The organism is Terrabacter sp. 05T424, from assembly GCF_056396225.1.
Genome location: NZ_JBFTLB010000008.1, coordinates 1 through 115,343 on the forward strand (window position 1 = coordinate 1; position 115,343 = coordinate 115,343).

Annotated in this window: 95 protein-coding genes, 1 tRNA gene and 2 pseudogenes (1 of these 98 running past the window's edge); 54 read left to right on the plus strand and 44 right to left on the minus strand. The window is 70.0% G+C overall.

The annotated features are described in order from the left end of the window. Positions 1 to 519, plus strand: a 519-nt coding sequence (locus tag AC1DE0_RS16575; protein ID WP_478102571.1) for a FadR/GntR family transcriptional regulator, incomplete at its 5' end; no start/stop codon positions are given. Between the two features lie 186 nt (positions 520 to 705). Here the strand turns inward: AC1DE0_RS16575 and AC1DE0_RS16580 are convergent. Continuing rightward, positions 706 to 1,620 carry a DUF2199 domain-containing protein gene (locus tag AC1DE0_RS16580; protein WP_478102573.1) on the minus strand — a complete coding sequence of 305 codons (915 nt, stop codon included), beginning with the start codon at positions 1,618 to 1,620 and terminating at the stop codon, positions 706 to 708. Positions 1,621 to 1,757: 137 nt separating this feature from the next. Further along, positions 1,758 to 3,980: an NADP-dependent isocitrate dehydrogenase gene (locus AC1DE0_RS16585; protein ID WP_478102575.1), complete on the minus strand. Its 2,223-nt coding sequence runs from the start codon at positions 3,978 to 3,980 to the stop codon at positions 1,758 to 1,760. A gap of 164 nt (positions 3,981 to 4,144) precedes the next feature. Here AC1DE0_RS16585 and AC1DE0_RS16590 point away from each other — a divergent pair, with 164 nt between their 5' ends. Next, positions 4,145 to 5,548 carry a serine hydrolase domain-containing protein gene (locus AC1DE0_RS16590; RefSeq protein WP_478102577.1) on the plus strand — a complete coding sequence of 468 codons (1,404 nt, stop codon included), beginning with the start codon at positions 4,145 to 4,147 and terminating at the stop codon, positions 5,546 to 5,548. Positions 5,549 to 5,969: 421 nt separating this feature from the next. Then, positions 5,970 to 8,069 carry a multicopper oxidase family protein gene (locus tag AC1DE0_RS16595; RefSeq protein WP_478102579.1) on the plus strand — a complete coding sequence of 700 codons (2,100 nt, stop codon included), beginning with the start codon at positions 5,970 to 5,972 and terminating at the stop codon, positions 8,067 to 8,069. Between the two features lie 10 nt (positions 8,070 to 8,079). On the opposite strand, the gene AC1DE0_RS16600 is transcribed toward AC1DE0_RS16595, so the two are convergent. Next, the gene (locus AC1DE0_RS16600; protein WP_478102581.1) at positions 8,080 to 8,835 is read right to left on the minus strand and encodes a TetR/AcrR family transcriptional regulator; all 756 of its coding nucleotides are present in this window, start codon (positions 8,833 to 8,835) and stop codon (positions 8,080 to 8,082) included. Positions 8,836 to 8,934: 99 nt separating this feature from the next. Here AC1DE0_RS16600 and AC1DE0_RS16605 point away from each other — a divergent pair, with 99 nt between their 5' ends. After that, the gene (locus tag AC1DE0_RS16605) at positions 8,935 to 10,728 is read left to right on the plus strand and encodes an MFS transporter (protein WP_478102583.1); all 1,794 of its coding nucleotides are present in this window, start codon (positions 8,935 to 8,937) and stop codon (positions 10,726 to 10,728) included. 67 nt (positions 10,729 to 10,795) lie between these two features. Here the strand turns inward: AC1DE0_RS16605 and AC1DE0_RS16610 are convergent, their stop codons facing one another. Continuing rightward, positions 10,796 to 12,889: an MMPL family transporter gene (locus AC1DE0_RS16610; RefSeq protein WP_478102585.1), complete on the minus strand. Its 2,094-nt coding sequence runs from the start codon at positions 12,887 to 12,889 to the stop codon at positions 10,796 to 10,798. A 160-nt stretch (positions 12,890 to 13,049) separates the two neighbouring features. On the opposite strand from AC1DE0_RS16610, the gene AC1DE0_RS16615 reads away from it, so the two are divergent. Beyond that, positions 13,050 to 13,535 (plus strand): MarR family winged helix-turn-helix transcriptional regulator, encoded by a 486-nt coding sequence (locus tag AC1DE0_RS16615; RefSeq protein ID WP_478102587.1) that lies wholly within the window; start codon positions 13,050 to 13,052, stop codon positions 13,533 to 13,535. Between the two features lie 150 nt (positions 13,536 to 13,685). On the opposite strand, the gene ddaH is transcribed toward AC1DE0_RS16615, so the two are convergent. Together ddaH and AC1DE0_RS16625 are read right to left on the minus strand one after the other, a co-directional pair. After that, complete coding sequence (gene ddaH / locus AC1DE0_RS16620; RefSeq protein WP_478102589.1) at positions 13,686 to 14,456, minus strand: dimethylargininase; 771 nt, start codon at positions 14,454 to 14,456, stop codon at positions 13,686 to 13,688. A gap of 41 nt (positions 14,457 to 14,497) precedes the next feature. Further along, positions 14,498 to 15,466 carry a LysR family transcriptional regulator gene (locus tag AC1DE0_RS16625; RefSeq protein ID WP_478102591.1) on the minus strand — a complete coding sequence of 323 codons (969 nt, stop codon included), beginning with the start codon at positions 15,464 to 15,466 and terminating at the stop codon, positions 14,498 to 14,500. Positions 15,467 to 15,666: 200 nt separating this feature from the next. Here AC1DE0_RS16625 and AC1DE0_RS16630 point away from each other — a divergent pair, with 200 nt between their 5' ends. From AC1DE0_RS16630 to AC1DE0_RS16680, 11 genes are all read left to right on the plus strand, one after another. Beyond that, entirely contained in the window at positions 15,667 to 16,455 is a 789-nt protein-coding gene (locus tag AC1DE0_RS16630) for a MerR family transcriptional regulator (protein WP_478102593.1), read from the plus strand. 119 nt (positions 16,456 to 16,574) lie between these two features. Continuing rightward, entirely contained in the window at positions 16,575 to 17,609 is a 1,035-nt protein-coding gene (locus AC1DE0_RS16635; RefSeq protein ID WP_478102596.1) for an aspartate-semialdehyde dehydrogenase, read from the plus strand. Between the two features lie 48 nt (positions 17,610 to 17,657). Continuing rightward, the gene (gene tmk / locus AC1DE0_RS16640; protein ID WP_478102598.1) at positions 17,658 to 18,317 is read left to right on the plus strand and encodes a dTMP kinase; all 660 of its coding nucleotides are present in this window, start codon (positions 17,658 to 17,660) and stop codon (positions 18,315 to 18,317) included. Beyond that, positions 18,314 to 19,474: a DNA polymerase III subunit delta' gene (locus tag AC1DE0_RS16645; RefSeq protein ID WP_478102600.1), complete on the plus strand. Its 1,161-nt coding sequence runs from the start codon at positions 18,314 to 18,316 to the stop codon at positions 19,472 to 19,474. The genes tmk and AC1DE0_RS16645 overlap by 4 nt, the downstream gene beginning before the upstream one ends. 152 nt (positions 19,475 to 19,626) lie before the next feature. Beyond that, on the plus strand, positions 19,627 to 21,183 hold the full coding sequence (locus AC1DE0_RS16650; protein WP_478102602.1) for an alpha/beta hydrolase: 1,557 nt from the start codon (positions 19,627 to 19,629) through the stop codon (positions 21,181 to 21,183). Positions 21,184 to 21,206: 23 nt separating this feature from the next. Beyond that, positions 21,207 to 23,066, plus strand: a complete 1,860-nt coding sequence (locus AC1DE0_RS16655; protein ID WP_478102604.1) for an alpha/beta hydrolase — start codon at positions 21,207 to 21,209, stop codon at positions 23,064 to 23,066. 35 nt (positions 23,067 to 23,101) lie between these two features. Further along, positions 23,102 to 24,727, plus strand: a complete 1,626-nt coding sequence (locus AC1DE0_RS16660; protein WP_478102606.1) for an alpha/beta hydrolase — start codon at positions 23,102 to 23,104, stop codon at positions 24,725 to 24,727. 104 nt (positions 24,728 to 24,831) lie between these two features. Then, positions 24,832 to 24,908: transfer RNA gene (locus tag AC1DE0_RS16665), tRNA-Thr, on the plus strand. A gap of 672 nt (positions 24,909 to 25,580) precedes the next feature. Next, positions 25,581 to 26,318, plus strand: coding sequence for a hypothetical protein (locus AC1DE0_RS16670; protein ID WP_478102610.1), 738 nt, complete (start codon positions 25,581 to 25,583; stop codon positions 26,316 to 26,318). Positions 26,319 to 26,747: 429 nt separating this feature from the next. Then, the gene (locus AC1DE0_RS16675) at positions 26,748 to 28,679 is read left to right on the plus strand and encodes an ATP-dependent nuclease (protein ID WP_478102613.1); all 1,932 of its coding nucleotides are present in this window, start codon (positions 26,748 to 26,750) and stop codon (positions 28,677 to 28,679) included. After that, positions 28,676 to 30,256 (plus strand): UvrD-helicase domain-containing protein, encoded by a 1,581-nt coding sequence (locus AC1DE0_RS16680; RefSeq protein ID WP_478102615.1) that lies wholly within the window; start codon positions 28,676 to 28,678, stop codon positions 30,254 to 30,256. The genes AC1DE0_RS16675 and AC1DE0_RS16680 overlap by 4 nt, the downstream gene beginning before the upstream one ends. Before the next feature lie 235 nt (positions 30,257 to 30,491). On the opposite strand, the gene AC1DE0_RS16685 is transcribed toward AC1DE0_RS16680, so the two are convergent. Continuing rightward, complete coding sequence (locus tag AC1DE0_RS16685) at positions 30,492 to 32,048, minus strand: hypothetical protein (RefSeq protein ID WP_478102617.1); 1,557 nt, start codon at positions 32,046 to 32,048, stop codon at positions 30,492 to 30,494. 296 nt (positions 32,049 to 32,344) lie between these two features. Between AC1DE0_RS16685 and AC1DE0_RS16690 the strand changes: the two genes are divergently transcribed. Further along, complete coding sequence (locus AC1DE0_RS16690; protein ID WP_478102619.1) at positions 32,345 to 32,587, plus strand: helix-turn-helix domain-containing protein; 243 nt, start codon at positions 32,345 to 32,347, stop codon at positions 32,585 to 32,587. 181 nt (positions 32,588 to 32,768) lie between these two features. Continuing rightward, on the plus strand, positions 32,769 to 32,963 hold the full coding sequence (locus AC1DE0_RS16695) for a hypothetical protein (RefSeq protein WP_478102621.1): 195 nt from the start codon (positions 32,769 to 32,771) through the stop codon (positions 32,961 to 32,963). 471 nt (positions 32,964 to 33,434) lie between these two features. Here the strand turns inward: AC1DE0_RS16695 and AC1DE0_RS16700 are convergent, their stop codons facing one another. The 16 genes from AC1DE0_RS16700 to AC1DE0_RS16775 all read right to left on the minus strand — a co-directional run bounded on the left by AC1DE0_RS16700 (position 33,435) and on the right by AC1DE0_RS16775 (position 50,175). Then, a complete protein-coding gene (locus tag AC1DE0_RS16700; RefSeq protein WP_478102624.1) occupies positions 33,435 to 33,920 on the minus strand; it encodes a hypothetical protein in 486 nt (161 codons plus the stop codon). Beyond that, a complete protein-coding gene (locus AC1DE0_RS16705) occupies positions 33,917 to 34,336 on the minus strand; it encodes a hypothetical protein (RefSeq protein WP_478102626.1) in 420 nt (139 codons plus the stop codon). The genes AC1DE0_RS16700 and AC1DE0_RS16705 overlap by 4 nt, the downstream gene beginning before the upstream one ends. Positions 34,337 to 34,367: 31 nt before the next feature. Next, the gene (locus AC1DE0_RS16710; RefSeq protein ID WP_478102628.1) at positions 34,368 to 35,441 is read right to left on the minus strand and encodes a M23 family metallopeptidase; all 1,074 of its coding nucleotides are present in this window, start codon (positions 35,439 to 35,441) and stop codon (positions 34,368 to 34,370) included. Continuing rightward, on the minus strand, positions 35,438 to 36,184 hold the full coding sequence (locus AC1DE0_RS16715) for a hypothetical protein (RefSeq protein ID WP_478102630.1): 747 nt from the start codon (positions 36,182 to 36,184) through the stop codon (positions 35,438 to 35,440). Before AC1DE0_RS16715 ends, AC1DE0_RS16710 begins: the two co-directional genes overlap by 4 nt. Continuing rightward, positions 36,181 to 38,160 (minus strand): hypothetical protein, encoded by a 1,980-nt coding sequence (locus AC1DE0_RS16720; RefSeq protein WP_478102632.1) that lies wholly within the window; start codon positions 38,158 to 38,160, stop codon positions 36,181 to 36,183. The genes AC1DE0_RS16715 and AC1DE0_RS16720 overlap by 4 nt, the downstream gene beginning before the upstream one ends. Then, positions 38,157 to 40,829, minus strand: coding sequence for a hypothetical protein (locus AC1DE0_RS16725; protein WP_478102634.1), 2,673 nt, complete (start codon positions 40,827 to 40,829; stop codon positions 38,157 to 38,159). The genes AC1DE0_RS16720 and AC1DE0_RS16725 overlap by 4 nt, the downstream gene beginning before the upstream one ends. A 16-nt stretch (positions 40,830 to 40,845) precedes the next feature. Then, positions 40,846 to 41,322, minus strand: coding sequence for a hypothetical protein (locus AC1DE0_RS16730; RefSeq protein ID WP_478102637.1), 477 nt, complete (start codon positions 41,320 to 41,322; stop codon positions 40,846 to 40,848). A gap of 11 nt (positions 41,323 to 41,333) precedes the next feature. Next, positions 41,334 to 41,630 (minus strand): hypothetical protein, encoded by a 297-nt coding sequence (locus tag AC1DE0_RS16735; RefSeq protein WP_478102639.1) that lies wholly within the window; start codon positions 41,628 to 41,630, stop codon positions 41,334 to 41,336. 131 nt (positions 41,631 to 41,761) lie between these two features. Next, positions 41,762 to 42,949 (minus strand): tyrosine-type recombinase/integrase, encoded by a 1,188-nt coding sequence (locus AC1DE0_RS16740; protein ID WP_478102641.1) that lies wholly within the window; start codon positions 42,947 to 42,949, stop codon positions 41,762 to 41,764. After that, the gene (locus AC1DE0_RS16745; RefSeq protein WP_478102643.1) at positions 42,946 to 43,125 is read right to left on the minus strand and encodes a helix-turn-helix domain-containing protein; all 180 of its coding nucleotides are present in this window, start codon (positions 43,123 to 43,125) and stop codon (positions 42,946 to 42,948) included. The genes AC1DE0_RS16740 and AC1DE0_RS16745 overlap by 4 nt, the downstream gene beginning before the upstream one ends. 205 nt (positions 43,126 to 43,330) lie before the next feature. Then, positions 43,331 to 44,932 carry a YfjI family protein gene (locus tag AC1DE0_RS16750; protein WP_478102645.1) on the minus strand — a complete coding sequence of 534 codons (1,602 nt, stop codon included), beginning with the start codon at positions 44,930 to 44,932 and terminating at the stop codon, positions 43,331 to 43,333. Continuing rightward, entirely contained in the window at positions 44,929 to 45,996 is a 1,068-nt protein-coding gene (locus AC1DE0_RS16755) for a bifunctional DNA primase/polymerase (RefSeq protein WP_478102647.1), read from the minus strand. Before AC1DE0_RS16755 ends, AC1DE0_RS16750 begins: the two co-directional genes overlap by 4 nt. A gap of 205 nt (positions 45,997 to 46,201) precedes the next feature. Further along, complete coding sequence (locus AC1DE0_RS16760) at positions 46,202 to 48,502, minus strand: hypothetical protein (protein ID WP_478102650.1); 2,301 nt, start codon at positions 48,500 to 48,502, stop codon at positions 46,202 to 46,204. A gap of 297 nt (positions 48,503 to 48,799) precedes the next feature. After that, a complete protein-coding gene (locus AC1DE0_RS16765) occupies positions 48,800 to 49,612 on the minus strand; it encodes a hypothetical protein (protein WP_478102653.1) in 813 nt (270 codons plus the stop codon). Positions 49,613 to 49,689: 77 nt separating this feature from the next. Beyond that, complete coding sequence (locus AC1DE0_RS16770) at positions 49,690 to 49,896, minus strand: hypothetical protein (RefSeq protein ID WP_478102656.1); 207 nt, start codon at positions 49,894 to 49,896, stop codon at positions 49,690 to 49,692. 12 nt (positions 49,897 to 49,908) lie between these two features. Next, positions 49,909 to 50,175, minus strand: coding sequence for a DUF6284 family protein (locus tag AC1DE0_RS16775; protein WP_478102658.1), 267 nt, complete (start codon positions 50,173 to 50,175; stop codon positions 49,909 to 49,911). A 481-nt stretch (positions 50,176 to 50,656) separates the two neighbouring features. Between AC1DE0_RS16775 and AC1DE0_RS16780 the strand changes: the two genes are divergently transcribed. From AC1DE0_RS16780 to AC1DE0_RS16805, 6 genes are all read left to right on the plus strand, one after another. After that, positions 50,657 to 51,775, plus strand: coding sequence for a hypothetical protein (locus tag AC1DE0_RS16780; RefSeq protein WP_478102661.1), 1,119 nt, complete (start codon positions 50,657 to 50,659; stop codon positions 51,773 to 51,775). Between the two features lie 2 nt (positions 51,776 to 51,777). Beyond that, the gene (locus AC1DE0_RS16785; RefSeq protein ID WP_478102963.1) at positions 51,778 to 52,323 is read left to right on the plus strand and encodes a cysteine hydrolase family protein; all 546 of its coding nucleotides are present in this window, start codon (positions 51,778 to 51,780) and stop codon (positions 52,321 to 52,323) included. Between the two features lie 201 nt (positions 52,324 to 52,524). Beyond that, on the plus strand, positions 52,525 to 54,993 hold the full coding sequence (locus AC1DE0_RS16790) for a type I restriction-modification system subunit M (RefSeq protein WP_478102663.1): 2,469 nt from the start codon (positions 52,525 to 52,527) through the stop codon (positions 54,991 to 54,993). Continuing rightward, complete coding sequence (locus tag AC1DE0_RS16795; protein ID WP_478102665.1) at positions 54,990 to 56,111, plus strand: restriction endonuclease subunit S; 1,122 nt, start codon at positions 54,990 to 54,992, stop codon at positions 56,109 to 56,111. Before AC1DE0_RS16790 ends, AC1DE0_RS16795 begins: the two co-directional genes overlap by 4 nt. Further along, on the plus strand, positions 56,108 to 59,194 hold the full coding sequence (locus tag AC1DE0_RS16800; RefSeq protein WP_478102667.1) for a type I restriction endonuclease subunit R: 3,087 nt from the start codon (positions 56,108 to 56,110) through the stop codon (positions 59,192 to 59,194). Before AC1DE0_RS16795 ends, AC1DE0_RS16800 begins: the two co-directional genes overlap by 4 nt. Next, entirely contained in the window at positions 59,181 to 59,903 is a 723-nt protein-coding gene (locus tag AC1DE0_RS16805) for a M48 family metallopeptidase (RefSeq protein WP_478102670.1), read from the plus strand. Before AC1DE0_RS16800 ends, AC1DE0_RS16805 begins: the two co-directional genes overlap by 14 nt. Before the next feature lie 267 nt (positions 59,904 to 60,170). Here the strand turns inward: AC1DE0_RS16805 and AC1DE0_RS16810 are convergent, their stop codons facing one another. From AC1DE0_RS16810 to AC1DE0_RS16840, 7 genes are all read right to left on the minus strand, one after another. Beyond that, a complete protein-coding gene (locus tag AC1DE0_RS16810; RefSeq protein WP_478102672.1) occupies positions 60,171 to 61,133 on the minus strand; it encodes a tyrosine-type recombinase/integrase in 963 nt (320 codons plus the stop codon). Positions 61,134 to 62,051: 918 nt separating this feature from the next. Next, positions 62,052 to 62,558, minus strand: coding sequence for a hypothetical protein (locus AC1DE0_RS16815; protein WP_478102674.1), 507 nt, complete (start codon positions 62,556 to 62,558; stop codon positions 62,052 to 62,054). 17 nt (positions 62,559 to 62,575) lie between these two features. Then, positions 62,576 to 63,082 carry an RNA polymerase sigma factor gene (locus AC1DE0_RS16820; protein ID WP_478102676.1) on the minus strand — a complete coding sequence of 169 codons (507 nt, stop codon included), beginning with the start codon at positions 63,080 to 63,082 and terminating at the stop codon, positions 62,576 to 62,578. A 1,526-nt stretch (positions 63,083 to 64,608) separates the two neighbouring features. Further along, positions 64,609 to 65,451: a hypothetical protein gene (locus AC1DE0_RS16825; protein WP_478102678.1), complete on the minus strand. Its 843-nt coding sequence runs from the start codon at positions 65,449 to 65,451 to the stop codon at positions 64,609 to 64,611. After that, positions 65,448 to 66,104 (minus strand): SigE family RNA polymerase sigma factor, encoded by a 657-nt coding sequence (locus tag AC1DE0_RS16830; protein ID WP_478102680.1) that lies wholly within the window; start codon positions 66,102 to 66,104, stop codon positions 65,448 to 65,450. The genes AC1DE0_RS16825 and AC1DE0_RS16830 overlap by 4 nt, the downstream gene beginning before the upstream one ends. A 222-nt stretch (positions 66,105 to 66,326) precedes the next feature. Next, positions 66,327 to 69,182 (minus strand): helix-turn-helix transcriptional regulator, encoded by a 2,856-nt coding sequence (locus AC1DE0_RS16835; RefSeq protein WP_478102682.1) that lies wholly within the window; start codon positions 69,180 to 69,182, stop codon positions 66,327 to 66,329. A gap of 69 nt (positions 69,183 to 69,251) precedes the next feature. After that, positions 69,252 to 69,482, minus strand: coding sequence for a hypothetical protein (locus AC1DE0_RS16840; RefSeq protein WP_478102684.1), 231 nt, complete (start codon positions 69,480 to 69,482; stop codon positions 69,252 to 69,254). 994 nt (positions 69,483 to 70,476) lie between these two features. Here AC1DE0_RS16840 and AC1DE0_RS16845 point away from each other — a divergent pair. The 4 genes from AC1DE0_RS16845 (at position 70,477) to AC1DE0_RS16860 (ending at position 75,633) form a co-directional block, all read left to right on the plus strand. Then, on the plus strand, positions 70,477 to 71,136 hold the full coding sequence (locus AC1DE0_RS16845; RefSeq protein WP_478102686.1) for a peptidoglycan-binding protein: 660 nt from the start codon (positions 70,477 to 70,479) through the stop codon (positions 71,134 to 71,136). 98 nt (positions 71,137 to 71,234) lie between these two features. After that, complete coding sequence (locus AC1DE0_RS16850; protein WP_478102688.1) at positions 71,235 to 73,523, plus strand: hypothetical protein; 2,289 nt, start codon at positions 71,235 to 71,237, stop codon at positions 73,521 to 73,523. A 503-nt stretch (positions 73,524 to 74,026) separates the two neighbouring features. Further along, a complete protein-coding gene (locus AC1DE0_RS16855) occupies positions 74,027 to 75,160 on the plus strand; it encodes a hypothetical protein (RefSeq protein ID WP_478102690.1) in 1,134 nt (377 codons plus the stop codon). Next, positions 75,157 to 75,633: a GNAT family N-acetyltransferase gene (locus AC1DE0_RS16860; protein ID WP_478102693.1), complete on the plus strand. Its 477-nt coding sequence runs from the start codon at positions 75,157 to 75,159 to the stop codon at positions 75,631 to 75,633. The genes AC1DE0_RS16855 and AC1DE0_RS16860 overlap by 4 nt, the downstream gene beginning before the upstream one ends. Here AC1DE0_RS16860 and AC1DE0_RS16865 read toward each other — a convergent pair. Both AC1DE0_RS16865 and AC1DE0_RS16870 read right to left on the minus strand, forming a co-directional pair. Next, positions 75,587 to 77,017, minus strand: a complete 1,431-nt coding sequence (locus AC1DE0_RS16865; protein WP_478102697.1) for an MFS transporter — start codon at positions 77,015 to 77,017, stop codon at positions 75,587 to 75,589. The genes AC1DE0_RS16860 and AC1DE0_RS16865 overlap by 47 nt on opposite strands. Positions 77,018 to 77,142: 125 nt before the next feature. Further along, positions 77,143 to 79,590, minus strand: a complete 2,448-nt coding sequence (locus tag AC1DE0_RS16870; RefSeq protein ID WP_478102699.1) for an HAD-IC family P-type ATPase — start codon at positions 79,588 to 79,590, stop codon at positions 77,143 to 77,145. Between the two features lie 259 nt (positions 79,591 to 79,849). Here AC1DE0_RS16870 and AC1DE0_RS16875 point away from each other — a divergent pair, with 259 nt between their 5' ends. From AC1DE0_RS16875 to AC1DE0_RS16885, 3 genes are all read left to right on the plus strand, one after another. Then, positions 79,850 to 81,289: an NAD-dependent malic enzyme gene (locus AC1DE0_RS16875; protein WP_478102701.1), complete on the plus strand. Its 1,440-nt coding sequence runs from the start codon at positions 79,850 to 79,852 to the stop codon at positions 81,287 to 81,289. A 16-nt stretch (positions 81,290 to 81,305) separates the two neighbouring features. Next, on the plus strand, positions 81,306 to 82,637 hold the full coding sequence (locus tag AC1DE0_RS16880) for an MFS transporter (protein WP_478102703.1): 1,332 nt from the start codon (positions 81,306 to 81,308) through the stop codon (positions 82,635 to 82,637). Between the two features lie 221 nt (positions 82,638 to 82,858). Continuing rightward, entirely contained in the window at positions 82,859 to 83,221 is a 363-nt protein-coding gene (locus tag AC1DE0_RS16885) for an MmcQ/YjbR family DNA-binding protein (protein ID WP_478102706.1), read from the plus strand. An 87-nt stretch (positions 83,222 to 83,308) separates the two neighbouring features. Here AC1DE0_RS16885 and AC1DE0_RS16890 read toward each other — a convergent pair whose 3' ends face one another. The 4 genes and pseudogenes from AC1DE0_RS16890 to AC1DE0_RS16905 all read right to left on the minus strand — a co-directional run bounded on the left by AC1DE0_RS16890 (position 83,309) and on the right by AC1DE0_RS16905 (position 86,641). Continuing rightward, entirely contained in the window at positions 83,309 to 84,523 is a 1,215-nt protein-coding gene (locus AC1DE0_RS16890) for an MFS transporter (protein WP_478102708.1), read from the minus strand. Positions 84,524 to 84,530: 7 nt separating this feature from the next. Further along, positions 84,531 to 84,992, minus strand: a complete 462-nt coding sequence (locus tag AC1DE0_RS16895) for a MarR family winged helix-turn-helix transcriptional regulator (RefSeq protein ID WP_478102710.1) — start codon at positions 84,990 to 84,992, stop codon at positions 84,531 to 84,533. 129 nt (positions 84,993 to 85,121) lie between these two features. Then, a pseudogene (locus AC1DE0_RS16900) lies at positions 85,122 to 86,075 on the minus strand (LLM class F420-dependent oxidoreductase). A 17-nt stretch (positions 86,076 to 86,092) separates the two neighbouring features. Beyond that, positions 86,093 to 86,641 (minus strand): TetR/AcrR family transcriptional regulator, encoded by a 549-nt coding sequence (locus tag AC1DE0_RS16905; RefSeq protein ID WP_478102712.1) that lies wholly within the window; start codon positions 86,639 to 86,641, stop codon positions 86,093 to 86,095. A 231-nt stretch (positions 86,642 to 86,872) separates the two neighbouring features. Here AC1DE0_RS16905 and AC1DE0_RS16910 point away from each other — a divergent pair, with 231 nt between their 5' ends. Beyond that, positions 86,873 to 87,145, plus strand: coding sequence for a hypothetical protein (locus AC1DE0_RS16910; RefSeq protein ID WP_478102714.1), 273 nt, complete (start codon positions 86,873 to 86,875; stop codon positions 87,143 to 87,145). Between the two features lie 7 nt (positions 87,146 to 87,152). Further along, positions 87,153 to 88,697, plus strand: coding sequence for an MFS transporter (locus AC1DE0_RS16915; protein WP_478102716.1), 1,545 nt, complete (start codon positions 87,153 to 87,155; stop codon positions 88,695 to 88,697). A gap of 160 nt (positions 88,698 to 88,857) precedes the next feature. On the opposite strand, the gene AC1DE0_RS16920 is transcribed toward AC1DE0_RS16915, so the two are convergent. Continuing rightward, complete coding sequence (locus AC1DE0_RS16920; protein WP_478102718.1) at positions 88,858 to 89,532, minus strand: LysE family translocator; 675 nt, start codon at positions 89,530 to 89,532, stop codon at positions 88,858 to 88,860. Between the two features lie 104 nt (positions 89,533 to 89,636). On the opposite strand from AC1DE0_RS16920, the pseudogene AC1DE0_RS16925 reads away from it, so the two are divergent. Then, positions 89,637 to 89,690, plus strand: a pseudogene (locus AC1DE0_RS16925) (hypothetical protein); the annotation flags it as partial. Positions 89,691 to 89,740: 50 nt separating this feature from the next. Then, positions 89,741 to 90,568 carry a LysR family transcriptional regulator substrate-binding protein gene (locus AC1DE0_RS16930; RefSeq protein ID WP_478102721.1) on the plus strand — a complete coding sequence of 276 codons (828 nt, stop codon included), beginning with the start codon at positions 89,741 to 89,743 and terminating at the stop codon, positions 90,566 to 90,568. A 28-nt stretch (positions 90,569 to 90,596) separates the two neighbouring features. Here AC1DE0_RS16930 and AC1DE0_RS16935 read toward each other — a convergent pair whose 3' ends face one another. Both AC1DE0_RS16935 and AC1DE0_RS16940 read right to left on the minus strand, forming a co-directional pair. Further along, entirely contained in the window at positions 90,597 to 91,427 is an 831-nt protein-coding gene (locus AC1DE0_RS16935) for a hypothetical protein (RefSeq protein ID WP_478102723.1), read from the minus strand. A 124-nt stretch (positions 91,428 to 91,551) separates the two neighbouring features. Further along, on the minus strand, positions 91,552 to 92,127 hold the full coding sequence (locus tag AC1DE0_RS16940) for an RNA polymerase sigma factor (RefSeq protein ID WP_478102725.1): 576 nt from the start codon (positions 92,125 to 92,127) through the stop codon (positions 91,552 to 91,554). Between the two features lie 89 nt (positions 92,128 to 92,216). On the opposite strand from AC1DE0_RS16940, the gene AC1DE0_RS16945 reads away from it, so the two are divergent. Then, positions 92,217 to 93,215 carry a serine/threonine-protein kinase gene (locus AC1DE0_RS16945; RefSeq protein WP_478102727.1) on the plus strand — a complete coding sequence of 333 codons (999 nt, stop codon included), beginning with the start codon at positions 92,217 to 92,219 and terminating at the stop codon, positions 93,213 to 93,215. Between the two features lie 43 nt (positions 93,216 to 93,258). On the opposite strand, the gene AC1DE0_RS16950 is transcribed toward AC1DE0_RS16945, so the two are convergent. Then, entirely contained in the window at positions 93,259 to 93,777 is a 519-nt protein-coding gene (locus tag AC1DE0_RS16950) for an inorganic diphosphatase (protein WP_478102729.1), read from the minus strand. Between the two features lie 143 nt (positions 93,778 to 93,920). On the opposite strand from AC1DE0_RS16950, the gene AC1DE0_RS16955 reads away from it, so the two are divergent. The 12 genes from AC1DE0_RS16955 (at position 93,921) to AC1DE0_RS17010 (ending at position 106,688) form a co-directional block, all read left to right on the plus strand. After that, on the plus strand, positions 93,921 to 95,477 hold the full coding sequence (locus tag AC1DE0_RS16955) for a D-alanyl-D-alanine carboxypeptidase/D-alanyl-D-alanine-endopeptidase (protein WP_478102731.1): 1,557 nt from the start codon (positions 93,921 to 93,923) through the stop codon (positions 95,475 to 95,477). Positions 95,478 to 95,595: 118 nt separating this feature from the next. Then, entirely contained in the window at positions 95,596 to 96,693 is a 1,098-nt protein-coding gene (locus tag AC1DE0_RS16960; protein WP_478102733.1) for a zinc-dependent metalloprotease, read from the plus strand. Between the two features lie 22 nt (positions 96,694 to 96,715). After that, positions 96,716 to 97,714 (plus strand): tRNA lysidine(34) synthetase TilS, encoded by a 999-nt coding sequence (gene tilS, locus AC1DE0_RS16965; RefSeq protein ID WP_478102735.1) that lies wholly within the window; start codon positions 96,716 to 96,718, stop codon positions 97,712 to 97,714. Between the two features lie 147 nt (positions 97,715 to 97,861). Next, positions 97,862 to 98,413 (plus strand): hypoxanthine phosphoribosyltransferase, encoded by a 552-nt coding sequence (gene hpt, locus AC1DE0_RS16970; protein ID WP_478102738.1) that lies wholly within the window; start codon positions 97,862 to 97,864, stop codon positions 98,411 to 98,413. Further along, a complete protein-coding gene (locus tag AC1DE0_RS16975) occupies positions 98,410 to 99,234 on the plus strand; it encodes a DUF1028 domain-containing protein (protein WP_478102740.1) in 825 nt (274 codons plus the stop codon). Before hpt ends, AC1DE0_RS16975 begins: the two co-directional genes overlap by 4 nt. Before the next feature lie 271 nt (positions 99,235 to 99,505). Then, entirely contained in the window at positions 99,506 to 100,549 is a 1,044-nt protein-coding gene (locus AC1DE0_RS16980; protein WP_478102742.1) for a S66 family peptidase, read from the plus strand. A 160-nt stretch (positions 100,550 to 100,709) separates the two neighbouring features. After that, positions 100,710 to 102,818, plus strand: coding sequence for an ATP-dependent zinc metalloprotease FtsH (gene ftsH, locus AC1DE0_RS16985; RefSeq protein ID WP_478102744.1), 2,109 nt, complete (start codon positions 100,710 to 100,712; stop codon positions 102,816 to 102,818). Between the two features lie 2 nt (positions 102,819 to 102,820). Next, the gene (gene folE, locus AC1DE0_RS16990; protein WP_478102746.1) at positions 102,821 to 103,393 is read left to right on the plus strand and encodes a GTP cyclohydrolase I FolE; all 573 of its coding nucleotides are present in this window, start codon (positions 102,821 to 102,823) and stop codon (positions 103,391 to 103,393) included. Positions 103,394 to 103,446: 53 nt separating this feature from the next. Next, the gene (gene folP, locus AC1DE0_RS16995) at positions 103,447 to 104,268 is read left to right on the plus strand and encodes a dihydropteroate synthase (RefSeq protein WP_478102967.1); all 822 of its coding nucleotides are present in this window, start codon (positions 103,447 to 103,449) and stop codon (positions 104,266 to 104,268) included. Further along, entirely contained in the window at positions 104,268 to 105,155 is an 888-nt protein-coding gene (folK, locus tag AC1DE0_RS17000; protein WP_478102748.1) for a 2-amino-4-hydroxy-6-hydroxymethyldihydropteridine diphosphokinase, read from the plus strand. The genes folP and folK overlap by 1 nt, the downstream gene beginning before the upstream one ends. Positions 105,156 to 105,169: 14 nt before the next feature. After that, positions 105,170 to 105,631, plus strand: coding sequence for a DUF3180 domain-containing protein (locus AC1DE0_RS17005; protein ID WP_478102750.1), 462 nt, complete (start codon positions 105,170 to 105,172; stop codon positions 105,629 to 105,631). 88 nt (positions 105,632 to 105,719) lie between these two features. Then, the gene (locus AC1DE0_RS17010) at positions 105,720 to 106,688 is read left to right on the plus strand and encodes a hypothetical protein (RefSeq protein WP_478102752.1); all 969 of its coding nucleotides are present in this window, start codon (positions 105,720 to 105,722) and stop codon (positions 106,686 to 106,688) included. 13 nt (positions 106,689 to 106,701) lie between these two features. Here AC1DE0_RS17010 and AC1DE0_RS17015 read toward each other — a convergent pair whose 3' ends face one another. Beyond that, a complete protein-coding gene (locus AC1DE0_RS17015; RefSeq protein ID WP_478102754.1) occupies positions 106,702 to 106,968 on the minus strand; it encodes a hypothetical protein in 267 nt (88 codons plus the stop codon). Positions 106,969 to 106,975: 7 nt separating this feature from the next. Then, positions 106,976 to 108,079, minus strand: a complete 1,104-nt coding sequence (locus AC1DE0_RS17020) for an NADH-quinone oxidoreductase subunit D (protein ID WP_478102971.1) — start codon at positions 108,077 to 108,079, stop codon at positions 106,976 to 106,978. A gap of 210 nt (positions 108,080 to 108,289) precedes the next feature. On the opposite strand from AC1DE0_RS17020, the gene AC1DE0_RS17025 reads away from it, so the two are divergent. After that, the gene (locus AC1DE0_RS17025) at positions 108,290 to 108,685 is read left to right on the plus strand and encodes a VOC family protein (RefSeq protein WP_478102756.1); all 396 of its coding nucleotides are present in this window, start codon (positions 108,290 to 108,292) and stop codon (positions 108,683 to 108,685) included. Between the two features lie 16 nt (positions 108,686 to 108,701). Here AC1DE0_RS17025 and AC1DE0_RS17030 read toward each other — a convergent pair whose 3' ends face one another. Next, entirely contained in the window at positions 108,702 to 109,256 is a 555-nt protein-coding gene (locus tag AC1DE0_RS17030; RefSeq protein ID WP_478102758.1) for a copper resistance CopC family protein, read from the minus strand. Between the two features lie 4 nt (positions 109,257 to 109,260). Beyond that, positions 109,261 to 110,367, minus strand: a complete 1,107-nt coding sequence (locus tag AC1DE0_RS17035; protein WP_478102760.1) for an SAM-dependent methyltransferase — start codon at positions 110,365 to 110,367, stop codon at positions 109,261 to 109,263. A gap of 32 nt (positions 110,368 to 110,399) precedes the next feature. Between AC1DE0_RS17035 and AC1DE0_RS17040 the strand changes: the two genes are divergently transcribed. The 5 genes in view from AC1DE0_RS17040 to nadC are tightly spaced (at most 48 nt apart) and all read left to right on the plus strand, a layout consistent with a single transcriptional unit that may run on beyond the window. Further along, positions 110,400 to 111,299, plus strand: a complete 900-nt coding sequence (locus tag AC1DE0_RS17040; protein WP_478102762.1) for a Rossmann-like and DUF2520 domain-containing protein — start codon at positions 110,400 to 110,402, stop codon at positions 111,297 to 111,299. Then, on the plus strand, positions 111,296 to 112,198 hold the full coding sequence (panC, locus tag AC1DE0_RS17045) for a pantoate--beta-alanine ligase (protein WP_478102764.1): 903 nt from the start codon (positions 111,296 to 111,298) through the stop codon (positions 112,196 to 112,198). The genes AC1DE0_RS17040 and panC overlap by 4 nt, the downstream gene beginning before the upstream one ends. Before the next feature lie 48 nt (positions 112,199 to 112,246). Further along, positions 112,247 to 112,681, plus strand: a complete 435-nt coding sequence (gene panD, locus AC1DE0_RS17050; RefSeq protein WP_478102766.1) for an aspartate 1-decarboxylase — start codon at positions 112,247 to 112,249, stop codon at positions 112,679 to 112,681. 11 nt (positions 112,682 to 112,692) lie between these two features. Then, positions 112,693 to 114,471: an L-aspartate oxidase gene (locus AC1DE0_RS17055; protein ID WP_478102768.1), complete on the plus strand. Its 1,779-nt coding sequence runs from the start codon at positions 112,693 to 112,695 to the stop codon at positions 114,469 to 114,471. Next, on the plus strand, positions 114,468 to 115,343 hold the 5' portion of the coding sequence (gene nadC / locus AC1DE0_RS17060; RefSeq protein ID WP_478102770.1) for a carboxylating nicotinate-nucleotide diphosphorylase. 9 nt of this gene lie beyond the right edge of the window; only the first 876 of its 885 coding nucleotides appear in the window; its start codon is at positions 114,468 to 114,470; its stop codon lies beyond the right edge, outside the window. Before AC1DE0_RS17055 ends, nadC begins: the two co-directional genes overlap by 4 nt.

Genomic DNA, 115,343 nt, shown 5'->3' on the forward strand with positions numbered 1-115,343 from the left:
GCGCGCAAGCGTGTGGGCGTCCGCGTGCTGCCGAGCTCGTCGTGGAACGTGTTCGACCCGCGGGTGATCCGCTGGCGTCTGGACGGTCCGGGCCGCGAGCAGCAGCTGCTCTCGCTCGGTGACGTGCGGCGCGGGATCGAGCCGGTCGCGGCCGAGCTCGCGGCCGCGCACGCGAGCCCGGAGCAGTGCGGGGTGCTGGTCGGGGCGGTGGTGCAGATGGCGGTGCACGCCAAGTCGAGTGACCTCGAGGCGTACCTGCGGGCCGACCAGCTCTTCCACGCGACGCTGCTGGCGGCCTCGGGCAACGAGATGCTCGCCGCGCTCGGTGACGTCGTCGGTGAGGTGCTCGCCGGCCGCACGCACCACGACCTGATGCCGAGCACGCCGAACCCGGTCGCGGTGCGACTGCACGGCGACGTGGCCGAGGCGGTCCAGTCCGGCGACGGTGCCGCTGCGGCCGCCGCGATGCAGGCGATCATCGCCGAGGCCAGCGACGCCCTGCGCGACCCGGACGCCTAGTCGCCGCAGGCTCTTCCCGGCCGCTGGAATCCGGAGAGGCAGCCGCCAGCCGGACCGACGGACCGCCACGAACGAGTGGCTCCATGCACGATGCGACTCCGTCGGCGCCCTCGTGGCGGACTGTCGGACGGCCGAGAGCCTCAGACCAGGTATGCCGTCCGCCGCCGACCACGGGTGCCGCCAGGGTCAGTCCCGGGGCGGGTCCAACCCAGCCGCGGCGAACACCGTCGCCGCGTCCTGCTCGGATCGGAGGGTGCGCTCCAGCGCCGGATCCGACGAGGACCTCACGTGGGGGATGCCGTCGGCCGGGATCGGCGCCGCGGCCGTCACGGGAGAGCCGAGCGCGCCGACGACGGGAAGCTCGTTGGCGAGCCGACCCTCGAAGCGGAGGGTGAAGTAGAGGTCGCTCGACCAGAGCCGACCGATGCGTTGGGCCGTCTCGGGCGTCACCTCGACCCACACCCCGAGCGTCAGTGCGTAGCCGCCCGACAGCGGGAGCCTGAGCAGCGAGCGGACGAAGCAGCCGTGTTCCGGCGACTCGAGGAAGTCGGCCCGCACCGGGTCGGGGTCGCTGAGGCCGACGCCAGAGGTCCGTTCGGCCTCGGGGAGCGCGGCGATGACGTCGGGCAGACCGAAACGCAGGTGGCGGTCGTGCTCGTCGAGCTCGCCACCGCAGCAGGAGCACCCAGTGCCATGGCCCTGGAAGAGGTGCTCGATGACGAGGTCGTTGACCTCCCAGAACCGTGACAGCCGTGGGTGCTCGAGCGCCTCGGGCCGCGTCAGCCGCAGCCCCAGGTCGTCGGACGACGCCTCCGTGGTGCCTGCCGTCACGAGGCTGCAGGCCGGCTCGTCGAGCCCCTCGACCGCGCCGTACCGCGCCGCGAAGGTCTCGTCGTGGTGGAACTGCGCCGACTGCGTACGGCCGAAGGTCACCTCGACGATGACCTCGGGGTCGTGGTGGTCGTACTCGTACGCCCGGAAGCGGGCCTCCAGCCCGTCGGCCAGCCCGTCGACCGAGCCTGCGTGGGCAAGGAGCAGCCCGCCGCAGTCGGCGCACTGCTGCTCGTCGTCGCGGGTCGTGAACTCCAGACCGAGGCTCATGACGGAAGTCTCACACGACGGCGTCCGCAGGGTGCCCACCCCACGGCACTGGTCGAGTGGGGAGCACCAGCACAGTGCCCACTCGACTGGTGAGTCGAGTGGGCACTGTGCCGAGCAGGTGATGCAGGTGAGGCGGGTCAGGCGAGCGAGTCGATGACCTCGTTGAAGGTCTTCGACGGACGCATCACCGTGGCGACCTTGTCGGCGTCGGGGCGGTAGTAGCCACCGATGTCGACCGGGTGGCCCTGGGCGTCGACGAGCTCCTGGGAGATCGTGTCGATCCTGTCGGCGAGCGTCTTGGCCACCGGGGCGAAGGTCTCGGCCAGCGCCGCGTCGTCGGCCTGCTTCGCGAGCTCCTGCGCCCAGTAGAGGGCCAGCCACACGTGGCTGCCGCGGTTGTCGATCTGGCCGACCTTGCGGGCCGGGCCCTTGTTCTCGTCGAGCAGCGTGCCGGTGGCACGGTCGAGGGCCTCGCCCAGGACCTTGGCGCGCTCGTTGCCGGTGACGCCCGCGAGGTGCTCGAACGAGACTGCGAGAGCGAGGAACTCGCCCAGGCTGTCCCAGCGCAGGTAGTTTTCCTTGACGAGCTGCTGCACGTGCTTCGGGGCAGAGCCGCCGGCGCCGGTCTCGAAGAGGCCGCCACCGTTGATGAGCGGGACGACCGAGAGCATCTTGGCCGACGTGCCGAGCTCGAGGATCGGGAAGAGGTCGGTGAGGTAGTCGCGCAGCACGTTGCCGGTGACCGAGATGGTGTCCTCGCCCTTGCGGATGCGCCCGAGCGAGAAGGCGATCGCGTCGGTCGGCTTGAGGATCTGGATGTCGAGACCCTCGGTGTCGTGCTCCTTGAGGTACTGCTCGACCTTCGCGATGAGGTTCGCGTCGTGCGCGCGGTCGGCGTCGAGCCAGAAGACGGCGGGGGAGCCGGTGGCGCGGGCCCGGGTGACGGCGAGCTTGACCCAGTCGCGGATCGGCACGTCCTTGGTCTGGCAGGCGCGCCAGATGTCACCGGCCGAGACGGCGTGCTCGATGAGCGCGTTGCCCGAGCCGTCGACGATGCGCACGGTGCCGTCGGACGGGATCTCGAAGGTCTTGTCGTGGCTGCCGTACTCCTCGGCGGCCTGTGCCATGAGGCCGACGTTGGGCACCGAGCCCATGGTGGCCGGGTCGTAGGCGCCGTTGGCGCGGCAGTCGTCGAGGACCACCTGGTAGATGCCGGCGTACGAGCTGTCGGGCAGGACGGCGAGGGTGTCGGCCTCGTCGCCGGCGGCGTTCCACATGTGGCCCGACGTGCGGATCATGGCCGGCATCGACGCGTCGACGATGACGTCGCTCGGCACGTGCAGGTTGGTGATGCCCTTGTCGGAGTCGACCATCGCGATGGCGGGGCCGGTCTCGAAGCCGCTCTTGACGGCGGCCTCGACCTCGGCGCGCTGGTCGGCGGGCAGGCCCTCGACCGCCTTGAGCACGGCACCGAGGCCGTCGTTGGGGGAGGCGCCGACGGAGGCGAGCTCGGCGGCATACGCCTGGAAGACGTCGGGGAAGAAGGCGCGCACGACGTGGCCGAAGATGATCGGGTCGGAGACCTTCATCATCGTCGCCTTGAGGTGCACCGAGAACAGCACGTCCTCGGCCTTGGCGCGGGCGACCTGCTCGGAGAGGAAGTCGCGCAGCTTCGCGACGTCCATGAAGGTGGCGTCGACGACCTCGCCGGCGAGGACCGGGATCGACTCCTTGAGAACGGTCGACTGGCCGTCGGCACCGACCAGCTCGACCCGAAGGGTGTCGTCGGCGGCGATGACGACGGACTTCTCGTTGTGCCGGAAGTCGTGCTCACCCATCGTGGCGACGTTGGTCTTCGAGTCTGCGGACCACGCGCCCATCGAGTGCGGGTGCTTGCGAGCGTAGCTCTTGACGGAGGCAGGTGCGCGACGGTCGGAGTTGCCTTCGCGCAGAACGGGGTTCACGGCAGAACCCTTGACCTTGTCGTATGCCGCCCGCGCCGCCCTCTCGTCGTCGGTGCTGGGGTTGTCGGGGTAGTCGGGCAGGTCGTAGCCCGCGGCCTGCAGCTCGGCGATCGCGGCCTTGAGCTGCGGGATCGATGCCGAGATGTTGGGCAGCTTGATGATGTTGGCCTCGGGCGTCTTCGCGAGCTGACCGAGCTCGGCCAGGGCGTCGCCGATGCGCTGCTCGGGCTTCAGGGCGTCGGGGAAGCCGGCGATGATGCGAGCCGAGAGCGAGATGTCGCGCGTCTCGACCTCGACGCCGGCCTGCTTGGCGAAGGCCGAGACGATCGGCAGCAGCGAGGCCGTGGCCAGGGCGGGTGCCTCGTCCGTGTGCGTGTAGATGATTGTCGAGTCCAACGCGGGTGCTCCGTTCGGGTTGCGGTCGTGCCGGATCCGGGAGGCGGATCCTAAAAATAAATCTTGATGTCAAGATAACGGATCGGTCGCGGCCGTGGGGCTGCCGTCCCATCCTGCCGGGGTGGTCTGCGCCACGCCAGAGAGCCCGGCCTAGGGTGGAGCGGGTGAGCACCAGCCCCGACAGCGCCGTCGACACCGCCTCTGCACACGTCCCCCCGACGGCCCTCGACCCGTCGACGACCCGCCACCTGCACCACCTGCTTGCCACCGAGCAGCGGGGGAGCCGGCTGCCTTCCGTCGCGGCCGGACTGGTGCGCGGCGGCGGCCTCGTGTGGTCCGACGCGGTCGGCACCCTCGACGGACGCGAGGGCGGTGAGGCCGCCGACGCCGACACGCAGTACCGCATGGGGTCGATCACCAAGACCTTCGTGGCGGTCGCGGTGATGCGCCTGCGCGACGAGGGCCGGCTCGACCTGATGGACCACCTCGACGACCACGTGCCCGGCTCGCAGCTCGGGGGCGCGACGATCGCCCAGCTGCTCTCGCACGGTGGTGGCATCCAGGCCGAGACGAACGGGCCGTGGTGGGAACGCACGCCCGGCGGTGGCTGGGACGACCTGGCGGAATCGCCTGTGACGCAACGGTTCCGGGCCGGCCGACGGTTCCACTACACGAATGTCGGGTTCGCGGCGCTCGGCGAGCTGGTCGCCCGGGCCCACGGTGCGGGATGGTTCGAGGTGGTCCGTCGCGACCTGCTCGCACCGCTCGGGATGGGCCGCACGACGACCCGGCCGACGGGCAAGGCCGCGCAGGGCCTCGCCGTGCACCCCTTCGCCGACGTGCTGCTGCCCGAGCCGGAGCACGACGCCGGCGCGATGGCCCCGGCCGGCCAGCTGTGGACCACCGTGCAGGACCTCTCACGCTGGGCGGCCTTGGCCGGCGGTGACACCGGCGACGTGCTCGCGAAGGACACCCTCGAGGAGATGTACGAGCCGCACACCGTGGGCGACAACCCCGGTCTGGCGTGGACCGTCGCCCACGGGCTCGGCTGGCAGGTCTGGAACCTCGAGGGCACCCGGTATGCCGGCCACGGCGGTTCGATGCCCGGCTTCCTCGCGGGTCTGCGCGTCGCCGTCGAGTCCGGTGACGGGGTCGTCGTCATGGCCAACTCGACGGCCGGCATGGGGGCCATCGGTCCCGACCTGCTCGCCGCCCTCATCGAGCGTGAACCGCTCACTCCCGAGCCCTGGCACGCTTCCGGCGACGTCAGTGTGCTCGAGCTCGTCGGCACGTGGCACTGGGGGCCGTCCGTCTCGGTCGCGAGGGCGGTCGGTGAGCACCTCGTCCTCGGCGAGCCGGGGCAGGGGCGTGGCTCGAGGTTCGCCGCGACGGGCGACGACGAGTGGGTCGGCCTCGACGGCTACTACACAGGGGAGCCGTTGCGTGTGGTCCGGGGCACGGACGGCACGCCGTCGCACCTCGACCTCGCCTCGTTCCGGTTCACCCGGACCCCCTACGACCCCGCCGGCGACGTGCCCGGCGGCGTCGACGAGGCCGGCTGGCGGTAGTACCCCGTCCCGACCTGTCGACGCCGGCGTGCCCGCGGCGCGTCGGGATGCGGCTCGAGTCGACGGGCGTCGCCACGTCGCTGGGCAAGGGCGGCACGTGGATCGACGACAGCACGTGGGCCCACCTCGGCGACGAATGGGCGCAGATGACGGGTTGATGACAGCCGGATGACAGACGACTGACGACGCCGTGACTGACTTCTGACCGACGCCCGACGTGGTGAGCGAAGTCACGTGCGGACGAATCCGGACGCACTGGGGCGCAAGGGTTTTCGAGAATGTCAGCCCATAGGCGAAGCACAGGAAAGTCCAGCGCCGAGGACCGATCGACCCCACTCTGGAGGGATCCACTGGTTCACCCCGGGGGACACCGGGGCGGGGTGGCTGAGTGCGGGGAGTGGTCGCGATGGGAGATCGCAGCGTGGCAAAGGCAGGCATGTCGAGGCGCACGTTCGTCAAGGCAGTCGGGGGAGTCGGGATTGGGTTCGCCCTGTATACCTACCTTCCGGGAGGCGAGCGGGTGGCCGTGGCCCAGGTGCCCGGGGGGACCCTGGACCCGGCCACCATCCCGAAGTTCGTCACCCCGCTCTTCATCCCGCCCGTGATGGCGCGGGCCGGGACGATCAGGCAGGCGGCCGGGCCGCCCGTCGACTACTACGAGATCTCGCAGCGCCAGTTCACGCAGCAGATCCTGCCGCCGAGCCTTCCCGCCACCACGGTGTGGGGATACGGAGCGCTGTCGTCCGACAGCAAGCAGGGGGTGCTCCTGCACCACGCGCCGTGCCCGACCATCGAGGCCGAGCACGGCCGGCCGGTCCGCGTGAAGTGGGTCAACGAGCTCGTCGACGGCCGCGGCCGCTACCTGCCGCACCTCTTCACCGTGGACCCGACGTTGCACTGGGCGAACCCGCCGGGCGGCACGACGGGCCGGGACTCGCGCCCCCTCTTCAAGAGGACGCCCGGTCCCTACACCGGCCCGGTGCCGATGGTGGTGCACCTGCACGGCGCCGTCGGGGTCGGCGACGAGAGCGACGGCTACCCGGAGGCGTGGTTCCTGCCCGCCGCGACGAACCTCCCCACGGGGTATGCCGCGCGAGGCACCTGGTTCGACTTCTTCGCCGGCAAGGCGAAGGCGGGCTACGGCGCCACCTGGGGTCCGGGGTTCTCCGTCTACCAGTACCCCAACCCCGACCGGGCATCGACGAAGTGGTTCCACGACCACAGCCTCGGGATGACGAGGGTCAACGTGTATGCCGGCGGTGCGGGCTTCTACATCATCCGCGGAGGCCCCGACGGCGACGCCGCGGTGCGTGACAGCCGCACGGGCGCGGCGGCCGTGCTGCCCGGCCCGGCCCCCAGCAAGAACGACGGCTTCCCGTCGAGCAAGGCGTACTACGAGATCCCGATCGTCATCCAGGACCGGGCGTTCAACGCCGACGGGTCGCTCTTCTACCCGGACTCGCGCGAGTTCTTCGACGGGGTCGTGCGCCAGTACATCCCGCGCGGCACCTTCTCGCCCTTCTGGAACCCGGAGTTCTTCGGCAACGCGCTCATGGTCAACGGCCGCACCTGGCCCTACCTGGACGTCGAGAAGCGCCGCTACCGGTTCCGGTTCCTCAACGGCTGCCAGTCACGCTTCCTGATCCTCGACTTCCAGAAGATCCCGGGCGTCAAGGTGACGATGATCGGCAACGAGGGTGGCCTGCTGGCCCTTCCGGTCGACCTCACGGCGAACCACTCGAACCGGCTCCTGATGGCCCTGGCCGAGCGCGCCGACGTCGTCGTCGACTTCACGGCGGTGCCGGCCGGGAGGTATGTCCTGCGCAACGTCGGCCCGGACGAGCCCTTCGGTGGCGGCGAGCCGAACCTGCCCGACGAGCCGGGTGACTTCGACGTCGCCGACCTCCAGACCACCGGGCAGGTCATGGAGTTCCGGGTGGGCCCGGCCACGAGCGTCGACCCCTCCACTCCGGGAAGGTTCCTCCAGCTGCCCACCGTGGCTGCTCTGCCGGCCGAGCGTCGGGCCCGCAAGGTGGCCCTCGTCGAGCTCGCCGACGTCGGTTCGGACGCGGCGGGCGCCCAGGTCGAGGGCCCGATCGAGGGTGCTCTCGGAGTGGTCCACGACGGCATGGCGATGGAGCACGAGTGGATGCACCCGGTCACCGAGAACCCGGGCGTGGGCGACACGGAGGTGTGGGAGATCCACAACACCACGGCCGACGCGCACCCGATCCACCTCCACCAGGTGGCGTTCGAGGTGGTGGAACGGCAGCCGCTGCTCCTGTCCGGTGAGGAGGTCGTCCAGCCCATGCAGGTCGTCGGAGCGGCCACGCCTCCGGAGGCCTGGGAGTCGGGGGTCAAGGACACGGTGACGGCCTACCCAGGCCAGGTGACGCGCCTGCGGGCCCACTTCGAGCGGCCCGGCCAGTACGTCTGGCACTGTCACATCCTCGAGCACGAGGACAACGAGATGATGCGGCCCTTCCGCATCGGGCCGGCCCAGCCGGGCCAGCCCGGGTGACCGAGCGGCGCTAGGCCTGCTGCGTCGAGGTGTTGCGCGCGATGAGCGCTTCGATGCCGTCGAGCAGCAGGCCGAGCCCGCGGGTGAACTCCTCGTCGAAGAAGTCGTCGTCATCGTCGTCGAGCGCCTCCGGCGCGGCGGCGGCGAGGCGCGGGAAGGCGGCGGGGTCGACGAGGCTGCCGATCACCTGCAGGTAGTCGCCCTGCGGGCCGTCGGGGCCGCCCTCGACCAGACCGGCGCCGGCGAGCCCCATCTGGACTGACTGCCGCACGTGGTTGAGGCCCCAGCCGTCGACGGCGAGCATGGCCGAAAGGCGCTGCTGGCTGGTCAGGGGCGTGTCTTCGAGGGCTTCGAGTCCCGACTCCATCCAGCCGATCATGTTGGGGGTCAAGGGCGGTGACGTCTGCGGCGCCATCGTCGTCCAGGGGTGGGCCAGTCGGCGGGAGCTGATCTCGCGCGCCCAGGACGTGAGTCGGTCTCGCCAGCCCTCGTTGGTGACGTAGCCGGGGGGTGGGGGGCCGTAGGCGATGTCGACCATGACGGCATACAGCTCGTCCTTGCTGTCGACGTAGCGGTAGAGCGACATGGTCGTGAACCCCACGGCCGCGGCGACGCTCTTCATCGACACGGCCTCGAGGCCGTCGGCGTCGGCGATGGCGACGCCGGCTGCCCCGATCTCCTCGATGGTGCGCCCCGGCCGGGGACCGCGCCGCCCCTCGGACTCACGTTTCCAGAGCAGCTGGAGGTAGCGCGGCAGCTCGGTCATGTCGGCATCCTAGCCAACTGCTTGCGCCGTACGCAGATCCGGCGTACGTTTCCGCCTACCTCATAAACATTATGCGCTGTACGCAGTTAGGAGCCTCCGATGTCGACCACCCCGAGCGCACGCGCGGCCGGACGGCGGGAGTGGACCGCCCTCGCGGTCCTCTGCCTGCCGTTGCTCATCGTCTCGATGGACGTCTCCGTCCTCTTCATCGCCGTTCCGCACATCGCCGAGGCGCTGTCGCCGACGTCGACCCAGCTGCTGTGGATGTTCGACGTCTACGGCTTCGTGCTCGCGGGGCTGCTGCTGACCATGGGCGGGCTGGCCGACCGGATCGGGCGCCGGCGCCTGCTGCTGCTCGGCGCGCTCGCCTTCGGCGCAGCGTCCTTCCTCGCCGCCTACGCGCCGAGCCCGGCCTGGCTGATCGCCGCGAGGGCGCTGCTCGGCGTCGGCGGCGCGACGCTCATGCCGAGCACGCTCGCCATCGTGCGCGACCTGTTCGCCGACGAGCGCGAACGGGCCCGGGCGGTGGCCGTCTGGTCGGGCGTCATGGCCGGTGGTGTGGGCGTCGGGCCCGTCATCTCGGGAGTGCTCCTCGAGCACTTCTGGTGGGGCTCGGTCTTCCTCGTCAACGTGCCGGTGATGGCGGCCCTGCTCGTCGTGGCGCCGTTCCTGCTCCCCGAGTCACGCTCCGCTTCGAGCCGGGTCGACGTGCCCAGCTCGCTGCTCTCACTGCTCTCGATCCTCCCTGTCGTCCACGTGCTCAAGTCGCTGGCCGCCGACGGGTGGTCGGTGTCACTGCTCCCGTATGCCGTCGTCGGGGTCGGCGCCTCCGTGGCCTTCGTGCGTCGCCAGTCGCGCACGAAGTCACCCATGGTCGACCCCCGCCTCTTCCGTCGGCCGGGCTTCGGTGGGTCGCTCGCGGTGCAGGTGATCGGGATGTTCGGGGTGATGGGCAACGCGGTGCTCATCACCCAGTACCTCCAGTCGGTGCTGGGCTACAGCCCGCTCGCCGCCGCCCTGTGGAGCCTGCTGCCGTCCGTTGCTGTCGGCGCGGCCGCGCCGACGGCGGCTGCGGTGTCGGCCCGGGTTGGTCGGCCGATCGTCATGGCGGCCGGGTTCGTCCTGGCTGCAACGGGATTCGTCGCCATGCAGCTGGCGGGGGTCGATGCCTCGATCTGGGTCGCGCTGCTGGCCGCGACGCTCGTGGCCATGGGTCTCGTCTCGGTGGCCACGCTCGTCACCGAGTACGCCCTCGGCGTGGCGCCGGCGGATCGCGCGGGCTCCGTCTCTGCCCTGGTCGAGACGGCCGGCGAGCTCGGCGGGGCGCTCGGGATGGCGGTGCTGGGCAGCATCCTCGGGGCGGTCTACGCGGCACGCCTCGACGCGCTGCTGCTGGGTTCGGGCGCGCCAGGGCTGACGGGAGTGTCCGGGCTCTCAGGGCAGGTGCGTGACTCGGTGACGCAGACCCTCGGTGAGGCCGTCGTGGTCGCCGGGAGCCTGGGTGACGGCCAGGGCCGCGCCCTCCTGGGGGCGGCGCGCACGGCATACGTCGACGGGATGCACGTGGCCGACCTCGTCGCGGCGGCGGTCCTGCTCATCGGCGCCGTCGTGGCACTCACGGCCCTGCCGCGTCGGCAGCGGCCCGCAGCTGCCTCGCTGCCGGAGCAGGTGCCGGCCGACAGTGAGGGCTGCCCGGCGCGTGACGCGGCAAGGGGCCGCGCGTCGGAAGGGAGTCCGGCGCGCGGCCCCGTCGGCCTCGGCAGGTCGGGAGGGAGTCGGCCGAGACCCGGAGGCCCACCTGGGGGGTCAGTGGGTCTCCGTGTGGTTGTCCGCCCGAGGGGTCGTGATGCGGGTCGTGATGGGGCTTCTGATGATCTTCCGAGCGAGTCCTGACACAGCGATTGAAGGTCGTGTCAAGACGTTTGTCAAGAGTTTGTGCAGGGTTGGCTCGGTGTTCCGCTCAGTCGACCGAGGCCCGGTCTCGCGGCGCGCCGGCGGGCGCCGAGGCGACGACGTGCGGCCCCCGGTCGGCGGTCGTGGGGTGCGAGCGTCGGGGCCACCAGAAGCGGTCGCCGAGGACGAGCCCGATCGCCGGGACGAGCAGGGTGCGCACGACGAGGGTGTCGAGCAGGACGCCGATGCAGATGATGACGCCGATCTGGGCGAGCACGACGAGGGGCAGCACCCCGAGCACGGCGAAGACCGCGGCCAGCAGGATGCCGGCACTCGTGATGACGCCTCCGGTCGCGGCCAGGCCGCGCAGCATGCCGGCCCGTGCCCCGTGGTCGCGCGCCTCCTCGCGGGCGCGGGTGACGAGGAAGATGTTGTAGTCGACGCCGAGGGCCACGAGGAAGACGAAGGCGAAGAGTGGCGCGCTGTCGTCGAGCGCCGAGAACCCGAAGACCTTGGTGAAGATCCACCACGATGCGCCGACACTCGCGAGGTAGGTCGCGACGACCGTGGTCACGAGCACGATGGGTGCGACGACCGAGCGCAGCAGCAGTCCCAGCGCGAGCAGCACGAGGGCGAGCACCAGCGGGAAGATGACGAACCGGTCGCGCGACGACGCCTCTGCCTGGTCGAGGGCGACGGCCTCGGTGCCGCCGACGTGGGTCTGCGCGATCGGGGCGACGGCCGCCCGGAGGGTCCGCACCGCCTGGGTCGCCTCGTCGGTGCCGGGCGCAGCGCTGATGACGGCGTCCACCTCGGTGACCCCGTCGCCGGTGTTGACGACCCTGGCGCTCGCGACTCCGTCGACGCCGGCGGCCGCCGCGCGGACGCGCTCGGCGTCGCCCGTCGTCACCACGACTGCCGGGTCGGCGCTGCCCGCCGGGAACGACTCGGCGAGACGCTCGCCTGCCGCGATGGCCTCGGGCTTCTGGAGGAACTGGTCGGACGGCTTGAGCCCGGTGTCGACGGCGAACAGGCCGGCGGCCATGGCGGCGAGCAGCACGAGCGTCACGGCGATGACGCGCTGCGGGCGCGCCGCCACGCGGTCGCCGACCCGGCGCCACAAGGAGTGCCCGTCGGCCAGGGCGTCCTCGCCGACGTGGGGGACCTTGGGCCAGAAGACCCACCGGCCGAAGCACACGAGCGCGGCGGGCAGGACGAGCAGCACGAACGCTGCGGCGACGACGACCCCGACGGCACAGGCGACGCCAAGCCCGCGCGTGGCGGGGAAGAGCGACAGCGCGAGCGTGAGCAGCCCGACGACCACGGTGACCGCGCTCGAGAGCACCGCCTCGGCCGTGCGCCGCAGGGCGAGCGACATGGCCTCACGCCGGTCCTCGTGGCGGCGCAGCTCGTCGCGGTAGCGGGAGATGAGGAGCAGGGCGTAGTCGGTGCCCACGCCGAAGACGAGCACCGACAGGATGCCGATCGTCGACTCGTCCCAGACGAGGCCGAACGCCGAGAGGACGTGCGTCGCGACGACGGCGGCGAGGCGGTCTGCGACGCCGACCACGATGAGCGGCACGAGCCACAGCACCGGGCTCCGGTAGGTGATCACGAGCAGCAGGGCCACGACGGAGGCCGTGGCAAGGAGCAGGCGCGTGTTCGCCCCGTCGAAGACCTTGGCGAGGTCGGCCTGGACGGCGGCGGGTCCGGTGACCTGGGCCGTGACGCCCTCGGGAAGGTCCTTCTTCGCCGTCGCCCGGATCTCCGCGACGGCCTTCGAGGTGTCTGTGGCGCTCTCGGCGGCGACGGGCACGACGGCGAGCGCGGCGCTGCGGTCGTCGCTGCGCTGCAGCGGGATGCGGCCGCCACCGGGCAGCTCGCGCGCCCGTGACTCGACGGCGGCCAGGTCGGCCGCGCTCAGCGTGCCGCCCTCACGCGTGAAGAGCACGACGGCGGTGGAGCCCTTCGCCTGGGGGAGCCGGTCGCGCAGCTCTGTCGCCTTGGCGCTGTCGGAGCCGACGGGCAGCTGGTCGGCGGACGTGGCCGTGCGCGTCGCCTCGCCGAGGGCGCTCGTGACGCCCATGGCGCCGGCGAGCGCGAGAATGACGATGGCTACGGCCCACCACCGTCGGACGATGGTGTCGGTCAGACCCCGCACAACAGACCTCCGCGATAAGATGAGTAACTGGGTTACTCAGATGATTACTAAGTTGGTGAGTGAGATTAGCACGAAGCGTCGCGTAGCGACAGATGCGCCCCCCGGTGACCCGGCCTCGCCGGCCTCGCCGGGCTCTCCGGGCTCTCGGGGAGCGGGAGCCGTGGGATCCATCGGTGACTCCGGCCTGCCCGAGGTGGGACTCGTCCCTGGGGTCCCCCAGTGGCGCACGACCGCGACCCTCGCCGCGCTGCAGGAGCTCGTGGAGGTGTCCGAGGCGGTGCCGGCCGTCGTCGCGCGCAAGGCCGGCCTGTCGACCTCCGAGCTGCACTCGCTGCGGCACCTGATGCGCGGCCCGCTCGGACCCGTCGAGATCGGGCGCCTGCTCGGCGTCACGTCGGCCGCGTCGTCGGGCGTCGTCGACCGGCTCGTCTCACGGGGCCATGCCGAGCGGCGGTCCCACCCGGGCGACGGCCGGCGCACCGAGGTCGTCATCACCGACAGCGGGCGCACCGAGGTGCTGGCCTTCATGCGTCCGATGTTCGAGGCGCTCGCCGAGCTCGACGCCTCCCTCGACGACCGCGACCGCGACGTCGTCGAGCGCTACCTGCGCGGCGCCACGGCGGCGATGCGCAACCTGATGTCCTGACCCCGCGAGTCCCGATGCATCCAACGGCGTCGGCCGCAGGTCGCCCCGGTAGCGCGCGAGATCGCGCCTCAGGTCGCGCAGCTGCTGCGACAGGGCAACACCAGCCGCCCGATCTCACGCAGGACGAGCCCGACCCGAGAGCGTATGCCGTCAGCCGCGCAGGCGCACCGACAGGCAGGTGACGCAGCCCTCGAGCTTCTCGAACTCGGAGATGTCGACCATCGTCACGTCGAGGCCGCGGGCGGCGAGCAGCTGGGCCGTGCGCGGGGCGGCCGCCGACAGGAGCACCGACGGGCCGCCGAGCAGCACGACGTGCGCGCCGGGCTCCTCGGGCACGGGAAGGAACTGCGGCCACGCCGTCGGGTCGTCGACGAGGGGGAGGTGGCCGATGACCGTGCCGTCGGGCAGGGCCGTCACCGCCGACTTGAGGTGCAGCACCTTCGAGACGGGCACCGGCACGACGTCGACCCGGTGACCATCGAGCGCCCGGGTCAGCTGCTCGATGCCGGCGAGGTTCGTGCGTCCGCCCACACCAACCCAGACGTGGTGACCGTGCTTGAGCACGTCTCCTCCGTCGAGGGTGCCCGGCCCCTCGATCTGGACCGTGCGGTAGCCGTGGGACTCGACGGCCTGGCGCACCCCGACCTGCTCGCCCCGCCGCTCGGGCGCCCCCGACCGGCAGAGCACGGCCACGTCGCCGTGGACGACGACCTGGTCCTCGATGAAGACGCCGTCGGGACACTCGTCGAGCGGCGGCGCCTCGACCACTGCCCACCCCCGGCGCCGAAGCACGTCGACGTACTCCTGCCACTGGCGCACGGCCAGGTCGGCGTCGACCATCGGCGTGCGCTCCAGGTGCGTCACGATCCCGTCCGCCAGTCGCGGGGAGGGTCGGCGGACGAGCGCGAGGCGACGGTGCACGCGCTCACCCTATGGGTGTGCGGGCGCGCCGCCTCGGGCGGTCAGGAGGCGAGCGTCGGCTTCTCGTCGGACCGGGCCGTGGGCCACCACCCCTGGGTCTGCGCGGTGTGGGTCAGCTGCTCGCGGTAGGCCGAACCCGCGGCCCGCGCGCATCGCTCGACGTCGTCCTCGCCGATCGACCCCAGCCGCCAGCGCAGCACTCGCCGCGCGATGATCGGCTGGTCGCACAGCGGCCGGAGCACCCCGCCGGGAGGGGCCGAGGCGGTCGGCACCGCGAACGACACCGCGCGCCCGGTCACCACCGCCGGCCACAGCGGCCCGAGGTCGTGCGGACCGTACGACGACCGGAGCACGACGCCGAGCCCGGCGAGGACCGAGCTCGTCGCCTCGGAGCCCGGGTCGATCTCCACGGGAGGCAGGATCCAGTCCTCGCCGGCGAGGTCCCTGATGTCGACGCAGCGCTGGGCGGCGAGCGGATGGGTCGCCGACAGGGCAACGAGAAGCGGCTCGCGCTCGACGATGACCCGCTCGCCCATCTCGGGGTGGTCCTGCGTCCTCGCGGCCGCCAGCGCGATGACGACCGCGACGTCGATCCGGCCGTCGCTGATGGCCTCGGTGGTCGTCGTGCCGGTGAGCGGTGGCACGGGCAACAGCGGCCTCCGCATGTCGGTCGCGTAGGCGTGGCTCATGAACGAGGTGAAGTAGCGCAAGGAGTCGGAGGAGATGCGCAGCGGGCCCTCGCCCGACTGGTGGCTGCGGACGTCCTCGCGCAGCAGGCTCACCTCGTTGACCACGGCCCGGGCGCGCGCCGCGACCCGTTCGCCGACCGTCGTGCACGAGACGGTGTCGCCGCTCGTGCGGAACAGTGAGCAGCCGAGTGCCCGCTCGATCCGGCTCACCTCGGAGCCCAGGGTCGCCGCGGAAACACCGAGGGCGGCCGCGGCCGCAGGCATGCTGCCCTGCTGCGCGACCACCGCGATGACGCGCAGGTGGCGAACCTCGAGCTCCACGGTTCCGAGAGTAGGCGGACCGTCCCCGGGCCGCAGCGGGGAAGGCGAGGTACGTCACGTCCCGACGCCGTCCGCAGCCACGCACCGGACCGGGGCGTATGCCGTCACCCGACGACACGGCATACGCCCTCGTCATCGGGGTGGTCTCGTCTTGAATGGGGTTTGACCCTCACGCGACGTGAGGGGCCACGCTCGGTGTCATGACCGGAAGGACGCAGGAGATGACCACCTGGACGGTGGGGCAGGTAGCCGACCTCTTCGGCGTGACGGTGCGCACGCTGCACCACTACGACGAGATCGGCCTGCTCACCCCGAGCGAGCGCTCGCGGGCGGGCTACCGGCTCTACACCGACGCAGACCTCACCCGCCTGCAGCAGGTCGTGGTCTACCGGCGGCTCGAGCTGCCGCTGGAGGAGATCGCGACCCTGCTCGACGGCGGAGAGGACGCTGCCGACCACCTGCGCCGTCAACGCGCGACGGTCATGTCCCGGCTGGACGAGCTGCGCGCGCTCGTCACGGCCATCGACCGAGCACTGGAGAGAGAGATGAGTGACCAACCCGCCACGCCCGAGGAGCTGAAGGAGCTCTTCGGCGACGGCTTCACGGACGAGTACGAGCAGGAGGCGCAGGAGCGCTGGGGCGACACCGACGCCTGGAAGCAGTCGGCGGCCCGCACCAAGCGCTACACGAAGGCCGACTGGGCCGAGGTCAAAGCCGAGATGGAGGCCGTCAACACGGCGCTCGTGTCGGCCCTGCAGTCAGGGCAGCCGGCGACGAGCGAGGCGGCGATGGACGCGGCCGAGCAGCACCGCCTGCACATCCACGACCGCTTCTACGACCTCGACCACACCTTCCACCGCGCGCTCGCCGACATGTACGTCGCCGACCCGCGCTTCACGAAGACGTACGAGGACATCGCACCCGGCCTGGCGGCATACGTCCGCGACGCGATCCACGCGAACGCCGACCGCCACGAGACGTCCGGCTGACCACCCGGTCGATGTGTTCCGCGATCCCCGGCGATCGCGGAACACATCGAATCGGGGGAACGAGACCGAGGGGTGAACGCGGCGGGGGAGGCCGACCTCCCTCGCCGTAACCTTGGGACATGCGAGTAGGTGTCTTCGGTGCAACGGGTCAGGTCGGCGGCGTCATGCGCGCCCTTCTCGAGGAGCGCGACTTCCCGGTCACGCAGGTGCGGTTCTTCGCGTCCGCCCGCTCGGCCGGCACGACGCTCCCGTTCAAGGGTGAGGACGTCGTCGTCGAGGACTCCGCGACAGCCGACTTCTCGGGCATCGACATCGCCCTCTTCAGCAACGGCGGCGCCGCGTCCAAGGAGCTCGCCCCCAAGGTCGCCGCCGCCGGCGCGACCGTCATCGACAACTCGAGCGCGTGGCGCAAGGACCCCGAGGTGCCGCTCGTCGTCTCCGAGGTCAACGCGGGCGACCTCGACACGATCCCCAAGGGCATCGTCGCCAACCCGAACTGCACAACGATGGCCGCCATGCCGGTCCTCAAGCCGCTCCACGAGAAGGCCGGCCTCGTGCGCCTCCACGTCTCCAGCTACCAGGCCGTCAGCGGCTCGGGCGGCAAGGGCGTGCAGGAGCTCGACGGCCAGCTGCGCGGCACGTACGCCGCCGGTGACCCCGCCGGGCTCGCCCTCGACGGGCGCGCGGTCGCCGTGCCCGACCCCACCGTGTATGCCGTGCCGGTCGCTTTCAACGTCGTGCCCCTCGCGGGGTCGATCGTCGACGACGGCTCGCTCGAGACCGACGAGGAGCAGAAGCTGCGCAACGAGTCGCGCAAGATCCTGCACGCCCCCGACCTGCGGGTTTCGGGCACGTGCGTGCGCGTCCCGGTCTTCACCGGGCACAGCCTCGCCATCCACGCCGAGTTCGCCGACGACATCACCCCCGAAGAGGCGCTCGACCTGCTGAAGAACGCGCCGGGCGTCATCGTCACCGACGTGCCCAACCCGCTCGAGGCCGCGGGCCGCGACGAGGTGCTCGTCGGTCGCGTGCGCGCCGACCAGGCGGCTCCCGAGGGCAAGGGCCTCGTGCTCTTCGTCGTCGGCGACAACCTGCGCAAGGGTGCCGCCCTCAACGCCGTGCAGATCGCCGAGGAGCTCGTCGCCCGCCGCTGACGGGTCGTCCTCACGGTCGTGTCGGGGTGCTGGCATAGGGTCGGGGGCGTGACGGAGAACCTCGCGGCCGCGACCCACCGAACGGGCACCGCCCCCGGGCTCTTCGTCTGCTTCGAGGGCGGCGACGGCGCGGGCAAGACCACGCAGGTGCGCCTGCTCACCGAGGTGCTCGAGCAGCGGGGTCGCGAGGTCGTCGTCACCCGGCAGCCAGGCGGCACCCCGCTCGGTGCGCAGATCCGCGAGCTCGTGCTGCACGGCGACCACGTCGCGGCCCGGGCCGAGGCGCTGCTCTTCGCCGCCGACAAGGCGCACCACGTCGACCAGCTCATCAAGCCGGCGCTGGCCGAGGGCAAGGTCGTCATCACCGACCGCTACGTCGACAGCTCCATCACCTACCAGGGGGCCGGGCGCGAGCTCGGTGCCGACGAGATCACGGCGCTGCAGCACTGGGCCGTCGGTGGGCTGCTGCCCGACCTGACGATCGTCCTCGACGTGTCACCCGAGGTCGGGCGCGAGCGGCGCGGCGACGTCCACGACCGGCTCGAGTCCGAGGCCGACGCCTTCCACGCCGCTGTCCGTCGGGGCTACCTCGAGCTCGCCTCGCAGGACCCCGAGCGCTACCTCGTCCTCGACGCGAGCAAGCCCGTCGAGCACCTCCGGGCCGCCGTGCTCGACGGCATCGACCGCGTCCTGACGGTGCGCTCGTGACCGTCTGGGCCGACCTCGTCGGCCAGGAGCCGACCATCGAGACGCTCTCGCGCGCCGTCAGCGACGAGTCGGCGATGACGCATGCCTGGCTCTTCACGGGGCCGCCCGGTTCGGGCCGCTCCACGGCCGCGCGCGCCTTCGCAGCCGCGCTCCAGTGCCCCCAGGGCGGCTGCGGCGAGTGCCGTGAGTGCCGCACCGCGCTCGACGGCAGCCACGCCGACGTCAAGGTCGTCGCGACCGAGGGCCTCTCGATCAAGGTCGCAGAGGCACGCGCGCTCGTGCAGGAGGCGGCGCTGCGGCCCTCGGTCGGTCGCTGGCGCATCATCATCATCGAGGACGCCGACCGCCTCACCGCCTACACCGACGCGCCGGCCGATGCCCTGCTCAAGGCGCTCGAGGAGCCGACCCCCCGCACCGTCTGGATGCTCTGCGCGCCCAGCCTCGAGGACGTCATCGTCACGATCCGCTCGCGCTCGCGCCACGTACGGCTGCGCACCCCACCCGTCGAGGCGGTCGCCGACCTGCTCCAGCGGCGCGATGGCATCGACCCCGCGATGGCCCTGTATGCCGCCCGGGCCGCCCAGTCGCACGTCGGCCTGGCCCGCCGCCTCGCCCGCGACGAGCAGGCTCGCATCCGCCGCCGCGACGTCATCGCCATGGCGACGAAGATCCAGGGCGTCGGCGACGCCATCGGCGCGGCCGCCGACCTCGCCCAGATCGCCGACGAGGAGTCGACGGCCTCCGGCGCCGAGCGCGATGCTGCCGAGCGTGCCCGGCTGATGGAGACGCTCGGTGCCGACCCGACGGCCCGCACCCAGCCGCCCCACATCCGCTCGCAGGTCACGGCGCTCGAGCGGGAGCAGAAGATGCGGGCCACCCGCTACGGCCGCGACGTCGTCGACCGGGCCCTCGTCGACCTCACGTCCGTCTACAGAGATGCCCTCGTGCTCCGGCTCCACTCCGACGTCGATCTCGTCAACCCCGACGCCATCGACAAGGTGCGCGCCCTCGCCGGCGTCTTCGGGCCCGAGCAGCTGCTCGCCGCCATGGACGCCATCAACGAGGCCCGTGACCGCATCAACGCCAACGTGCCGCCCCTGCTCGCCCTCGAGGCGATGGCCCTGCAGCTGCGCGTCCCCCGCGACCTCGGCGTCTGAGCGACGCGGGTCCCGCGCGCGGCACCCCGAGCACGCTGCGCGGTGCGCGCGAACCAGCGTGACGGCATACGCCATCGAGGCTGTCCCCGGCAAGCGCTGGTGCGGCTTCCCGGATGCGGCTGGGGCCAGCCTGACGCGTTACCGTTTCGGGCATGACGACGCGCCCTGCCGCCATCTCCCGTGCCCTGTCCGCCCTGGCGGCGGTCACGGCGCTCGTCCTGGCCTCGGCGGCGTGCACGACCGGCGAGCCGCCCGTCGCGTCGACGTCGAAGTCCGGCCTCCCGGCGGCCACGGCCGCCCCCACGCCGGCCCTCGCCCCCTACTACTCACAGCGCCTCGACTGGCAGGCGTGCGGCAGTCTCGAGTGCGCCAACCTGCGCGTTCCGCTCGACCACGCCGCCCCCGACCCCGCCAAGGACCTCAGCCTCAAGATCGTGCGGGTCAAGGCGCGCGACCAGGACAAACGGCTCGGATCGTTGCTCGTCAACCCGGGCGGCCCGGGTGCATCGGGCGTCAGCTACGTGCGGGGCGGCGCCCAGACGATCGGCGGCCCCGAGGTGCGCCGCTACTACGACCTCATCGGCTTCGACCCGCGCGGCGTCGCGGGGTCGGACCCGATCGACTGCCTCGGCGACAAGGCTCTCGACCGCTTCCTGTCCACCGACCCGACGCCCGACGACGCGTCCGAGGAGCAGGCGCTGCTCACGCAGGCCAAGGCGATGGCCGACGGGTGCGCGGCCAACGCTCCCGAGCTCATCAAGCACCTGTCGACCGCCGACGCCGCACGCGACATGGACATCCTCAGGGCAGCCGTCGGCGACCCCCAGCTGAACTACCTGGGCAAGTCCTACGGCACCTTCCTCGGCTCGACGTACGCCGACCTCTTCCCGCAGCGCGTCGGCCGGGTCGTCCTCGACGGCGTCGTGCCGCCCGACCTCACGAGCGCACAGCTCGGCGAGGGGCAGGCCCGGGGCTTCGAGATCGCGACGCAGGCCTACCTCGAGGACTGCGTCTCCGAGTCGGGCTGCCCGCTCGGCGAGACCGCGGAGACCGCCCGCAAGGGCCTGGACCAGCTCTTCCAGCAGATCGACCGGCAGCCGCTGCCGACGGGCGACACGAGTGCCCCGCTGCTGACAGAGGGGTGGGCGCGTCTCGGCGTGGCTGTCGCCCTCTACGACCAGGGCGCCTGGGGGATCCTCACCGAGGCCCTCAAGCAAGCCAGGGCGGGCAGCGGCCAGAGCCTCATGCAGCTGGCCGACGCGTACGCCGACCGCAGGCCGGGTGCGGGCTACGACGGCAACATGATGGAAGCGATCTACGCCGTCAACTGCCTCGACCGTCCCGACAGCCCCGACCTGTCGGCGTACGAGACCTACGCGAAGGACTTTTCGGCGAAGGCGCCGACGTGGGGCGCCACCCTGGCCTGGGGCGCGCTTCCCTGTGGGGTCTGGAAGGCAAAGGCCGCCGGAGGCCCGCACAAGGTCAAGGCGCCCGGCAGCGACCCCATCGTCGTCGTCGGCACCACCCGTGACCCCGCCACGATCTACGAGTGGTCCGCCCGGCTGCGCGACCAGCTCGACAACGCCGTGCTCGTGTCCTTCGACGGCGACGGGCACACGGCTTATGGTCGGAGCAACACGTGCGTCGACAGCGCCATCGACGCCTACTACGTCCAGGGGCGCGTGCCCAAGGACGGACTCCGATGTTGAGCGACGGATGTTGGTGACCGAACATGAGTGACAACCCGCGTCCCGACGACCTCCCGGACGCCCCGACGGGGTATGCCGCCCTCCCGCCGAGCTACTCGGCGGCCTCAGGTGGCTCGGGTGCATCAGGGGCGTCGGGTGCATCAGGGGCGTCGGGTGCACCGGGCGCGCCGGGTGGGGGCGCACCGCCCGCGGGACCACCCGCCGGACCGGACCAGGGGCACGGCAGCGGGTACGCCTCACCGGGCCTGGGCCCGAACGGCAGCCCCGCGGCCCGGTCGCAGCTGCGCACGGTCCTCGCCGCGGTCGCCATCGTCGCCGTCGTCGCGGCCGTCGTGCTCGCAGCGTGGCGCCTCAACAGCCCTCCGGTGGTGGCCCAGCCGGCGCCACCGGCCGCGTCGCCGACCCAGGTCCAGCCGGCGCCCACCCCGACGCGCACGGCGACCCCGAGCGGCCCGGTCACCGCGGACTACCCGGCGGCCCTGCGCGACTTCTACACCCAGCAGGTGGCGTGGTCGCCCTGCTCCGACAACGCCAAGCACGAGTGCGGCACCATGCAGGTGCCCGTCGACTACGCCGACCCGAACGGTGCGAGGTTCACCCTGGCCCTGCGCAAGGCGCCGGCGACCGACCCCTCCAAGCGCATCGGGTCCCTCGTCATCAACCCGGGTGGCCCCGGTGGCTCGGGGGTGGAGTACGCCCAGTACGCCTCGTTCGTCTTCTCTCCAGAGGTGCGGGCGGCATACGACATCGTCGGTTTCGACCCGCGCGGCATCGGTGCCTCGAGCCCGGTGCGCTGCCTCGGCAACTCCGACATGGACCTGCTCTTCAGCGACGACCCCACGCCCGACTCCGCAGCCGAGCGCTCCAAGCTGCTGTCCGACGTCGACGCCATCACCAAGCGGTGCGCTGCCCGGGGCGGCGACCGTGCCCTGCACATGAGCACGGGCGAGGTGGCCAAGGACATGGACGTCATGCGTGTCCTGCTCGGTGACGAGCGCCTCAACTTCTTCGGCGGCTCCTACGGCACGTTCCTCGGTGCGATGTACGCCGACGCGTTCCCCAAGAAGGTCGGCCGCATGGTGCTCGACTCGGCGATGTCGCCGAACCAGACCGAGCAGCAGGAGATGACCTACGACATCCAGGGCTTCGAGTCCTCGATCGACGCCTTCATCGACTGGTGCGTCGCCCGACCCGACTGCGCCCTGGGCAGCGACAAGGCGAGCGCACGTCAGAAGATCGTCGACCTGCTCGACGCCGTGGAGAAGAACGGCCTGTCGACGAGCAAGCCGGGGCTGACCACGATCGGCGAGGGCTGGGTGGGCTTCTCGATCTTCATGTGCCTCTACTCCGACACCTCGTGGCCGACCCTCAACCGGGGCCTGGCCCAGGCCTTCTCCGGCAAGGGCGACATCCTGCTCGCCAAGGGCATGTCGGTCGTCGAGCGCAGCGCCTCGGGTGCCTACGCGCCCACCACGTACCTGCAGGCGATGATCCCGGTGCGCTGCGCCGACTGGCCCCGGTCGACGACCGACCCGTCGCTGGCCGCCGACCAGGCGAAGGCCAAGAAGGACCATCCGCTCTGGGCCCGGATGACGGGCGAGCTCTACGACAACTGCCGCACCTGGCCCACCACCGGCCGCGCCCCGAAGGGGACGACCCTCGCCGTCGGGGCCGCACCCATCCTCGTGATCGGCAACGAACGCGACCCCGCGACACCCATCGGCGGCACGAAGCAGCTCGCAAAGGACCTCGCATCGGGCGTTCTTCTCACTTCCGACCACGACGGACACGGCACCTACTACGCTGGCAACTCGTGCGTGGACTCCGCCGTGGATGGGTACCTGCTCAGGGGAACGGCGCCGACGTCCGGCACGACCTGCTGAGCCGGCTGCTCGCGCCTGTCATCTCTCTCGCCGTCGTGGCGGGCCTCCTCCTGCTCGCCGTCGCTCCTGCCCACTGGCCGGGCGAGGTGGCCCTCCCGGCCCCGTCGGCCTCGTCGACGGGCAGCCCTGCCCCGCAGGCGGTTTCGGCGCGGCCAGAGGACGACCGGCCTGCCCAGCACGGCCCGAAGGCGACGCCGATCACCTTCACCGGGCCGCTCGATCCCGAGCCGGCCGAGCTCTCCGCCTTCTACGGCCGGACCGTGGCGTGGACCGAGTGCCCCGACGACGACCTCTACGACTGCGGCACCGTGAAGGTGCCCGTCGACTACGCGAAGCCTGCCGGAGCGACGACGACGATCGCCCTGCGTCGCCTCCCGGCGTCGCTGCCGGCCCAGCGCACCGGCTCGCTGTTCATCAATCCCGGCGGACCTGGCGGGTCGGGCATCGACTTCGCCGACGAGGCCCCGTACGTGTTCGGTGACGTCGTGCGCGAGCGCTACGACGTCATCGGCTTCGACCCCCGTGGGATGGGGGAGTCCGACCCCGTCGACTGCCTCACCGACGCCGAGCTCGACGCGATGTATGCCGCAGACCCCACGCCCGACACGGCCGCCGAGAAGAAGGCGGCCCGCACGGCGCCCGCCGAGCGCAACCGGCGCTGCCTGGCGCGAGGTGGGGCGCTGGCCGCCCACATGGGCACCGAGTCAGTCGCCCGAGACCTCGACATCCTCCGATCGGCGGTCGGCGACGAACGGCTCAACTACTACGGCGTCAGCTACGGCACGATGATCGGCGCCGTCTACGCCGACTTCTTCACCTCCCGCGTCGGCCACATGGTGCTCGACTCGGCCGTCCTGCCCGACGCGCTCGCCGAGGAGGCGCCGAGCCGCGAGGAGGTCGACGCGGCGGCCCGCGGCTGGGCGGACGACTTCGACGACGTCGTCGACGACTTCGCCACGAAATGCGGAGCGGACTGCCCGCTCGGCACTGACACCGAGGCCGTCTTCAAGTCGCTCGTCGGCTTCCTCGACCAGCTCGACGGCAAGCCGCTGCCCACCGGTGTCGACACGCTGCCCGCTCTCACGGAGGGGTGGGCGCGCACGGCCATCGACGAGGGCCTGCGCGACCCCGAGTCGTGGTCGGACCTCGTCGAGGCGCTCGACCTCGCCGTCAACGAGCACGACGGCGAGATGCTCGCGCGGTTCGCGATGGGGATGGTCGAGCGCGACGAGGACGGCACCTACCCGACGACGACGTTCGGCCGCACCCACCTGCTCGTCACGTGCTCGGACTGGCCGACCTCGCCGTGGGACTCCGTCGTGCCGAGCGCGGACGTCCTCGCCAACCACCCGCTCTGGGCCCGCGTGCAGCCGGCCAGCCCCGACCCCTGCACCGGGTGGAAGGGGACGATGCGCGAGACGCTGCTCGTCGGTGCGAAAGTGGCCACCCCCGTGCTCGTCATCGGCAACGACGGCGACCTCACGACACCGATCGAGGACACCGAGTCCCTCGCCGGCGAGATCGCGCGCTCGCGGCTCGTGACCGTCGAGGCCGACGGCCACGGCGCGTACGGCAAGGGCAACGACTGTGCCGACGGCATCGTCGACGACTACCTGGCACAGCACCTTGCGCCCGAGAACGACTTCGTCTGCAAGTCCTGAACGGGGCCCGAAAGTCGCCCACGGACCGCGATTTTTCTCCGGAAGGGGTCGTGCGTATACTCAACCTCCGTGTCCGGTCGCGCCTCGCCGTGGCCACACGACCAGCCGCTTTAGCTCAGTCGGCCAGAGCGATTCACTCGTAATGAATAGGTCATCGGTTCGATTCCGATAAGCGGCTCCAGCAACGCCCCCGGCTTCTGCCGGGGGCGTTTCTGCTGGTCAGGCGCCTGTTACCGCGCCTGTTCGGTAGGTATCCCCGACTCGGTGCAAGCCTCTGCTCAGCGGCGCATGACTGGGTGACCATCTAAGTGACCATCTACCTCGCTTCAGGCGGTCCCCGTCAGACGCATCAGTAACCGCAGCAGCTCGAGCGTCAGTGGCCTCCCGGTACGGCGCAGGAGCAGGGTGAGCTCCTCGACTTCGTCGACTTCTTGGGGAACAACGGTTGGGCGCGGAACTCACAGACCGATGCGATGATGACGAGCGTCCTGGACGACTGCATGGCTGAAGGCTGACGATCGAGCAGGGCAAGATGGCCATGAGGTCCATCGGCTACGGCGATCATGCGCTGCCCATGCTGGACCGCTGGGAGCGCAAGCGCACGACGGGCAGGTTTGAGCCGCCACGTCCTCGAACGCGTTCCCATTACCCCGCCCGCTGGCACCACGGGACCATGGCCCCGAGACGAATCTCGAGTGGTGAGTCTGTCCCATCGGCGACCGGAAGTGGATCACGTCTGCTGCCGGGCACATCGGCGCTCGTAAGACAAGCCTGTCGGGGCCTCGGCATGTCGCGGCAACCTTTCGTAGACACTGCACAGGTGACTGTCAGTAGGGGCCTCCTTCGGGCTTACGTGGACGAGACGGGAGACCGTGGCGTGTCGCCGACGGCGTCCCGCTTCTTCTCCATGGCCGCGATCGTGGTGCCGGACGAGCATGACGCAGTCATGCGGAGCGTCGTCCGCACAATCAGGCGCGACCTTTCTGTTCCGGCCACCAAGCCGCTGCACTGGCAGGAGCACGTCAAGACGTACCAGCGGCGCCAGCACGTGACATGCCTGCTGAAGACGATCCCCGGCCTCGTCGTCAACTACGTCGTCTTCGAGAAGGGCTCCATCCCGGCGACCGCTGTGCTGCGCGTGGATCACGCGAAGTTCTACAACTACGTGGCAGGCATGACCCTGGAACGTATCCTGCTCACAGCCACGCACTGGCCGGGGGGGCCACGTGACGTCAACGTCCGGTTCGGCCACGTGCGCGGCTTCGACCACAAGGAAACGGCGACCTACTTCGCCAGCAAGCGGTCTCAGTCCAACTGCTCGTGGCTACGGTGGGACCTCCTCGCGAGCTTGAAGTTCGAGGACGCTGGCGCGCTGCTGGGTCTTCAGGCCGCGGACCAGTACGCCGGCATGCTGAACGTGGCCATGACCGCCGATCGTTACGGCGGCTATGAGCCGTGGCACCTGCTCGACATCCGAGCGCAGATCCGCCGAGGACCGAAGGGTGACGCGCTCAACTACGGCTTCAAGCCCATGGTGATGAGCTCGACGCTCGGCGCCTACCCATGGTGGCCGAAGCCAAGGGGCATCTGAGGGCCAGCGCAGGAGGCCCGGGGGCGTCACAACCGCGAGTGCGGAAGGGTCTGGCAGCAGACCTGACGCGATCCCCGCGACCTCCTGCGCTGGCCGCATCTACAGCCTAGCCCGAGTGCTGCCTCCTGTATCGCGAGCGAGAAAGCCCAGTGTGAGCCGTGCACCGACACTCGCTTGTACGGTTTCTCCATGCCCTACTCCGTCGCCCGGTGCTCGAGTGCTCCCGGAGTTCGCTGGCACGGCGCGCCGTCCCCACGCGCCGCCGCGGTCACCGGACGGGCGCGGAGCAGTGACGTCAGCCGTCGCGGGGGGGCCGTCAATGTCTGTCACGACAAGGGCCCCGCCGGACGCCTCACCCCGGTCGATACGATGCGTCCTAGTGGCAGGGTCGTGGCCCTGAGACCGCCGAGCAACAGGGGAGGCTTCGTCGTGTACCTGAGTCGCGTACGAGTCCGCGGGCTGCGCGGCGCGGTTGACGGCCCGCTGGACCTCGCGATCCCGGGGCGGTTCACCGTCATCGCCGGCGCGAACGGCGGCGGCAAGACCACCCTGACGGACGCGATCTACCTCAGCCACGGCAAGCGCTTCCCCTACCTCCCGAGACTTTCCGCAGCAGCGCTCGGCACGGGAGATCGTGACATTGAGGTGGAGTACCGCTTCGAGGACGATGCCGACAAGGAGGGCCCGCTCGGCCGGCAGCTGCAGGCTCAAGGCGGGCGCCTCGCCCCCGGGACTGTCGCTGCCGAGTGGTCGCGGACGCTACACCGCGACCTCGGCTCCATCTCGACGAGCGCGCTCGGTGCCGTCAGCGAGGTGGAGCCGCGTACCCGCCTCGTCCACCTGCCGGCGTGGCGCAACCCCATCGAAGAACTGGCGCGCCGCGAGACCCGCGTCCTGGTCGAGCTGCTGCGTGCACAGCAGCAGAACCGCGGCCGCGGGCGCGACCTGTCACGGCTGCGCGGTCGGGCGTCGGGCCTTCTCGAGGCTCTTGCGACCGATGAGCTGCTGGCCGGCCTTGAGGCCAGGGTCGGCGAGCAGCTTCGCGCGCTGTCAGCAGGCGTGTCCCGCAACTGGCCCTACATTCGCGGCCAGGTCGTCGATGACCGTTACCTGGCGCGAGTGCTCGAGCTGATGCTTGCCACGTCCGAAGGCCGTTCCGGAGCGCTTCCCCTTGAAGTCGTCGGGCTGGGCTACGTCAACCTGCTGCACATCGCAGTAACCCTCGCGGCCATCCCTGACTCCACGCAGATCGCGCAGGCGGTGGCGGACGTCGCTGCAGGATCGACCGGGCAGCCGGCCGTTGATGCCGACGGCACGGCCGCCAGTGAGCTCGAGGATGCAGAACGGGCCCTGCGGCAGGCTCGCGCCGAGAGCGAGAGTGTCGAGGACTCCTTCTTCCCCGACGAACCCTTCCACGTCACCGTGGTCATCGAAGAACCCGAAGCCCACCTGCACCCGCAGCTACAGCACTCCCTCGTCCGGTACCTGCGCCGACAGGTCCAACAGCGCCCTGAGCTCCAGGTCATCCTGTCGAGCCACGCCACCGACATCATCACCTCGTGCGACCCAACAGAGCTGGTCATCGCTCGCCGAGACGGCACCGGACGACGAGTCTGCCGAGCCGTAGCCGACATCCCCTTGGGCACACACTCAGCAGAGGTGCTGCGTAAGACACGGCTGCACCTGGATGCCAGCAGGTCGGCCTCCCTCTTCGCCGACCGGCTCCTGCTGGTCGAAGGCGTCACCGAGGCAGCGGTGCTTCGCGAGTTCGGCTGGGCTTGGGCCGAAGACGACCCGGACAAGCAGTCGTTCGTCGACGCGCTGAGCATCGTGCCGATGGGAACGAAGGTGGGCCCATGGGCGGTCCGCCTGCTCGCCACCCCAGGGCACGAGCTGTGCAGCCGTCTGGCCGTCCTGCGCGACAGCGACCTCGACTTCGACCAGACACCGACCCCGCCGCCGTGGGCCAGCGAACACGACCCACACGTCTTGCTCGTTGAGCACAGTCACCCGACGCTGGAGCCTCAGCTGACCGAGGGCAACGAGGACCTGGTCGAGGGCGCCCTGAGGGACATCAACGTGGCCGTCCCCGAGCAGGTCACACCACAGACGATCCGAGACCTGTTCCGCAGCAAGCACAAGGACGGCGAGGAGACGGTGCCTGCCGGCGCAGCAGCGGCTCGCAAGGGCGAGTTCGCCGAAGCCCTCGCGGGCCGGCTCCGCGACACCCGGGAGCTCATCGGCGCCGGGGTTCACGTTCCGGCGCCGATCCAGCGCGTCTTCGACTTCCTCTACCCGACACCTGAGCCGTCCTCCGAGGCCGAAGACGTTTCGAGCCCCGGGCCGGCCACCCAGCTGTGAGCAAGGCACTCGCGCACGCCGGCGTCATCGACGACCTCACCGACGAGCAGCGCCTCGCCGCAGCCACCTCGCAGACCAACCTGTTCATCGAGGCCGGCCCGGGCACGGGCAAGACCACGGTGTCGGCGCAACGCTTCGGGGTGCAACGGTTCGCTCCCGCGCACCGGCACGACGCACGTGCTGTCGTGGCTGTCAGCTTCACCCGTGCGGCGACCTACAACCTGCGCCGTCGCGTGCAACGGCTGTGGGGTCCCGCGGCCCTGACCTGGCCGCACCGGATCGTCACTCTCGACACGATCATGAGCGACCTGCTTCACGACTTGATGCGACAGCAGCTCGTTATCTGGCCGAATGCCCTCACGCTGTGGCCCGACGGGAACATTGCCCTCGACGTGCGCGACAGCTGGGCCTCGACTAGCGGCACCGTCTGGACCAGGTCCGTTTACGAGCTGTACCTGTCCGGACGCCAGGTCAGGCTCCGCGAAGCATTCGCTTCAAGCTACGCCGCGCGGTTCCCTGCGGTAACGGTGGTGCCCTACATGAAGCAGGGCGTGTGCACCCACCAAGACGTCCGGGACATCCTCGCGCTCGCTCTCCAGGACCCAGCCTCAGCGGCCCGGGTGCGGCAACGGATCGGCGACACCATGAGAGCCCTCATCGTCGACGAGGTCTTCGACGCCAACGACCTGGACATCGCCATCATCGAGGCCGCCATCTCCGCCAGCGTCGCCGTCACCTTGGTCGGGGACCCATGGCAGGCGCTGTACCTGTTCCGTGGCGCCCGTCCGCAGGCCGTTCCCGAGCTTCTCGAGCGGGCCGGAGTGGGCACGCTCGAACTCACCAAGTCGTTCCGATGGCGGTCCGCGGAGCAGCACGACCTCGCCACCCGCCTTCGTGCCGGACAAGGACTCATCCTGCCGACCGACCAGGTGGACGTCGACGTCGTCCTGGCCCTGTGGTGGGCTGAGCTGTGGAACCTCGGCGGCGGGGTGCTCCCCTTGGCGTTCCACGCCTTCAAAGGCGGCTACGAAGAGGCCGCGGCCACCCTGCTGCTCAACCATGTAACCCGGAACATCTTCGACCTCGACGCCACGTACCTCAACGACGCCCTGACCGCGCTGAACGTGCAGGACCGCGACGTGCCACGGCAGCTGGAACCAGCACTGCAGGACGTCATCGAAATCCTGCGCCCCGGCGGCAAGGACGCAGTGAAGGCGGCGTACCTGCAGTTGGTGGAGGTCATCGGCAGCGTGTCGGCGCGAGAGCTGCGTGCCCCTAACCACCACCACACGAAGCGGCTCGCCCAGTTGCAGGAACGGCTGATCTTCCCCGGGCGCCCAGTTCCTGGCCTGACGACCCACCAGGCCAAAGGCGGCGAGTGGGAGATCGTCGGGCTTCGCCTGAAGCCCGAGGAACGCGCAGCCTTGGCCGCCGGCCTAGACAGCGCTGAGGACCTGCATCGCAAGATCTACGTCGCCTGCACCCGTGCGCAGGAGCGCACGGTTGAGATCGTGCCCGAACCGACACCTGCTTCTCGGGCACCGAGGCGGCGACGAACGCCGCGCGAGCGGGCCTGAACGCGAACCTGCGCCCCGGCCGCGGTCGCCGAACGCGAGGGACGTGGCGGCGCACGTTCGCGGCGACCCCGAGGGGCATGACCGACGACGACTTTTGGATCTGTCAGATCTCACGCAGCGCACTAGAAGAGCTCCAGGCGAGAGCCGAGGAGATCGACTTCTCGCCCCGTTGGACATCAGTCGAAGCGATGCGGATGCAGGCCAGAGATACGCGCCGGTCCTGCCCCAGGGACCCTCAGACGCGGGTCGACGAGAACAGGACCCGTCGCAACATGTCTGGCTTGGTCAGCAACTCCAAGAGGTACAGGTACCCCAGCAGCGGCAGGTCGTGGTCGATTACGCCGCTGTGATGTGTCAGCAGGGCATCGGTGCGCGGCACCGCCTCTGCCCGGTCAGAGCCGTGCCCATGTGTCGCGTTCCGCAGGACCCGGATGTACTCCGCGGCAGCCTCCTCAGGCGTGTAGCTCTGCGTCGTCCCATCGGCGAGGTTGAAGTCGATCGAGGACGCACCCGTCTGACGACTGACGTAGAAACCTTCTTGGACCCGTTCGAGCGCCTCGACGGCACGGGCCGCGGCCGGAAGAAGGATCTGCTGTACCTCGCCAGGCATGTCGGCTCGAATGCAATCCAAGGTCCTCGACGCGAAACTGAGGGTGCACATTTGAGTGAGGCGCCGGTCGGTGAGGCGCTCCAAGGTGTCAAGAACGGTGAAGAGCAGCACACGTCGCGCGTCGCCGTCGCGGTGAGACTGCTGGATCGAGCCGACCCGCCGGAACAACTGGTCCAGGGTGAGGATCGCGTGCTGGTGGTGGGTCGGCACGTAACGGTCCTGGCCATTGCGGAACAAGGCCGGGTCTGAAATGACGCTGAGTATCCGGTCAAGCCGCCGCACCCACCAGATCACCGCAGCCGCCGCGGCGTGAGGCTCGACCTCCGGCTCTGGAGTCGCTCCTATCGGCCCCCGAGACGGCAGCAGGTGGAGGGGCTCGAGGGCCTCCCCGACTGCCCCTAGGACCGGAGTCTCCAACGTGTAGACGATCGTGCCCGCGGGTCGGGATGCGCTGAAGGCCCATACGTACGGAGTGAGCGCCCCGAGCAGTGGCGTGAGGTACGGGTCAAGCAGGGAGAACCCGTCGCCCAGCCCTTCGGAAGCGGAGAAGACGATCTGGCCGTCCTCGTTCGCCGCCTTGATCTCGTCCAGGTCGGCCTCGCGAAGCTTGCCGTCCACCGCCATGCGCATCAGGATTTGTGGGATTTTCGATCGGTGCATCAGCGCAGGGTGCCGTCGAACCAGGAACGCACCCACTGTGCCGTAGATCTGCTCATTGTCATCGGAGAACCTGCATTCGCGTAGATCGTCGACCACGGCCTCGACGGTCGCCGCCGCCCACCCAGGCAGCGCGAGCGTGGTCTGCAGCTGGTGCAACGCCAACCCCGGCGCGAGCAGCCCCGCGCCGGTGCGGCGGGCCGCCGAACGTTCGGCCCGCTGCACTGTCTTGGCCGTCTGCTCCAGCAAGCGCTCGTTAACGTTCAGCGTCGCAGATGAGTCGGCTTCAGCGAGCTGCGTGTAGTCGTCTGATTCCAGCGGTGAGCCCGCCAGATGGTGCACTTGCACCAGCCCCGGCCGCCCGCGCGCACCGCGCTCCAACGTCTCGACGCGCCGTTCCTCCGGCGTCAGGTCGGAACCGGCGATGACCGTGAGCCGAGCTGCCTGCATGAAGTCGTCTAGGGCCCCGTTCCACATCCAGGGCGGCAGCGTCATCACGACGTCCTTCGGCGGATTCGTAGCCATGCCGCCACCCTAGATACCGCCGCGACATCGTGCCTTCTGGTTTCAAGCGCCTGCTCCGGACCCAGCCTCCCCCGGCCCGGCAACGACGGCACAGGAGGCTGTGCGGCGGATACTGCACGCAGTCGGCGACGCGCCCGCGTTGCACACCGCCATGCCCGCGACCCACGTGCGCGGTCGTGGTGAACGGCGCTGGAACAACTTCCAAAGCGCAGTGTCCTGCCGGCCCCGGGAGGTGCCCGCTCATGCCCGCGGAGTGCGTGCGCCCTGGGCGTTAGCGGTGCCCGAGACTTGGGTCCATGCCCTATCCATCGAGGCCGGTACCCGACCCGCTGCCGCAGTTCCGGGGGACAGCCACAAACCGGCAGACCCGCGAGCAGCGCACGACCTTCCTCGAGTACGTCGAGAAGGGTTACCTCGAAGGGAAGTCGTTGCGGGTCCTGGCGGCCGAGACGGACAGAACGCAAACCGCAATCCGACGTGCTCTGCGGGAGCTGGACGTGCCGTTGCGAGACCGGGGAGCACCGCCCATCAGCCACTGAACGTCGGCGCACACGCTAAGTAGGTGCAGTCAACAGGTGCCGTGCGACGTGCGCTCGACCAGGCAAGCGTGGAGCGTCGTGCGCTGGCGCGCCAGCGGTATCGTCATCACCATGAGGACGGCGCGGCGACTCCCAGCCTGAGCCCGACAGGCGGGCACGGGCCTCAAACCCAGGAGTCACCATGCGCGCCAAGCGCCTCATCGTCGACGCTCTCGACCACGCCTGCTTCATCATCGACGGGCTGCCCAGCTGGACGTATTGGCTGGGCATCCGCTGGCTCGGCTGCCCGAACGGGCTCGCAGCCGTCGCAGCACGCCTCGACCGCAGGTGGCAGACCGGCCTCTACCGGCCCGTCGAGGACGCCGACCTGTGCTGACCGCACACTCAGACGCGCCCATCTTGCGAGGAGTGGTCAAGTTGCCCCGCCCGTTGCGGTTGGGGCGGACGGGCGCCTTCGCGCTCGGGTCGGGGATAGCCTTCGCGCGAGGTGCACAAAGAAGAGCCCCCGTCCCGAGATAGGGGGCGGGGACTCTGTGCTGGCCGCTTCTGTGGCGTGGGGCGCCGCGGCCGGCGCTGCGATCTGGTCGCGAAGCTGACGCTACGTCTCGCCTCCGACAGAGGCCGTCAGTGACAGGCGGCTGTCGTCGTTCAGTGGGTTCGACAGCATGTCGCCGAGCACCTCGTCGAAGCTCTCGCGCACGGAGCCGACGAGGCTGATACGCCGTCGGCCAGGGACCGTCCTCGTCGACCGGCAGGACGGCGACGGGCTCACCAGCGGGCCCGCCACCTGTGCCCTCGGTAGCCACGCCCTGGTGGGAGGCGACGGAACCCCGAACATCGCGTCCTCCTAGGCCCTGCGTAGGTCGGTGGTGGTGACGCTGATGGTCGATTCGCCAACGTAACCCCCTCCGACGGCTCGTGCGATTGCGCGCGGTCCCAGCGGGGCAAGGGCGGGCCACGTACGGCGGATCGTGTGCCAGCGCTCATCGAGGGCCGTGGAGAGTTCCTTGTTGGCCTTGTCGACGGCCACGATCGCGTCGCGCAGGCGCGTCACAGCCTCGGCTTGGCGGCGGGTCATGATCACGTCAGTGCGAGGGCCGCGAGGAGGCCTCGGCTCGAGGTCGGCCGTGAGGGCCCGCACCACAGCACGGCTGCGCTCCGCACCCATCTGCTTCGCGATGTTTGTGGGCCCGAGCTCGTGCAACGACTTCCATGTCTGCTTCGCGACCTGCCTGCGCTTCTTGAGCGCGGCGTCCCTTGCCTTCTGCGCCTCGTACGCGCTCTTGCATGCGGCACGCAACTCGACGATCGCAGCGTCCAGGTCGGACGTCACCGGGCCTCCTTCTGCGACGACTGGTTGCCGTCGATCCATGCAGCTGCTCGCTCTCCCCAGCGGAGCACGAGGTCCTCGACGAGGGGCTGTCCAGCGAGGATCCGCGCCTCGACGACCGCCCCGATGATGTGCGACGCGAGCCCCTGCTCCGTGCCGCTCACGTCTACAAGGGCGGCGGTGACCGCGGCGCCGGACGCCTCCCACCACGGGAGCGTTCGGTCGAGGTCCGCCTGGTTCGCCATACGCGTCTCGATCATGAACGCGACGTCAGCGACCCGGTCCTTGGTGGGCCATGTGGCTGACGCTGCGATCACGTTGCGCATCCGAGGGGGCATCGAGTTGGCGACTGCCGCGCAGGCCGCCGTGCGAGACTCCTCGGCGGTCAGTTGCACTTTCGCGTCGCCTTCCTCGGACATGGAGGGAGTATGTCGGACTGAGAAGTGCGCGTCATAGCGGCACGCCCCGATCGGCGAAGAACGCGACGGGATTGATGAGCTCGCCGGCCTTTTCGACCTGAACGTGCAGGTGCGGGCCGGTGGAGTTGCCCTCGTTGCCGGAGATGGCGACGACGTCCCCTGCGTGGACGTTGTCGCCCTTCTTCACCTTGAAGCCCACGTTGTGCATGAGCTTGATGAGAATGTCGCCGCCGCAGTCAAGGTCGAGCTGGTAGCCACCGCCGTAATGGTCCCACTCAGCGCGAGCCACGACGCCGTCACACACCGCGTGCACGGGCGTGCCGATGGGGACGCCGAGGTCCTGCCCCTTGTGGAAGTTGGGGATGCCGCGAAACTCACGCCATCCCATCGGGGACGTGCGGACGTATGCCGCGGGCTTGAGCGGGTTGGCCCACCGGCCGGAGATTGCGACGGGCCCGGAAGTCTCCTGCTTGCACTCGTCGATGTTGGGCCCGGCGGTGGCGACGGCCGGCGCCACGAGCGAAGCAGAGCCGATGAGCCGGTTGTAGATCGCGACAGCCTCGGCCTGCCGCTTGCCGTATCGCGACGGGAACGCCGAGCGCTGCACCGCCTGGGCGGCCGTGCCGAACGACATGACCTGCCACCCGTTCACCTTGACCAAGTGGTCGAAGAACGAGTCGGCAGCGACGGGGACTCTCATGCCGTTCTCGACGGAGTCGAACCACCCCATGCCGACCTGCTGCTGGAACAGGTTTATGGATAGGTGGTCGCCGGGCACGACGCCGTCGTTGGGGTAGCGAGTCGACTCGGGGACTTTACGCGAGGCGTAGTTCAGGCCGGTGGACTCGACGAGCGTCACCGCGAGGGCGATCTGGATGCCGCGGCCGAGGATCTTTTTGGCGATGCCGCGCTCGATGATGGTGGTCCAGTTCCGGTCCCGTGCTTCCGACTGCGGGACGCGTTGGTTCGAGGCGGGCACGACACACGTGCCGGGCTCTGCGCCGGCCTGCACCTGCCCGGGCCGCGGGGTTCCCGCGGCGAGGAAGGCGAACAGGACGGCCGGGGCGGTGAGCACCCCGGCCGTCAGGAGCAGATGCTTCTTCACAGCGCCTCGTCGAGGTCGGTGACCTTCCACCGTCCGTCGATGACCTCGAGAGTGACGGACAGAATCTGCCCGTCGCTCATGGATGCGTCCACGGCGGACGACGAGCCGGTGGTGACTGACGTCATCGACTTCACCTTGGCCGGGGTCACGCGGGTGACGTCGGTGAGCCGGAACAGGTCGAGCATGGCCTGCGTGGTGTACGGGGCCATGGCGTCGAGCCATTCCCCCGTGTTCGGGTAGCTGGCGGCGCCGGCCCAGGTCTTGAGGAACGTGCCCGCGACCTTCCGCGGGGCCTGCTCGACCTCGGGGATGTCGGACGCTATGACGGGCGGGCCGGTCGGCGTGAAGGTGGGCGCCGCTGGCGTCGTGGTGGGCTCCGGAACCGGTTCAGTGGCGTCGGTGTCAGTGCCCTCGGTGCTGCCGAGCTCGCGGTAGGTGGCCTCCGACTTGGGCGTGGCGGACGGGGACACCGAGGCCACCTTGGCCGCGGCCTCGGCCCGGAGCTGCGCCTCGTACTGCGTGACCTCGTGCCGGTACGTCGTAAGTCGGGTGAACACGAGCACCGCCAGGGTGAGCACCACCATGGTGACGATGAGCGTGCGCATCGCGTTGCGCCGGTTCCAGAACACCCACGTCATCGCGCGGTGTGCGGCGCCGTGCCGGGTCGTGCGCACCTTGACGTTGTCGGCACGGCGGGCGAGGGCCGCCGAGATGCGGCTCAGGGTGACCTTGATCGTCCTCACTTCTTGCCTCCTGCGGCCTGGTAGATGTCATAGACGCGCTTGCCGGCGATGACGCGCGTCTGCGCAGCCTCGGCAGGCCCGACGGAGCTCGTGGTCGATGGGTGGTAGATCGCCGACGGCTCGACGACCTGTGGCTTGGTGTTGGCGCTGCCCTTCTTCTGCAGGGTGTGCCCGGCGGCGCCTCCTGCGGCGCCCTTGGCCGCGGCACCCGCGAGAAGCGGGATAGTGGCCGTGCCGCCGGAGACGACGGTGCCGATGCCGACAACCGCGGCGTTCCCGACGGCGCCCTTCGCGGCGGCCTTGCCCATGCCGCTCGAGACGGCGTCCGAAGGCATGTGGAACGCCTCCGACGGCGTGGTCCGCGGGACGTCGCGCACGCCCGTCATCACGTACTCCTGCCGGATGCGCGTGTTGGACGCGTCGGACCCGCGGTTCGGGTAGTCGGCCGGGGAGTCGGTGCCGTCGAACAGCTCCTGCGCGTTCTGCGGCTTGCGGACGCGCTTCTCACCCGACGGTCGGACCTCCTCGACCTCGTCGAAACCCAGGGGCTCCCGGACGTCGTCGGGGAACCGGCGGCCAATGTTGTTGCGGAGCTTCTGCATGTCGTTGGCGATGCCGAGCCTCGTCGCGACGCGCCACGCGACGTAGGTCGCGACCGCCAGGGCGATGAGCTTCAGGAGCGGGTGCATCGTCGTCGCCGGGGACAGGATTCCGCCGATGCCGAACCCGACGAACACCACCACGGCGAGGCCGAAGTAGATCGCCTTCACGATCGCGTCCCACATGATGCCGAACACGTTGAGGGCAAGGTGCTGGAAGCGCGGGAACACCGCGGCGGTGGCGACGGCCGGGAAGATGCCGACCATGATGCGGGTCACGGCCATGGCGTAGATGAGCTTGAGTAGCGCCACGACGATGAACACGAGCGAGACGAGCGCGGACAGGAACGCGACGAGCGCGAACGAGAGCTGCTCGCCGGTGTGATTGCCGGCGACGTACTCGTAGGGCTGCGGGTACTTCTCCTTGATCTCGGTGAGGACCTTCTTGTAGTCCTCGCGCTTCTTGTCCGAGAGGTCCGTTGCGATGGACGGGTCCTTGTCGATGCGGGCCTGCTCGTCGCGCGAGAACGTGGACGCCATGAACAGCCGCCCGCCGAACTCCTTGGCGGCCGTGGCGTTCTGCTTGCCGCTGCCGAACGTCATCTGCAGCCACGTGTTGTAGAGCAGCGAGTTGTGCGCGGCGCCGCCGAGGGCGTCGGAGGGGTCCACGCTGCCGTCGAGGACGCCGGTGTTCGCGGCCGAGCTGATGAGCGTGGTCATGCCCTTGTCGACGGCGTTGCCCAGCGGCACCGCGGCCAGCACGGTGAACATGCCGACGGCGAGGATGAGGGTGCTCTTGCCGAGCGTGCTCGCGGTCTCTCCGACCTTCGCGCGCCGGGCGCGGAAGGCGAGTAGGAGAGCGGTGCCGATGAACACGACGCCGACGAGTGGGACGAAGATCGCGCTGCCGAGCATGCTCGTGAGCCCCTCCTGCAGTGGCTCGAACACCACGCCGAGCGGGGAGGACATGGCTGCGCGGTAGAGCATCACCGACAGAGCAACGGTGCCCTCGGTCCAGTCGAGCAGGGTGTTCGCCCAGGAGTTCTCGGTGTCAGACCATGACGGGACCGGGTTGCAGCCGGGGTCGGCGCGCTGCACGTGCAGGCCGCCGTAGCCGTAGGTGTCGTAGATGGTCGGCTGCGGCTTGCCGGCCGTTGGCGCAGCGAACGGGTTGCCGGGGATCGGCTTGGCCGGGCCGGCGTCCCAATCGCCGGCCGTGCCGATGTTGGGGCGCTCTGGGTCCGGCGGGACCATGCAGTCGTTGCCGGATGGAATGTCGATCGCCCACGCGGCCGCGGCGCCGCCGCCGCCGAGCAGCGTTGCGACCGAGAGCGCCAGCGCGACGACCGCGCGGCGCGAGCGGAGTCGGAGCTTCACGCGACCGCTCCCTCGAAGATCGCGTCCCGGCCGGCCGACGTGTCGTAGGTGCGGTGGCGGCCCTCGGGGTTCGTGTCGAGCGCGTCGAGCAGCTGCTCGTGCCACCACCCCTGGTCGGCCTGCACCTGACGGTGCTTGCCCGACCAGTCGCGCCAGAGGAACCCGCCCTTGGGCAGGGTCGCGATGTCCTGCTCGTAGCCGAAGCCCTCCTTGAGGCGCAGAAGGCGCAGTGCGCGCGCGGCGACCTCCTCCTCCATGCGCCCGATCGCCGCGGCGCCGATGAGGTTGGGAATCTCGTCGTCGATTTGCAGGAGCATGTTCGGGTTCTGGAACAGGAGCAGGAAAAGCGTGTTGGTGCGTCGCGTCTCAACTGAGCCGCGGGAGAGGAACGCGGCGTGTGCGGACTCGGCGGCGGCCTGGATGCCGAGCTCGTCGTTGCCGATGACCTTCGGCTTCCGGTCGAGGTACATCGCGCGCGAGGCGAACCGGGCCGCGAGGTTAAGGATCGGGACGGCCTGACGCTGCTCGTCGGTCCACGCGGCGCGGTCGAGGCTGCCGGCCGGCGGGTGCGCGACACCCTTGAGGGTGACGACGGTGAGCACCGCCTGGTCCAAAAGCGTGCGGTAGTAGTCCGGGTCGACGTCCTGCCCCTTGGGCTGGAACACGAGCGCACCGTCGCGGAACTCGGCCCGGGACTCGAGGGCGTCGGCGACGTCCCGCCCGGCCTCGCCGTAGTGCTCGCGCATGACCGCGAGGTACCGCCACGGGTCCTCGCCGAAGTCGCCACCTACCCTGCCGACGGCGCCGGTGATCGCACGGGCCACGGCGCCGCCGGTGTCGTAGGCGATCATCTCGTGCGGCAGGAGCGACCGGAACGTCTCGACGAGCAGGCTCCGACGCTCCTGCTTCGCCGCGACGACGGCTGCCTGGAACTCCTCGGCGGTTGCGTACGCATCGCGGCTCGGCTCGGGGTCAAGCGTCGGCGAGAGCGTGCCGGGCCTGACGTGCTGCAGGTCCAGGTGCCGCGCGTTCGCCTTGAGCGCCGGCATCTGCGTGAGCTTGAACAGGTGCCCGGCCGGGTCGCTAAGGACGGTGCGCATGCCGAGCATCGCACTGTGGTGCGCGATCGCGCCCATGAGCGTCGACTTGCCGGCGCCCTGGTCGCCGCCGATCGCGAACATGCCGGAGCCGCCGCGGCGCGTACCGCCGTGTGGGTCGAACAGGAACACGTCGTGCCCTCCGGCGATCGGACCGACGTACATGCCGGAGGAGTCACCGAACGACGGCGACGCGTTGGGCACCGCGGGCCCGACGAAGTAGCAGGGCTGCCGGGTGACGTGGCCGGTGCGGCGCACAGGCTCACCAGGGCACAGGCTCCGGTAGGACTCCCACTGTGCGTAGTCGTGTGTGAGGATGATCTGCTGCTTTTCAGCGGCTGCCGACATGAGCTTGCGGGCGTGCTCGCGCGCCTCGTCCTCGGTGTCGCCGACGACGCCGACGAGCACGACGCCACGGGCGCGCGGGGCCATGGCGACGTCACCGGTGGAGACCTCGTCGAGGACCTCGCGGGAGCGAGCGATCGCGCGACCGACCTCGGTGGGCGGCTCCTCCCCGTGGGAGCGGAAGTGCTCGTCCTGGTCGATGCCGAGACGGCGCCAGTAGTCGGCCTGCTCTTTGAGGTCCTCGCCGGGGATGACGTCGAAGTCGAGCACCCAGCGCGTCGGGCACGGGGCGCTGTTGGACAGCCACGAGAGCCACGGCTCGAGGCCCTGGTTGTCGAGGTCGCGACGGCCGAACTTCGACGCGTGCAGCATGACGACGTGGCTCGTGTGGTCGGTGACGTTGCGTACGACGCGGATAGTCGTCGAGGCGGCGTACGGGTTGTGGGTCGCGTAGACGGGGTTCGTGAAGCCGGGCAGGTCGTCGCCGTCCCAGCCGTCCGCGCAGGCATCGAGGAGCAGTGACGGGACGGGCGCGCCGAGGCCGAGCGCGGAGTGCATGAACCACGCGATGACCCGTGGACGCGCTGGGCGCGCCTGCCAGCTGTCGCCGGCTACCGAGGCGGTGACCTGACGGAGCTTCTGCCGGTAGGTCTCGAGGACGCCGCGGGAGTCGCCCAGCGGGTTGGGCGAGAGCAGGTGGGGCAGCTCGTCGGCCTTGACCTTGGTCTCGGTGATGCGCACCGCGAGCAGCACCACTGACCGGCGCGCCTCGTAGTCCTTCATGCGCACCTGCATGTCGATGAGGTAGTCGGGGAACGACCATGCACCGTCGATGGCTGGGAGGCGGAACGAGCGGGCGGGGGCGACGTTGGCAGGGTCGGGTAGCGGGTGCTCGGCGTCGAGGGTGGCGGCCGCGGCCTTGGTGTTGAGCGGCGACGTGGCGCCGTACATCTTGACGCGGCTGCCGACGAGCTCGGCCCAGCGGAACGTCTGCTGGCGCATGACCGTGGCGCGGTGGCCGGGGGTTGTGTAGAGCCAATTCTCGTCCTCGAGCAGGTAGTAGGCCCATGTGCCATCGAAGTCGACTACGAGGTTGCGGTGAGCGGCGGTCATGTGCAGCTCGTTCGCGTGGGGGGTGCGGGCCTCCTCCGGCTCGCCGGTCAGGTCGGGGGTGGTCTCGGTGTCATGGGTGACGGTGCGGCGCTGGTTGCGCTTCCAGAAGCTCATCTTGGGGTCCCTTGCCTCAGTGAGTGGGTTTCTCGTCGACGTCGTCGACGAAAGGGGGGACGGTTGCGACTCTGACTTGGCGGCTCTCGGGCCGGTCCTCGATCCATAGGTGTGGGGGGACTGCGAGCACGGCCTCGACGGTGTCGGTGTTGGGTCGCGGGACGGCAATCTCGGCCTGCATCGTGGCGAAGTGGTGAGACCAGGGCATGTACGTCGTGATGTGCTTGGCGAGCTTGCGGGTGATGAGGACTGCGCCGGCCACCCCGGCAACCGTCGCCAGGGCCGCGTGTGCAGCCCAGGCGACGATCCCGGGGAGACCGACGAAGTCGATGAACGGCGTCGCCACGTAAACCACGAAGCTCAGGAAGATCGACAGCGCGAGCCCCGCGACCTGGGACGACAGGCGCGCCGACACAGGGAACGGCGTGTCGGCGGGCCCGAGGTAGATGTAGGACTGCCGGGCGGCAGCGTCGTCGGTCTCAATGAGTCGCATTGCCGCCGGCCTCAGAGCGACGTGTTGGTGAAGAAGCCGACGATGCTCTTGGCGAACGGCAGTGCGAGCGAGCCCGCGCCGATGACGAACGCGACCGCGGCGAGCCCCAGGTTGCCGAGGATCGTGCCGTTCTCGCTGATCTTCGCCTTCTTCGCCCGCCACGCCATAAACACGGCAACGAAGATGCAGATGATCCCGAAAACTGCTGCCGCGAAGGCGCTGATCGCGTCGAGCTTGAAGACGCTCGGGGCCTCACCGGCTGCGGGCAGTGCCGCCGCGTTGGCGGCGAGGAAAGTCGTTGTCTGCATTGGGTTTTCCTTCCCTGACTGCGAGTGGAAGTCGCGCGTACTGGCGTGCGTGACGTTTTGAGTGTGGCGGATCGTCAAGAGAAGTGCAAAGCGATACGCCACTCTTTACTTCGCGTTTACCTTGCACATACTCATTCCTCGCGAGTTGAGCCCAGCGGCCTCGATGTCTGGCCGAAAATGGCATCCATGACCTCCGCGCCGGTCTCGACTACCGGCCGGATCTGATGGCGGTAGACGAGTTCGGTGACGCTCGTCCCCGAGTGGCCGACGAGGCGGGAGATGTCCTCGATGCGCATCCCTGCGTCGGAGAGCAGCGAGACGAACGAGTGGCGCAGCTCGCGCGGTGTCCACTGGGTTTCATCGATACCGGGGACGCCCTTGAGCGCCACCCGGAAATCACGCCGGACGTTATTGACGTCGAGCTGGCCGCCGATGGTGTCGGTGAAGACGTAGCCGGGACCAGGCTTCCAGCGCTCGCCTGCCGCCTGTCGCGCCTCGGCTTGTACGCGGCGGTGCTTGATGAGCGCGTCGACGCAGAGTTGCGGCAGTGCGATCGTCCGGCGGGACTTGCGCGTCTTCGTGTCACCATTCCGGCGCACTGAGCGCCAGACCATCATGTGAGGCGGGACACCGCCGCTGCTCTTGAGGACCACGTCATTCCAAGTGAGCTCGCGCATCTCCTCCGTCCGCGCCCCGGTGAGCATCGACACCAAGATGTAGGCATGCATCCGGTGGGACTCCGTCCCTTTGAGGATGAGGTCAGCCTGAGCAGCGGTGAAGCTCTTGGATGGCCTCCCCGGCCGGCCTTCCGGTAAGTCGACGTGCTCAGCGACATTGCGTATAGCGAGCTCGTGAGCCACGGCCCTTCGGAGTGAGCGACTGAGTACGGCTCGGGCCTTCTTCAGAGTCGCCTTGCCCACCTTGTGTGACATCTCGTGGAGCCACTTCTCCACATCACGCACAGCGAGGTCCTTCACCCGGGCGCCGCCGAGGGCCGGAATGACGTGACTGTCCGCGACAGAGGCAAAGCTCTTGATGGTGTTGGGATCGCGACCGGTGAGGCCGTAGTCGAGCCAGTCGCGTACGGCCTCACCAACGGTGTATCGCTCGGCCTTTGGTGTGATGCCCTTCTCGCGGTCGCGCAGCGCGGCGCGCAGCGCTGCTAGGGCTGCCGACTGTGACTTGCCCCATCGTGTGACGTAGATGCGCTTGCCACGCGCGTCGTAGCCCGCGCTGGCCTGTGCGCGCCAGCGCTGTCTGCTCTCGTACCACGTGAGCGAATGATCTCCCCGTGCTCTCTTCCTGTGGTCGTCGCTCACGCGGCCTCCTCGAGGCGGTGGATGTAGTCGGTCAGTGCGGTATGGGAGATGAGCCGCGTCCGACCGACTGTGACGGAGCGGATTTGGCCCGAGCGGATGAGTTCGTAGAGCCGGCTCCGGCTGATCCGGAGGGCGCTGGCGGCCTCGGGAACTCGGTACATGAGTGGGCTGTTCACGCGTTCTCCTCGTGGTACCTCAGGGTTTGGTTCTCGCGAATCGGGTCCGTGGTGCGGTGGCGCGCTGAGCGGTGGTGCGCCAAAACTGCCAAAACTGCCAAAGCTTTGTTTCCGCCGGTCGCAGGGGATGAGTTTTGGCACGGGCTATCTGCCAAAACCCTTGGCAGGCCTGCCAATACCTCTGTGGCATGCCGGTGAGGGCGGGTCAAAGGTCCGGATGGGTCTGGTAGGTGGGGCTGGGGCGGCCTCCCTTCTTGGGCTCGGGGACGTCGCGGATGAGGCCGTGGTCCAGCAGCAGCCGGATGGCGGGATCGACGGATTCGGGCTTGGGGAACCGTTGCGACTTGATCCCTCGGTGCAGCTCGCGGCGCGTGAAGGTGTCGGGGCGAGTGCGCGCGATCCAGTCGAGGACCCGGCGGGCCGCGTCCAGGTCTGGGTCGGCGGTGAGGGTGTCGAACACGGCGAGGGTGTGGGCGAGGTAGTAGCGCGCGATGGTGACGGCGGCGGTCATGGTGTCGCCGGTGATGGGCGCGTGTCGGCCGTTGGTGCCGTGGTGTGCCAGGTGCACGAGCCCGGCGATGCGGACTGCGGTTCCTGCCATCTTGGAGGCCCAGTCGGTGACGGCGGCGAGCTCGCCGGTCTCGGGGTGCAGGCGCGGTTCTAGCCAGGTTTCGAGGTCGGCCAGAACTGTCCGTGCCTGGTTGTCGATATCGAGCTCGACTCGCTCGGGGGTGAGGGCCAGGTCGAGCACGAGGCGGGACAGGCGCGTTTCATAGGCCTGGCGGGTGATGTCGGTGACGGGGGCCGGGTGGATCTGCCGGTTGCCGACAGTGTTGGTCGGCAGGCTGTAGAGGAACCGGGCGAGTAGGCCACGCTCGCGCGCTTCGGGGGTGTTGGCGATGCTGGCCAGGTGCCCGGGCTGGGTGGTGATGGCGATGGTCAGCGCGGGCCGTTCGATCCGCTCCGAGGGCCTGCCCTTGCGGTCGATGCGGATCATGTCCCCGGCGTGGGCCTTGAGCAGGGGTTCGAGGTTCGCGGCGGCGCTGTACCTGGTCCCGGCGATGGTGGAGAACGAGCCGCCTTCGGCGGACATGAGCGCGAGGCGCCCGTCGTGCCGGGCCAGCAGGGTGGCGGCGGTCTCAGGGGTGAGGTCGTCGGCGAGTAGTCGTGGCTCTGGTGGTTCGTCGTGCTCGTGCGCGGCGCGGGCGGCGGCGATGGCTTCGGCCATGGCCTCGTCGGTGTCGGTGTTCTCGGCGGCCGTTGCCGTCCGCTCGGCGTGGGCGCGGGCGCGCCGGGCCATCAGGGTCGCCTCGATCCGGGCGGGCTCGGTGGCCTCGCATAGCGCGGTCTCGGCCGCGTACAGGGGCCGGGTCATCGCGGAGAACGCCGGCGACTTGCGCGAGCCGGGCACGAGCGCCACGACGGTGTAGAGGTTCGTCGGCTCGACCCAGCCGGGCACCGGCGCGACGTCGACGCGACCCCCGGCCGCGACTGCCAGGCACGCCAGGGCCAGAGTCGCGGGCAGGTCGGTGGGGACCTGCAAGGCCTCGGTGACCTCATCGACCATGGCGCGCAGCCACGTCGGGAGCGTCTCGACCGGGAACGGGGGCCGTACCCGGACCGGCGTCAGCGGCACGGGAGCGTCCCACGGCGCGGCCATCGCGGCGTCTCTGGCGGCCTGTGCGGCGCTCTGCCCAGCCCCGACGTCGCGGAGCACCCTGCGGGCATCCAGCGGCATCACCGTCGCTGAGTCAGCCGTCGTCGCGCCGCCCGAGCTGGTGGGGTTGCGGTGCTGGTGGTCGGTCATGCTCGCCTCCCGGCGTCGGGGCCACGGGTGCTTTCGCGGTCGGTCTGGTCGCGGGGAGTGTGCGCGGCGGCGGCCAGGCCTGAGGCGATGGTGCGGGCGGTCTCGGCCGGGGAGAGGCCGATGTGCTCGGCGGCAATGGTCAGCGCGTCGATGGCCATCGACTCGTTGAGCCGCCCGGCGGCGATGAACTGCCCGAGCGCGTAGGCGGCCCGGTTCAAAGCGTCGTTCCGGGATCCGGGTCGGGCCGCGAGCACGGCGTCGACCTCGTTCTCGAACGCGGCGAACACGTACGGGTCGGTGACCGGGCCTCGAGCTGCGGCGGTGCGCCGCATGGCCGGGCCCGGACGGCTCGCGCCAACGGGTGCGGCCGGGGTCAGTGCGTCGAGCAGCCATCCGGGCAGCGGCGCGGGAGGGCCGGGGTTGATCGTCTGGTATCCACCGGCAGTCGTCCGCGATGGTGGGGCGACGACGTATCCACCCATCGCGCGGGTGTCGATCATCGGCCCGAGCCGCCCGCACGTCGAGGGCAGCGGGTGCGGCGCCAGGAAGTACAGGTGCATCCCGCCCGAGGGCGTCCTAACGGTGCGCGTCTCGAGGGGCACAGGCTGCCCGGCGCGGGCGGCCAAGACGGCGAGCACGTCCGCCCCGTCGATCACACCCGGCTCGCTCGCCCACGCGCCTGGCAGGTCGCTGGCGGGCGCAGCTCGCACGGCACCGCCTTGGTCGTCCTGGCCTTCATGGCCCTGGTCGTGCTGGCCGTGGTTGGGGGTGTCCAGATCCAGAACGACGAGCCGGGCCGGGCCGGTCGAGATCCCCACGTTGTGCGGGCGGCGGGTCCACCACCGCGCGATGACGTCCGGGTCGGTGGTCGCGTCCTTGAACCCGGCCGCCGTCGCAGGGGTCTTGCCCGCGATGGTTAGCGGGAACACGGGCACGCCGTGCGCGGCGAGCCATAGCGCGGTGGCGCGGACCTCGGGCAGGGACGCGGCGCTGGACTGCGCTGCTGGCGCTCCGCTGGGTGTGGTCGCAGGACCTGCGGCGTGCGTATCGGGTGATGCCTGCATGGAGGGTCCTCCTTGACTCGTTCGTTGGCCTGCTTCAGGCATGGGTGGGGTAGGGACGCGGCGGTAGCGGGTAGCAGCGCCTGAGGAGTGCAGGTATGGGTTTTGGGGTGTTTGAGCAGGTCAGGCGCCGGCCGCTACCGACGTATCGCCGCAGGTCAGCGTGGGTTTGCGGCGGTAGCGGCCCCGCTACCTTCCTGCGGGGGTGCTACCTGTCCAACACCTCCGGTTCGTCGCTGGCGTCGTCCGCGACGTCGCTGCCTGGGTCGCGTGACTGGTGGGCGTCCTGGCCGACGCCGGGGAAGGCGAGGGCGAGGTCGTCGCGACGCAGCCCGCGCCGGTTCTGGCCGTCGAGCTTGATCTGCCGGGTACGCAGCCCGTGGGGCTTGACGGCGGTGGTGACGTTCTCGGCCGTCCACCCGGCATAGGCGGACGGGAACGCCTCGGCCAGTCGGGCCGCGAGGGTGTCGCACCAGGCGCGGTCCTCGGTCGCGGGCCACACGGCGAGCAGGTGGTCGATGATCGACGCGGTGTCGTCGTCCGGGGTGAGGTCCTGGTCGGCGGCGTACCCGGTGAGGCGCCCGGCCGTGACCCGGGCGGCGCGGGCTCTGGCGGCGATCTTCTCGGCCTGCACGGCGTCGATGTAGGCGGCGCGCACGATCTGCGGGTCATCGGCCTCACCGGAGAGGTAGGCGACGCCGCGCTCGCTGCGGGCGAACATCGTCGCGCGGTGCCCGCTCTTGTATGCGCTGGTCCCGAGCACCATGTCGTTCTCCATCTGTCCCTGCACCCGCAGGCACAGCCGCAGGACGGCGTTGGAGCGGATGCCCGAGGGCAGCGACTTGGCGTCGGGGCGCTGGGTGGCGCAGATGACGATGATGCCGACCGACGGGCCTCGCTTGGTCAGGTCGGTGATGACGGCTTCGAGCTCCTTGCCGTGGGTCGGGTGCTCGAACGCGATCTGGCACTCGTCGATGAACATCACGACGGGGTGCAGCCCGAGGTCCTTGCGGGAGGCCAGTTCCGGGGTGATCTTGCCCTCGGGGCAGATGTCACGCGGCAGGGCCCTCAGGGTCTTGTTGCGGCGGGTCAGGTCCTGGTGCAGCTCGCGCGCGGCGCCGAGCAGGTAGTCCATGTCCTCGGGCTCATCGCCGGAGCGGAAGGCGTGGGCCACCTGTCCCAGCGGCAGCAGGTCGGGGGACCCCTTGAGGTCGAACAGGTACAGGGCGCACCGGACATCGAGGGCGGACGCGAGCAGCAGCAGACGGGCCAGGAACGACTTGCCCATGCGGGGCTGTCCGCCGATGACCATCGAGGCGAACATGAGCGTGATCGGCACCGCGCGGCCGCGCGGGTCCGCCCCGAAAGGGAACGGGGCGAACAGGTCAACGGTGCCCTTGGCCGCCAGCGGCCACGGCAGCGGCTTGGCCTTGCTCATCGGCTTGTCCCCGACCCACACGATGAGGCGGCCCTCGTGCACGTCGCTGTCCCCTTCGGGCCACACGGCGGACAACGGACGGCGCAGGCCAGCGGCCAGCCGGTCACGGCGGTCCACGATCATGCCCGAGGTGACCCCGGCCGGCAGATCAACCTCGGCGCGCCACCCGGCGCCGTCGCGCGCGATCGGGGACGGGAACCGGACGCCGTCCGCGCCTGGCCTGAGGCCACGGTTCAGCTCGGCGACCCCGAGCGCCCCGAGCGCGGTCAGCAGCAGGTCAGAGGACAGCCGGGGCATCTCGGCCGCGTCGGTGTACCGGGACACCACGCGGGCGGCCGCGTCGCGCCCGGCCATCCCGAGCAGCGCCAGGGCAGCGGCCACCACGAGCACGGCCGCCCACCCTGGCACCGAGGCCAACACCACCCATGCCGTGACGCCCAGGGCGGCCAGCGCGGCCGCCACGAGCCAGGCGCGGGTGCGGGTGACCTTGCGGCGCTGTTCCTCGAGGCGCGCCCACGTCGCGGCATCCTCCGCCCCGTACCCGGCGCCGCCAGCGGCCGCCGACATTGCCTTACGTACCTGCGCGCCGTCCGCGTCGAACACCCACCGGCCGGTCGCGGATGCGATCCGGTACACCCCCACTGGGGACCGGCCCGCCAGGCGGGCCCAGTACACCGGCAGCCGGACCGTGTGGAACCCGACCGAGTGCGCGGCGTACTTGCTCGCCCACACCGTCGCCGAGCGGGCAGACTCCCGGTCGCGCATCCACGGCGGGACCACCGGCCGCGACGGCAGCGCCCGCGTCGCCACCGCGCCCCCGGCATCGAGCTGTGAGCCCGGCCCGGCGGTGTGCGTCACGGCCTGCCCGTGATGCTCGACCACGACACCGTCCACGACGGCATCGACCACCCGGCGACCGTCCTCGTCCTCGTCCGCGTCCGGGTCGTGCGGCCCGTCGTGATCGGCCGGGGCTGCCGGCTGCGCGTGACCCATTCGGGTAGCGCGCTCGGCAGCCAGGTCAACCACCGCCGCGGCCTCGGCACTCGTCTCAGCGCCCGTATGCGTGCTCATCAGTGAACCTCCGTCGTCTCGGTCGTGCTGTCGTTGGCGGTGCCGTCGCTGGTCGGCTCCGTCGCCGACAAGTGGATGAATGCGGATGCCGGTACCGGCGCCCGCCCCACGGCGTGCGGGCGATCTGCCAGCCCTCCGCGCTGACGGACGCGTACTCGCGCTTGCGGAGCCGGTCACCGAGCCGGGACACCGCACCCTCGATGCGCGCGGCCACCTTCATGCGCATCAGGGCCGCCTCGTGTGCCGACGCTCGTTTAGGTAGGACGTGCGGGGCTGTCGCGGTGACTAGGCGGGTGCTCATGCCGCGTCCTCGGTGTCGTTGCTGGCGTCCTGGTCAGCAGCAGGCGGGACGGACTCCAGCACGGGTCGCGTGTCGGGCTGGGCGGCCGGCTCAGGGTCCGGCTGGGGTGGGTTGGTCAGGTGCCGGCGCACGGTGCGCACCGAGCACCCGGCCTCAGCCGCGATCCGGGCTTGAGTCCAAGTCGGGTTGGCCTCGGCCAACGCCCGCACGGATGCCGCGAGCTGCGAGGCCGTCGCCGTGTTCGCCGGAGCCCTGCGGTCCGCCTCGATGGGCGTTTTGGCAGTGCCAGTGGGGGTTTCGGCAGACCGGACGGCGGTTTTGGCAGGTGCCTCGAGCCGAAACTCTGGGCCACTGACCTGCACATACGGGGTTTTGGCAGTTCTGGCAGTTCTGGCAGGCCGATCGAGGGCGAGGGCAGAGGCGGCCTCTTTGGTCTCGGTCGTCTCGGTGCCGTGGAGGTGAGCCAGGGCGGCGCCCATGCCCAGGACGACCACGGGCAGCGTGGCGACCATAGCGACTACCGGCCACGGTGCGGCATTGATCCCGGCCGCGCTCATCAGGTGGTAGGCGATCTGCCCTGCCGCCCCAATCGTGAGGGCGGCTAGCGCCGAGAGCTTGGCGAACTGCCGCGCAGTGCCGGGATGGCTGGTCAACCAGACCTTCAGCGCGAACGCGGCGTAGGTCTCCATGCCGATGGGGAGCGTGATGCGTGTGTCGATCACCAGGGAGTCCCACAGGCCCGGCAGCGGCTGGACCTTGCCGAACCCGCACAGCGTGCCGAGGGCGACCCACCCGGACCAGATGGCCACGCCGGCAGGTAGGGAGAGCAGTGCAAGCGGCATCCAAGGAGGCAGCCACCGACGGGGCGTCTGCACGGGGGCCGGCATCACTTGCCGGCCAGCGAGCTGAGCGCGTCGACAAGGCCAGACGACGCCGCCGTCAACGCCTGCAGGATCGGCTCCCCGAGCGAGGTCGAGGCGAGAGTCAGGCCCAGCAGCACGCCCAGGAACACGCTGCCGACCTCGGCCAACTTGCCCCCGATACAGACGGCCGCGAGCAACAGCACAACAACGAACAGAGGTGCGGTAAGCATGATGAATTCCCTTCAGGCAGAGACGGACTGGGTCGGCTTGGGGCTGGGGACGGCAGCTGTACCGGGAAGAGCCACGATCGCGATACGAGTAGCAGCGGCATAGCTCGTACGGGTCATCCGAGCTAGACGAGCAACCGCGCGGCGGTGCGCACGCACCGACAACGCGTCAGGCGATGCGGCCAGGCGGCACTCAGCATCGACTACGGCCAATTCGGCCTCGATCACGGGCCACTCGGCGGCGATGGCAACGAGGTCGGCCCAGCTGGGTTCGTTGGACATATGGGCATTCCTTCTATTGACGTCTAGTGATGGCTGGACGATGGAAACAGTGGCACACCCTTCGGAGGATGTCTAGTGATGGGTGGACGCCGTGCGTGTCTGGGACTGTCTAGGCGGGTCTAGACGTTGCCTATGCTGTGGACATGGAGTCAGAGGGTCAGAAGATCCGGGATGCCTACCAAGAGGCCGAGGGGGAGGCCCTGGCCGAAAGCAGCTCGCGGCGTGCCTACGCCAAGGCGAGTGCGCTTCGTGACGTGTTGGACGACCTCGTGGGCACGGCTGCGGAGTTGCGAGCCGAGATGGCCTATCGCCTTATGAACGAGGAAGGTCTGTCCGTGTCGCAGCTGGCCGAGAGGTTGGGAGTTTCCAAAGCCCGAGCTGGCCAGTTGGCGGTAGCTGGTCGTCGTTCGCATGAGTCAAGAGTGAGCGGCGAGGGCAGTCCGGAACAGAGGACATGAGGGGACAAGAGGGGACACGCGACGTGTCCCTTGAGCCCCATGTCGCCCTATTGGCTAGCCGTCAGTCTCGTGGCTGGTCCAGGCGCCGTGCGGCCATCGAGGTGAAGCGCGCGGCGGCTCGCCAGGGCGTGTCTATGCCCGAGCCTGAATCCATCGAAAAATCGATCAGTCGCCATGAGAAGGGCCATGTGCGGCCCGACACTCTCTATGTTCGGCTCTATCGCTCGATCTATGGCTTGAGCGAACAGCAGATCTGCGGAAGCCTCACGTCAACAGATGTCGCGGGAAGTTGCCGGATCCGTTCTCATAAATTCATCATGGCTCAATTGCCGCCCGACATTGCCCGTGCCCTCGCGGAACCGGGCGTGCCAGTAGAAGATGCGTGGTTTGAATGTCGAACGTTGCGCGTCACGTCCCCGTTTGGGGCATTGGACATGTATGTGTGGCCGTTTGGCACGGTGGCATTTCACTTGGTTGAGTCGAATGCCTGGGATCATGTTGCGGATCTCGCGCTGTGGCGCGTCGGGAGTTACCCGGCAAACATGGCCTGGGCGTCTGAATGGCTCTCGAGTTCGGCTTCCCATGATGTCGAGGCGGCTTACGCCCTGTCTGCGTACTGGGTCGAGTCGCCGATGTGGAGTGGGGCTGATCTCACCACGGCGGCGCACCTGTTGTCTGTTCCAAAGACCCTACTGAACAGGGCCCCCTGCGGATCTGAAGAGGAGCGCGCCGCTGGCCGTCTGGTCGAGAGATCGCTCTTTGAAGAAGGATTTAGACATCCAGACGTACGTGAATTTGGAGTGGCAGGAATCTCGGTCGGTGCCGCTTCGTGGTCGGGTGTGGCGTACAGTCCCGTGGCCACAGACCGAGCGTTGGCAGAACAGGATCTCGTGCAGTGCGAACTGGCCATACAGGCGCTCTGGACCTATTGCGACTACCTCTCGCGGAGTGAGGAGCAGGGGCGCGATCCACGGATTGATGAAGCCTACTCATGGCACTTTCTGAGGCGTGCGCGGTCTCGACTCAATATCTCTCGTCCGCAGGAAACGGGCCAGCACATGTCTATGCGAACGGCTCTTGTCGAAACGAGTGGCGTCGCCCAATTACTCGACAATGCAATTGAACTAGTGAGGGAAGCGTGACCATGCACCTGTCCACCAAAGCGGTGCTGCTCGTGATCGACTGCCAGAATGGCTTTATATCCGACCACTCCCGGGCGATCATCCCAACCGTCAGCGGGCTGATCAAAGAGTGGCGGGCTCATGATCTGCCGGTCATTGCAACCAAGTTCATCAATGAGCCCGGCAGTCCTTATGAGCGGCTGATCAATTGGAGGCGCTGCCAGGGCTCGCCTGACACGGACATTGTGGAAGGCCTGCAAGAGCATGTGGACGACGGCATGCCGGTGGTCGAGAAGCCGGGTTACACGTTCTTCACCAGGGAATGGGCCGACAGGGCCGTCGCCGAGGGATGGTCAGACGTCGTCATGGTTGGAATCGACACGGACGGCTGTGTCCTCAAATCGGCGCTGGACGCCTTCGAGCTCGATCTGACTCCGTGGATCGTCACGGATGGGACGGCTAGCCACTCGGGGCCGCGGGCTTACGAGGCCGCCCTCTACATCGCCGGTCGGACAATCGGCAGAGGACAGTTGATTGACTCACAGACCGTCCTGGCGGCGCTCGGCTAGTGCGAGGTCCTACCTGTGGTGCCAAGACCGCTGCCGAGGAGGGACTTCCGTGGCGGAAGCGCATGACGTGGGGACTCGCGCAGCGGTAGACGTGCCGCCCGGGCGTCGAGGGGCCATGCTGGAGCATGGGCACGCCGCCCCGGGCGGGAGACGGCAGCTCCCGCGCAGGTTCGATAGGAAGCGTTAAATGAGTAAGAGTTCATGCCGACAGCGCACACAACAGAAAGACCAGCGGTGGCCCTGAAGAAATCAGATCTCTACAGTTCCCTGTGGAAAACCTGCGATGAATTGCGTGGCGGCATGGATGCCAGCCAGTACAAGGACTACATCCTGACGCTGCTGTTCGTGAAGTACGTCTCTGACAAGGCCAATGCTGACGCCGACAGCCTCATCGACGTGCCCGCGGGAGGCTCGTTCGACGACATGCTCGCCGCCAAGGGCGACAAGGAAATCGGCGACCGCTTCAACAAGATCATCGCCAAGCTCGCCGAAGCCAACGGCCTACGCAACGTTATCGACCAGGCCGACTTCAACGACGAGGAGAAGCTCGGCAAGGGCAAGGAGATGCAGGATCGCCTCTCCAAGCTCGTCACCATCTTCAGTGACCTGGACTTCCGTCGCTCTCGCGCCGAGGGCGACGACCTGCTCGGTGACGCCTACGAGTACCTGATGCGGCACTTCGCCACCGAGTCCGGCAAGAGCAAGGGCCAGTTCTACACCCCGGCCGAGGTCTCTCGAATCCTCGCCAAGGTGGTCGGCATCACCAGCCAGACGAGCCAGGACCAGACGGTCTACGACCCCGCCTGTGGATCTGGCTCGCTGCTGCTCAAGGCCGCCGACGAGGCCCCGCGCGGCATGACGATCTACGGCCAGGAGAAGGACAACGCCACGTGGGCGCTAGCCAGGATGAACATGATCCTCCACGGCAACGAGATCGCCGAGATCGCCAAGGGTGACACGATCACCAGTCCCCAGTTCGTCAGCGGGGCTCAGCTCAAGACGTTCGACTACGTCGTTATGAACCCGCCGTTCTCCGTAAAGTCCTGGAGCAACGGCCTGGAGCAGGAGTACGGCCGCTTCGAGTACGGCCGGCCGCCGGAGAAGAACGGCGACTACGCCTTCTTGCTGCACGCGCTCAAGTCGCTGAAGAGCACCGGCAAGGCCGCGATCATCCTCCCGCACGGCGTGCTCTTTCGCGGCAATGCCGAGGCCACCATCCGCACCCGTCTGCTCAAGCATGGCTTCATCAAGGGCATCATCGGGCTGCCAGCCAACCTCTTCTACGGCACTAGCATTCCGGCCTGCATCGTCGTCCTCGACAAGGAGAACGCCGTCGCCCGCAGCGGTGTCTTCATGATCGACGCATCCAAGGGCTTCATGAAGGACGGCAACAAGAACCGTCTCCGTAGCCAGGATCTGCACATGATCGTCGACACCTTCAACAAGCAGATCGAGATCGACCGCTACTCGCGCATGGTGCCCATGAGCGAGATCGCCGACAAGAGGAATGACTACAACCTCAACATCCCGCGCTACATCGACTCCTCGGAGCCCGAGGACGTGCAGGACCTCCACGCTCACCTGCACGGCGGCATCCCCGAGCGCGACCTCGACGCACTTGGCGCGTACTGGGACGCCTTTCCGAGCCTGCGCAGCCAGCTTTTCAAGCCCAACCGCCCCGGCTACAGCGACCTGACGATCGACGTCAGCGAGGTGCAGCAGGCCATCCTCGACTCGGCCGAGTTCCAGAAGTTCGCCGACGAAGCGTGTGGCATCACCGGCGACTGGTTCGCCGCTCACCGCGACGCTCTCGGTGCCATCGACGAGAACACCAAGCCCGCCGAGCTGATAACAGTCATCAGCGACGGCCTGCTGGCGCGCTTCAGGTCAGTTCCGCTGCTTGATGAATACGACGTCTACGAGCAGCTCATGAGCTACTGGCACGAGACCATGCACGACGATGTCTTCCTCGTGATGAACGAAGGCTGGCTGGACGCTGCCAAGCCGCGCAAGACGATCGACGACAAGGACCGGAAGCTCTCGGAAGCCCCCGACCTGGTTGTCGGCTCTGGCCGCGCCGCCACCAAGTACAAGATGGACCTCATCCCGCCAGCGCTGATCGTGGCGCGCTATTTCGGTCAGGAGCGGGAGAACCTCGACAAGATCGTCACAGCGGTCGAGGAGTCCTCGCGTGCCATTGACGAGTACATCGAGGAACACGCGGTCGAGGACGGCCTGCTGGCAGAGGCCATGGATGACGACAAGATCTCCAAGGTGCTTGTCGCCTCCAGGCTCCGAGCGGCCAAGCGCGAGGGCTCCGACCCCGACGAGGTCGCGGCTCTTGAGCAGCTGCTGAAGCTCTACGACGCGGAGTTGGCTGGCAAGAAGGTCGTCAAGGCCATGCAGGATGAGCTCGACAAGAAGACTCTCGCGATATACGGCGACCTCTCCGAGGACGAGGTCAAGACCCTGGCGCTCGATCACAAGTGGGCCGCGACGATAGTGAGCCGTGTGTCCGCCGAGGTGGAGGCTTTGACGCTCGCGCTCGTCGGGCGCATTCAACAGCTCGGCGATCGCTACGCCGATACGCTCGGAGACCTGAACGCCGTCCTGGAACAGCTTGAAACGAGCGTTGCCCAGCATTTGGCTGCGATGGGGATCGAGTCATGACGACCACTCCGTGGCCAGAGGAAGAGATCCGCTCATTCGCATCGATCGGTACCGGGTCCAAGGACACTCAGGACCGCTCTCCGAGCGGCCGGTATCCGTTCTTCGTTCGTAGCCAGAAGATCGAACGAATCAACTCCTGGTCGTTCGACGGAGAAGCCGTGCTTACGGCGGGTGATGGCGTTGGCACTGGCAAGGTATTCCACTACATCAATGGCAAGTTCGACTACCATCAGCGGGTCTATCGCATTAGCAACTTCCGAGCCGACGTGTCTGGCCGGTACTTCTTCCATCAGTTTAGTCGTAACTTCCTTGCGCGCATCGAGTCATTGACGGCCAAGTCGTCTGTCGACTCCGTACGCATGGAGACGATCGCTGGTATGTGGATTCCTCTGCCCGACCTGATCGAACAAGACCGCATCGTCAGCGTTATTGATGACACCGATGCTCTGATCGCGTGTGTCGAACGAAAAATTGTCAAACAGCTGGCGATCAAACAGGGCTTGATGCAGCAGCTCGTGACCGGCAGAACCCGCCTTCCAGGGTTCAGTGGCGGGTGGGCCCAGTGCGACCTTGGCGCGGCCGCAACCATCCTTGACAACTTGCGCGAGCCGCTGAGCGCGGCGCAGCGCAGTGGCCGCGTTGGTCCCTATCCATACTGCGGTGCGAACGGAGTGCTCGACCACATCGACGACTACATGATCGACGATGACGTCATCTTGTTGGCCGAAGACGGCGGCAACTTCGATCAGTGGGCGACACGTCCGATTGCGTACCGGATGAGCGGCAAGATGTGGGTCAACAACCATGCTCATGTCCTCAAGGCAAGAAGTGGCCATGACACGGGCTTTCTCTTCTATGCCCTGGAACATCGGGACATCACTCCATTCATCTCCAGCGGAACAAGATCGAAGCTCACCCGAGCCGAGCTAGTGCGCATCGAGATCTTGATGCCAGACAGCCCAGTTGAACAGCACGCGATTGCGCAGGTGCTCGTGGATATCGACGCCGAGATCGAAGCGCTCCGCCAACGCCTCGAGAAGGCTCGCGCCATAAGAGCCGCCGTGGTGCAACAGCTCCTCACCGGCCGAGTTCGCATGCCAGTGGAGACCGCGTCATGAGCGACGTCGGTCAGATCGAGCGTTTCGCGCAGAACCGCGTGGTCAAGCTGTTCCAGGAGCAGCTCGGCTACGACTACCAGGGCAACTGGGCCTACCGCGAAGGCAACTCCAACATCGAGGTCGAGTTCCTGACGCAGAATCTCAAGGCTCGCGGTTACGACGGCAACCTGATCACCCGCATGCTCGACCAGCTCGGCAAGGCGGCCTCAGTCGGCTCCGGCCATGACCTCTACGAGGCGAACAAGGACATCTATCAGCTCCTTCGTTATGGCGTGAAGGTCAAGCGGGGAGTCGGCGAGCAGACCGAAACGGTTTGGCTCATCGACTGGAAGAACCCGGACGCCAATCACTTCGTCGTTGCCGAGGAGGTCACAGTTCTCGGTCAGCACACCAAGCGGCCCGACGTCGTCCTCTACGTCAACGGCCTGGCGCTAGCGACCATCGAGCTCAAGCGATCGAAGGTCACGCTGTCGGAGGGGATCCGCCAGACAATCGGCAACCAGAAGCCGGACTTCATTCGACCGTTCTTCTCGACCGTCCAGCTCGTGTTCGCTGGCAACGACATCGAGGGTCTGCGCTACGGCGTCATCGACACCCCGGAGAAGTACTGGCTTGAGTGGAAGGAACCCTCCGACATTGAGGCACCGCTCGACCGGGGGCTACTGCAGATGTGCGCCAAGCCACGTTTGCTCGAGCTGATCCACGACTTCGTCGTGTTCGACTCCGGGGTCAAGAAGACCGCCCGCCACAACCAGTTCTTTGGCGTGAAGGCGGCGCAGGAGCGCGTCGTCAAGCGCGAGGGCGGCATCATCTGGCACACCCAGGGCTCGGGCAAGAGCCTCACCATGGTGTGGCTGGCCAAGTGGCTCCGCGAACACCAGCCCGATGCCCGTGTGCTCCTGATCACCGACCGCACCGAGCTCGATGAGCAGATCGAGCGGGTCTTCAACGGCGTCAACGAGCAGATCTATCGCACCAGCAGCGGCGCCGACCTGCTCGACACCCTGAACAAGTCCGCTGAGTGGCTTATCTGCTCGCTGGTACAAAAGTTCCGTGGCTCGGACGATGACAGCTCGCCCGACGACGCGAGCGAGGACTTCATCCGGGAGCTGAATGCCAGGACCCCTAAGGACTTCAGGGCCAAGGGCAACATCTTCGTCTTTGTCGATGAGGCTCACCGCACGCAGTCGGGCCAGATGCACCGCGCCATGAAGCAGCTCCTGCCAGAGGCGATGTTTGTCGGCTTCACCGGCACCCCACTGCTCAAGGCTGACAAGGCGACCAGCATCGAGACCTTTGGCTCGTTCATCCACACCTACAAGTTCGACGAGGCCGTCCAGGACGGCGTCGTGCTGGACCTGCGCTACGAGGCGCGCAACATCGACCAGAATCTGATGTCAGCCCAGCATGTGGACAAGTGGTTCGAGGTTAAGACACAGGGCATGACTGACCTGTCCAAGGCTGAGCTGAAGAAGCGCTGGGGCACGATGCAGAAGGTGGTGTCCGCCGAGCCGCGCGCCAAGCAGATCGTGAACGACATCCTGCTCGACATGGCCACAAAGCCCCGGCTGATGGACGGGCGAGGTAACGCCATGCTCGTCGGCTCCTCGATCTACCAGGCCTGCAAGTTCTACGAGCTGTTCTGCAACGCTGGATTCAAAGGCAAGTGCGCGATCGTCACCAGCTACTCGCCCGACCCGAGCGACATCTCCAAGGAAGACTCCGGCGAAGGGAAGACGGAGAAGCTCCGGCAGTACGACATCTACCGGCGGATGCTGGCCGACTACTTCGGCGAGTCCGAGGACGCGGCCATGGGCAAGGTTGAGCTGTTCGAGAGGGAGGTCAAGGAGCAGTTCGTCAGGAATCCCGGCCAGATGCGCCTCTTGATCGTCGTCGACAAGCTCTTGACCGGTTTCGACGCTCCGAGCGCCACCTACCTCTACATCGACAAGAAGATGCGGGACCACGGCCTGTTCCAGGCAATCTGCCGGGTCAACCGTCTCGATGGTGAGGACAAGGACTATGGCTACATCATCGACTACCAGGACCTCTTCAACTCGCTCGAGCACGTCGTCACCGACTACACCTCTGGTGCCCTTGACGGCTACGAGAAGAACGACATCGAAGGTCTCCTGTCCGACCGCATCGACAAGGCGCGCGAGGACCTCGACGAGGCGCTGGAGCGGGTCCGTGCCCTTATGGAGGCTGTCGCGCCGCCCAAGGGCACGCTGCAGTACCAGCACTACTTCTGCGCCAAGGAGCAAGGCAACGCCGAGCAGCTCAAGGCCAACGAACCGAAGCGCGTCGAGCTGTATAAGGCGGTGGCGGCCGTCACGCGTGCGTTTGCGAACCTTGCCAACGAGATGACTGCCGCTGGCTACACAGGGGCCGAGGCAGAGGCCATTCGCAAGGAGATCGCGCACTACGTCGACGTCCGTGCTGAGGTGAAGCTGGGCGCGGGGGAGGACGTCGACTTCAAACAGTACGAAGCCGGCATGCGTTTCCTGCTCGACACCTACATTCAGGCCAGCGCCTCCAAAGTCGTCTCCGACTTCGAGGATGCCGGTCTCGTCGACCTCATCGTCAAGCTCGGCGCTGGCGCAATCGACAAACTGCCCGCGGGGATCAAGAAGGACCCCGAGGCCGTGGCCGAGACGATCGTCAACAACATGCGCAAGGTCATCATCGACGAGCGGGCGATGAACCCGAAGTACTACGACAAGATGAGCGAGCTCCTCGACGCCATCATCGAGGAGCGGCGCAAGCAGGCGCTGGACTACCAGGCATACCTCGCCAAACTCGTCGATGCCGCCAAGCAGCTCGGCACGCGAGAGTCGGACACCAAGTACCCCGGGTGGGCGAACAACGGCGGCAAGCGCGCGCTGGTCGACTTCTTCTTCCCCCATGACGAACTGGCCATCGTGATCGACACCGTCATCCGCCACAACAAGCCCGATGCCTGGGTCGGCAATCCCATGAAGGAGCGCAAGGTCAAGAAGGCGATCCGCACTGCGCTCCCAGACGGCTTTGACAAGCTCGACGACCTCTTTGAACTTGTGAAGGCGCGCGATGAGTACCGCTAGCGCCTACCTCACCGTCCGTGGCATCGACGTCGATGTCGTCTACAAGGACATCAAGAATCTCCACATCGGCGTCTACCCACCGGTGGGACGCGTGCGCGTGGCCGCTCCCTCCCGGCTTGACGACGACCAAGTCCGTCGGGCCGTGATCCAGCGGCTGCCGTGGATCAAGCGTCAACGCCAGGAGTTGCAGACCGCCGATCGCCAGTCCCAGCGCGAGATGGTCACCGGCGAGTCGCACTACGTGTGGGGCAGCCGACTCAGACTCAAGGTGATCCAGCGCCCTGGTCGGCCTCACATCGAAGTCGACGGCAACCGCCTCCTCCTCTACACCCGCCCCGACGACACTGCCGAGCAACGCCGAGCACTGCTTGACCAATGGCACCGCGACCAGCTCCGCCAAGTCCTGCCTGAGCTCATCGCCAAGTGGGAGGAGCGGCTGGAACTGTCTGTGCCGAAATGGAGCATTCGACGGATGAAGACCAAGTGGGGCTCCTGCAACCGCGAGTCCCGACACATCTGGTTCAATACCGAGCTCGCTAAGAAGCATCCTGCCTGCCTCGAGTACATCCTCGTGCACGAAATGGCGCACTACCTTGAGCGCAACCACGCTGAGCGGTTCACGAAGTTTATGGACGAATCAATGCCGGACTGGCGAACCCGGCGCGACCAGTTGAACGGAGCGCCGTTGGCAGAGGAGAACTGGACATAACGCAGCCCGCGCCTGGCTCAACGGCGTGACAAGATTAGTACACGCCTAGGCCCCTGCTACCGCCCGGCGATTGTGCGGCGGGTCTCCAAGCGGCGGCCGACTGTCCATCCAACTGACCATCCAGCGCAACGTCGCGGGGTGGTCGACTGTGGACGTCCGAGGACGATGGATTTGCCGGAATCCAGGCTGTCCAATTGGGTTCGCAGCGCTCGTAATGAATAGGTCGTCGGTTCGATTCCGACAAGCGGCTCCACGCATCACCACAGGTCAGGCCCCCTTCTCGCCAGAGTTGGGGGCCTTCTCCTTGCCCCTGGCGGCATCAGATGCCCCCGTGGTGCCCCCGACCTTCTGCGCCGCTTCCCACAGGTTGCGGTCGATCAGGTGGCCGTAGAGGTCCATGGTCATGGCCGCTGAGGCGTGCCCCAGGATGCGCTGGACGACCTTCGGGTCGGCGCCCGCACCCAGCCAGATCGACGCCGCCGTATGCCGTAGGTCGTGAGCCCGCAGGGTCGGCCGGCCGATGGCCGCGCAGGCCTCACGCCACCCGACCGAGCGCTTCCAGTTGGACTCCGAGAGCGGCCCGCCGCCAGGTGCGCTGAACATCCATCCCGAGGGCGGCTTGCCGGCCGACCAGAGGTCGAGGATCGGCACCACTGCAGCCGGCAGCGCCACGGTGCGCGAGCGGCGACCCTTCAAGGTGTCGACGTAGAGGCCGCCCTTGGAACTGCTGGCGAGAACAGTTCGCTGCAGGCGCAGGCCCTCACCCGGCACCTTGACGCGGTCCCCGACCTGAAGGCCGGCCAGCTCGCCCCACCTCAGTCCGCACAGGCCGAGGATCCTGACGACGTCGGCATACGGGCCGTTGCATGCGAGGGCCAGCGACTCGAGCTCCTCCAATGAGAGGAACTGGCCTTCGCGACGGGCGCGCCCTGCCTTGGGCGGTTTGACCAAGGCCGCGACGTTCCTGGACACGCGACCGTCAGCGACCGCGAACGCCAGCATCGAGCGCAGCGTGGACAAGTATCGGCTGGCCGTCGATCCGGACAGACCGGCCGCCACGAGCCCACCTGCCCACGCCGAGACCTGGGCCTCGGTGATCGAGGCAATCGGCAGGTGGCCGAACTTGGGGGCTACATGGTTCGCCCACGCCGATAGATCCGCTTCCTGCGTCTTCCTCTTGAGGCTCTGGCGCGAGACGACCCAGTCAGGGAAGAGCGAGGCGAGGGGCACCCTTCCTCGACGCGGGTCGAACCACTCGCCTGAGCGGGGAGCCGCGCACACGCCAGGTCACGCCAAGAGAAGACGAAGAAGATGGCGGACCAGGAGATTCGTGTCTGTGTGTGACGGCAATTCGTGTGTATGGCCTCTGGCCGGGGTGGGGAGCCGACCCCCAGGGCATCAAGCCCGCAGTTTTGTCAGTTCAGGTTTTTGTGTAGGTATGTCCGCACCCACCACGATCCACGCCCAACGCGGCGAACGACGAAGAAACACGCCGAGTGGCGCGCGGTCGAACTTCCACTCTCGTGACGATGCGCGTCAGTTCACCGCATGTCCTGGTCCTTGAGCCCAAGAGAGCGGGATTACCGGAGTTGCGCTTGCGTTCGCGTGTCGCCGTAGCGGATAGGAGCACCCTCACTGTTGACGACGCGGGCTTGGCCCAAGGGGGCATCCAGCGGCACGTCGACGGCTTGGATGAGGGCACTCGCTGGCCCGACCTGGGTGCTGCGTGGCACGTCCAGCCAAGCCTCCACAGCTACTTGCCGCGGTGACTGGCCCGAAACGCGTGCGTGCACACTCCGCGCCGAAAGGTCGCCTCCAGCCGGAACGAGCAGGTAGACCGTGAGCGTGATTCCATTGGAAGACACCGTGTATGAAGTCGGCGTCAAAGGGCGCGACTCGTCACGAAAACTCCAGACGGCGAGCACGGCTGCGGCGACGAGCGCGAGCAAACCCACGACCAGGACCAAGCGACCACGACGTCCGCGAGTAGGTGGATTCGAACGTGCCGCTATCACGCCATTTTCAGCCACACCTCAGGGTAGAAGCAGGCGGCCTGGTGGGGGCCGGTGTGGCCACTGCAGTTCTTGCAGCGCCTTCCGCATGTCGCCGACAGAGTCGATCTTTGGGCCGAGACATGGCTCCGTGCGATTACAGGCAGTTTCCACCCGGCAAGTCGGCCGAGGACGTCTCGCCCGCTCGAACGATCACCTGCCGGGCTGGCCATGAACCGGCCCGAATCGTGTAAGTACCGGCAGGCAAAGTCAGCTGATAAGTGTGGGTGGCTAGAGTGGCGGGGACAGTCACGGTCCCTTTGGTCTGGCCGTCCTGCTGGGCAACCACCACCAACGTCGGTGTGAGATTCATGTCGGATGCGGGGCCGTAGCACAGCGGCACGTTGCCCTTGAGCGTGCCTGTCGTCGCGGCCGGTGCTGACGTGGCAGGGACTAGAGGGCCGTTGGAGTTCCGGGGTGACAGCGACATGACAACGGCGACGACCCCCATTGCGGCGGCAACTGTCGCGGCAGCCGAGAGCGCCCTCGCTCGAGTCCGCCGCCGTTTGCCAGCAAGCCACACAAATTCCGCGTAGCTAGGGTCACGCTCATCGGGCGAGTCCTGAACCAGTCGGCTGAGATCGCGTGCGAGTTCCTCGGTCATGGGTAGCTCCTGGCCCCTCACCTGAGTTCGAATTCTGGGTAGCACTTGCGCAGCTCAACGAGCGCTCGCCGCAAGAGCGAATGCACCGACGGAACTGACAGGTTGAGAATGTCGGCCACCTCGGCCTCGCGACGACCCTCCAAGAACCGAAGGACCACGGCTGCCCTCTGGGACGGCGAGAGCTGTGCAAGGGCTGACGCAAGGGCGAGTCGGGTCGCCACGTTCTCGGCCTCATCCGCCGTTGGCGACGACCCAGGTGGATCCGTCAGTTGTTCCGGGTGCCGCGCTCGCCATCGCCTCGAGTCGAGCCACAGGCGATACAGCACCTTGCGGGCGTACGGGAGGACGTCGTCGTCGCTCCTTGCGATTCGGCGCCAGTGGCGCGCGATCCGAATGTGTGTTTCCTGCACGAGGTCCTGGGCCAAGTGGGCGTCGCCGCACAACGCCGACGCCGCGCGCGTGAGGGTTGGCAGGCTCAAGCGCACGAACTCCTCGAACGCTTCGTAGTCCCCTGGCGCGTTCATTCGGTGGCCTTCCTCATAACCCTTAACACTCCGCGCGCGCCGCCTACGGTTCGCATGGGCAGTATGACCTGCATCACATCGCATTCACGCCAATCTCGTGCGATCGCACAAAGCCCGCTCGTGCATGCTGTTTAGAACCGGGCCTTCGGATCGGTCGCCTTGTCCGAGCCGGGCGCCGGAGAATCCGCAAGGTCGACCTCGATTTGGTGAAGAGTTTCTGTACTGGCTCAAGCTGCGCCTCCGGCGCAGGAAAGCGCGGGGACCCGCGGCAGGGACCCCGCGCTGCGGGCGGCGCTGGCGCGCCGTCCTCGCGCACCCCGCCGCCCCCACGCTTCCACCAAGTCACGGCGGAGCACGACCAGTCGACGCCGCCCCCCACAGCCTCGGCGATCCAAGGTCGAGTCGCAGGCGCCTGGACCAGGGGAGCCCCAGCCCTCGCCGCTCCGGTCGAGCCCCATGGAGGACCACTGCCCACCTCGAGCGCGACCTGCCCACTACGGCCCGCCCAGCTGGGTTGGGCAAGCGCCTTCTGCGCGGCACCTTCTCGAGCGGCCAGGTGATGGTCAATGCGCAGACCCGCAAGGTCGGCCGCTGCCCCGCTCGTGCCCCCGCCGTGCCCCCGACCGCCCTCAACAGCCATGCCAGCCAGCACCACATGGCAGGTACCCGCAGCATGAGTGCGGCCCAAAACAGCGTCGAGGACGAACTCGTAATGAATAGGTCATCGGTTCGATTCCGATAAGCGGCTCCAGCAACGCCCCCGGCCCTGCCGGGGGCGTTTCTGCAGGTCAGGAGCCTAAAGCACCTCATTGAGGAGGGCGCTGCCGGCCCGGCGTGGGGCTACACTCTGCCGCCGATTGCCTCCGGGTGACCATCTATGTCCATCTACCTTCGCTTGGCGTATTCTGCCGCCGCGCGCCACCAGCCGGGCTGAGCCTCCGAGACAACCTGGAGTCTGACCCACGGCAGGCGAATTGGGGCAGGCCGCGAGCGTTCGAGGGCGTTCGTGAGCGTCCGTATCTGCCGATGACAGTGCGCTGCCCGCGCACCGGACGATCGGGAGTCCTGAACGGCTAACGCTTCCTGCCGTCTCGCCAGTGCACGAACCGCGAAACCTTCGGTGACCTCATTGGCCAGGCGAGCCGCCGTCATGAACTCATGCCCGTGGAGCAGATGCGTATGGAGAAGGGCCTGACGTAGGGTGACGCCGACGCTCCGTGCGCCTCCCCTGTGGGGCGACGAGTTCCTTGCAGGCAGCGCTCTGCTGAGTGTCCGTCCGAACGTCGTCATCCCGGTCGAGCAAGCGAGCGACACCACCGTCTTTCGTGCGCCGTCGCCGCCGAGCAGATCCGCAAAGTCCCGAACGGGGGAGCCACCACCCCCCGTTGAACATCTTCAACGCATCGGCGCGACCGTGGCCGATGAGGATGACGTGACTGATGCTGGATCCAACGGCTGGTCACCGACTTGGCGGTGGGTAGAGCCCAACAGAACAGCCGTACACCCGGTCGCATCGCCGCACCTGCCTACTTAACTGAGGCCACCTGCCGTGAGAGTGCCTTGAGCGCGTGGTTCATCAAGAGACCCACCGTGTTCTGCGGGCGGTCCGACCAGCCGTTGAGGGACTCGAACACGATGAGCAGCCTCCCCGCACGAGCCACGGTCAGGCTGTAACCGCTGTAGCTACGGTCGCGTCCTCCGGTGCCGGGCTGCCGCGTGATGCTCCCGGCGAACTGTTGCTCGATGCGCGGGTAATCCTGCATCAACCAGTCCTCGATGTGGAAGTAGGTGACCTTGAGGCTTGGGTCGGGACGCGCGCGGCACAAGACGAGTTCCTGACGTAGATGCTTGACCGCAGCCGTGGCATCAGTAGCTCGGCCGAACCAGAGCGCGTAGACGTTCATCCGTCCACTCGAGAGGGCGCCGGTGGCGAACTGCTGCCGAGCTCGTTGCAGGTAGCCGGCACCCTGCACCTGCTCCGCGCCCAAGGTGTAAGGGTCGGTGATGCAGTCCAGCTGGTGCGGCTGCGTAGTCGTGCGCTCGGTTCGTTCGGCCGGCAGCTGGTAGAGCAGGTCGTTCCACTCGGCCGCGGACAGCAGCGGGTCAGTCGTGAACACACTTCCCGCAGGAGCGCTCCAAGTAGACCGCGCCGGGACCGCCGTGACCAGATTGGCTGGCACTCCTCTGCCGCCACCGACCCCGACCGCGACGGCGAGCACCACCACAAGTGCGGCAGCAGCGGACCCGGCCACAGCACGACGTATCCGGCGCGCACGCTCAGCTCGGCGCCGAACCTGGTCCGGAGGAGGCATCACACCGGAGAGCGCCTCGGCGGACTCGTGCAGCCTCTCAGTGAGCGCGTCCATCATCGCTCCTCCTCACGTTGAACAATGGCGGGTTCGCCGGTGCCGATGGCGCCGCCGTCTGCCAAGGACTCAAACAGCGCTGCCCGACCCCGCACGAGCTGCTGCTTGACAGCCGACACGCTCAGCCCGGTCTCCTGCGCCACCTGCGCCACGGGCAGGTCCGCGAGATGGTGCAGCACGATCGCCACGCGCTGCGCCTCGGGCAGCCTTGCCAGCGCCGCGATCAGCACGACATGGTCGGCGTCCAGCTCAGGCAGCTCCGTTGGAGGACCGTGCCGCCGCCATGCCACCGTGGAGTTGCGGATCCGCCGCCAGCGACTCACCGCAAGCCGCCGTGAAACCGTCCGCACCCACGCCTCGGGGGAAGCCGCGCCACGCACGAGCGACCACCGTGTCCAGGCTCGCTCGAAGGCTTCCTGGGCCACGTCCCTCGCCTCGGCGGGGTCGCTGGTGAGCATGGCAAGTTCACGCGTGACGCGGGAGGCATTGGCGGTGTAGAACGCGTCGAATTCCGCCGCAGGGCCCACCCCACCTTCAGGACGCTCCACAGCGCCCCCCTTCCTCACCTTTGCACGGATCGGCGATCCGTGAGCGGCGGGGGCGGTGGTGAGCGTGGCAGCCACGCGCAAGCCCGCGGCGGTCAGGCGAGCAATCATGAAGGTTCTCCTTGATCTGGTGCGGCGGCCCCGGTGCCACCACCACCAGAGTTCGCCCGCTCCCCCCTTCCTCGCATCGGGAGAACTCCCACACCTCGCACCTGTCGCTTCCAACGACCGAAGCGATCGGTACGCCTCCTGGGAGCGCGCAGAGCCGCGGTATGGAGCGCGAGTTTCGATCCGGCAAGCACCCAGGCAGCTTCTAGAATCCGTGTCAGTCGCTTAGGCGCTGTCGGGGTCGCGGCTGGAGCGGGCGAGGGCGGCTGCCTGTCCTCGGTTGGGGACGCCCAGCTTGGTGAGTACGCGTCCGACGTGGGCGCTGGCGGTCTTTTCGGTGATGAAGAGGGCGGAGGCGATGGCGCGGTCGGTCGCCCCGGTAGCGACGAGGTCGAGGACCTCACGCTCTCGGGGCGTGAGCCGGTTCAGCGGGCCTGGGCCGCCACCGTCGAGAGGGAGGGTGACTCGGAATCGTCGGGCGGCCTGGGCGGCTTGTTGCTCGATCCACCCGGCGCTGATCCCGCGGGCCTCGTGCCAGATGGTGACGAGCAGTTCTTTGCCCTCTTCGCGTGCGCCGTGTTCGAGCAGGGCTCGGGCCAGCTCGAGTCGCGGACGAAGCGCCGTGTATCTGCCGTGCCGGGCGGCCAGTTCGCTCGCGCTGCGCCATTCCTCGACCCCATGTCCTCCTTCGAGCTGAGCCTTGTAGGCCACGGCGCTGCACAGCTGCATCCCGTACCAGCTCCTTGCCCATTGCGTGGACAGGCGGCTCTGGGCGAAGTCGAGCGCGGCACTGGCCGTCCGCGTGAGGGCGTCCGAGGGCTCGGCGCCGGTCCTCGCGGCAAGGACTTGGGCGCGGAAACCGTAGGCGGCGAGCCCGGCCTGCAGGAGGGGGGAGTCGGTGGCGGCGAGCTCGAGGACCAGCCGCTCCGTGGTCCAGAGCACGCCGTCGACGTCGTCCACCTGCTCGTAGGCCTCGATGAGCCGCGGCGTGTGGTCGAGCGTCAGCCGGTGGTCGGGGTGCACGGCGGCTGCCGCTTGTTCGACTTTGAGTGCAGCGGCGCCCTCACCGCGCGCGAGCATCAGCCAGACGCGGAGCCAGTCCTGGCGAAACGCAGACCCTCCGGGCAGACAAGCCTCGCGGAAGAGTTGCTCGGCCGCAGCCAGCTGGCCGTCCCGGACCAGCCACTCCACCTCCTGCTCGGCGGCGAACGCCACGTACCGGGGCAGACCGGCCTGCTCGGCGGCGGACCTGGTCCGTCGCGCCAGCGTCAGCCCTTCGTCGATCCGCCCGAGGAGCAGGAGGTAGAAGGCGAGCTCGCTCGCGAGATCCAGTGCAGCCCCGGTCTGGTCGGCCTGCTCGGCATCGCGCACCGCCGTCCTGAACACCGCGAGGCTCTCGTCGCACCGGCCGAGCTGCCACAGCGCGTTGAACACGCCCCACCGGGCCTCGGGGACGACGTCCGCTGCTCCTGTCGACAGCGCAACCTCGAGTGCCCGCTCGGCGAAGTCGAGCTGTGGGCCGACCGCGTTCATGTGGTGCTGGTGAAAGGCGCCTGCCACCAGAGCCTCCGCGAGCTCCCAGCTGGGGGTGGTTCCCGCGAGTGCGAGGGCCTTGTCCAGCGCCTCTGCCTGAGGTAGGGCCCCGGAGATCTGGCTGTACTCGCTGACGATCGCGGTGTACACGCGACAGGCTGCAAGCGGGTCACCGCCGGCAGGGAGCAGCTCGACGGCCTGGCGCAGCAGGGCGTGCACGCGTTCCGGGTCGTCGCTGTAGAGCACTCTGGCGGCCAGTACCGGCAGGTCGGTGCGGGCCAAGCCGGAGCGACCGCCGGCGTCGGGGACCTGGTCCCACAGCTCCAAGGCTCGTTCGAAGTGGTCAGCCGCGGCCCCGGCGCCGAACTGCTTGCCCGCCAGACCGGCCCACACCGAGGCGTCGAAAGCCAAGGGCAGGTCATGTGCGGCGTAGGCGTGCAGCGCCAGCGCCGCGCCGTACTGCCAGCGTTGCGCGGCAGCGCCGGCCTCGACCCTGGCGGTCAGCGCTCGGGCGTAGGCCGCGTGCAGCTGCGCGCGTTGCGAGGGGAGCAGATCAGCGGAGACTGCCTCGCGCAGCAGGGCGTGACGGAATGAGAAGACATCGCCCCGTCGTACGAGAACGTTCGCGTCCAGCAGAGCCTGCAGCGCCGCCGCGTACTCGTCGGGACTCAGCTCGCTCGCGTCCTGCAGCAGGTCGAGGTCGACGATGGTGCCACCGGCCGACGCAAGCTGGGCCAGGCGTCTCGGCACGGCCGGGAGTCGGTCGACGTGCCGCAGCAAGAGGTCGTGCAAGAGCACGGGGATGCCGTCCTCCTCGTCGAGCAGCTCTTCCACGAAGAGCGGGTTGCCGCCGCTGCGCGTGAGCAGCGACGGGATGGATCTCCGCGTCAGGTTCTGGCCGGTGCGTCGACGAACGAGCTCTGCGATTGGGCCGGCGCTCAGTCCGTGCAGTTCCAGGCGCAACGTGCCCGGCGTCCGAGCTAGTTCCACGAGGACCGGCCGGAGCGGGTGCTCGCGACCTAGCTCTTCGGTGCGGAAGGTCAGTCCCAGGATCAGCGGCGCGCGGCAGGTCCGGACGAGAGCGATCGCCCAGCTGCGCACCGACTTGTCGGCCCAGTGCACGTCCTCGAGGACGAGCACGAACGGAGCGGCTTCGGCGAGAGCCTCGGCGGCCGCCAGCAGCTCTTCCAGTGAGCGCGCGGTTCCCGGGATGGCGTCCGCGAGCCAGGCCACCGACGCCGGTACGTCGCGGTGTGGGCCGCCGGAGCGCACCAGCGTCCGAAGCGCTTCCACCACGGGCCCGAACGGCGGCCCGGTAGCAAGGTCCAGGCAGTGACCCACGCCGAAGCCGAGCCCCAGAGCCGATGCACGAGAGCCCACCGCGTGCACGAAGGTGGTCTTGCCCATGCCGGCGTCACCGCCGAGCAGCAAAGCACTGGCGTGCCCATCGGGAGTGGCGTTGCCCATCACGGAGCGGAGCAGCCCGTCGGCCTCGGCAAGCTCCTCGTCCCTGCCGATGGGCTCCTGGAGGTCGAACGCTCGCGCCACTGGTCACTCTCCGACGGTCCTGACGGCTTGACCCCTTCCGTCAAGGGTAGGCGGAAGGGGTCAATGCATTCAGAGGAACGCGCCAGCGGGGTCGTTGAGCATGAGCACGAGCTCGTTGTGGACTCCACTCCGATGGGTGGCGGCGTAGTCGAGGCGTAGCGCTTGCAGGAGCGACGCGACCCTGGTGTCCCTGGCGGTGCCGGCCCTCGGGTCCTCATGGATCGGCGATCCGTGAGCGGCCGGGGCGACGGTGAGCGTGGCGGCCACGAGCAGGCCCGCAGCGGTCAGGCGAGCAGTCATGAAAGATCTCCTTGATCTGGTGCGGCGGCCTCAGTGCCACCACCACCAGAGTTCGCCCCCGCTCCCCTCCCTCGCATCGGGAGAAGTCCCACACTTCACGCCTCTCGCTACCCATGACCTAAGCGGTGATCAGGACGCTCGAGCGCGAACAAAGCCGTGCGATCAAGGTGTAAGCCCAGCACGTGGAAAGAGGGACACATACCGCGATCAGGTGAGTGACGGCGCGTTCCGGGTGCATCCGGACTCCGGTGTCTCCCGCCGATCGTGCTCGAACTCGTAGGCGCACTCGCTACACATGCCGTCACTGTCGTTCCCATGGCCGACGTGCTCAGACCAGGGATGACGGCAGGGGGCAGTCGCCGAGAGCTCGTTTCTGTCGAGACAATTCTCGACGCTGCCGCAGGCGATCGATCGGGCTTCTCAAAGCACGAGCATGCCCGACGCTAGGTCCGGCCCGGATCTGCTGCTGATGCCCAGGTCCAGCAGTTGGTGCGCAACGCGGGAGGGCTGTTCCGACGGTTCCCTTAGATCTCTTAGCCGACATGTGTCGCGAGCATCACGGGCGCTGAGGCGTCCAAGCCTGCGTTCGTACATCTAACTGGCCATCCATCACGGAGCATCCGACCGGCGGTCTGTGGACGCCTGTGGACTCCGATTCCGGCGGGCACGAGAGTCGCACGGCTGGCTCACAGCGCTCGTAATGAATAGGTCATCGGTTCGATTCCGATAAGCGGCTCCATGCACAACCACAGGTCAGGCCCCTTTCTCGCCAGAGTCGGGGGCCTTTCCCCTGCCCGCGACGACCACAGGTCCCCCAGACTGCGCCGGACGAGCTTCGGGCGCACAGGAGACGGGTGTCCGAAGGCGCACCACCGGCGGGATCCCGGCCTGCACGCAGTGCGGTGGCGCCGGTCGGATTGCGGGACGATTTGCGTGGGTATGAGCCGAACGCTGATTCTGTCGACGGGCACGTGTGTGCCGAATGGAGCGTCCAATGAGCGAAGCCGACTTGCCAGCCGTGTCCGCTGAGGAACTCGCCGCCGAAGGAGGGACCGCACTGCCCGACAAGGAGGTGATGTCGCTTCTCGACCTGAATGCTGACCTGAACCTCGCGCTCGACGTCGCGGCTCCGATCGATCTCGGAGTGGCCGCCAACGCCAACGTGGCGGCTCCGATCAACGGAGCCGTCGGTGCCAACATCCTCTCCGTGGGTTCCGCGGACGCCGCCGTTGCCCACCAAGGCGTGAACATCGACCAGGAGCTCTCCGGCTCCGCGGTCGCGCATGCGCCCCAGCACAGCTCGATCGACCAGTCGACCCCCAGTGCCGGGACGACCGACCCCGGCGCTGCCGCCCCGTCGACCACACCGGCACCCGCCCCCAGCACGGCGCCGACGTCGTCCTCGGCGCTCAGCGGCGACCTGCTCAACATCGACGTCAATGCGTCCGCGGACGCCAAGTTGGCGGCCCCGATCGACGGGGCGGTCGCAGCGAACGCGAACGTCGCTGCACCGATCAACGCCTCCGTCTCGGCCAACATCGGTTCAGTGGGCTCCGAGGCGACGTCCATCGCCGATCAGCAGGGCTCCATCACCCAGCACCTCACTGGGACCGCTCAGGCCACGGCCGACCAGACCTCGCAGATCCAGCAGTAGACAGCCCGACTGTGACTCTCACGTCGGCGGACGGCGGGCCTTCCGCGCCGGACACCGCTTCCGACCCTGCGGCACGGCCGTCCGCCGACACCGGCGCCTTGACGGGACCGCCGGCACGGGCCACAGGCATCGAGCTGCTCGGGACCCCGACCGGGTCCGGATATCGCAACCCGCCTTCGCTGGTCCGCCGCGCTGACGGCCAGACGGTGCAGCTCACGCCGCTGCTCTACCTGGTGCTCGGGGCGATCGACGGACGGCGGACCTATGCCCAGGTGGCCGAGGAGGTCAGCACGGCATACGGGCGGCGCCTGGCAGGGCAGGACGTGCATCAGCTCACCGAGTCCCGGCTGCGGCCGCTCGGCCTGGTGCGCGGGGCTGACGGGTCCGAACCGCAGGTGAAGAGGGCGAACCCGCTCCTTGCCCTGCGTTTTCGGTGGGTGGTCTCCGATCCCGCGGTGACCCGCCGGGTGACCGCGCCCTTCGCCGCCCTGTTCGCACCCATCGTGGTCGTGGTCGTCCTCGTCGCCTTCGCGGTCATCTCCGGCTGGGTCCTCTTCACGAAGGGACTCGCCTCGGCCACCCACCAGGCGTTCGACCAGCCGCTGCTGCTGCTCCTCGTCTTCGTCATCACGATCCTCTCCGCCGGCTTCCACGAGTTCGGCCACGCCTCGGCCTGCCGCTACGGCGGCGCGACTCCCGGTGCCATGGGGACCGGCCTGTACCTCGTGTGGCCCGCCTTCTACACCGACGTCACCGACAGCTACCGTCTGGGCCGCGGAGGCCGCCTGCGGGTGGACCTCGGGGGGCTCTACTTCAACGCGCTCACGACCGTGGCGATGTTCGTCGTCTGGTTCGCCACGCGCTGGGATGCCTTGCTGCTCATCCTCGCGGCCCAGCTGCTCCAGATGGTCCGTCAGCTGGCGCCCATGGTCCGCTTCGACGGCTACCACGTCCTCGCCGACGTAACCGGGGTCCCCGACCTCTCCTCGCGCATCGGGCCGACCCTCCGCAGCCTCGTTCCCGGGCGCAAACCCGAAGCGGCGGCGACGGAGCTCAAGCGTTGGGCCAAGGTCGTCGTCACCACCTGGGTGCTCGTCCTCGTGCCCCTGCTGCTCGTGACCCTCGTGCTCATGGTCGTGGCGCTCCCTCGAGTCCTGGGGACAGCCTGGAGCAGCGTGCTCACGCACGCGAACGCTCTTGCGGTCGACTGGGCCGGCGGCGACGTCACCGGCGTCGCGGTCAGGCTGCTCGCGATCCTGGCCGTCTGCCTGCCGGTGGTCGGCTCCCTCATCGTGCTCGCGCGCCTCGTCAAGACGGTCCTCGCCGCCCTCTGGCGCCGAACGGCTGACCACCCCGGCCGGCGCGCCCTGGCCGGTCTGCTGGTGGTCGCCGTCGCGGCCGGCCTCACCTGGGCCTGGTTGCCGGACGCCAACCGCTACCGTCCGGTCCAGCCCTTCGAGAAGGGCACCGTCGTCGACGGACTGCAGACCGCGAGCTTCGCCGGTCGCACCCCTCCGATGTCGGACGGTCAGATCATCGAGGGGCAGCGCTCCGTGTGGGCCTCGACCTCGGCCCCGCCGAGCAAGGACCACCCCCAGCTCGCCCTCGTGCTCGTCCCCAAGACTGGCTCGGGCGGCCGGGCCGACACCGGCCCGACGTGGGTCTTCCCGTTCAACCGCCCCGGTGCTCCCGGTGCCGGTGACAACCAGGCGTTGGCCGTCAACACGACCGACGGGTCAACGCTCTACGACGTCGCCTTCGCACTGGTGTGGGCCGACGGCAGCAGTGTCACGAACAGCAACGAGGCCTATGCCTTCGCCAGCTGCAGCGGGTGCAAGACCGTGGCCGTCGCCTTCCAGGTCGTGCTCATCACCGGTGATGCGCACGTGGCGATACCGCAGAACGTCTCCGGCGCCGTCAACTACTCCTGTGCGCAGTGCGTGACCTATGCGTTGGCGCAGCAGTTCGTCCTCACTCTGCCGGGCGAGCCGACCCCCGCGACCAAGCAGCGCCTCGACGCGCTGTGGCAGCAGATCGCAGCATTCGCGAGCACCATCGAGGCCCTGCCCCTCGACCAGATCCGGGCCAGGCTCCTCGACTACGAGAACCAGGTCCGGGCCCTCGTTGCCAACGAACCGGCCACGTCAACACCCAGCACGGCGCCGACACCATCCACGACTGCGCCGACACCAGCGCCCGGACCGAGTGGCAGCCCCACCACCGGGGCTGGCCCGACGGACACCGCCACTGTGCTGCCGTCACCCTCTGCCACGACGCCGAGAACGACGTACTCGACGACGGCGCCACCGTCGCCCACCGGCAGCACTTCAGAAACGCCCAGCGCCATCCCGTCGACGCCAGCCGCGGACACGACCACCACGCAGTAGAGCGACCCCGCGCAGCCGCGCCTGCGCCCACCCCTCGCCCACCCCTCGATGGATGGGCCTCTGGGCGGAGCCGACCTTCGGCGCGATGGGCGTCGCCCGAGGCCCTCGCGTGCGTGACAGCGAGCATGATCGCCCGCCGTCAGCTCCCGTCTGGACGAACCGGAACGTGCAGCGGGACTTCGGGGAGCCTCTCGTCCGTGGGTGCGACTCGGACGGGACAGGCGAAGGAGCCCGACCCGCGCGCGCAGGTGGGCTCCTTCGAGGCTGGTGCGGATGGGGGGGTGCGTGCCAGCCGTGGGGGTGTTACAGAAGGGACGTTAGTCAATCTCTGCCCCGGTGTAACGGGTTTCGGTGAAATTGTCGGCAATATTTCGCTTCCTGGCCCAAGGTCGAGTTCGCCCGATATCGCCTGATGCGTTCCGGAGCAGACCGGACACCCGGCCTTGCTCCGGTCCCGCCTCGGTGTCGGGTGGACAGTCGGACGCGTCTGGCACAGTGACCCGGTGACGTCCCCCATCCCTGACGACGAGCGCTCGCACCTTGTGCAGGAGACGCTCGAGGTCGCCTCGAGCCTGCTCCGGACGAGGCTGAGGGCCGTGGGCGCGCCCTTCCCCGGAAGCCGGCGCACGCTCGTGGTGCGGGTGACGGACGAGGCCGCGCACACATACGTGGTCAAACGCTACCTGGGCGAGCAGGGGGCCGAGACCTTCGCGCGTGAGGCGTCGGCGCTGGCCGCGCTGGCAGGGCGTGCCCGCACGCCACGCCTCGTCGCCGAGAGCGCCGACCCGCGGCTCGTCGTGATGGGGGACCTCGGCGAGGGCAGCCACCTGGCCGACGCGCTCCTGGCCGCCGATGCCGAGCGTGCTGCAGGCGGGCTGGTCGGCTGGGCGGACGCCGTGGCGGGACTGCACGTTGCCGGTCAGTCGGTGCGAGACGCGTTCGTGGCCGGGGTCGGCTCCCGCTCCGACGAGCCGCTGGTGCTCGACTACCTGCCCGCGCAGCTCGCGGACGCCGTGACAGAGTGGGGGCGGCTGGCCGCGACGCTCGGGCTCGAGGTGGCGTCCGGGGCCTTCGCGGTGCTCGAGTCGGTGCCGCGCCGCTTCCGGGTCGACGCGGCGAGCCTCTCGGCGGCCGACATGTGCCCGGACAACAACCTCGTCACCGACGCCGGCCTCGCTCTGCTCGACTTCGAGTGGGCGCTGTGGCGGCCGATCGCCTGGGACGCCTCCTACCTGCGCGTGCCCTGGCCGACGTGCTGGTGCGCGTGGTCCCTCGATGCGGCGGCAGCGCAGGCGGCCCTCGACCGCTGGCGTGGGTCCGTCGCCCAGACCTGGCCCGAGGTCGCCGGCACGGACTTCGACCACGATCTCGACCTCGCAACAGAGGCCTGGGCTTGGCTGGCCGGCAGCTGGTGCCTCGGTCCGCTCGTCGACGGTGAGCCAGCGCCGACCAACCCCGTGAAGCCGATGCCGCGGATGCCCGACCGGACTCTCCGCTTCCTGCGCACCGCCTCAGCAGGTCGGGCGATCCCCGAGCTCGCCGAGCTCGCCGGGCGCCTCGCCGAGGCTGTCACGACCAGGTATGCCGCCGCGCCCGTTCCCCTGGCACCTGCCTTCGCCGGTGGTGTGGTCCGATGACCGAGTTCACGGTGCGGCGTGCGAGCGCGGCCGACGTCGCGGCGGTGGTCGAGCTGCGCGCGCTGATGTTCTCGGCCATGGGGGTTCCCGGTGTCGACGACCCCGACTGGCGGGCGGCCGCGACCGCGTGGTTCGGGCGCGAGCTCGGTGGGCCGCACGTCCGGGTGGTCGTGGCGGAGACCCCCGACGCTCGGGTCGTTGCCGGCGCGATGGGTGCGCTGCGCTTCGAGACGCCGTCGCCGGTGAACCCCAACGGCATCTGGGGTCTGGTCAACAGCGTCGCGACCCAGCCGGAGGCGCGACGGCAGGGTCTGGCCCGGGCCTGTGTCGTCGGGGTGCTGGACTGGATGCGTGACGAGACTGCGGCGAGCGTCGTCGAGCTCTTCGCGACGGGTGAAGGCGCCGGCCTCTACGAGGAGCTCGGCTTCACGCGTACGGCCTGGCCCGCGATGCGCCTCCGCCTCCCCCGCTGACCCGAACGCGCGCCAACTCAGCCCGGGCGAGACTCCCGCGCCGACGGTTTGGGGGCCGTGGCGCCGGAACTGGCGTGGTGGTGGGCCGCTGGCCGACGGTTCGGGGGCCGTGGCGCCGGTTGGGTCGAGCGGTCAGTCGACGGCGGCCGGGGGAGCGGTGCGCTCGGCAGTGGCTGCGGTGAGGATGGGTGCGCAGGACCACGACAGGATGACGGCCGCCGCCCCGGCGACGACGGTGACGGCATACGCCGGGGTGTGACCGCGGGGTGTGACCGCCCCAGTCGGCGAGCCGTCCTGCCGCAGCTGCCCCGATGGCATAGCCCAGGCCCGTGGCGGCGGCCAGCGCCGTCATGGCTGCGCCGGTGCGTGACGCGGGCGTGACGCGCTCGCCGAGGGTGAACGTCGTGATCATGTAGGGCGCGACCGTGCAGCCGAGCACGAGGAGCACTGGAACCAGCGCGGGCAGGGAGCCGACGAGCAGCAGCGGCGCCGACAGCACGAGCAGGCCCACGGCGAACCAGCGGAGGCGAGTCGGCAGGGCGAAGCGCTCCGGCAGGCCCGCCACGGCAAGGCCGGCGAGCACGCTGCCGACCCCGAGCAGGGCGTGGAAGTAGCCGGTCGCTCCGGCGCTGCCGGCCGCCGTGGCGAGGACCGACGTGCCCGTCTGCACGGAGCCGAAGACGGTGCCGACGAGAACCTGCGCGAGGCACAGCACGACGAGCGCCGGTGTCATGAGTCTGCCGACGGCGGCAGCGTCCCCCGACGTCGCGGCGTGCGTGACGGTTGCGGTCTCGTGCAGGGCGAACCAGGTGCCGAAGACCCCCAGGCCGAGCGCCGCGAGCGCCAGTGCGGCCGTGGGGCTCGCGATGGAGACGCCGAGGCCGACGAGAGCCGGGCCGAGCACGAACGATGCCTCGTCGGCGGCCCCCTCGTAGGAGAAGGCCGCGTCGACGAGGCGGTGCTGGCGCGAACCCGTCTCGGCCGTGATCGGACGCCAGCGGACGCGGGCGAGCGGGCCGATCTGCGGGAGCAGCAGACCGGTGGCGGCGCTCGCGACGGCGGCTGCGCCCCAAGGGAACCCGGCGTTGACGACGAGGAGGCTGGCGACGAGCCCGGCCGCCCCGGCGAGCGACTGGACCGCGACGACCCGACGCTGGCCGAGCCGGTCGGCGCGGGCTCCCCAGAACGGGGCGCCGGCCGCGTTGGCGACGGCGAGCGCGCCCGCGCAGAAGCCGCCGGCGCCGTAGCTGCCGGTGGCGGCGGACACGAGCAGGAGGGTGCCGAGCTGGCTCATCGCGAGCGGCATACGGGCGAGGAAGGCGACGACGATGTACGTGCGGCCGGTCAGGCCGAAGAGGTGACGGTACGAGTCGATGGGGGACACGGGGCGGCTCCGGATCTGGTCGCGGGGTGCGCGACGACGAGTGCGTGACTACCCGCCCATCAGGTCACGCCGGATCCCTGTGCAGGTCCCAGTGTACGGCGTGGCCCCGGCCGCCCCGTCCAGCGTCAGTCGGGCACGTGGTGCGCCTGTCGCACCGAGGGTGAGACCCGGTAGACGCCCTCGACGAGCGCCGCGCCGACGAGCCCGATGGCCAGCGACTGCCACACGAGCGCCGACGGCGCGTCGAGGTTGAAGAACTGCGCGGCGGGCGGCACGACGAACGCCACCACGGCGAGCCCCACCATGGCGGCGACGAGCGCTGCCTTCCAGACCAGGAACGGGCGGGCGAGCACCACCAGGATCCAGAAGAAGACGGTCAGCAGCGTGATCGTGGCTCCGCTGCCGGGCTGCCAGCAGGCGACGTCGGCCACGGTCCGGCCGCCCTCCTCGACCGCGCACCGGGCCGTGAACTGGTCTCGCGGCACGCCGTAGCCGCTGCCGGCGAGCAGGTAGGACGCGATCACGGCCAGCCCGGCCACGGCCCCGGACGGCACGGCGAACCGGAGGATCCGCCCGAGGAAGCCCGGCAGGTAACGGCGCCGGTTGGGTCCCAGGGCGAGGAAGAAGGCGGGGATCCCGATCGTCACCGCGGAGACCAGCGTCAGGTGCCGCGGCAGGAACGGGAACGGCAGCGAGGCGAGCGCGGCGGCGAGGATCGCGACGAGGCTCATCGCGTTCTTGGCGACGAAGAGGTTGGCGACCCGCTCGACGTTGCCGATGACCCGCCTCCCCTCGGCGAGGACGTCCGGCAGGTGCGAGAACTTCCCGTCGAGCAGGACCAGCTCGGCCACGGCCTTGGTCGCCTGCGCGCCGTTGCCCATGGCGACCCCGATGTCGGCGTCCTTGAGGGCGAGCGCGTCGTTGACCCCGTCGCCGGTCATCGCGACGACGTGCCCGTCGGCCTGGAGGGCGTGCACGAACGCCCGCTTCTGCTCGGGCGTGACGCGGCCGAAGACCGTCCCGCGGGCGAGCACCTCGCGCAGCACGTCGACGTCGTCGGGGAGCGTTCGCGCGTCGACCGGCTCGCCGGCCTCGAGCCCGACCTCGCGGGCGACGGCGGCCACGGTCACCGGGTTGTCACCCGAGATGACCTTGATCGCGACGTCCTGATCGGCGAAGTAGGCGAGCGTCTCGCGGGCGTCGGGTCGCACCTGCTCGGTGAGGGTGACGAGGGCGGCCGGGGTGATGTCGGGCGGCAGCGTCGGGTCGGTGAGGTCGACGTCGCTGCGGGCCAGGAGCACGACGCGCCGACCGGTTGCGGCGAGCTCGGCGACCCGCGAGCGGATGGCCTCGATCACCTCCGGCGGGCTGGGCTGCGGGTCGGCCGCGAGCAGCACCTCGGGGGCGCCGAGCACCCACGTCGCGTGCGCAGTGAAGCAGGCTGCACTCCACTTGCGGGCCGAGTTGAACGAGATGGTGCGGGTGCGCTCCCAACCGGGTGAGGCGAGCACCGCGGCAACCGCGGTCAGCGTGCCGTTGGCATTCGGGTCGTCGGCGAGCGCGCCCAGCGCACCACGGATCTCGTCGACGTCCTGCCCGGCGAGGGGTTCGGCGCCGTCGTACGCGATCTCGCCGGCAGTGAGCGTTCCGGTCTTGTCGAGGCAGACGACGTCGACGCGGGCCAAGCCCTCGACGGCGGGCAGCTGCTGCACGAGCACGTTGCGGCGGGTCAGCTGCACGGCGGACAGGAGGAACGCCACCGAGGTGAGCAGGACGAGACCCTCGGGCACGAGTCCGACCACGCCCGCGGCGGAGCGGATGACGACCTGCTGCCAGCCGTGGTCGCCGACGGTGCGCCACTGCGACCAGATCGCGATCGGCAGGGCGGCCGCGATGACCCACGTGATGTAGCGCAGGAGCGTGTTGATCGACTCCTGGATCTCCGAGCGGGTGCGGGTGAACCGACGCGCGTCGGCGGCGATCCGGTTGACGTACGCGTCGGCGCCGACGTGGCGTGCGTGGTAGCGCCCGGACCCGGCGACGACGCTCGTTCCCGACATGATCTCGTCACCCTCGTCGTGCGCCACGGGGTCGGACTCCCCGGTGAGGTTGGCCTCGTTGAGCTCGAGCCCGGCGCTCGTGACCAGCGGCCCGTCGGCGGGCACCTCGTCTCCCGTGCGCAGCTCGATGAGGTCGTCCTGCACGACCGCCGTGGTGGGCACGACGCGCACCTCGCCGTCGCGCACCACGCGGGTCGTGGGGGCGTTGAGCAGTGCGAGCCGGTCGAGCTTGCGCTTGGCGAGGTACTCCTGGGTGATGCCGATCGCCGAGTTGACGACGAGCACGAGACCGAAGAGCCCGTCGGCCCACGACCCCGTCACCATGATGAGGACGAAGAGCGCCCCGAGGATCGCGTTGAACCGGGTCAGCACGTTGGCGCGGACGATCTCGCCGACCGAGCGGGACGTGCGTTCCGAGAGCCGGTTCACTGCCCCGAGAGCGATGCGCTGCTCGACCTCGTCGGAGGTCAGACCGGACGCCCGTGTCAGAGCGGTGTCCTCGGCGGTGGTCACCCACCCATTGTCGTATGCCGCCGGGCGGCCCGCGCCGCGTTCGTGCCGCGAGCGCGCGTCGGGCCTTCGGTGTGCCTCGAGTGATCATCCGTCTGGCGTCCGCTCGCTGTCCGCTCAGTGCCCGAAAGGGCACGGCGCCAAGGGAGTCGGCGGGACGGCATACGCCCGCGGGTGACGAGGCGGCGAACCCGGACCTTTGTTACTGATCGGTCTGCGGACGTGTGCCGGGGCGTTTCTCGGATCGTGGGACGATTGCTCCGTGACTGAGTCGATCCAACGTGCCCGCGCCACCACTGCCTCCTACTCGATCACGATGCGAATCCACACCGGCACCGACCCGGCCGTCATCGGCACGTTGGCGACCAAGGTGGCGGAGGTCGGCGGCATCACGACCGCCCTCGACATCGTCGACTCGCACCCCGACCGGCTCGTCATCGACCTCACCTGCTCCGCCAGCAACGCCGAGCACTCGACCGAGATCGTCGACGCCGTCGAGACGCTCGAGGGCGTGCGAGTGCACAAGGTGTCCGACCGCGTGTTCCTGCTCCACCTGGGCGGCAAGATCTCCGTGGAGTCCAAGGTCAACCTGCGCAACCGCCAGGACCTCGCGATGGCCTACACGCCCGGTGTCGGCCGCGTGAGCCAGGCCCTGTTCGAGCACCCCGAGGACGTCCCGCGGCTCACCATCAAGGGCAACTCGGTGGCGGTCGTCACCGACGGCACGGCCGTGCTCGGGCTCGGCAACATCGGGCCGATGGCGGCGCTGCCCGTCATGGAGGGCAAGGCCGCCCTCTTCAAGCGCTTCGCCGACATCGACGCGTGGCCCATCTGCATCGACACCACCGACGTCGACGAGATCGTGCGCACCGTCGAGCTCATCGCCCCCGGCTTCGGCGGCATCAACCTCGAGGACATCGCCGCGCCCCGGTGCTTCGAGATCGAGGCCAAGCTGCGCGAGCGGCTCTCGATCCCGGTCTTCCACGACGACCAGCACGGCACCGCCATCGTCGTGCTCGCGGCGCTGAAGAACGCGCTGCGCATCATCGACAAGAAGCTGCCCGACGCGCGCATCATCGTGTCGGGCGGCGGCGCGGCCGGCTCGGCCATCGTCCAGCTGCTCCTCGCCGCCGGGGCCACCGACGTCACCGTGAGCGACCGGCCGGGCCTGCTCAACAAGGCCGACGACTCGCTGACACCGGCGTGGCGCGAGCTCGCCGAGAAGACCAACCCGCGCGGCCTCACCGGCACGCTGCGTGACGGCCTCCAGGGCGCCGACGTCTTCATCGGGGTCAGCGCGCCGCGCATCCTGCAGCCCGACTGGATCGACGAGATGGCCGACAAGCGCATCGTCTTCGCGCTCGCCAACCCCGACCCCGAGGTCGACATCCACGAGGCGACGCAGCGGGCGACCGTCGTCGCGTCGGGCCGCAGCGACTACCCGAACCAGATCAACAACGTGCTCGCGTTCCCCGGTGTCTTCCGCGGCCTGCTGGACGCCCGCGCGTCCGACGTGACGACCGAGATGCTCATCAAGGCCGCCGACGCCATCGCGTCCGTCGTCACCGACGAGCAGCTCAACCCGAACTACATCATCCCCAGCGTCTTCCAGCCCGACATGAGCAAGACCGTCGCGAAGGCGATCGTCGACTGCGTGCCCAAGGCGCCCGCCAAGAACATCCCGATGACCGGGGCCAACTGAGGGACGACCTGACCGGATGACGAGCTCCACCCACCCCGGACAACGCTTCCCTCTCGACGGTCGCCGCGCCTGGGCGGTCTGGGCGGCGGCGATCGCCGTCTACGTCCTCGCCGTCTTCCACCGCACCTCGCTCGGGGTCGCCGGCCTCCAGGCCGCCGAGCGCTTCGGCATCAGCAGCTCGCAGCTGTCGACCTTCACCATCGTGCAGGTCTTCGTCTACGCCGCGATGCAGCTGCCCGTCGGGGCCCTGCTCGACCGCTACGGGTCGAAGAAGCTGCTCGGCATCGGCCTTGTCCTGCTCACGGCGGCCCAGCTCGGCTTCGCGTTCGTCCACTCGTTCGAGGCGGCGCTGGTGTGCCGCGTGCTGCTCGGCATCGGCGACGCCATGGTGTTCATCTCGGTGCTGCGCCTCGTCGCCCTGTGGTTCTCGGCGCGGCGCACGCCGATGGTCACCCAGCTGACCGGAGTGCTCGGGCAGCTCGGGGCGTTCGCCTCCGCGGGCCCACTGGCCGCGGCGCTCAACCGCTTCGGGTGGACGCCGTCGTATGCCGTCGCCGCCTCCTTCGGCGTCGTGACCGGCATCGGGCTCGTGATCCTGGTCAAGGACAGCCCGTATGCCGACCGGCGACGCGACGAGCTGCGGCTCAGGGCGGTGGCCCGCACGCTGCGGTCGGCCTGGCTGGTGCCCGGCACTCGGCTCGGGCTCTGGTCGCACTTCACGTCGCAGTTCGCCGCGAACATGTTCACGATGCTCTGGGGCTTCCCGTTCCTCGTCGCGGGGCAGGGGCTCTCGCCCGCCACGGCCAGCATCATGCTCATGGTGATGGTCGTGACGACCGTCGTCTCGAGCCCGGTCATCGGCACGCTGACCATGCGCTACCCGTTCTCGCGCAGCACCCTCGTGCTGTGGATCGTCGCGGCGGCGATCCTCGCCTGGACCGTCGTGCTGCTCTGGCCGGGGCGGGCGCCGTTGTGGCTGCTCGTCGCGCTCGTGGTGCTCATCGCCGTGGGTGGTCCGGGGTCGATGATCGGCTTCGACGTGGCGCGCACCTTCAACCCGCCGACCCGCATCGGCAGCGCGTCGGGCATCGTCAACACGGGCGGCTTCATCGCGACGCTGACCGCGGTGGCGCTCGTCGGTGTCGTGCTCGACCGCGTGGCCCCTGCTGGACCCTCGACGTGGGGCGTCGACTCGTTCCGGGTCGCGATGACGGTGCAGTACCCCGTGTGGGCCCTCGGCATCGTGCAGATCCTGCGCTACCGGCGCAAGGCCCGGCAGGCCGCGCTCGAGGCCGACCCCGAGGCGTATGCCGCCATGCAGGCCGGCCGCTCCGTCACCTTCCACTGACGCTCACCGCCCAGCCCCACCCCCCACGCCCCACCCCACCCCCACGCCCCACCCTTCAACCCCCTCAACCCTCGAGTGGCCAAAGTTTGCGGCCGCCCGCTCGTCGAGAGGCCACAGACTGCGGCCCCGCCGACGTCGAGAGGCCACAGTTTGCTGCCCGGCGCACGTCCAGAGGCCACTCGAGGGCCCCTCGGAGATAGCGTGCCGAGGGAGGAGGCGCGATGGCGACGTGGGCCGAGGTGGACGAGATGGCAGGGCGGCTGCCCGGGGCTGAGCTCGGGGTCGCCCACGAGGGGTCGCCCGCCTGGTATGCCGGACGGCATACGTTCGTCCGTCTGCGCTGGGACGACGACGAGCGCGAGCTCGTCCAGGTCTGGACGGGGGAGATGGACACGGAGAAGGCGCTCGCGGGGCGTCGCGACACGTTCGTCCGCATCGACACGTTCCGCTACCGGGTGAGCCTGTGGGCCCGTCTCGACCGGCTGGACCGGCGCGAGCTCGCCGAGCTCCTCCTCGACTCCTACGACATCCGCGGAGGCCGGCGCCGACGCGGCGACACCGACCTCGAGGCCCTCATCAGCTGAGCCCTGACGCGCGAACGCGGCGTTCGATGCCGAACTCGCTGATACAACCGTGAGTTCGACACCGAACGACGCGTTCGGTTCGAGGGGTCAGGCGTCGCCGACGGTGAGGGCCTCGGCCTCTGCCTGCGAGGCGACGGGCTCGGCGCCGTGGCCGGGAGCCTCGTCGAGCGCCCCGATGATGCGGCGCGCGGTCGACAGCACGACGACGGCCAGCAGGACGGCGACCGAGCCGACCCAGAACGGGAGGTGGATCGACTTCTCGCCAAGGTTCCCGGCAAGCCAAGGGGCGATGGCGCCACCGCTGAAGCGGACGAAGCTGTAGGCCGCCGACGCGACGCCGCGCTCGACCGGCGCGACCTTCATGACCGTCTCGGTGATGAGCGTGTTGTTCACGCCGAGGAAGGCGCCGGCGAGGATGACGCCGATGACGAGCACAGTCTTGTTCTCGGTCCAGACGGCCATCGCGGCGAGGATCACCGCGAAGCCGAGCAGGGCCCCGACGATGCCGGCCATCGTGCCGAACCGTCGTTGCACCATCGGCGCGACGAACACCGAGGTGATGGCGAGCAGCAGGCCCCAGCCGAAGAAGATGAAGCCGATCTCGTGGGCGCCCATCGCGAGCGGGAAGGGCGTGAACGCCAGCAGCGTGAAGAAGCCGAAGTTGTAGAGCAGCGCGGTGATGCCGACGGTGAGCAGGCCCCGGTGGCCGAGCGCCTTCAGCGGCGCGGTGATCGAGGTCGGGCGCGCGGCGGCCGGGGTGGCCGGCAGCGTCGTCACGGTCGCGATGAAGGCGACGGCCATGAGGACGGCGACGCCGTAGAACGGCCAGCGCCACGAGATGCCGCCGAGCCAGCCGCCGAGCAGCGGGCCGGTCGCGATGCCGACACCCAGAGCGGCCTCGTAGAGGATGATCGCCTGCTTCACCGAGCCGGATGCCGCGTTGACGATCGTCGCGAGGGCGGTCGCGATGAAGAGCGCGTTGCCGAGACCCCAGAGGGCGCGGAAGGCGACGATGCCGCCGACGGTGTCCTGGCTGCCGGCCAGGGCCGAGCCGACGATGATCAGGGCGAGGCCGATCAGCAGGGTGCGCTTGGCGCCGACCCGGCTGCTCACCCAGCCGGTGCCGAGCATCGCGACGCCCATGACGGCGAGGTAGCTGGTGAAGAGCAGGCTCACCTGGGAGGGGCCCGCGCCGAGCTCGTCGGCGATCGGCTTGAGGATGGGGTCGACGAGGCCGATGCCCATGAAGGAGATCACGCAGGCGAAGGCGATCGACCAGACGGTCTTGGGTTGGCGCCACATGGTGTGGTCATCCGTCCTTTCGGGTGGGGTGGGGGTCAGGGGTGTCCGAGGCCGCGGCCAGCAGCTCGTCCATGACGTCGATGGCGACCTGGACGCGAGCGAGCGCCGGGCCGTCGAGGCGGTCGAGGGCGGGGGACAGGACGGCCAGCCGGGCCTGACGCACGCTCTCGAGCGCGGCCCTGCCCTCGTCGCTGAGGGAGACCACGGTGGCTCGGGCGTCGTCGGGGTCGGACGCACGGTGCACCCAGCCCGACGCCTCGAGGCGCTGCAGCTGGGTGGTGATCGTCGGCTGGCTGCTGTGATCGGCGGCGGCGAGGGCGCTGACGCGGGAGGGTCCGAGCTCGTCGAGAAGAGCGAGCAGGCGGGCCTGCGCGAAGGGGACGTCGAACGACGCGTGACGGCTGGCCCAGCGCGAGAGTCGCGCGGCCGAACGCAGCAGGTCGTTGCCCAGGGTGGTCGGAACGGTCACCCGCCCCAATTTACATAGGGAACCTATGCATATCAAGTCGCGCGCGTGACTGAGACCCAGACGGATCGCTTTCTCGATGGGCTTTCAGGGACTCATCGAGAAAGCGATCCGTCCGATGTCGCGAGCGGGTCAGGTCAGTTGCGGGAGCACTCCGTCGGCGATGTCGGCGATGTCGGCGAGGTGGTCGAGGTCAGCGAGGTCGAGCACCTGCAGGTAGACCCGCTCGGCACCGGCCTCGGCGAAGGCCCCCAGCCGGTCGACGACCTCGTCGGCGGAGCCGGCCAGGCCGTTGGCGCGCAGCTCGTCGAGGTCGCGGCCGATCGCGTCGGCGCGGCGGCGCAGCGTCGCAGCGTCGCATCGTCCTTGCCGAGGCAGACGACCTGCGCGGCCGAGTAGGTCAGCGACGCCGGGTCGCGGCCGGCGTCGCGGGCCGCGCCACGCACCCGCTCGAAAAGCCAACCCGCCTTCTCGGCCGGCGTGAACGGGGCGTTGAACTCGGCGGCATACCTGATCGCGAGCGCAGGGGTTCGGCGCGCGCCGCCTCCCCCGATGATGATCGGCACTCCGTCCGCCTGGGTTGGCTTGGCGAGGGCAGGCGAGTCGGTGATCGGGTAGTGGGCGCCCTTGTGGCTGAACGTTTTTCCCGGCGGAGTGCTCCACAGTCCCGTGATCACGGCCAGCTGCTCCTCGAGGCGGTCGAAGCGCTCGCCGAGCGTCGGGAAGGGGATTCCGTATGCCGTGTGCTCGGCCTCGAACCAGCCGGCGCCGAGTCCCAGCTCGACCCGTCCGCCGCTCACCTGGTCGACGCCGGCAACCTGCACAGCGAGCGGTCCGGGCAGGCGGAAGGTGGCCGACGTGACGAGGGTGCCGAGGCGGATCGTCGAGGTGTCACGGGCCAGACCGGCCAGCGTGGTCCACGCGTCGGTGGGGCCCGGGGCCGCCGTCGCCGCCCATGTGCAGGTAGTGGTCCGAGCGGAAGAAGCCGCTGAAGCCGAGGTCCTCGGCGGCGCGCGCCACGGCGAGCAGGTCGTCGTAGGTGGCGCCCTGCTGGGGCTCGGTGAAGATGCGGAGGTCGAGGGTCATGACCCTGCAACCACGGGTCAGGCGCGGACAATCCCGTCGACGACGACCTCGAGCATCGGGCGCACCTCGATCGCGGCGCGGCTCGTGTCGGCGACGCTGGCCACGCCGCTGACGAGGCGCATGACGTTGGCCGGGTCGACGTTGGTGCGCAGTTCACCGCGCTGGTCGAGGTGCTCGATGACACGGCGGTTGGCCTCGCCCATGACACGGCACTTGCGGTACATCGGCGAGGCGGGGTCGTCCATCGCCGCACAGATCTTGGTCGCGGCACCGCGGTGGAGCGTGATGTGGTCGATGAAGTGCTCGAACCAGTCGAGCAGCATCTGGGTGGCGGGCGCGCCGGTGGCGATCGCCGCGTCGGCGTCGGAGGCCACCCGGTCGGTCCAGTCCTGCATCAGCGCGTCGACGAGCGCCTCACGGGTCGGGAAGTGCCGGTAGAGGGTGCCCGGACCCACGCAGGCGCGCTTGGCGATCTCGTCGAGGGAGGCGTCGGTGCCCCGCTCGGTGAAGACGATGCGGGCCGTCGCGAGGATCTTGTCGTAGTTGCGACGGGCGTCGGCACGCATCGGCCGAGCAGATTTCTGAGGAGTTTCCGAGGTGTCCGCTGCTGCCGGATTCGCTTGTGTGGCAACGGATCCCGGCGACGAATCGAGCGTCGCCTCGCCGGTGTCGGCAGGCGTCACGGGAAAACTCCCTTGCTAAAACGGAGAGTGTCTCCGTATTGTGGGTCAGGCAGAACCGGAGTGGTTCTCCGCTAATCGTAGCGCCGACCGTCGTCAAAGAGGAGTCGAGCACCCATGACAACCACCATCCGCCCCACCCGACAGGCCGTGCGCATGCACATGTCGCACCTCGCGACCACCCATCGCGCACCGCTCGTCAGCCGAAACCACAGCGCCGCCGGCAACCCCAGCGCCGCCCGCACCCCCGGCGCCGCCCGCGCCCGCGCCACGGCGTTCACGCCGATGGCCCCGGAGGGTGGCGCGCACGAGAAGCCGCGGCACGAGATCCACACCCAGCTCCAGACCCAGATCCAGACCCGGATCCAGCCCAACCTCCAGGAATCCTGAGGCCCTGATGTCGACCAGCACCACCCGGGCGCCCGCGGGCGCCACCCCAGTCACCTCGCCCCACACATCCGACCCGTCCGCCACCCCGGCGGACGCCACCAGCCCCCGCGCCGCGCGCAGGGCAGCGATCGGCGTCGGCATCGTGCTCGTTGCGCAGCTGATGCTCGTGCTCGACGCGACCGTCGTGAACGTCGCCCTGCCCCACATCCAGACCGACCTGGGCTTCTCGCCCGCCGGCCTGTCGTGGGTGCTCAACGCATACACCCTGGCCTTCGGTGGGCTGCTGCTCCTCGGCGGTCGCCTCGGCGACGTGCTCGGGCGGCTGCGCACCTTCGAGCTCGGCCTCGGCATCTTCACCGTCGCGAGCCTCCTCGGCGGTCTCGCGACCTCGCCCACCTGGCTCATCGCCGCCCGCACCCTGCAGGGTGTCGGCGCCGCGCTGGCCGCACCCGGCGTGCTCGCCCTCGTGACGACCAGCGCTCCGAACGAGGCGGCCCGCAACCGTGGCCTGGCCCTCTTCACCGCCGTCTCGTCGGCCGGCGCGTCCATCGGCCTGCTCCTCGGCGGTGCCCTCACCGACTTCGTCAGCTGGCACTGGACGCTGTTCGTCAACGTCCCGATCGGCATCGGTGTGCTGCTCCTCGCGCGACGCTTCGTCTCCGAGACGCCGCGCATCAGAGGTCGTTTCGACGTCGTCGGGGCGGTCACGGCCACCCTCGGCTCCGTCGCGGTCGTCCACGGCTTCATCAGCGCTGCCGACCGCGGCTGGACGGCGCCGCTCACCCTCGCGTCGTTCGTCGTCGGCGTGGCCCTGCTCGGCCTCTTCGTCCGCACCGAGAACCGCGTTCCCGCCCCGCTGCTGCCCCTGTCGCTCGTGCGCAACCGCACCCGCGGGGGAGCCCTCGTGCTCATGGCACTCGTCGTCGGCGCGCAGTTCTCGACGTTCTTCCTCGTGACCCAGTACCTCCAGCTCGTGCTCGGCTTCAGCCCGGTCGCCACCGGTGCGGCGTTCCTCCCGCTCAGCCTCGCGATCTTCGCGACCTCGCGGGTCAGCGCCCGTCTCGTCGCCAAGGTCGGCCCGCGGCCGATGCTCATCGTGGGCACGCTGGGTCTCACCGCGAGCTTCGTGTGGCTGAGCTCGATCACCACGACGAGCACGTATGCCGGCCACCTCCTCGGCGCGCTGGTGCTCAACGGCGTCTCGGCTGCGCTCGTCTTCATGCCGGTCACGGTGGTCGTCCTCGGCGGCGTGGAGCGGTCGCAGGCCGGCACGGTCTCGGGCCTGCTCCAGACGGCCCAGCAGCTCGGGGGCGCGGTGGGCCTCGCCGCCATCGTCAGCGTCTACGCGTCACAGTCGGTGCCGGGGCAGTTCGTCCCCGGTGTCGAGCCGGCGTTCTTCACCTCGGCCAGCTTCACGCTCGTGGCTCTGCTCGTCGCGGTGGTCGTGCTCCGGCCACGTCGGGAGGCGGGGCCCGCCGTGGCCCCGGCCGAGCCCGCTCGCGAGAAGGTCACGGCTGCGGTCGCTGCAGCCGATGGCGCCGAGGCCTGCTGACGCCCCTTCCTCGGCGCCGAACGCGGTGTTCGGTCTCGAACTCACTGTTAGAACACTGAGTTCGCGACCGAACGCCGCGTTCGCGCAGGTGTGGGGAGCGGCGCTGCCGACCAGGGCTGGTCGGCCTGGTTGGGGCCGGACAACGCAGGGCGCGCGGAGTTCAGGCGGCGGCGGCCACCGAGATGCCAACGACGACGAGTGCCGCCGCGCTGACGCCCTCGATCGCACGCTTCGCCTGCGGCCGTGAGAGCAGCCCCCGACCCCGATGTGCGAGCTGTACGCCGACGAGGTTCCAGAGACCGGCGACGAGGGTCCACAGCCCGCCGAGGGCGAGCGTCGTCAGCGCCGCGGCCGACCCCGGTGCGACGAACTGTGGCAGCACCGAGGCCGCCGTCACCGGACACCGCGGGTTGGCGAGCGACGTCACCGCCGCCGACCGGAAGCTCGCGCGCCCACCGATCGAGAGAACACTCCGTCCCCCGCCGTCTGCACGATCGCCCGGCTGGAACTGGACGGAGTGTTCTCTCGATCGGGGTGAGGGACTCGGTTGCCGAAGAACCCGAAGTCCGGACCAGAGGCCGTTGCCCACCAGGAGAGTCGCGCCCACCACCTGGACCCAGGTGAACGCCTGCGGGTGCTGGGCGGCGAGCGCTCCGAGACCCAGTGCCACCGCCGCCGACCACCCGAAGATGCCGACGCTCGTGCCGGCGACCGCGGCATACCCGCTCGGTCGACCGTGCGCCACCGTCTCGCGCAGCACGACGAGGTTGTTGACGCCAGGGACGAGGACGAGGGTCACGGCGACGGGCAGGAAGGCGAGGAGAGCAGATGCCATGGCCACGGTCTCGAGTCTTCGCTGGACCACGCCATCAGAGAAGTAACATCGATGAGCCTCGGCATTAACGTTGGTGAATGCGGATCGAACCCCACCAGCTGCGCATGCTGGCCCTCGTCGGTGCCCACGGCTCACTCGCCGGAGCCGCCGCCGAGCTCGGACTGACCCCTGCCGCCGTGACCGGTCAGGTGGCCCGAGCCGAGCGGCAGTGGGGGTCCCGCTCGTGGTCCGTGGCTCACGCGGGGCCCGTCTCACCGATGCGGGAGAAGCGCTGGCCGCCCACGGCCGCGAGATCGACGCCGTCTGCGAGCTGGTCGAGTCGCAGATGTCCGGCACCCTGACGCGCACGTCCCGGCGGCTTCGCATCGGCACCTTCATGTCCGCAGCGCTCCGCGTCCTGCCCGAGGCGGTCACGGCGCTGCGCCACCGGCATCCGGAAGGGGACCTGTCCATCGTCGAGGGCACGAGCCCCGACCTGCTCCAACGGGTCGCTGCCGGCGAGCTGGACGTCGCGGTCATCGGCTCCTACGGCGAGACGCCCACCCTGCCGGCCTGGCTCACGGCCACCCGGCTCTTCCACGACCCCCTCGTGCTCTGCCTGCCGAGCGACCACCGCCTCGCGCAGACACCCGCCGACCAGCGCGTCCGGATGAGCCGGCTGCGTGGTGACCGGTGGATCGTGATCCTCGCCGGCCAGGCGGCCCGCGACCAGTTCGACGCGGCTGCTGCATCAGCAGGTGTCGAGCCGAGCATCCAGTTCGAGACGGAGTCCTACGACGTCGCCCAGGCGCTCGTCGCCACCGGTCTCGGGGTCGCTGTCATCTCGCAGATGGCCGCGCGCACCATGCCCGGAACCACCCACCGCGAGCTCGAGCGGCCGCGCCTGCACCGCGAGCTCTGGGCCGTCCACGCTCGCGACACCAGACTCACGCCGCTCGTCGACGAGTTCGTCGACCTCGTCGCTCAGGTCTGCGGCGAGCTCACCGACCGCTGGGCCGGAGTGCCCCTCGCCGAGGTCGTTTCCGCCCAGTCCTGACCGGGGTGGCCCGACGGTCGTGGGGCGGTCAGGCCAGACGCGCCGCCGAGCGACTCACCAGCGAGCCGCCATCAGGCAGCGCACTCCCCGACGGGACACCCACGTCGACGACTGAGACGCGGTTTCCGGTCCGGACCACCGCCACCAGCTCCGTCCGGGTGTGAGTGCCGTCCGAGGTCCGAAGGGTCCACCACTGCCCCTCCGCCTCTCCGTCGAGCCTCACCTGGTGCGCGCTGCTGCCCGTGGCCGTGAACGGCGTCGCCGATATCTCCTTCCCCGGGCACCAGGTACGCCACTCATCGAAGTAGCTGATCGATCGCCGGGCATCCGTCTCGGTGCGGAAGAGCATGACGTACTGGTACGCGTCCATCTCGCCATGGGCCACGCCCTGGAATACCTTTCGCAGCCCTTCCTCCTGGCTCGGGGTGCGGCTCTGGCACATGCTGATCGCCGCCTGTCCCTCGCCCTCGGCCGCGGTCGAGATGCGCACCGGGGAGATTCCCGCGTCGATGTAGTCGTTTGCGACCAGGAGGTTCCGTAGGCCGAACGGACTTGATGACGCGGTGGTGACGGACGCGGCAGGCCGCGTCCGCGTAGCCGTTGTTGTTGGCGTCAGGCTGATTTTGGCCGTCGGCGTGACCGGCTCGGCCGTTGCGGTGGGGAGGTGGCTCGGGGTCACGGCAGGGGTCGAAGGCGCCGAAGCCGACGTCCTCGGCGTCGTCGGTGTCGCGCCGCCCACCGACGTGGATGCCACTGACGGAGGAAGCGGGTCAGATGCCCGGTCGGCCGCGAAGCCGGCGGCGCTGCCCGCCAGGCCCGCGGAGACGACGGTGGCCAGGATCGCTGCGCGGGTCTTCACGGGCTGTCTGCTCCTCGGTGCACGGTCGTCGGAGTCGCGACGTGCGCTCCACCCCACCTGATGCACGCCGGAGCGGTTTGGTTGTCGCAGGCGGAGCGAATCGGCTCCCGCCGGCTCGGCTCGGTCATCCCTGCTGCTCGACGAGCCGCTGGCGCACGAACGCCCGGGCGTCATGGATGCGCGCCTTGACGGTGCCGAGCGGCACGCCGGTCACCCGGGCGATCTCGTCGTAGGGGAGCGTCCCGAGGTCACGGAGCACGAAGGCGTCGACGAGGTGCGGCTTGGCCGTCTCGAGCGCCTCGAGGGCCTCGAGCAGGTCGACGCGTGACCCCGCGATGACGCTCGTCGTGCGGGGGTCGGCGCGCTCGGGCAGGGTCTCCACCGCCCGCTCGGAGCCCCGACGCTTGAGGGTGCGGTAGGTGGTGCGGGCGCTGTTGGAGGCCACGACCGACACCCAGCCGGCGAACGACCCGGAGCCCGAGAACGTGTGCAGCTTGGTCGCGATGGCGACCAGCGCGTCCTGGCAGGCCTCCTCGGCGTCGTGCTGGTAGGGCAGGAACTTGCTCACGCGCCGCATCACCAGCGGCTCGAGCCGTCGCAGCAGGTCGTCCATGGCGCCGGGCCCGCCCCCCGTCGCGGCAGACCTCAGCCGTTCGAGCTCGTCCGCCTCCGCTGCCTCGGTCGTGCTGACGCCGTCCATGGTCCTGCCCCCTGTAGCCGGTCCCTGTCGCGAGGCCCGCGCGCACCTGACGGGCGCCGGACACCGGACGTGGGACATGATGTCTCGCGATGGAGGGTATCGGGCGATATGAGGTGGTGCGGCGTCTTGGCGTCGGCGCCTTCGCGACCGTCTGGTACGGCTGGGACCCGGCCCTGTCGGTCCCGGTCGCCATCAAGGTGCTTGCCGACAACTGGAGCCACGACGCCGACGTGCGCCAGCGGTTCCTGGCCGAGGCGCGACTGCTCCGCAAGATCTCCGACGACCGCGTCGTCCGGGTCCACGACATCGGCGAGCTGCCCGACGGGCGCCCCTACTTCGTCATGGACCACGCCGACGGCGGGACCCTGGCCGAGCTGGTCACCGACCCCGCAGACGTGCCCACGGCCCTGCGCCTGGGTGCCGAGTCAGCCCGTGCGCTGCACGTCCTGCACGAGCACGGCGTCGTCCACCGCGACGTGAAACCGAGCAACCTGTTGCTCACCCAGCGTGACGGCGAGCTGCGGGTCCTCATCGCCGACCTCGGCATGGCCAAGGCGCTCGCCGACTCGTCAGGGATGACCATGACGGTCGGGACACCCGCCTACATGGCGCCCGAGCAGGCCCACGGCAGAGGCGGATTCGACGAGCGCGCCGACGTGTATGCCACCGCTGCCGTCACCTACGGGCTGCTCACCGGGAGCCCCCCGTTCTCCGGCGACGCGGGCATCGCGGGCGTCCTCGCGCGGTCCCCGGAAGCAGCGCCGAACCCCGTCGCTAGCACCGTCGGCGCGCCCCGTGACCTCGACGTCCTGCTGCGCGAGGCGCTCGCTCACGACCCTGCCCGCCGCCCGCGCACCGCGCTCGACCTCGCAGCCCGGCTCGACGGCATACGCAAGCGGATCGAGGCGGGGGAGCCCGACACCGAACCCGACGATGCGCCCCACACCCAGCTGCACCCCGAGCCTCAGACCGGGCCCCGTGCAAAGACCGGGGAAGGGTGGAGTCCGCGAGCACTGGCCGGCCTCGGCGTCGCGACGTTCGCCGTCTTCATGGCCGCGACATGGCTGACCCTCCGCCTCCTCGGGTGAGGTGACGGAGGGTCGGCGCGAAGACGTGCGGCTCAGTGCCGGCTCAGTGCCCCTGCGGCATCGCCCAGCGGGCCGTCGAGACGCCCTGCTCCTTGGCGCGCTCGATCGCCTCGCCGATGATCTTCTCGGCGGCCTCGCGGTTGCCCCAGTCGGAGGCCTCGACGTGCTTGCCCGGCTCGAGGTCCTTGTAGCGCTCGAAGAAGTGCTGGATCTCGTCGAGGGTGAACTTGCTGATGTCACCGATGTCCTGGACCTCGGCGGTGCGCGGGTCGACCGGCACGCACAGCACCTTGTCGTCGCCGCCGGCCTCGTCGGTCATGTGGAAGATGCCGATGGGGCGGGCCTCGACGACGACGCCGGGGAAGAGGGGCTCGGGCAGCAGCACGAGGGCGTCCAGCGGGTCGCCGTCCTCACCGAGGGAGTCCTCGATGTAGCCGTAGTCGGCGGGGTAGGCCATGGCGGTGAAGAGGTAGCGGTCGAGGCGGACCCGGCCGGTCTCGTGGTCGATCTCGTACTTGTTGCGCTGTCCGCGCGGGATCTCGATGGTGACGTCGAACTCCACGTCTTCCCCTTCTTCACGGTCTTCGGTAGGCGGCTCGGGTGCCGAGGCACCCGGCGGCGGCTGACAGAATCGTCCGCGACAGTGTGTCAGCAAGGGCGGTCCTTGCGCGAAACGCGACGGACAGCGGACGGGGGTGGGCAGGCATGGTGCGAGGGACGTCGCGACGCGCGCCACGCTTCACGTATGCCGTCGCGGCCGCGTGGTCTGCCGTGACGGTCCTGCTCGGGTATGCCGTCCTCGACGTCGCCGACGCCGCACCCGGCGCGCTGACGTTGCGCCCGCTGCCGCCGGCTCCGCCGACCGAGTACGTCGCGAAGCGCACCCTGCCCGTGGTGCCACAACCGACGCTGCCGACGTCCGTCGACCTGCCGCTGCCGTCGCTCGCCGGCGACACCGCCGCACCGACCCCGGCCGGCGTCAGTCAGGCGCTCGCGCCGGTGCTGTCACTGCCCGCCCTGCGCGACTCGGCCGTCGTCGTCCGTGACGGCCAGACCGGCGCGGTGCTCCTCGACCAGGGCGGCGACGAGCTGCGCATCCCGGCCTCGACGACGAAGCTGCTCTCTGCGGCCGCCATCGGTCAGACGTTCGCGCCCGAGGAGGCGCTGCGCACCGTCGTCCGAGAAGGTGACCGCCCCGACGAGATCGTCCTCGTCGCAGGCGGCGACTCGCTGCTCGCCCCGGGCAAGGGCGACCATGACGCGGTGGCCGGCCACGCCGGCCTGCGCGACCTCGCCGAGCAGGTGGCCGCCTCGCTCGCGAAGAGCGGCACCCGGAGCGTCACCCTCTACGTCGACGAGACGTACGCCGACGGCCCCACGACCGCGCCCACCTGGAGCCCCACCTTCCGCAGCACGGGCATCACCGGCGCCGTCGCGATGCTCGGCCTGTCCAGCCAGCGGGCCACGGGCGGCAGAGCCGGCCCGGCCGACCCCGTGGCCGCGGTGCGCGCCCGGTTCGCCCAGCAGCTCGAGGGCCTTGGCATCTCCGTGCAGGTGGCGCCGCGGGGTGACGCGCCCGGCACACCCGGATCGCCGATGCCCACGCCAGGGACGTCAGGCGGGGGCGCCACGAGCAGCCAGACCGGCGCAGCCACCGCAGCCACCGCGACCGCCGCTACGGCTCCGGCCAGCGGGCCCGGTTCGCTGCTCGGCAGCGTCGAGTCCGCGCCGGTCCGCGACCAGCTCGCCCTCGCCCTCACCGACAGCGACAACGCGCTCACCGAGATCCTCGCCCGCCAGGCGGCCTACCGTTCGGGCGCGGGCACCGACTTCGCCGCCGTGGGTGGCTGGGTGGTCCAGCAGGTGGCGGCCCTCGGGCTGGCCACCGACGGCGTCGCCCTCGTCGACGCGAGCGGACTCTCCCGTGAGAACCGGGTGCGCGCCGACCTGCTCGCCGACGTGCTCGTGCTCGGCTACGACGGCACCCACCCGGTGCTGAGGCGGGCCCTCGACGGGCTGCCCATCGCCGGCCTCACGGGCACGCTCGAGAACCGGCTCACCGGCGCCGACCACGTCGCGGCCGGACGCGCCCGCGCCAAGACGGGCACGCTGACCGGCGCCAACGCCCTTGCCGGAAGCGTCGTCGGAGACGACGGTCGGCTCCTCGTCTTCGTGGGTATGGTCGCCGGGGCGGGAACCAACGACGCCCGGGCGGCGTTGGACCGACTGGTAGCGACAGTCGCCTCGTGCGGGTGTCGCTGACGGGCCGAAGGTCAGCTCGGGGAGTGCGATCGCCACGGCGTTCGGGCTCGTCCGTGCGACCGAGCCCTCCAGACACCACGCGCGAACGACGACACCGTCACGGCACGAAAGGGCTGGCATGACCGACACGACCCTCCCTGTGGACGCAGGTCGTCCCGACGGTCCAGGAGGTGCGCCGGCCGCCTACGTCGACTACGAGTTCGCGAAGAAGACCGGCCGCGCCATCGTCAACCCCGGGCCTCAGGTGTCCAGCGACGAGGCCGCGGCCATCGTCGCCGACCTGCGCGAGGCCGCCGCGTCCGCGGTCAGTCCCGTCGCCGAGACCAGCGACCTGCACGCGCCCGAGGGCGCGCCTGCGCCGCTCGTCGTCGACCGGGTCGGCTGGATCAGCGCGAACGTCGACTCGTTCCGGGCCATGCTCGAGCCCGTCGTCGACAAGCTCAACTCCTCGAAGAAGGGGCAGTCCAGCGCGACGGCGGCGGCCATCGGCGGGAAGGTCACCGGCGCCGAGATGGGTGGCCTGCTCGCCTTCCTCTCCAGCAAGGTGCTCGGCCAGTACGACCTCGCCCCCGGCGGCACCCCGCGCCTGCTGCTCGTCGCGCCCAACATCGTCGCCACCGAGCGCAAGCTGGCCGTCGACCCGACCGACTTCCGACGCTGGGTCGCGATGCACGAGGAGACCCACCGGGTGCAGTTCACCGCGGTGCCGTGGCTGCGCGACCACATGGTCGCGAGCACCCAGGCGCTCGCCGTCGACATGGCGCCCACGCCCGACGAGCTCAGCAAGCGCTTCGAGCAGCTGACGAAGAACCTTCCCGAGGTGCTCAGCTCGGGAGAGGGCCTCGGGCAGCTCTTCGCGACGCCCGAGCAGAAGGAGAAGATCGCCGACCTCACCGCGGTGATGTCGCTGCTCGAGGGGCACGCCGACGTCGTCATGGACGCCGTCGGCCCACGCGTCATCCCCAGCGTCCAGGAGATCCGCCGCAAGTTCGACGAGCGGCGCAACAGCGCCGTCGGCGTCGACCGGCTGCTGCGCAAGCTCCTCGGCCTCGAGGCGAAGATGCGGCAGTACAGGGACGGTGCCGTCTTCGTCCGGGCCGTCACCGACCAGGTCGGCCGCGACGGGTTCAACGCCGTGTGGAGCTCGCCCGAGTCGCTGCCGCGTGCGTCCGAGATCCTCGAGCCGGACGCCTGGGTGCGTCGGGTCCACGGCTGATCCGGTGAGGAGAGTCCTCGAGATGCCCGGACCCGATCCCGCCGTCGCCGCCACCCGCCTCGCGGTGCGCGAACACCTCTCCGACGTCCCCGAGGGCGGCGTGGTCCTCGTCGCCTGCTCGGGCGGCCCCGACTCGGTCGCACTCGCCGCCGCTCTCGCCTTCGAGGCCCCGCGCGCGGGCGTCCGCGGTGGCGCCGTCGTCGTCGACCACGGCCTGCAGGAGCGGTCGGCCGAGGTGGCCGAGGACGCCGCGGCCCTGTGCCGGGAGCTGGGCCTCGACCCCGTCGAGGTCGTGCGCGCCGACGTTCGCACGAGCGGGTCCGGCCTCGAGGCCGACGCCCGCTCGGCGCGCTACGTCGCGATCGAGGCTGCCGCCGACCGAGTCCGGGCCTCGATGGTCCTCATCGGCCACACCCGCGACGACCAGGCCGAGCAGGTGCTGCTCGGCCTGTCCCGCGGCTCGGGCGCCCGCTCCCTCAGCGGCATGCCAGTGCGGCGCGACCGCTTCGTGCGCCCGCTCCTCGCCCTGCCGCGCGCCACGACGCTCGCTGCCTGTGCGGCATACGGCATCGAGCCGTGGAGCGACCCGCACAACAGCGACGACTCCTTCCGACGCGTGCGTGCGCGCCGCCTGCTCGCGAGGCTCGAATCCGACCTCGGTCCGGGGTTCGGCGCCGCTCTCGCCCGCAGTGCCGACCTGCTGCGCGAGGACGCCGACTACCTCGAGAGCCTCGCGATCAAGGCGCGGGCCGAGCTGCCGACCGGGCCGGACGGCTCAGGCGTCGACCTCCATGCGCTGTCGGCGCTGCCCCGCGCGATCCGCACCCGCGTGTGGCGGCTTCTCTCCGCCGAGGCGGGGGCGCCGCTCGCCGATGTCAGCGCAGCCCACGTCGAGTCCCTCGACGCCCTGCTCACGTCGTGGCACGGGCAGGGGCCGCTCCACGTGCCCGGAGGCATCGCGGTCTCGCGCACCGCCGGCGCGATCGTCTTCAGCCCCCTGCGCGAGACCGCCATCGCCTGACCCGCCCACCCCACGGCATACGCCCGTGGAGGGTTGGCGCTCTCAGGGCGACATCAACCCTCCACGGCCTTCTCGCTCCGTCCGGCAGGTGCGGTTGAATGGACCCGCCCGGAACGACCCTGCACCACCTTGCACAGAGGAGCCTTCGTGGACCACGAGCACATGGGAGATGACCTGGCCAAGGTCCTGCTCACCGAGGAGCAGATCCAGACCCGCCTCTCCGAGCTCGCCGCCGACATCTGGAAGGACTACGAGGGCAGGGAGTTCCTGCTCGTCGGAGTCCTCAAGGGCGCCGTCGTCGTCATGGCCGACCTCATGCGGGCGCTCCCCGGCACCGCGCCGATGGACTGGATGGCCGTCTCGTCCTACGGATCGGGCACGAAGTCCTCGGGTGTCGTGCGCATCCTCAAGGACCTCGACACCGACATCAGCGGCCGGCACGTGCTCATCGTCGAGGACATCATCGACTCGGGACTGACCCTCTCGTGGATCAAGTCCAACCTCGAGTCCCGCAAGCCGGCCTCTGTCGAGATCTGCACGCTGCTGCGCAAGCCCGACGTCGTCAAGGTCGACATCCCGGTGAAGTACGTCGGGTTCGACATCCCCAACGAGTTCGTCGTCGGCTACGGCCTCGACTACGCCGAGAAGTACCGCAACCTGCGCTGCGTCGGCACCCTCGCACCCCACGTCTACGCGTGACCTTCTCGATCGTCGCTCGCCAGGGCGAGGCCTACGGCGTCGCGGTCGCCTCCAAGTTCCTGGCGGTCGGCGCGGTCGTGCCGGCCGCCCGCAACGGCGTCGGTGCCGTCGCCACCCAGTCCTTCGCGCGCGTCGCCTACCTCGACGAGCTGCTGGGTCGCCTCGCCTCGGACGAGCCGGCCGATGAGGCGCTCGCCGCCGCCACCGCGCTCGACGACGGCCGTGAGACCCGACAGGTCGGGGTCGTCGGGGTCCGCTCGGTGGCCACCTTCACCGGCTCGGAATGCAACCCCTGGGCAGGTGGCGTCGCGCGGGACGAGGGCGACACGGCATACGCCATCCAGGGCAACATCCTGACCGGGCCCGAGGTGGTCGAGTCGATGGAGCGCGCCTGGCGCGAGAGCGCGGGCGAGCCGCTCGCTCGGCGCCTGCTGGCTGCCCTGGCCGCTGGTGACGCCGCGGGTGGCGACTTGCGTGGTCGGCAGAGCGCTGCCCTGTATGCCGTCGAGCCGGGTTCGGGCTATGACGCGTGCGGGGTGCTCGCCGACCTTCGCGTCGACCACCACGCCGACCCCGTGACCGAGCTGGCGCGGCTGCACGCCGACTGGGAGATGTACTTCGGCAAGCCGGAGGACGTCCAACCGCTCGAGGGCGCACTCGCAGACGAGGTACGCGAACGGCTGGCTCGCGCCGGCTTCGTGGCCGACGACGTGGTGACGGCCCTCGCCGACTGGGCCGGCAACGCCAACTACGAGGCCCGGCTGAGCCCCGACGGCATCGACCGCCGCGTCCTCGAGGCCCTCCGCGCCGCGACCTCCTGACGCCACCCCCCGGCCCGCCCAGGCCAAGTCGAGTGCTCACTTCCCGACGTCTTGTGTTCCAGTCGAGTGCCCACTTTCCGACGCGCCTCCCTCCTCTGAGGCCCACCTCACCCGTCGGGAACTGGGCACTCGATGGGGGCGTGTGTCGGGAACTGGGCACTCGATGGGGGCGTGTGTCGGGAAGTGGGCACTCGATGGGGGCGTGTGTCGGGAAGTGGGCACTCGATGGGGTGGTGCGCAGGGCTGGAGCGTCGCTGGTTGGATCGGGGCCATGACGCACGAGATCGTGAGCCCGCGCCGCTGCCGACCGGGTGACAAGGTGGCCGTCCTCTCGCCGTCGTGGGCTGCGCCCGCGCTCTTCCCCGCCATCCACGAGCAGGCGATGCGCCGCGTGCGCGACGAGCTCGGTCTCGAGCCGGTGGAGTACCCGACGACGCGGGCCCTGGCTTCGCCGGCCGAACGGGCCGCGGACCTCATGGCGGCCTTCGCCGACCCGGACATCCGGGCCGTCATGGCCACGATCGGCGGCGACGACCAGATCACGGTGCTGGGCCACCTCGACCCCGACGTCGTGCGCGCCGACCCGAAGCCGTTCGTCGGCTACAGCGACAACACGAACCTGCTCAACTGGCTGTGGTTCCACGGCATCGAGGGCGTGCACGGCGGCTCGACGCAGGTGCACCTCGGCCCCGGGGCCGCACCCGACGCCGAGCACCTGACCTCGCTCCGGGCGGCGCTCTTCGGCGGCGACGTGACGCTCGCGCCGGTCACCCGCACCCGCGACATGGGCCTGCGGTGGGACGACCCGGCGGCGCTCACGGATGCAGCACCTGACGTGCCCGCTGAGCCGTGGACCTGGTCCGGCCCGCCGCGGGTCGTCAAGGGTCCGACGTGGGGCGGCAACATCGAGATCCTGCGCTGGACGCTCGAGGTGGGCCGCTTCGTGCGCCCAGTCGAGGCGTATTCCGGCTCCGTCCTCGTGCTCGAGGCCAGCGAGGAGATGCCTCCGCCCGAGGAGCACTACCGGGGTCTGCGCAACCTCGGCGAGCGTGGCGTGCTCGGTGCGGCCGCTGCCCTGCTCTGGGCCAGGCCGTTCGCGTCCGACCGAGAGCACCCACGCACCGAGGACGAGGCGTCGTCGTGGCGTGCCGAGCACCGGGAGCAGGTGCTGAAAGCCGTCGCGGAGTACAACCCCGACCTCGTCGTGGCGCTCGACGTCGACTTCGGGCACACGTCGCCGCAGTGGGTGCTGCCCTACGGCGGCCAGGTCACCGTGGACGGGGTCGCGCAGACCGTGTCGGCGCACTTCGCCTGACGCACGGTCCGTGCGTGGCGCAGACGGGTACGAGAAGACGGCCACCGGGTTGGCCGTGCCACCCCGCCATGCGGAACACTGGTAGTCCGCCGGACGTTGTGCCGGTGGAAAGACTCACCGGACGAGCAGGAGGACCGGGGCGCCCGCGCCCCGCACGTACATGGACGCCAAACGCATTTTGCGCACACCACTGCTGTGGATCCTGGTCCTCATCAGCGCGCTCGTCTTCGGCATGATGTTCTCGGAGTCAGGCCCGCCCCGGATCGACACGTCGGCTGCCATGAAGCAGATCACCGACGGCAACGTCGAGTCGGCCAAGCTGCTCAACAACGAGCGCATGGAGCTGACCCTCAAGACGCCGTACACCTCGGCCGACGGCACCGTGAAGGACGCGAAGTCGGTCTACGCCTTCTACGTCGACGCGCGCGGCAAGGACGTCGTCGACGCCCTCAACGCCAAGCCCCCGACACAAGGCGTCGATGACCAGATCGACGAGCCCAGCTGGTTCGGCTCGCTGCTCTTCTCGATCCTGCCGATCATCATCATCCTCGGCCTCTTCTGGTTCCTGATGGGCCAGATGCAGGGCGGCGGCAATCGCGTCATGCAGTTCGGCAAGTCGCGCGCCAAGCTCGCGACGAAGGACACCCCCAAGGTCACCTTCGCCGATGTCGCCGGCTGCGACGAGGCCATCGAGGAGCTCCAGGAGATCAAGGAGTTCCTCCAGGAGCCGGCGAAGTTCCTCGCGGTCGGCGCCAAGATCCCCAAGGGCGTGCTGCTCTACGGCCAGCCCGGCACCGGCAAGACGCTGCTCGCCCGTGCCGTCGCCGGTGAGGCCGGCGTGCCGTTCTACTCGATCTCCGGCTCCGACTTCGTCGAGATGTTCGTCGGTGTCGGCGCGAGCCGTGTGCGCGACCTCTTCGAGCAGGCCAAGGCCAACGCGCCGGCCATCGTGTTCGTCGACGAGATCGACGCCGTGGGCCGTCACCGTGGCGCCGGCATGGGCGGCGGCCACGACGAGCGCGAGCAGACCCTCAACCAGCTGCTCGTCGAGATGGACGGCTTCGACGTCAAGACCAACGTCATCCTCATCGCGGCGACCAACCGCCCCGACATCCTCGACCCGGCCCTGCTGCGTCCCGGCCGCTTCGACCGCCAGATCGCGGTCGACGCGCCCGACATGATCGGCCGCCACCGCATCCTCGAGGTGCACGCCCAGGGCAAGCCGGTCACCGCCGACGTCGACCTGCTCGCCGTCGCGCGCCGCACGCCCGGCTTCACCGGTGCCGACCTCGCCAACGTGCTCAACGAGGCGGCCCTGCTGACCGCCCGCAGCGACAAGAAGGTCATCGACAACGCGGCGCTCGACGAGGCCATCGACCGCGTCATCGCGGGCCCGCAGAAGCGCACCCGCATCATGTCGGCGAAGGAACGCAAGATCACGGCGTACCACGAGGGTGGCCACGCGCTCGTCGCCGCGGCACTCAATCACACCGACCCGGTGACCAAGGTGACGATCCTGCCGCGCGGCCGGGCCCTCGGCTACACGATGGTCATGCCGGTGGACGACAAGTACTCCACGACGCGCAACGAGATCCTCGACCAGCTCGCGTACGCCCTCGGTGGCCGCGTCGCCGAGGAGATCGTCTTCCACGAGCCGACCACCGGTGCCAGCAACGACATCGAAAAGGCCACGGGCATGGCCCGCAAGATGGTCACCGAGTTCGGCATGTCCGAGCGCGTCGGCGCCATCAAGCTGGGCCAGAGCACGGGCGAGGTCTTCCTCGGCCGCGACATGGGTCACCAGCGCGACTACTCCGAGGACGTCGCCCGCATCGTCGACGAGGAGGTGCGCAGTCTCATCGACTCCGCGCACGACGAGGCGTATGCCGCCCTCAACGCCAACCGCGACCTGCTCGACCACCTCGTGCTGGAGCTGCTCGAGAAGGAGACGCTCAACGTCCACGAGCTCGCCGAGCTGTTCAAGCCCGTCGTCAAGCAGCCGGCCCGCCCGACCTGGCTCTCGTCGCAGACGCGCCAGCTGAGCGACCGCCCGCCGGTGCTGACGCCGGCCGAGATCGCGGCACGTCAGAACGGCTCCGGTGGCCAGAACGGCCACCTGCCGCCGCCGGTCCCGGCCGACAAGGTCATCGAGGAGCAGATCGACGAGGCCGCATCGGTCGGCGCCCACCCGCTCGCCGAGGAGCACCCCGTCGAGCAGGTCATCGAGGTCCCGGACGACCAGCCGGTCACCCCCGGCGAGAAGGGCTGAGGGTGGCCATCGACCACGCGCGGGCCGAGGCCGCGGTTCGCGAGCTGCTGCTCGCCATCGGCGAGGACCCCGACCGTGAAGGACTGCGCGACACGCCTGCTCGTGTCGCGCGGTCCTACACCGAGATCTTCGCGGGCCTCGACCAGACGGCCGAGGACGTGCTCAGCACGACCTTCTCGATCGACCACGAAGAGCTCGTCATCGTCCGCGACATCGAGCTCTACAGCACGTGCGAGCACCACCTCGTGCCGTTTCACGGCGTCGCGCACGTCGGCTACATCCCCGACAAGGACGGCCGGGTGACCGGGCTGTCCAAGCTCGCCCGTCTGGTCGAGGTGTTCGCCCGTCGCCCGCAGGTGCAGGAGCGGCTCACGTCGCAGATCGCCGACGCGCTCGTCGAGCACCTTTCGGTGCGCGGCGTCATCGTCGTCATCCAGGCCGAGCACCTCTGCATGTCGATGCGCGGCATCCGCAAGCCGGGCGCCAGCACGATCACCTCGGCGGTGCGCGGGCAGCTGCGCGACGGGGCCACTCGAGCAGAGGCCATGGCGCTCATGCTCGAGGGCAACAAGTGAGCGCGGCCGACGACACCTCCGCGCTCCTCGGCGAGCGTGACCGCACGGTCGTCATGGGCGTCGTCAACGTCACGCCCGACTCCTTCTCCGACGGCGGCGAGTGGTTCGAGCAGGACGCCGCCATCGCGCACGGCCGTGAGGTGCTGGCAGCAGGCGCCGACATCGTCGACGTCGGTGGCGAGTCGACCCGCCCCGGTGCGGAGCGCCCTTCGGTCGAGGAGGAGCTGCGCCGGGTCGTGCCCGTCGTCACGGCCCTCGCCGCCGACGGTGCGGTGATCTCGGTCGACACCATGCGGGCGGCCGTGGCCCGTGCCGCGGTCGATGCCGGAGCCACCATCGTCAACGACGTGTCCGGTGGGCTGGCCGACCCCGAGATGGTGCCGTGGGTCGCCGCGAACCGGCTGCCCTACATTGCGATGCACTGGCGCGGGCACAGCACCAGCATGCAGACGCGGGCCGACTACGACGACGTCGTCGCGGACGTGTGCCGCGAGCTCGCCGAGAGGCGCGACGCGCTCCTCGCCGGGGGCATCGACGAGGACAACCTCGTGCTCGACCCCGGCCTCGGCTTCGCCAAGAACGCCGACCACAACTGGGCGCTGATGGCAGCCCTGCCCGTTCTGCACGACCTCGGACACCCGATCCTGCTCGGTGCCTCCCGCAAGACGTTCCTCGGCCGTCTCGGCCGCGGCGCCGACGGGACGCCTCGACCGGCCGCCGAGCGCGACGTCGAGACGACCGCCACCTCGGTGATGGCCGCGATGGCCGGACTGTGGTGCGTGCGCGTGCACGACGTCGCCTCGACCGTGCGCGCCCTGTCGGTCGTGCAGGCCGCCCTCGACCACGCCCCGGCCGACGTGGAGGGCCTCGACTGATGGCCGACCGCATCGTGCTGCAGGGCGTCTCCGCCCGCGGCAACCACGGCGTGCTCGACTTCGAGAAGCGCGCCGGGCAGACGTTCGTCGTCGACGTGACGATGCTCTTCGACCTCGAACCGGCCGGTCGCACCGACGCCCTCGCCGCCACCGTCAACTACGCCGAGGTCGCCGCCGACGTGGTCGCGCGCATCACCGGCCCCTCGTTCGACCTCATCGAGCGTCTCGCCGAGGTCATCGCCGACGACGTGCTCCGGCACGACCTCGTCGACCGCGTCGAGGTCGTCGTGCACAAGCCCGAGGCGCCGGTGGGCCAGCCGTTCACCGACGTGCAGGTGCGCGTGGAGCGCCCCAACGCCGCCCACGTCGTCATCGCTCTCGGCACGAACCTCGGCGACCGGGGGCAGACGCTCGTCGACGCCGTGGCCTCGCTCACGGCGCTGCCGGGGCTGACGGTGACGTCGGTGTCCGACATCGTCGCGACCGACCCGGTGGGCGGGCCGGAGCAGCCCGAGTACCTCAACGCCGTCGTCGTGGCACGGTCGCTGCTGCACCCGCACGACCTGCTGGCCGAGCTGCACCGCATCGAGGCCGACCATGGGCGCACGCGCGAGATCCGTTGGGGCGCAAGGACCCTCGATCTCGACCTGATCCAGTACGGCCAGCCCGGGGGCCACCGCGAGGTCGTCAGCGACGCCCCTGCGCTCACCCTCCCGCACCCTCGCGCCCGCGAGCGGGCCTTCGTGCTCGTGCCGTGGAGCAATGCCGACGCGCGGGCCGCGCTCCGGGTCGACCCCGGGGCGGACGGCATACGCTCGGTGGCAGACCTCCTGGCCGACCTCGACCTGTCGGGCGTGCGCCCCGGCCCCCGATGGGAGCAGCAGTGAGACCACACTCCGGCGTGCGCGCCACGACCCTCGTCCTCGCGGCGGTGGCCATGACGGTGCTCGCGTGGCTCGTGCTGCGACTCATGGCGTCCAGCGGCACCCCGGTGCCCGAGCCGGGCTGGGTCGGGGCAGCCGCCATGCTCTTCCTCGGCGGGGGCCTGCTCTTGGCCGGCTGGCAGGTGCGCAAGGTCCGCGACGGCTCGCCCAACCCCGCGGTCACGCCGCTCCGGGCGGCCCGCACCCTGGTGCTGGGCCAGGCAGGCGCGCTCACCGGTGCGGTGCTCGTCGGCTGGTACGTCGCGAACGTGCTCGTGCTGCTGCCCGACGCCGACGTCGTGTCCCAGCGGGGCCGCATCTGGCCGTTCCTGCTGCACGCCGTCGTCGCGCTGCTGCTGGCCGTCTCGGGGATGCTCGTCCAGGCCTGGTGCCGGCTGCGGCCGCGCGACGACGAGGACGACGACGCCGACCGCCCCTGAGCGCAACGAACGGGCCGCCCCAGGTGTCATCCATGACATGGGACCACTGGGGGCAGGTGCACGCACAGCTCGGAGCGGCCGATGGGCCGTGACACTCGCGATGGGAGCCGGCCTGCTCGTGGGCTGCGCGGCCACAGGCCCTGTGGTCGAGGGCGGCTCGGGCGCCGTCACCAGCGTCCCGGCCCAGGACGCCGTGTCGACGGCCCCGTCGTTCCATGACCCCACCACGACGCCGTTGCCGGTGCGGGCTCCGTCGGCCGAGTTCGCCGACCGCGCGAGGGTCGTCGCCGATGCCGTACGCCGCGCCGGTGTGCCACACGCCCCGACGCAACCGGTGCTCCTGTCGAGCTGGGCCATCGACGAGGGCTTCGACACGAGCGAGCAGAAGATCGCCTGGAGCTATGGCCACATCACGTTTGCGCCCGGCGTCGACCAGGCCACGGCCGGCTCGGGGACGCTCCGCCTCGCGGACGGCTCCACGCGCCCGGTCGACGTGGTCGGCGTGCGCCCGGCCCTCGACCGCGCCCTGGACGGCGCGCTGAGCAAGCCCAGGGACTGCGCCGACATCCCCAGCGCGAAGTGCCGGCTCGTCGTGTCCAAGGCGGTGCTGACGGAGGACACGGTGCGCACGACCAAGGGCGATGCCACCGCTCCGGTCTGGCGACTGACGGTCGACGGGCTGTCGCACACGATCTCGGTCGTTGCCGTCGCGGACGGGGTGTTCGCGCGCCTGCAGCCAGAGGGATTGCTGCCGGGCCTGCCCCAGGCAGCTCTGGGATTCCATGCGGCGGACTCGTTGAGGCGCGTCGAGGGTGCCACCGTCGACGTCGGGATCGGTGGCGGCGCCTGCGACGTCGACCTCGCGGCGCAGTTCGTGGAGCTCGACGACATGGTGGTGGTCGGAGGCACCTCGAAGCTCACGGCGCAGAACACCCCGTGCCCTGCGATCTACTTCTCCAAACCCGCCACGCTGCACCTGGCCCGACCGCTCGGCTCGCGTCCGGTCATCGACATCGGGACCGGCCGGCAGCGGATCCTCGGGGCGCCCACCTTCTGAGCGGACCCGCCCGTCAGGTGGTGTCGGTGACCGTGCCCGTCGACGTGGGGACCGGCGTCGTCGTCGTGGACGTGGGCGGCTTCGGCGGGCCGTCCGGCGTCGTGGTGCGGGTCGGCCAGGGCGGTGGGACCGTGTCGACGGTGTCCTCGTTGGAACAGGCCGCGGCCAGCGTGATCGTGGCGGTGATGACGGCGACGGCTGCGGCGCGCAGGACGGTGTCGCGCTGGAGCGAGCGCGACGGCATACGGGACGGCATGCGCGAGCGGGATGTCCTGTTCACGACGCCCTCACTTGTCCACGTCGCCGACGACGAAGAACATCGAGCCGAGGATCGCGACCATGTCGGCGATGAGCTGCCCCGGCAGCATCTCCGAGAGCACGCTGACGTTGTTGAACGACGCCGATCGCAGCTTCAGGCGCCACGGCGTCTTCTCGCCGCGTGAGACGAGGTAGTAGCCGTTGAAGCCGAGGGGGTTCTCGGTGGCGCTGTAGATCTCGCCCTCGGGCACCTTGAGGACCTTGGGCAGCTTGACGTTGATCGGCCCCTGCGGCAGCTGCACGAGCCGGTCGAGGCAGGCCTGCGCGAGGTCGAGCGAGACGTGCACCTGCTCGAGCAGCACCTCGAGGCGCGCGAGGCAGTCGCCCGCCGAGCGGGTGACGACGCGGCCTGGGCCCTTGTCGCCGAAGAGCTCGCCGTAGGCGAGGTACGGGGCATCGCGACGCAGGTCGACGTCGAGCCCGCTGGCCCGAGCGATGGGGCCGGAGACGCCGTACGCCTCGACCATCGCGCGAGAGAGCACCCCCACGCCGCGGGTGCGTGCCTCGAGGATCTCGTTGCCGACGATGAGCCGTTCGAGGTCGGGCAGGCGCTTGCGCACGTTGGCGATCGCCTTGTCGACGCGGCCCATCCACCCGGCGGGGAGGTCCTCCTTGAGGCCGCCGACGCGGTTGAACATGTAGTGCATGCGCCCGCCCGAGACCTCCTCCATGACGGCCTGGAGCTCCTCGCGCTCGCGGAACGCGTGGAAGACCGGCGTGATCGCGCCGAGCTCGAGCGGGTAGCTGCCGAGGAACATCAGGTGGTTGAGCACGCGGTTGAGCTCGGCGAGCGCGGTGCGCGCCCAGACGGCCCGCTCGGGCACCTCCATGCCGAGCATCTGCTCGACGCCGAGCACGACGCCGAGCTCGTTGCTGAAGGCGCTGAGCCAGTCGTGGCGGTTGGCGAGCACGATGATCTGGCGGTAGTCGCGCACCTCGAAGAGCTTCTCGGCCCCCCGGTGCATGTAGCCGATGATCGGCTCCGCGCTGACGATCCGCTCGCCGTCGACGACGATGCGCAGCCGCAGCACGCCGTGGGTGGCCGGGTGCTGCGGGCCGATGTTGAGCACCATGTCGGCCGTCGCGAGGCCACCGGCCCCGACCCCCACGGTCAGCGCTCGGCCGCGCGCGGACACCGTCTGGTTCGTCGGCGTCGTCGTCTCGCTCACGGAGTCGACCCTACGTGGCTCATGCGCCCGAGTATGCCGTGAGCCCCGTTCCGCACGTCGACCGGCGTAGCGTCGGTGCGGTGCCGGCACCGAGCCGAGCAGAGCGGAGACGACATGAGCGAGCTGACCCCGTACATCTGCGTCGCGGACTCGCGGGCGGCGATCGAGTGGTACCGCGAGCGGCTCGGGGCGAAGGTCGTGTTCGAGCCGATCGTCATGGACGACGGCCACGTCGGGCACTGTGAGCTGGAGGTCGACGGCGCCCGCTGGATGATGTCCGACGAGTTCGAGTCGGCCGGCGTCGCGCCGCCCGACCCGGCGCGGGGCAACGCGGTCTCGCTCCACCTCACCGTCGCCGACGTCGACCGCGTCTGCGCAGCGGTGCGCGAGGGCGGCGGGACCGTCGACCGTGGTCCCGAGGACAACCCGCCCATCGGCCGGGTCGCGGTGTTCCACGACCCGTTCGGCCACCGGTGGTTCCTCAACCAGCCTCTGCCGCAAGCCGACTGAGCCAGCTGTGCATCGGTCAGGTGCGTCGGTCGGCCTCGCGGCCGCGGAGCACGAGGTAGCCGGCGAGGCCGAGCAGCAGGATCGTGGCGACGACGGTGAGCAGGATCGGCACGAGCAGCGACCCGCGGGCGGCCGCCTGCTCCTCGGTGTCCACCGGCCGCACGTGCACGGTGGCGCCCGCAGTGGCGGTCGACCCGTCGAGGCCGATGGTCGCGTGGAACGAGAACGTGCCCGCCACCGGGTGCCCGTCGTCCGAGGTGACGCGGTAGGTCACGGTGTAGTCGCCGCCGGGGGCGTTCGGGGCCACCGCCTGCGTGACGTCGCGTCCGGCGATGGTCGGTGCCCCGGAAGAGACCGGCCCAGACGGCCCCGTCACGACCACCTGCGAGCCGATGGTGAGGGGGGCCTCGGAGAAGGTGAGCACCACGGTGGCGGGCATCTTCGAGACCGTCGTGCCGTCGGCGGGGTTGGTCCGTTCGAGCACGTCGTGCGCGGATGCCGCGAGGGGTGCCGCCCCGAGCAGCCCCACCGCGAGTCCGAGGCCGAGCAGGATGGAGACGAGACGACGCATGCCGTCAGGGTACGTCGGGCCTCCCGACGCGCTTGACCGCCCACCAGAAGTCCCCGAAGCCGCCCCGTCTCGCGAGCTCGGCCTCGGCGCCGGCACGCTCCAGCGCCCGCAGGTAGCCGAGGGGGTCGGTGCGGGACCCGGCATGGTCGGGCCGCGCGCCGGTGAAGCCGAGCTCGTGCAGCAGATCGCGCTGCTGGTGCAGCTCGTCGGCGTCGAGGCTGTCCACGGCCACGTGGGCGGTGAGGTCGCACGAGCCGTCGGCCACGGGGGGCGCGAGCCCACCGCGGGCGTATGCCGTCAGCGTCCCCTCGCGTGGCCGTGCCGTCACCGTGTGGCCGTAGTCCACGGCCACCAGGGTGCCTGAGACGACCCGCGCGACCAGGTCGGCCCAGGCCTGGTCGCGGGCGAGGCCCACCTCGACCCGGTCGCCCGGGGCTGTGGCAGGCCAGTGCGCGGCGGCCCACGCCCGGTCGGCGTCGAGCACGGGGCCACCGAGTGACTCGTCGCCCGTGGCAGGCTCGACGAGCACCTCGCGCAGCGCGCCCGCCCCGTCGACCTCGGCGACGGTGCACGGCACGACGTCGAGCCACTCGTGGGCGATGACCAACGCGTCCTGCAGGCCCGTCAGCCCGGACGGGAGCGCGGCACCACCGGGGGAGCGGAGCCACTCGATGCGGGGGTCGAGCCGCGGGGGCCGCTCCACGACGTCGACGGCCACGATCCGCACGCTAGCGCCGCTGGGTGGAGGTGGTTCCTCGCGACCCGGCGCGACGGCATACCTCGACCCGGAGGGGGCGTCGCTGGGTGGAGGTGGTTCCTCGCGACCCGGCGCGACGGCATACCTCGACCCGGAGGGGATTTCGGAGAGCGTGGCCACGAGGTGCGTTGCGAGCTCGCCCCGTCCGGCGCCGACGTCGACGACCACGGACGGCAGACGGGCGCCGTGCTCGGCATGCCACAGGCCGAGCAACGCCTCGGCGAGCGCGCGGCCCGTCACCCCATGGGTCGCGGTCGTGAAGTGCGCTGCAGGACCACCGCGCGCGACGTAGAAACCGCGCCCGGCGGCATACAGGGCGTCGTGCCACGCCTCGCGCCACGGAACGGGATCCACGACTCCGGACTGTAGGCGATAGCGTTCCGTGGGTGAGCACCCCGCACGACCGCCCCGCGCGCTTCGACGTCGGCATCGTCGGAGCAGGGCGCGTCGGCGCCGTGCTCGGCGCAGCTCTCGCGAGGGCTGGCCACGTCGTCACCGGGGTCTCGGCGGTCAGCGAGGCGAGCCTGGAACGCGCCGCCACGCTGCTGCCCGGGGTGCCGGTCAAGCCGATCCCCGAGGTCGTGTCCGGCGCCCACCTCGTCGTGCTCGCCGTGCCCGACGACGCCCTCGAGCCGCTCGTCGCGGGCCTCAGCTCGACGGGCACCTTCACCCCGGGCCAGCTCGTCATGCACACGTCCGGCGCGCACGGCATCTCCGTCTTCGAGTCGGCCGCGCCGAGCGACATCATCCCGCTCGCGCTGCACCCGGCGATGACGTTCACCGGCACGGCCCTCGACCTCGAGCGGCTCGGCGGCTGCTGCTTCGGCGTCACCACGGTCGACATCGCGCGCCCGGTCGGTGAGGCGCTCGTCATCGAGATGGGCGGCGAGCCGGTGTGGGTCGCCGAGGACGACCGCATCACCTACCACGCCGCCCTCGCCCACGGCGCCAACCACCTCGTGACCCTGGTGGCCCAGTCGATGCAGCTGCTCGGCGAGACCGGCGTCGAGGACCCCGCCCGCCTGCTCGAGCCGCTCCTCACGGCGGCGCTCGCCAACGCCCTTCAGCGGGGTGACGCAGCCCTCACCGGTCCGGTGGCGCGGGGCGATGCCGGTACCGTGGCCGGGCACGTCGCGATGCTGCGCAAGGTCGCCCCCGACATCCAGCCGACCTACCTCGCGCTGGCGCGAGCGACGGCACAGCGGGCCCTGCTCAGCGGGCGCCTTCGCCCGTCTGCCGCCGGCCCGCTGCTCGAGCTGTTGGCGCACGAGGAGGACCAACCGTGACACCACCCGAGGCACCCACCGCACCCGTGGTGGCCCGCACCCGCGACGAGCTGCGCGAGGCGCGGTCCGCGCTCGACGACGGCGACGTCGCGGTCGTCATGACGATGGGGGCCCTGCACGAAGGGCACGCGACCCTCATCCACCAGGCCCGCAAGACGCACCAGCACGTCGTCGTGACGATCTTCCTCAACCCGCTCCAGTTCGGGCCCAAGGAGGACCTCTCCCGCTACCCCCGCACGTTCGACACCGACCTCGAGATCTGCACCGCGGCGGGCGTCGACCTCGTCTTCGCGCCGACGCCCGACGTCATCTACCCCGACGGCGACCCGGGCGTACGCGTCTCGGCCGGCCCGCTCGGTGACGTCCTCGAGGGCCAGGCCCGTCCGGGCCACTTCGACGGGATGCTCACGGTGGTGGGCAAGCTGATGCACCTCACGCGGTGCAGCGCGGCCTACTTCGGGCAGAAGGACGCCCAGCAGCTGTTGCTCATCCGGCGGATGTGCCGCGACCTCGACTTCCCGGTGCGCGTCGTCTCCGTGCCGACGGTCCGCGAGGCCGACGGCCTGGCGATGTCGAGCCGCAACACCTACCTCACGCAGTCCGACCGCGAGACCGCGCTGTGCCTGTCAGAGGCCCTGCGCGCGGGTGCCGCCGCCGCGACCGAGGGCCCGTCGGCGGTGCGTCGTGCCGCACGGTCGGTGCTCGTGCGCGAGCCCCTCGCCCTCATCGACTACCTGGTGCTCGTCCACCCCGACACGCTCGAGGACGTGCCCGAGTGGTACCGCGGTGAGGCCCTGCTCGCGGTCGCCGGCCGCGTCGGCACGACCCGTCTGATCGACAACCTGCCGGTGCTCGTCGGACCCGGCGGGGGAGCGCTCGAGATCTTCTCGCAGACCTGAGCGCCCTTCTCCCACAACGATGCCCGAGAGTTTGAGGAAGTAGACACCGTGCAGCGCTTCATGCTCCACTCGAAGATCCACCGAGCCAAGGTCACGCAGGCCGATCTGCACTACGTCGGCTCGCTCACCATCGACCGCGACCTGCTCGACGCGGCCGACCTGTGGCCGGGCCAGCAGGTCGACGTCGTCGACGTCGACAACGGAAACCGCCTGACGACGTACGCCATCGAAGGCGAGCGAGGCACCGGGATCGTCTGCATCAACGGCGCCGCAGCCCGGCTCATCGCTCCCGGTGACACCGTCATCATCATCGCGTACGCCGCCATGGACGACGCCGAGGCGCGTACGTTCGAGCCGCAGGTCGTCTTCGTCGACGACCACAACCGGGTGGTCGAGGTGGGGCACGATGCAGGTGACGTCCCCGACGGCTTCGGCCTCATGACGTCCGCCGTCACCGACCGGCACCACGACTACCAGGACTGAGAGGCCACCGTATGCCGCAGAGCGGGCTCCCCGACGTGACCGTGTCGCGGCGGCTGCGCGCGCTGGCGCCCGGTTGGACGACCACCGCCGACGTCATCGTCGTCGGCTCGGGCATCGCCGGCCTGACCACCGCCCTGCGGCTGCGACGCCGGGTCGACCGGGTGCTGCTCGTGACGAAGACGGTGCTCGACGAGGGCTCGACCGCGTGGGCCCAGGGTGGCATCGCCGCCGTCATGTCGCCCGAGGACAGCCCCGGTGAGCACATCCACGACACCCTCGTCGCCGGCGTCGGTCTGTGCGACGTCGACGCGGTCGAGGCCCTCGTCACCGAGGGCACCGACGCCGTCTGGGACCTCATCGCGCTCGGGGCCGACTTCGACCGCGGTGACAGCGGCGACCTCTCGCTGACCCGCGAGGGCGGCCACCACCGCGACCGCATCCTGCACGCGGGTGGCGACGCGACCGGCCGCGAGATCAGCCGCGCCCTGATTGCCGCGCTCGACCGCGTGCGCGACGACCCCGGCATCGAGGTCATCGAGCACGCGCTCGTCGTCGACCTGCTCACCGACGCCGACGAGCGGGTCTGCGGCGTGACGCTGCACGTCATCGGCGAGGGCCAGGTCGACGGGGTCGGTGCCGCGCACGCGCGCGCCGTCGTGCTCGCGACCGGGGGGCTCGGGCAGATCTACGCCTCGACGACCAACCCGTCCGTCGCGACCGGCGACGGCATGGCCGCGGCGCTGCGTGCCGGAGCCGTGCTCGCCGACCTCGAGTTCGTCCAGTTCCACCCGACCGTCCTGTGGCTCGGCGAGGGCTCGCGGGGCCAGCAGCCGCTCATCAGCGAGGCCGTGCGCGGCGAGGGCGCGTTCCTCGTCGACGAGGCGGGCGACCGGTTCATGCAGGGCCAGCACCCGCTCGCCGACCTCGCGCCGCGAGACGTCGTGGCCCGCGCCATCATCGCCCGGATGCGCGAGACCGGCACCGACCACGTCTACCTCGACTGCCGGCACCTCGGCGCCGAGTTCCTCGAACAGCGCTTCCCGTCCATCGTTCAGCGTTGCCGCGAGCTCGGCTTCGACCCGGCCACCCAGCTGCTCCCGGTCGCCCCCGCCCAGCACTACGCCTCGGGCGGCGTGCGCACCGACCTGCGCGGCCGCACCTCCGTCGAGGGGCTGTACGCGTGCGGCGAGACCTCCTGCACGGGCGTCCACGGCGCGAACCGCCTGGCGTCCAACTCGCTGCTCGAGGGCCTCGTCTTCGCCCGCCGCATCGCCGACGACCTTACGGCCCGGCTCGGCGCCGGCGAGCTGCCCGAGACGGCACCGGTCGAGCCCGCGGGCGAGCCGGAGCTGATCCGCGGCAAGCGGCGCCTCGACGTGCAGCGCGCCATGACCTCCGGGTCGGGCACAGTGCGATCGGCGTCGTCCCTCGCCTCGACCCAGGCAGCCCTCGCCGAGATCGCGGCCCGTGCCGTCACCGACGACGCCGAGAAGCAGGGCGGGCCCAAGAGCTGGGAGGCCACCAACCTGCTGCACCTCGGGCGAGCGCTCACGTATGCCGCCGCGCTCCGTGAGGAGACACGCGGCGGGCACGTGCGCGAGGACTTCCCGGCCCGCGACGACGAGCACTTCCTGCACCACGTGCACCTGCGGCGCAACGCGTCAGGCGTGGTCGAGGCCGAGGTGGTGCCGGTGCCGCAGTCGAACCTCGTCGGGCTCGATCTTGACAACACGGCTGCTGCCGAATCGGCTGTGGCACACGACGACTCACGGATGGAGGGGCGCCGGTGACAACCGACGGCCTGAGTGGCTTCCCGCTGGACTGGGCCCGCGAGCTCGTCACCGTCGCGCTGCGCGAGGACCTCGGTCCCGACGGCCTCGACGTGACGACCCTCGCCACGATCCCTGCCGACCAGGTGCGCACGGCCGAGATCGTGGCGCGTGCGCCCGGTGTCCTCGCCGGTGTGCCCGTCATCGGTCTCGTGCTCGCAGCGGTGGCCGAGAAGCTCGGGCGGGAGGCGCCGGCCGTCGACGTGGTCAACGACGACGGCGCGCGGCTCGACCGCGGCGACGTCATCGCGCGGCTCACCGGCACGACCCAGGTCATCCTCGTGTCCGAGCGCACCATCCTCAACGTCCTGAGCCGGCTGTCGGGCGTCGCCACCCACACCCGCCGGTGGGCCGACGCTCTCGAGGGAACGTCGACGATGGTGCTCGACACCCGCAAGACGACACCGGGGATGCGCTGGCTGGAGAAGTACGCCGTGCGCTGCGGCGGCGGCACCAACAAGCGCATGGGCCTCTACGACGTCGCGATGATCAAGGACAACCACAAGCTGGCAGCGGGCTCGGTCGCGGCGGCATACGCCCTCGTGCGTGAGCGCTTCCCCGAGGTGGACGTCCAGGTCGAGGTGACGACTCCCGCGGAGGCGCAGGAGGCCTACGACGCGGGCGCCCGCTTCATCATGTGCGACAACATGTCGGTCGAGGTGCTGCGCGAGACCGTCGACCTGTTGCGGGCGGCGGGCGAGCCGGTCGAGATCGAGGCCACGGGCGGCCTCACGGTCGAGGTCGTCGCCGACTTCGCGGCCACGGGCGTGGACTTTGTCTCCGTCGGCGGCCTCACCCACAGCTCGCCCATCGTCGACATCGCCCTCGACCTC

Excerpts from the sequence above, each read along its gene's own strand:
- AC1DE0_RS16580 (WP_478102573.1), bottom strand. The coding sequence starts at position 1,620 with ATGAGCCTCGGTCTGGAGTTCACGACCCGCGACGACGAGCAGCAGTGC.
- AC1DE0_RS16600 (WP_478102581.1), bottom strand. The coding sequence starts at position 8,835 with ATGACCGAGCTGCCGCGCTACCTCCAGCTGCTCTGGAAACGTGAGTCC.
- AC1DE0_RS16605 (WP_478102583.1), top strand. The coding sequence starts at position 8,935 with ATGTCGACCACCCCGAGCGCACGCGCGGCCGGACGGCGGGAGTGGACC.
- AC1DE0_RS16630 (WP_478102593.1), top strand. The coding sequence starts at position 15,667 with ATGACCGGAAGGACGCAGGAGATGACCACCTGGACGGTGGGGCAGGTA.
- AC1DE0_RS16635 (WP_478102596.1), top strand. The coding sequence starts at position 16,575 with ATGCGAGTAGGTGTCTTCGGTGCAACGGGTCAGGTCGGCGGCGTCATG.
- AC1DE0_RS16650 (WP_478102602.1), top strand. The coding sequence starts at position 19,627 with ATGACGACGCGCCCTGCCGCCATCTCCCGTGCCCTGTCCGCCCTGGCG.
- AC1DE0_RS16655 (WP_478102604.1), top strand. The coding sequence starts at position 21,207 with ATGAGTGACAACCCGCGTCCCGACGACCTCCCGGACGCCCCGACGGGG.
- AC1DE0_RS16685 (WP_478102617.1), bottom strand. The coding sequence starts at position 32,048 with ATGGCTACGAATCCGCCGAAGGACGTCGTGATGACGCTGCCGCCCTGG.
- AC1DE0_RS16690 (WP_478102619.1), top strand. The coding sequence starts at position 32,345 with ATGCCCTATCCATCGAGGCCGGTACCCGACCCGCTGCCGCAGTTCCGG.
- AC1DE0_RS16695 (WP_478102621.1), top strand. The coding sequence starts at position 32,769 with ATGCGCGCCAAGCGCCTCATCGTCGACGCTCTCGACCACGCCTGCTTC.
- AC1DE0_RS16705 (WP_478102626.1), bottom strand. The coding sequence starts at position 34,336 with ATGTCCGAGGAAGGCGACGCGAAAGTGCAACTGACCGCCGAGGAGTCT.
- AC1DE0_RS16725 (WP_478102634.1), bottom strand. The coding sequence starts at position 40,829 with ATGAGCTTCTGGAAGCGCAACCAGCGCCGCACCGTCACCCATGACACC.
- AC1DE0_RS16730 (WP_478102637.1), bottom strand. The coding sequence starts at position 41,322 with ATGCGACTCATTGAGACCGACGACGCTGCCGCCCGGCAGTCCTACATC.
- AC1DE0_RS16735 (WP_478102639.1), bottom strand. The coding sequence starts at position 41,630 with ATGCAGACAACGACTTTCCTCGCCGCCAACGCGGCGGCACTGCCCGCA.
- AC1DE0_RS16750 (WP_478102645.1), bottom strand. The coding sequence starts at position 44,932 with ATGACCGACCACCAGCACCGCAACCCCACCAGCTCGGGCGGCGCGACG.
- AC1DE0_RS16755 (WP_478102647.1), bottom strand. The coding sequence starts at position 45,996 with ATGCAGGCATCACCCGATACGCACGCCGCAGGTCCTGCGACCACACCC.
- AC1DE0_RS16760 (WP_478102650.1), bottom strand. The coding sequence starts at position 48,502 with ATGAGCACGCATACGGGCGCTGAGACGAGTGCCGAGGCCGCGGCGGTG.
- AC1DE0_RS16770 (WP_478102656.1), bottom strand. The coding sequence starts at position 49,896 with ATGCTTACCGCACCTCTGTTCGTTGTTGTGCTGTTGCTCGCGGCCGTC.
- AC1DE0_RS16775 (WP_478102658.1), bottom strand. The coding sequence starts at position 50,175 with ATGTCCAACGAACCCAGCTGGGCCGACCTCGTTGCCATCGCCGCCGAG.
- AC1DE0_RS16785 (WP_478102963.1), top strand. The coding sequence starts at position 51,778 with ATGCACCTGTCCACCAAAGCGGTGCTGCTCGTGATCGACTGCCAGAAT.
- AC1DE0_RS16790 (WP_478102663.1), top strand. The coding sequence starts at position 52,525 with ATGCCGACAGCGCACACAACAGAAAGACCAGCGGTGGCCCTGAAGAAA.
- AC1DE0_RS16795 (WP_478102665.1), top strand. The coding sequence starts at position 54,990 with ATGACGACCACTCCGTGGCCAGAGGAAGAGATCCGCTCATTCGCATCG.
- AC1DE0_RS16800 (WP_478102667.1), top strand. The coding sequence starts at position 56,108 with ATGAGCGACGTCGGTCAGATCGAGCGTTTCGCGCAGAACCGCGTGGTC.
- AC1DE0_RS16805 (WP_478102670.1), top strand. The coding sequence starts at position 59,181 with ATGAGTACCGCTAGCGCCTACCTCACCGTCCGTGGCATCGACGTCGAT.
- AC1DE0_RS16815 (WP_478102674.1), bottom strand. The coding sequence starts at position 62,558 with ATGACCGAGGAACTCGCACGCGATCTCAGCCGACTGGTTCAGGACTCG.
- AC1DE0_RS16820 (WP_478102676.1), bottom strand. The coding sequence starts at position 63,082 with ATGAACGCGCCAGGGGACTACGAAGCGTTCGAGGAGTTCGTGCGCTTG.
- AC1DE0_RS16825 (WP_478102678.1), bottom strand. The coding sequence starts at position 65,451 with ATGATGGACGCGCTCACTGAGAGGCTGCACGAGTCCGCCGAGGCGCTC.
- AC1DE0_RS16830 (WP_478102680.1), bottom strand. The coding sequence starts at position 66,104 with ATGATTGCTCGCCTGACCGCCGCGGGCTTGCGCGTGGCTGCCACGCTC.
- AC1DE0_RS16840 (WP_478102684.1), bottom strand. The coding sequence starts at position 69,482 with ATGACTGCTCGCCTGACCGCTGCGGGCCTGCTCGTGGCCGCCACGCTC.
- AC1DE0_RS16845 (WP_478102686.1), top strand. The coding sequence starts at position 70,477 with ATGAGCGAAGCCGACTTGCCAGCCGTGTCCGCTGAGGAACTCGCCGCC.
- AC1DE0_RS16860 (WP_478102693.1), top strand. The coding sequence starts at position 75,157 with ATGACCGAGTTCACGGTGCGGCGTGCGAGCGCGGCCGACGTCGCGGCG.
- AC1DE0_RS16880 (WP_478102703.1), top strand. The coding sequence starts at position 81,306 with ATGACGAGCTCCACCCACCCCGGACAACGCTTCCCTCTCGACGGTCGC.
- AC1DE0_RS16885 (WP_478102706.1), top strand. The coding sequence starts at position 82,859 with ATGGCGACGTGGGCCGAGGTGGACGAGATGGCAGGGCGGCTGCCCGGG.
- AC1DE0_RS16890 (WP_478102708.1), bottom strand. The coding sequence starts at position 84,523 with ATGTGGCGCCAACCCAAGACCGTCTGGTCGATCGCCTTCGCCTGCGTG.
- AC1DE0_RS16905 (WP_478102712.1), bottom strand. The coding sequence starts at position 86,641 with ATGCGTGCCGACGCCCGTCGCAACTACGACAAGATCCTCGCGACGGCC.
- AC1DE0_RS16910 (WP_478102714.1), top strand. The coding sequence starts at position 86,873 with ATGACAACCACCATCCGCCCCACCCGACAGGCCGTGCGCATGCACATG.
- AC1DE0_RS16915 (WP_478102716.1), top strand. The coding sequence starts at position 87,153 with ATGTCGACCAGCACCACCCGGGCGCCCGCGGGCGCCACCCCAGTCACC.
- AC1DE0_RS16920 (WP_478102718.1), bottom strand. The coding sequence starts at position 89,532 with ATGGCATCTGCTCTCCTCGCCTTCCTGCCCGTCGCCGTGACCCTCGTC.
- AC1DE0_RS16940 (WP_478102725.1), bottom strand. The coding sequence starts at position 92,127 with ATGGACGGCGTCAGCACGACCGAGGCAGCGGAGGCGGACGAGCTCGAA.
- AC1DE0_RS16945 (WP_478102727.1), top strand. The coding sequence starts at position 92,217 with ATGGAGGGTATCGGGCGATATGAGGTGGTGCGGCGTCTTGGCGTCGGC.
- AC1DE0_RS16955 (WP_478102731.1), top strand. The coding sequence starts at position 93,921 with ATGGTGCGAGGGACGTCGCGACGCGCGCCACGCTTCACGTATGCCGTC.
- AC1DE0_RS16960 (WP_478102733.1), top strand. The coding sequence starts at position 95,596 with ATGACCGACACGACCCTCCCTGTGGACGCAGGTCGTCCCGACGGTCCA.
- tilS (WP_478102735.1), top strand. The coding sequence starts at position 96,716 with ATGCCCGGACCCGATCCCGCCGTCGCCGCCACCCGCCTCGCGGTGCGC.
- AC1DE0_RS16980 (WP_478102742.1), top strand. The coding sequence starts at position 99,506 with ATGACGCACGAGATCGTGAGCCCGCGCCGCTGCCGACCGGGTGACAAG.
- ftsH (WP_478102744.1), top strand. The coding sequence starts at position 100,710 with ATGGACGCCAAACGCATTTTGCGCACACCACTGCTGTGGATCCTGGTC.
- folP (WP_478102967.1), top strand. The coding sequence starts at position 103,447 with ATGGGCGTCGTCAACGTCACGCCCGACTCCTTCTCCGACGGCGGCGAG.
- folK (WP_478102748.1), top strand. The coding sequence starts at position 104,268 with ATGGCCGACCGCATCGTGCTGCAGGGCGTCTCCGCCCGCGGCAACCAC.
- AC1DE0_RS17020 (WP_478102971.1), bottom strand. The coding sequence starts at position 108,079 with ATGGTGCTCAACATCGGCCCGCAGCACCCGGCCACCCACGGCGTGCTG.
- AC1DE0_RS17025 (WP_478102756.1), top strand. The coding sequence starts at position 108,290 with ATGAGCGAGCTGACCCCGTACATCTGCGTCGCGGACTCGCGGGCGGCG.
- AC1DE0_RS17030 (WP_478102758.1), bottom strand. The coding sequence starts at position 109,256 with ATGCGTCGTCTCGTCTCCATCCTGCTCGGCCTCGGACTCGCGGTGGGG.
- AC1DE0_RS17055 (WP_478102768.1), top strand. The coding sequence starts at position 112,693 with ATGCCGCAGAGCGGGCTCCCCGACGTGACCGTGTCGCGGCGGCTGCGC.